This is a genomic window from Gracilibacillus dipsosauri, assembly GCF_003176895.1.
GTDB classification, from domain to species: domain Bacteria; phylum Bacillota; class Bacilli; order Bacillales; family Amphibacillaceae; genus Gracilibacillus; species Gracilibacillus dipsosauri.
On the sequence record NZ_QGTD01000018.1, the window covers coordinates 68,863 to 184,205 of the forward strand.

The following is a 115,343-nucleotide window of genomic DNA, read 5'->3' on the forward strand; positions in this document are numbered from 1 at the left end:
TTAAAAGAGTAACTACAATTATTAAAGAACTGTGGTGATAGAATGGAATTTCAAAAAAAATTTTCTGAAGTTGACCTCGAGAGTGATTATAACTCATTGGCTTCTATAAATAGATACGTACAAATGAAAAGAATAGTAGATTTCGTTTTAGCACTTTTAATGTTTGTTATTTTATTACCTATTTCTATTATCATTAGTATTTTTATAGTTATTGACAGTGGTTTGCCTGTTTTCTTCAAACAAGAACGCATGGGGTATAAAGGTCAAACTTTTAAAATAGTTAAGTTTAGAACAATGAGACCAAATACATCTACACTTGACGGAATTACTCATAAAGAAGATATGAGAATAACAAGAATTGGTAAGATTTTACGAAAGTTTAGACTCGACGAAATACCACAACTAATCAATGTATTAAAAGGTGAAATGAGTTTTGTTGGTCCACGTCCTGATATGCCACACCTTTACCAAAATAAAGACAAATACTATCAATATGTACTATTAGTACCTCCAGGAATCACAGGTAAAGCAACATTAGAATTTAAAGATGAGGATGCACTACTAAGTGAAAGCAAAAATCCAGAACAATATTATAGAGAAAGAATTTTTCCGGAAAAAGTGAGAATTAATGTAGAATATATAAAAGTCGCGACATTAATTAAAGATTTTAAAATTATGTTTGAAACCGTGGTGAGGGTATTTAAATGAATGTTTTATTTCTAATGTTAAATTATCCATTTGACAAAAAAAGAGAACATATGTACAAAGATTTAAGCAGGAAGTTTGCCGAAGAAGGTCACAATGTATATGTTGCTGCTCTTCTAGAAAACAAAAATGGTAATGAAACCTTTGTTCAAAGAGAAAAGAATCATCAGATTCTTTGGATAAAAGCAGGTAATTATTTTGAAGTAAATAAATTTAGAAAGGGTCTTACAGCATTTTTTTTACCTTTCTATTTCAATAATGCGATAGATCAACATTTTAAAGATATATACTTCGACCTTGTTATCTATCCAACTCCTGCAATTACTTTATATTACACTGTGAAAAAACTTAAAAAGAAACATGATAATGCTAAGTATCTACTAGTCGTAAAAGATATTTTTCCTCAAAATGCTCTAGATATCAACATGTTAAATAAAGGGCTCATTTATAGCTTTTTCAGAAACATTGAGAAGAAGATTTATAACATATCCGATTATTTAGGCTGTATGTCAAATAAGAATATTGAATATTTAAAACTTCATAATCAAATTGATGAAGACAGATTTTTTAAATTAGAAAACTGGTCATCTGTTTATAAAGTGGATAAACCAACAGACGATGAGTACCAAGCACTGATTGAAAAATATGATTTAAAAGATAAATTTGTTTGTACATTTGGAGGAAATATAAGCCCTGCAAATGAATTGGAATTTTTAATTGATCTAGCAGCAAAATTAGAAGAAAATAATATCAAGGATGTTCAATTTTTAATTATAGGAAAAGGAATTGCGAAAAACAGAATAAAGAACCTAATTGATAAGAAAGAATTGAAGAACATAAAAATGTATGATTTTGTACCTACTGAAGAATATGATCAATTATTGGCACTTAGTGATGTTGGTTTAGTGAATTTGAATAGGAATTATACGATACCAAATATCCCTTCCAAAACGTTAAATTTAATGCGTATAGGTAAGCCAGTATTAGCCGCTACAGATGTAAACACTGATTACAGTACACTAATCATGGAAGAGGCAAAATGCGGTTTGTGGTGTAAGACAGGAGATTTAGATACTTATTATCAAAATTTCATGTCTTTAAAGAATTCAAAAGAATTACGAGAGATATTTGCTGAGAATGCAAGAAATTATTTTGAACAATTCCTTACAACAGATTCAGCATATCAAAATATTATCAAAAAAATAGGTGAGTAGATGAATATTGTGATAATTGGTGCGGCAAGGTCGGGAACGAATATGTTAAGAGATTTATTATGTAACCTAGACGACTTTGCTACATGGCCGTGCGATGAAATTAATTATATATGGAGATATGGACAAAAGACAATAGAACATGATCAATTCACTTCAAAAGATGCAAATAAACGAAATAAAACTTACATAAATAAACAATTTGAATGGGTAAGAAAAAAATATAATGTAAATAATGTCATCGAAAAAACATGTGCCAATTCATTAAGAGTTGATTTTGTAAATGAAATAGTTCCAGATGCAAAGTATATTTTTTTATTTAGAGACCCTATGGATGTAGTGGCAAGTGCTGAATTAAGATGGAAAGCTGAACTAGACATTAAATACCTTATGGCAAAAGCAAGATTTATTCCAAAAGCGGATATACCGTACTATGGATCTAAGTACTTATTAAATCGAATAAACAAGATCTTAGATAAAGAGAAGCGACTAAGTTATTGGGGACCAAAATATATTGGGTTTGAAGAAGATGCAAAAAGATTGTCTGCTATTGAAATATCGGCACAACAATGGTTGAAATCAGTTGAAGCATCAGCTGACGCTTTTTGCAATATGAAAAAAGATCAATACCTAGCATTAGATTATAATGCATTTGTGAATAATCCTACATATGAATTGAAAAAGATATTGGAGTTTCTAAAGTATTCTATTGATGAGCAAAAGTTAGAAGAAATAAGTGCTAATGTCTCGAATAAGAGTATTGGAAAAGGATATCGGACAATTAAGGATTCAGATATGTGTCTAGTAAAAAATATTGTAGGAGACAAATATTCTGAGCTTAAAAGTGAATTTTTATAGGATGTGAAAATATGTTTGAAGGAAAAACGTTATTAATTACTGGTGGTACAGGTTCATTTGGCAATGCAGTTATGGAGAAGTTTTTAGATACAAATGTAAAGGAAGTACGCATTTTTTCTCGAGATGAAAAAAAGCAAGATGACATGCGTAAAAAATACAAAAATGATAAATTGAAATTCCATATTGGTGATGTAAGAGATATAGCTAGTGTGAAAAATGCAATGTTTGGAGTAGATTATATCTTTCATGCAGCAGCATTAAAACAGGTGCCTTCTTGTGAATTTTTTCCGATGGAAGCTGTAAAAACAAATGTTCTAGGAACTGAAAATGTACTAACTGCTGCAATTGAATATGGCGTTAAAAAGGTCATTTGCCTATCTACCGACAAAGCTGCCTATCCTATAAATGCAATGGGGATTTCCAAGGCAATGATGGAAAAAGTTTTTGTCGCAAAGTCTAAGACGGTAGATCCAGAGAGAACATTAATTTGTGGAACAAGATATGGAAATGTGATGGCTTCAAGAGGTTCAGTTATACCATTGTTTATAGAGCAAATTAAAAGTGGTCAAACATTAACCGTCACAGACCCTACTATGACTAGATTCTTAATGAGTTTGGAAGAAGCCGTGGAATTAGTCGCTTTTGCCTTCGAGAATGCGGAGGCGGGTGATATTATGGTCCAAAAATCACCTGCATCTACGATAGGTGATCTTGCACAAGCATTAAAGGAACTATTTAATGTTGATAATGAGATAAAGATTATAGGTACTCGACACGGAGAAAAATTGTATGAAACATTATTAACAAAAGAAGAACATGTAGTTGCTGAAGATCTAGGTGGTTTTTATCGAGTACCAGCTGATAAAAGGGATTTAAATTATGACAAATACTTTGTCGAAGGAGATCACAAGCTCTCAACTGAAGAAGAGTACAATTCACATAATACTTATCGATTAAATATCGAAGAAATCAAAAGGAAATTATTAGAATTACAACTTGTTAGTGATGAACTGAAAGGTTGGAGATCGTTATGAAAATCCTTATAACCGGATCAAATGGTTTTATCGCAAAAAACCTAATTGCTGAACTTCGCAATCGTCAGTATAATGATTTATTATTATTCAATAGAGACAATAATTTAGATGATTTATTTGACTATTGTAATGAAGCAGATTTCATTTTTCACTTAGCAGGAGTCAATAGACCTAAAGAGGAATCCGAATTTTTAGAAGGTAATTTTGGGTTAACCTCTTTATTGTTAGACCGACTTATAGAAAATCAAAATTACTGTCCAGTTCTTATTACATCTTCTATTCAAGCAGAGCTTGATAATCCTTACGGGAGAAGTAAAAAAGCCGGAGAAGATTTAATATTTGACTATGGAAAAAAACATGATGTTGATACATATGTATATAGATTACCCAACGTATTTGGGAAATGGTGCAGGCCTAATTACAATAGCGCTGTAGCCACTTTCTGTCATAATATTGCAAATAATTTACCCATAAATGTAAATGACCCTAATGTAATAATGAATCTTGTTTACATAGACGATGTGATAAATGAGTTGATAAATGCATTAGAAGGTAAAGCAAATAAAATAGATAAGTTTTGTGAAATACCTACTGCCCACAAAATTAAACTAGGAAAAATAGTAGAATTAATAGAATCTTTTAAAAATAGTCGTAAGGATCGGTTAATTCCTAATATGTCGAATGAATTTACTAAAAAGCTATATAGTACATATTTAAGCTACTTGGCCACTAATGATTTTGGTTACCCTTTAGAAATGCATGTCGATGATAGAGGTTCTTTTACAGAATTTCTTAGAACAATAGATCGTGGACAAGTTTCTGTTAATGTGTCTAAACCTGGTATTACAAAAGGAGAACACTGGCATCATACAAAGAACGAAAAATTTTTAGTGGTTAGCGGAAGAGGCGTTATCCGTTTCAGAAAAATAGATTCAGATGAGATAATAGAATACTTTGTTAATGAGGAGAAATTCGAAGTAATCGATATCCCTGTCGGATATACTCATAACATCGAAAATCTAGGCGATAAAGATATGATTACCATTATGTGGGCAAATGAATTATTTGACCCCAATAGGCCTGATACATACTATCTGGAGGTTTAAGGATGAAAAAATTAGAGGTGATGACAGTAGTTGGAACAAGACCTGAGATCATAAGGTTATCTGCTGTAATAAATAAATTGAACCAGTCTGAAGCGATTGAACATACACTTGTTCATACAGGGCAAAATTATGATTATGAATTAAACGAAGTATTCTTTGATGATTTTAATTTAGATATGCCCGATTATTTCTTGAATGCTGCGACAGGTACTGCTGTTGAAACAATCGGGAATATTCTAGTTAAAATAGACCCAATTATGGAAGAAGTACAACCTGATGCTTTTCTAGTACTAGGAGATACGAATAGTTGTTTATGCGCTATCGCGGCAAAGAGGAAAAAAATCCCTATCTTCCATATGGAAGCGGGAAATCGTTGTTTTGATCAACGAGTACCAGAAGAAACGAACCGTAAAATTGTGGATCATACTGCTGATATAAATTTAACATATAGTGACATTGCAAGAGAATATTTACTCAGAGAAGGATTACCAGCAGATCAAATAATAAAAACTGGAAGTCCTATGTATGAAGTTTTAAATTGGAAAAGAGAAGAAATCGAGAATTCAAATGTGTTAGAACGGTTGGAGCTTAAAGAAAATCAATATTTTGTAGTTTCTGCGCATAGAGAAGAAAATATTAATTCAGATAAGAATTTTAATAATTTAATTGAAAGTTTAAATGCGATTGCAGAAAAATATAACCTTCCTATTATTGTTAGTACTCATCCTAGGACTAGAAAAATGATCGATTCAAGTGGGGTTCAATTACATCCATTAGTTCAAACGATGAAACCTTTAGGATTTAATGATTATAATAAATTGCAAATAAATTCTCGTGCGGTTTTAAGTGATAGTGGTACAATTAGTGAGGAATCTTCCATTCTTAAATTTAAAGCTTTAAATTTAAGAGAAGCCCATGAAAGACCAGAAGCAATGGAAGAAGGATCAGTCATGATGGTCGGACTTAAAAAGGATAGAGTATTACAAGGATTAGAAATATTGGAAATCCAGAAAAGGAATACCCTACGTCTAGTGCGTGATTATAGTATGCCGAATGTTTCTGAGAAAGTTGTACGAATTATTTTGTCCTATACAGATTATGTTAATAGAAAAGTTTGGCGCAAAGCGGGTGAGGATTGTGAATTTTAAATACTTATTTGCCAAAGTTATAAAAAAAATTCAGTTACCTGCGATAAAAGACTCTAATATTGATACAACTTCTAGAGTTTGTAGTGCCTCACAAATTGTTAATAGTAAATTAGGAAAGTATTCATATATTGGAAATTACTGTCGGCTAAATAGTGTAGTTGTAGGGAAATTTTGTTCGATAGCTGATGGCTGTGTTATAGGAGGAGCAAGTCATCCAATGGAATGGGTATCAACATCTCCTGTTTTTCATAATGGCAAGAATATACTGAGAAAAAATTTTTCTACCCACTCTTTTCAAACCAATAAAGAAACAATAATAGAAAACGATGTATGGATTGGGAGTAATTGTCTTATAAAAAGTGGTGTCAAAATCCAAAATGGTGCTGTAGTAGGTATGGGCTCTATAGTGACTAAAGACATTGGGCCATATGAGATATGGGCAGGTAATCCTGCAAAGCTAATTCGCAAAAGATTTGATGACGAAAAAATTAAACACTTGTTGCAAATAAATTGGTGGGACTGGGAAGAGGAAATGCTAACAAAAAATGCTAAATATTTCAATAACGTCAATAAATTGTTAAAAGTAAAGGAGGAACTAAAATGAAAGTTCTTCACATATGTCTTGCAGCATTTTATATAGATAATTTTTCATATCAAGAGAATCTACTTCCAAAGTACCATAAAAAAAACGGATTGAAAGTAGAAATAATTGCTTCTCTCGAGTCATTTGATGCAAATGGTAATAGGATAAAGTTGAATAAAGAATGTGAGTATATTAATGAGCATGGGATAAAAGTAAAGAGATTAAATTATAAAGGTACAAAAATAGCAAGGAAATTACGAATCTATAAAGGTACATACGAAGCAATCTGTGAAGCTGATCCAAATATAATTTTTATTCACGGATGTCAATTTATGGATATAAAAGAGGTTGTTAGGTATGTAAAAAGCAAACCTAATATAAAAATCTATGTGGATAATCATGCGGATTTCTCAAATAGCGCTACTAATTATTTTTCACGAACGTTTTTACATGGTTTTATATGGAAGAAGTGTGCGCAATTAATTGAACCATATACAAAAAAGTTTTATGGTGTTTTACCTGCTCGAGTCGACTTTCTGAAAGATGTCTATAAACTTCCTAAAGAAAAAGTAGACTTGTTATTAATGGGAGCTGATGATGAGAAAGTAAAGCTAGCTAACGATACTACTCTGAAAAATAATTTAAGGGAAAAGTATAGAATAAATAAGGATGATTTCTTAATAGTAACAGGTGGGAAAATAGATAATGCAAAAAAGCAAACTTTTTTGCTCATGAAAGCTGTACAAAAATTAAATAACCCAAAAGTAAAATTATTAGTATTTGGCTCAGTAATCGAGGAATTACAAAGTGAACTTAATAGCTTAACTGATAATGAAAAGATTATATTTATAGGTTGGTTAGATTCTGATGAAACTTATAAACATTTTGCAATAGCAGATTTAGTTGTCTTTCCAGGAAGACATTCAGTATTTTGGGAACAAGTTGCGGGAATTGGGGTTCCAATGTTAGTAAAATATTGGGAGGGAACTACACATATTAATATTGGCGGTAATTGTGAATTCCTATACGAAGATACAACAAGTGAATTATTGAATAAGTTAAATGAGTTAGTGTCTCAACCCGAAAAAATTGAATATATGAAAAACATTGCTAGAGAATTAGGAGATAATGAATTTTCATATAATATGATTGCTAAAAAAAGTGTTCAATACTTAGGTATGCACTAAAAGCTTGAAGACAGTGGTGAATTGAATGATTTTATTATTATTATTATTTCTTTTTATAGATGAGTTATATCCGGTTGTAAACAATTTATTGGGTCTATCCTACAGTAGTTTTATATATAGAACTCTTTCCGTATTGTCATTTATAATAGTTATAGTTACATTTCTGTTAACCTTCTATAAATCAAGAAGGATTTCAAAAAAAATGATTTTGATTATTTTATTTTCTATAACTATTGCTGTGTTATTGTGTACTAGTTATCTTATTTATCCAGATAAAGATACTTTTGTAAAAACTAATATTTTGATAGCAATTTTTAAAACTGTTCCTTCAATACTAGTAGCATATATTATAACAAAAACGAAAAAAGTAAATATTTATAATGCAATTTTTGCTATTAACATCTTTATGACTATATCATTATTGAAATATTTATTATTAAATGCGAGCGGTATATTAGTAAATTTATCGATCAATTTTGGCGGAGTTAATTATAATGACTATTCATACATATCTGCACTCAATATCGCATTAGGTTTTTACCTTATTTATTATCAAATGGCCAATAGTAAATCTTTAAGGTTAGTATTTTTAACTATAACTACCTTAATGATATCTTATTTATCAGTTATATTGTCTGGTGGTAGGGGGGCTTTATTAGTAAGTATTATTTTACTAATTGTTTTTCTTCTAACTATATTTAAAAAATATTCTGTTAATTTTAATCTAAAAAAATTATTAGTGATAAGTATAACTTTTATCGGTGTATCTATAATTGGTAGCTTATTCCTAAATAATAATGATTCAATAATTCAGGGTCTACAAAGAGGGTTTAGTTTTTTAAATGGTGACGATGGTTTAATAGACTGGGATAATACTTCTGGTCGATTAAATATATACAAACATTCCTGGCAATTGATTACTGAGAGGCCAATTTTAGGTTATGGAATAGGTGCAGTATTTTTTATTCATCCGGTCGCTAGATTTTCACACAATATTTTTTTAGACATTTTATTAGATGGAGGAATTATATTTTTATTAATATCATTATTAATAATTATTAGTGTAAGCACAAAAGCATTAAAAAGAGTATTAAAGCCAAATTATTATTTATTCTTTAACCTTTTTCTTTTTTCTTTCCTAAATTTATTAACTGGGAGTAATTATTTTTTAGAACCAATTTTTTGGTTTTCGATAACAGCTATTTTTTTATTAAATGACGATAAAAGTTATATTGAAGGAGCCAAATAATGAAAAAAATAGTATTTTTTATATCTTCAGCAGCTACTGGAGGAGGAATACAAAGATCTGCTTCTATGATAACAAGTGAATTGGATAAGGAAGAGAAATATTCGATCACGGTAGTTTCTTTGTATAATTATGATAAAAGAAAATATGACTATGGAAAGAATACAAAACATTTAAAAGGATCAATAGAAAGTACTAACAATGCAAAAAAAATAATATATAAAGCAAAACAAGAATGTCGAAATTTATTTTTAAATCTAGAATTTGATTCAATTATTATTGAAGGGTTAGGTTTAATACCTTTTATTCCTAAAAAAATCCTGAGAAATAAAGCTATTAATAAGATAGTTCGGGATCATACTGGATATAGCAATTTCAAGAAATATGGCCTGACATGGTTTGGGCTAAAAATGTCACTGAAATATATGGACCGAATAATAGTTCTAACAAAAGAGAATTTACTAGAATATTCACAATTATTCTCAAAATATAGAGATAAATTTATGGTAATACCTAATACTGTTTCATCTAACATTAAACGCTTCTCATACAATAGTAACAATAAGAAAATCTGTTTTATTGGAAGATTAAGTAATGAAAAAGGTCCCGACATGGCAATAGAGGCTTTTTCAAAGGTGCTAAATGTCAATGAATATAGTGAATGGAAATTAGATTTATATGGAACAGGACCTATGTTAAATTATCTAAAGTCTATAGTCCATGATAAAAAGCTTGAAAGAAACGTATTTTTCAAAGGTTACGAGAGTAATATTAAAGATATTTATAATAAATATGCTTTTCTATTAGTATCTTCAAAGTTTGAGTCCTTTGGCCTTGTTATATTAGAAGCATTAAAGGCAGGGATACCTGTTGTATCTTTTGACTGTAATTACGGACCGAGATCGCTAATAAAGGATGGAGAAAACGGTTTATTGGTGACGAACGGAGATAAAGAAGAATTATCAAAGGCGATATATAGTTTGATTTCGAATGAAAATTTAAGAAATCAACTTGCAAAAAATACTGATCAAATAGATTCAGAATTTGACTATTTCAAAGTTATAACAAAATGGGAAAATGTTATTTAGGAAAGTTGGATAAATGATGAAAATTACCTTTATAAGTAGATATGGAAGCAAAAATTTAGGTGATGAATTAATTGTAAGGGAATTAGAAGAACTTCTTTTAAGATTTACCAACGACTTAGATAGGTATAGCTTTAACTTAGTACATTATAGTAGTTTAGAAGCTTCATTTAAGTATAATCATAAAAACAGTGTTTCATTGCAAAATAAAACTCGTAAAAAAGGATTTTATAAAAAATACTTAAGAGAATTTTACTTCGTAGCAATTCTTAGAAACTATCTTAATAAAAAAAGAGCAAGGTCTAATATAAATATAAGTCAATATAAAGAAAAATTAGTTAATGCTGATGCCCTTATTATAGGTGGTGGAAATGCGATATTCGATACTGAAAAATACTCTTCGTCATACTATTATTTTGACTTAATTATCAATGAAGCAAGAAAACTAAATATACCAATCTTTGTTTTGAATGTTGGTATTGGCCCTTTTCAAACCAAGCGACAACATAAAAAAGCTATTGAAACATTAGCTAAGGCAGATTATATTACAGTTAGAGACGAACATTCATATAAATTACTTGAATCTATAAACCAAAAAGAAAAAAAATTATATAAAACTGTTGATCCAGTTTTATTTCTCAAAAACGATGCAAAGAAAATTGTTACTAACGGTTTTCATGTTGGAATAACCGTCATGGATATAAGACTAGCTAATTATACAGAGACGCAATATATAAACTATATTAAAAATATAAAATTTCTAATAACGTATCTGTTAGAAAATACTGATTATAAGATTACTGTATTTTGCACTGAATTAAAAGATAGTATTGCTACTATTGATTTGGAATATATGCTGAATAAATTTGATAAAAATAAGTTAACAATTCATAATGATAATGATTTAAATAGTATTTTAACAATCTACAAAAATATAGATACATTATTTGGTACTAGAATGCATTCTGTTATAATTGCTTTTTCAAAAGGAATCCCATTTATAGGTTTAAATTGGCAACAAAAAGTAGATGGTTTTTTTAAAGTGGTAAATTATCAAGAAAATTTATATGAATTTAATGATTTTATAAATAGTTTTAATATTATTGTAGACAAGTTAGAAAAGATAAAAACTAATTATAGTATTGAAAGAGAATTAATCTTTAAAAAGAAGGAAGAATTACAACCATTGTATGAATTAAACAAAGTATTACTAGAGGAAATGTTAATGAATGTGGATTAAAAACAGTTTTGAAAGGGTAAGACATGAAAAATTTATTTTTTAATTTAGGGGCGTCGTTTGTAACTTTTTTTATTACTGCTTTAATAAGTTTTTGGATGACCCCTTTTATAATTACTAATATTGGAACAGAAGCTTATGGCTTTATACCTCTAACTCAAAATATAATAAGTATTCTAACTATTTTGACCTTATCGTTAAGCTCGGTAATTGCACGCTTTATCACAATTGAAATTACAAAAGATAATATAAGGGGTGCACAAGAATATTTTAATACATATTTGATAGCTTCTTTCTTTGGTTCAATTTTTATTATGTTAATAGTGGTTACTTTAATAATTAATTTAGAGAAATTAATTAATATCCCTACCAATTTTATAATTGAAGTGAAATTAGCTGTATTTTTAAGTGGAATAATGATAATTTTGTCATTATTTAAATCACTATTTTTTTCTGCTGCTTTTTCACAGAATAGAATTTATTTAAATAAATCTATTGATGTCCTAAATGCTGTTATAAAAGGTTTAATGACTTATTTACTATTAGTTATTTTCACTCCTAAAATTTGGTATGTTAACTTAAGTGCAATGGTTTCAACATTAATTACTCTAGTTTTAAGTATATATATTTTTAAAAAACTAATGCCTATTATAAAAATAAAATTAGAACAATTTAGTTTTACTAGATTAAAAGAACTTCTCAACGCTGGTATGTGGATAGCTGTAGGACAAATTGGAGTAGTTTTATTTTTAGCAGTTGAAATTTTGATTGCTAATATCACACTAGGTCCACTAGAGGCAGGTATATATGCTGCAATGATTCAATTTCCTCTATTATTACGTAATATAGCTAACTCTATATCTGTAGTTTTTGCCCCAGTCATAATTAACAGATATGCAAATAATAATCAAAAGGGATTACTTAATTATTCCAATAAATCTGTTAAAATTAATGGTCTCCTTATTGTACTTCCAGCGACTATTCTTTGTGGTTTTGCAGAACCTATATTAAATTTATGGCTTGGAAAAGAATTTTTAGATTACAAATGGATACTTATTATTAGCTCAAGTTATTTAATATTTACATTATCACCGTTGCCACTTGTGCATGTTTTCACTGCAGTTAATAAATTGAAAATTCCCGGAATTACGACTATAATTTTTGGTTTGATAAATTTCTCGATTGCATATAGCTTATCTGCTTTCACTTCGTTAGGTCTTTATGGAATTGTAATAGGTGGCGCAGTTGGATTAATACTCAAAAATACTATTTTTACCCCAATTTATTGCTCTAGAATAACGAACCAATCCTATTTAGTCTATTTTAAAGGAATGATAGAGCCTATTGTTGGTGGAGTATTTATAATATTTATTTGCATTATTTTACAGAAATTAGTTAATATAAATAATTGGATTATACTAATATTAATGATAATAACTATTTCGATAACTTATATAATTTTTGTTTTTGTTTTACTATTATCTAAAAATGAAAAAAACATAATTATTACTACTTGTAAAAGATTTTTAAAAATAAAATGAATATTATAGGAGGATTTATCATTGACACAATTATCACACCTCGACCAACTCGAGGCAGAAGCAATCTACATAATACGCGAAGTAGCCGCAGAGTGTGAAAAACCAGTAATGCTTTACTCTATTGGTAAAGATAGCTCTGTTATGCTACATCTAGCCATGAAGGCTTTTTATCCGGAGAAACCACCATTTCCGTTTTTACATGTTAATACAACATGGAAATTCAAAGAAATGATTGAATTTCGTGATCGAAAAGCGAAGGAACTTGGTATTGAAATGATTGAACATATTAACCAAGAAGGGGTAGAGCAAGGAATCAACCCATTTGATCATGGTTCATCCTATACAGATATCATGAAAACACAAGCATTGAAGCAAGCGCTAGACATGCATCAATTCGATGCTGCCTTTGGTGGGGGACGACGTGATGAGGAAAAATCTCGTGCGAAAGAGCGTATCTTCTCCTTCCGTAATAAAAATCATGCATGGGATCCGAAAAATCAAAAACCGGAAATGTGGAAGCTATATAATACCAAAATTAATAAAGGCGAAAGTATGCGTGTTTTCCCACTCTCTAACTGGACAGAGAAGGATATTTGGCAGTATATTCGCCAGGAAAATATCGATATCGTTCCACTTTATTTCGCAAAGGAAAGACCAGTCGTCTACCGAGATGGAAATATCGTGATGGTAGATGATGATCGATTGAAATTAGAACCGGGGGAGAAGATTGAACAGAAAAAGGTTCGCTTCCGTACACTAGGCTGTTACCCTCTTACTGGTGGTATTGAATCAGAGGCGGATACGTTAGATGAAATCATCGACGAGACATTAGGTGCTGTTTCATCAGAACGTACGAGTCGGGTTATTGATCAAGAAGCTGCTGGTAGCATGGAACGTCGTAAGAGAGAGGGGTATTTCTAGAATGAAAGGTTTACTAAAATTTATTACATGTGGAAGTGTCGATGATGGTAAGTCAACTTTAATTGGACATATGCTGTATGATGCAAAGCTATTATTTGCAGATCAAGAAAAAGCTTTAGAACTAGATTCTAAGGTTGGTAGTCGAGGGGGAGAGATTGATTATTCACTCCTATTAGATGGGTTAATGGCAGAGCGTGAGCAAGGGATCACGATAGATGTCGCCTATCGCTACTTCACGACAGACAACCGTTCCTTTATTGTGGCCGATACTCCAGGTCATGAGGAATATACAAGAAATATGGCAGTAGGGGCATCCTTTGCTGATTTAGCAGTTATACTCGTAGATGCAACGAAAGGTGTGATTTCTCAAACAAAACGTCATGCCCGAATTTGTTCCTTAATGGGAATTAAGCATATCGTATTAGCTGTAAATAAAATGGATTTAATTGGCTATGATCAAAAACGTTTTGAAGAAATTAAACATGATTTTCATCAATTAACCTACGGATTTCATTTAGAAAGTATTCAAGTTATCCCAGTCTCTGCAACAGAAGGGGATAATATTACTAAAAAGTCAGACAATACGCCATGGTATGATGGCAAAGCCTTATTACCTCATTTAGAGGATATCAATGTTACAGATGATGCAGACCAAGAAGAATTTCTCTTACCTGTTCAACGTGTTAGCCGTCCAAACCATACCTTTAGAGGGTTCCAAGGGCAAATTGAAGCAGGAAAGATTAAAGTCGGTGACGAAATTGTTGCTCTCCCGAGTAGAGAAAAAGCTAAGGTGAAAAGCATCCTCGTAACAGATCAAGAAGTAGAGGAAGCTGTCTATGGTCAGCCTGTTACGGTTCAATTAGATCGAGAAGTGGATGTCTCTCGTGGCTGTGTCTTGACTACCTCGGATCAGATTCAAGTTGCCGATATGTTCACCGCAACGATACTATGGATGGATGATACAGAACTAGTGGAAGGGCGTAATTACTTAGTGAAGGTAGGAACGAAATTACTACCTGGAACGGTTATGTCGATTAAGCATAAAATAGATATTAATTCAGGAAAAGAAGTGCCTGCCGATCGTATCTTTAAAAATGAATTAGTAGCGTGCGATATTTCCCTTTCCGAAAATATGATATTTGATACCTTTGAAAATAATGAGTCATTAGGTGGTTTAATTCTGATTGATCGAGTGACCAATATGACCTCTGCCTGTGGTGTTATTAAGCATTCATTACGTCGTTCTACCAATGTAGTATGGCAAGAAACGGATATCACCCGAGAGATTAGAGCACAGCAAAAAGGTCAAAAGCCTCTTACCCTTTGGTTTACTGGCTTATCAGGCTCTGGTAAATCGACACTTGCTAATGAGGTAGAGAAACGTTTAGTTTCAACAGGACATCATACGATGCTTTTAGATGGAGATAATGTTCGCCATGGTTTAAACAAAAACTTGGGCTTCAAGGAACAGGATCGTGTCGAGAATATTCGTCGAATTTCAGAGGTAGCGAAGCTAATGAATGATGCGGGGCTGATCACCTTGACCTCGTTTATTTCTCCATATGAAAGTGATCGTCGTAATGCGAGAGAAATCATTGGAGAAGAATATATCGAAATCTATGTGAGTACACCTTTAGAGGAATGTGAAAAACGAGATGTCAAAGGATTATATAAGAAGGCAAGGGCAGGAGAGATCCCTAACTTTACTGGCATTTCTAGTCCATATGAAGCACCGAAGAACCCTGAGGTAGAAATTGATACAAGTAAGTATTCCCTAGAGGAAGCAACCGATTATGTGGTAAAAGAGATCATGAAATATTTAGATTAGACATTAGAGAAAGCTACTATCAAAAGTAAAATGGTAGTAGCTTTCCTAGGATATACATAACTTTTTTGATAAAACATATGCCCGAAAGGGGTGATCTCCTTCGATGACTCTAGAAATGGTTTTTGTATTATCTATGATTATATTGATGTTTGCGGCACTTTTACTAGAATTGGCAAGGCCTGATATCATTGTTTTCTCGGCATTAGTCATTTTTGTGCTAACAGGCTTATTAACGCCAGAAGAAGCCTTTAATGGTTTTTCCAATCAAGGTATGCTGACGATTGCCCTTCTATTTATCGTAGCAGGGGCTGTACAGAAGCACGGAATCATTGACCGAATAATGAAAAAGTGGTTGAACAAAGGAAAGCATGTAAAAGGATCGATGATTCGTTTTTTTATCCCGTTATCTCTATCTTCTGCTTTTCTCAATAATACACCTATTGTCGTCACCTTTACGCCTATGATCAAAAAATGGTGTGAGGAGAAGGGGATTGCTCCTTCTAAATTTCTAATCCCCTTATCTTATTTTACGATATTAGGTGGAACGATTACATTGATGGGTACCTCTACGAATCTAGTTGTTCACGGGATGTTATTAGATTTTGATCTAGAAGGTTTTAGTCTCTTTCAATTAGCTATCGTCGGAATTCCGATTACGATCGTTGGCTTTCTTTATCTATTCACGGTCGGCTACCAGTTGCTGCCATCTAATCGTGGTTTTCGTGATCAAATTCAGTCCGATACGAAGGAATATATGGCCGAAATGACGGTGAAAAAAGAGTTCCCTCATGTGAATAAATCGGTACAGGAAGCTGGATTGCGTGAATTAAAGGGCTTATATTTAGTAGAGATCATCCGAGAAAATGAACGTATCTCTCCAGTTAAATCGACAACGATTATCAAGGCTGGGGATCGATTAATCTTTACCGGACTTATTTCCACGATTGCAGAGCTACAACATATGAGAGGACTTCAGCTAGAGACAGGCTCCCATTTAGAATTAGATGATTTAGAAAATAGCCATGTAGAATTGGTGGAGGCCGTGGTCTCTCATCAATCATCCTTACTATCAAAATCGATTAAGCAATCCCAATTCCGCTCCAAATTCGATGCAGGTGTCATAGCCGTCCATCGAAATAATGAGCGAATTAAAAGTAAAATAGGCGATATTATTTTACGCCCTGGGGATGTGCTACTTTTGCTAGCGGGTTCTGATTTTATTAGGACTTATCAGCAATCGTCCGACTTTTATGTCGTATCCTCTTTAGATACTCCTTCTAATCTGCAGGGAAATCAAAAGAAAGGTCTGTTTTCCATAGGTGTTTTACTCTTGATGATTTTTATGGTGACGGTCGGTTGGTTAAGTATGTTCAAGGCAATGCTACTTGCCGTCCTCGTCCTGCTCGTTACGAAAACCATTACCGCAGAAGAAGCCAAAAAGAACATTCAATTTCATGTTTTGCTATTAATTGCTAGTGCTTTTGGGATTGGGATGGCGATGACAAAATCTGGTCTCGCAAAATGGATTGCCGATGGTATGCTATCTATAGGCGAGCCTTATGGTATAGTGGTACTTATTTTACTCGTATACTTGCTAACCAATATTTTTACAGAATTAATCACCAATAGTGCTGCGGCTGTCTTGATGCTTCCGATTGGAATTGAAATGGCATCTAGCCTTGGGGTAGATTATATGGGATTTGCTGTCACGATTGCGATAGCAGCATCGGCAAGTTTTATTACCCCAATTGGTTATCAGACGAATTTAATTGTATATGGACCTGGAGGCTATCGGTTCATCGATTATATCAAAGTCGGTACACCTTTGAGCTTGTTAGTAATGATTGTAACGGTAAGTATTGTCAATGTTGTTTGGTTTTAATCACATAATAAAGGTGGGCATAAAAATGAAAAATCATATGTTCGATTTGTTTCAAGTGTGTCTAGACGCAGGAAAAGAAATATTAGATGTTTATGCACAGGATTTTGATGTGGAATTTAAAGAAGATGACTCCCCGTTAACGCTAGCGGATAAGCGAGCACATCAAGCAATAGAAAGTGGATTGGCTAGAATCGATTCATCCATCCCTGTATTAAGTGAAGAAGGAAGAGCTATTCCTTATGAAGAGCGAAAGGGGTGGAAGCAATTTTGGCTAGTGGATCCGCTCGATGGGACGAAGGAGTTTGTGAAGAAGAATGGGGAATTTACCGTTAATATTGCATTAATAGATGATAAGTACCCTGTATTAGGAGTGATTTATGCTCCTGCTTTAGATACCTTCTACTTTGGAGAGCAAGGACAAGGTGCTTATAAGCTAGAAAAGGCATCAGAGCAAGAGATTACTAAGCTTGATGATTTACTAGAAAAAAGCATTCTATTGCCGAGTGTAAAAGATAAGGATGCCATTCATGTAGTGGCAAGTCGCTCCCATATGTCTAAGGAAACAGAGGATTTTATTAATGAATTAGATGGTAACGTGGACGTTGTATCATCTGGAAGCTCACTAAAATTTTGCTTAGTAGCGGAAGGAAAAGCGGATTACTATCCACGATATGCTCCAACCATGGAATGGGATACAGGAGCAGGTCAAGCGATTGTAGAAGCTTCTGGTGGAAGTGTTACAAGACATGAAGATGGAGAGCGATTCTACTATAATCGAGAAGAATTGTTGAATGGTTGGTTTTTAGCTAAAAGATAAAAAGGGTGAAGGTGATAATGATGAAAATAACAGTAGCGGGGACAGGCTATGTCGGATTATCGAATGCGGTTTTATTAGCACAGCATAATGAAGTAATCGCACTAGATATTGTGCAGGATAAAGTAGATATGATTAACAGCAAGAAATCGCCGATTGTAGATGAAGAGATTCAGCAATTTTTAGAGACAAAACCTCTCCATCTCGTAGCAACGACTGATGCTCAAAAAGCTTACCAGGATGCGGAGTTTGTCATTATATCGACACCGACGAACTATGATCCAGACCGCAATTACTTCGATACGTCATCTGTTGAAAATGTAATAGAAACAGTGCTCGACATTAACCGAGATGTAGTAATGGTGATTAAATCTACCATTCCTGTTGGCTATACACTAGAATTACGCAAAAAATATAAGACGAATAATATTATTTTCTCCCCAGAGTTTTTACGCGAAGGACAGGCGTTATATGATAATCTATATCCGTCACGAATCGTTGTCGGAGAACAATCTAATCGAGCAAAGGTTTTTGCCAATCTATTGGCTGATGCAGCGATTAAGGAAAAGATTGATATCCTATTTACAGATTCCACCGAAGCGGAAGCTATTAAACTATTTGCGAATACGTATTTGGCCATGCGCGTTGCATTTTTTAATGAGTTAGATACCTATGCAGAGGTCCGTGGCTTAAATACGAAGCAGATCATTGAAGGAGTGGGCCTAGATCCACGTATTGGGACCCATTATAATAACCCTTCGTTTGGATATGGTGGCTACTGTCTGCCAAAGGATACGAAGCAGCTCCTAGCTAATTACGAGGATGTTCCTAACAATATTATGCAGGCCATCGTAGATGCCAATCGAACACGAAAGGACCATGTAGCAGACAGCATTATCGCCAAAAAGCCTAACATTGTTGGTATTTACCGTCTCACGATGAAAACGAACTCTGATAACTTTAGACAATCTGCTATTCAGGGTGTGATGAAGCGAATAAAAGCAGAGGGGATTGAAGTGGTTGTGTACGAACCTGTATTGCAGGAAGAAAAATTCTATGGATCGAGAGTAATCAAGAATTTTAAAGAATTTAAGGAAATATCGGATGTTATCGTGGCAAACCGACTAACAGATGATATAAAGGATGTTTCGGAGAAGGTTTATACTCGGGATTTGTTTAGTAGAGATTAATGCTGAATGAACTAGATACGCTTAATTAACCAATTGCTCATTCCTTTGAGTAATTGGTTAATTTACATTAACAGACATCTGTAGTGACAGCAACGGATGTAATTCGTAAAAGAATCTACGTTGTGCAAGAAAGGGGGATTTTAATGAGGATTTTTGATGCGCATTTTCATATTATTGATTTTGATTTTCCGATTATCGAAAACCAGGGATACACACCACCTAGCTATGTTGTAACAGATTATCAAAAAGAAACTATGGATTTAAATGTATTAGGTGGAGCCATTGTGTCTGGATCTTTCCAAGGATTTGATCAAAACTACTTATTAAAAGCACTTAAGCAAATGGGAGAGGCATTTTGTGGCGTTACACAATTGCCAGTTACTGTAACTGATGAGGAAATTATTAGCCTACATAACCATGGTGTAAGGGCCTTACGATTTAATATCAAACGAGGTGGTTCAGAAGATTTATCGAAGCTCGATTACTTTGCTAAAAGAGTTTATGATTTGGTTGGGTGGCATAGTGAACTTTACATTGATGCGAAGGATTTATCCGATATTTCGTCAACTATTGAAAAAATGCCTGCTATATCAATTGATCATTTAGGATTATCTGAAGATGGATTACCATATTTATTAAAACTCGTGGATAAAGGTATTAGAGTGAAAGCCACTGGTTTTGGTCGTGTAGAATTGAATATTGAAAATGCCTTAAAAACAATTTATGATATTAATCCTGATGCCCTTATGTTTGGAACCGATTTGCCTTCTACAAGAGCGAAAAGACCCTTTGAGTACAAAGACATTGAATTGATTCAAAATTTATTTGATGAAAAAGCTGCCGATAAGATATTGTATAGGAATGCTTTAGAATGGTACTCGAATTAATTCGAGTACCATCATCTGGGAATATATTTAGATAATAGGCTAAATAGAAAAGATTTATATTACATAATGAAAGGTGTGATCTCTTATGGCATATAAACTAAATGACGGAAATAAAGTAGGTTTTGTTTTACGGAAAAAGTCTATGCAGAGGAGATGTCACATTGAAGTCGGAGAAAGAAAAATTTGAGAAGAAAGCTGACTACAAAATTGGCTAAATGAATTTGAAAACCGTTATCCATCTCAGCATCGCCATGACAAAGGAAAAATAGGTATGAGCGAACGTACGCGGGAGCGGTTTGATAGTCTAGTAGATAAACACCAAGAGTTAGCACTTACAGATACTGCCCACGTTTTTGGAGTGTTTAGAAGGGAAGATGGTGTACACTTAGGTATGGTCGATTTTTCAACTTTAGCTAGAGATGATTTTCAATGGGGAAGAATAGGATATACCATCCATAATCAGTATTGGAGAATAGGTTACGGTAAAGAAGCAGTAGAAGCAGCTGATTACTGCCTTACCAGCCTTGCCATGTTTTTTACCACTGAATGACAAGGAATTTATCACTCATTGCCATTGTGTTTACCAATAAATTTGTAAAGCCCTACAGACATCGTTTCTAATGAGCTGTTGTAGCTTTAAAATAAAATTGCGACGTTTGTAAAAAAGATGCGATGTTTTACCCTTTAGATTTGAGTTGTCCAAAGGGATTTTTACGGTTACTATAAAATCAAGAATTATTCCATTATCGGGTCATATTGTGGAATAGGGAAGGCATGCACTTTCTTGGAGAACTATGGAAATAGGCTTAGGCTACATTTCAGAAGAATAGCCTAAGCCTTTTTGTTTTGATTTTATATAACCATTTCAAACAATAAATCAGTTCAACTAGAACCGGCTCCCAGAGGCTGCTCCCTTCGGTGATATACGTTCAATTTCTGTCAACTCTTCATTTGTAAGGGAAATTTGGGTGGCCTCGAGGTTTTCTTTGACTCGTTCCAACCGTTTGGTTCCTGGAATTGGGACGATTTGATCTCCCTGTGCCAAGAGCCATGCCAATGCAAGCTGGGCAGTCGTATACCCTTTTTGCATAGCCATTTTTTCAATGCGGGAGGCTAATTCTACATTTTTAGTGAAATTTTCACCTTGAAAACGAGAATAATGCTCCTGTGGGTAATCTTCTGATAAATCCTCCAATTTTTTAATCTGACCTGTCAAGAATCCCCTCCCTAGTGGACTGTATGGGACGAGACCAATCCCTAGTTCTTTGAGAAGCGGCAAAACTTCATCTTCCACGTCTCTACTCCATAAAGAATACTCGGTCTCCACTGCGGTTATCGGGTGTACCGCATGTGCGCGTCGAATAATTTCAGCTGGAGTCTCAGAAAGACCAACATAACGAATTTTGCCTTGTTTGACTAGGTCATCTAAAGCACCCATAGTCTCTTCAATAGGAATATTCGGATCGTAGCGGTGCTGATAGTACAAGTCAATGTAATCGACTCCGAGACTATACAGGCTGGCGTCAACCGATTTTTTAACATAAGCCGGATCTCCCTTATAACCTTGATTATGAGTGATCCCAAATTTTGTTGCAATCACAGCTTCATCACGCCTACCCTTTAATGCCTGGCCCAACAGCTTTTCATTATCTCCAAACCTTGCCTGAAGATAACCATCATTTCCGTAAAGGTCTGCGGTGTCAAACAAAGTGACACCATTATCCAAAGCTCCACGAATTGTATCAACAGAAGATTGGTTGTCGGGCATGGTCATCGTACCATGTCCGATAGCGGAAACTTCCAACCCTTCGTTCCCTAGCTTTCGTTTTGGAACGTCTTGATTATTAATCATTAGAATGTCCTCCTTTGATTCGTGATATGCTTTTATCTTAACGAATAAACTTGGCTATAACCACTGCATGTTTATACTATTAATGTTATTAACAGGATTTAAAAATTGCCCATATTAAAACACCTGTATCAACCAGTTAAGTTGAACAAATCATTTTATCTTAAGCAAATTGAAAGCTATACTGGTAATGCAATGAGAAAGGAATGAATCAAGTATTATGCAAAAAAGTGTACATTCTAAGGTATTTGGCCAATTTTTAAAGTCCAGGCGAGAACGGGTTCGGCCTGAAGAAGCCGGTATTCACATGACCTCGGGAAGACGAAGAACTCCGGGTCTGCGCCGGGAAGAGGTTGCTTATCTTAGCCACGTTAGTGTGACGTATTATACATGGTTAGAACAGGGAAAAGACATTCACCCTTCACGGGAGGTTTTAATGAATATTGGCCAGGCGTTACAGCTTAGTCCTGACGAGAAAGAACATCTTTTCAATTTAGCGTATAATGAAGCATTATCATTGCCGAATGAAGAACAATATAATGATTCATTACAAGTCACAATCGACGATTTACCATTTCCATCCTTCATTACAGATCAGCGTTCCAAGGTTATTTTTTGGAATCGAGGGGCCGAAACAATGCTTTTTCCGTTTTCTTCTTGTGCTTCCGAAGAACGGTATTTACTACAACTCCTATTTTTGGAGGAAAGTATTCGGGATCGTATTCAAAATTGGGACGAGTTTTCAACCTATTCGGTTGCAGTCTTTCGGGGCATTTATGACCGCTTTCCGGAGGACCCCATTCTTAATCAACTCGTTGTAAATCTAAAACAGCAAAGCAAGTTGTTTCAAAATCTATGGGAACAGCATCACATTGAGCAGAAGAAGGTTAGTTTTATTTCGATAAATAACGAGCAAGGCCAAACCAATCATTTCCGCATTCATTCCGCTACTCACGTGGATGGAAACGAAGATCTTTTTTGGTGTATGTATGTTCCTGTCTCTTAAAGTACTGTCCACAGCAAATTTTAACGTGTGGTTAAATTCACCCTTGAGCTTCCTCAACGGGCGCGATTGTTGAAGATCAAAGGTAGAAAATAATCAAACTTTATTTTAAACTAACAGCTGTAGGGCTTTAATATTGCTTTCAAATTCTTGATAATTCTTTTTCCATCAAATTAGCAGAGAGTGTCGGTATGGAGTATGAATGTAAAAGAAAAAGGTTTATATTCGAGTTTGGAGAATGGACAGATAATCTAATTTATTATAAAAATTCTAATGAATAAGATTTCATTAGAAAAAGCGATTGTTCAAGGAACAGTCGCTTTTTTACTAACTTGTGGCTTAGTGGAAAATTAAGTCTCAAGCAGTAGGAATGTTGTCCAACAGATGTAATAAATGAAGGATATAAGTGATAACGGACAAAAAGAGTGGAATCGCACCTCAAATTGCCCAATATAAAAAGGTATCGGACAAAAAGAGTGGGCCCGCATTTCAAACTGTCCAATATAATCGGATATTGGCCAAAAGGAGAGGAATCGCATCTCGAGCTGTCTAATATAATCAGATATCAGACAAAGTGAGTGGAGCCGCATCTCAAACTATTTTCGTTCCGTGAATAGTTATTACAATGTTGCTTTTTTGCAACAGACAAAAATCTAAATCAAATAATAAATGATTATAAAAATCCCTATAGCCCCAACAAATAAATAACAATATCCTAAAATCAAACCAGTTTTATTTTTATTTTTTTTCATTATTAAGAAGTACAGACCAGAAATAATATGTAATAATGTGTTTACTATTATTAAAGCTATAAATAGATACAGTTACAATCACTCCTTTATTTAGAACGAAATAATTGCAACCTTCTGTGTCCTTGATACCATTTAAAGTAATTAGCTATCTGGCTGTAATTTCTTTTTGTTTATTCAATGGTAACTCCCGATCTTCAAGGTATAGATTACCCTAGGATGACAAAATCTCCCTCAATCCCGCGATTTCTCCATCTGCATTTCATTCTGTAAAAATTTCCATAATCGTTGCATGCGTTGTAAGTCTGCTTCTGAAGCGCGAGATAATTCTTTTAATAGCCCAATTTGTTTCATAAGATAAACTGTGTCTAGTTCTTCATAGGTTAATTGTAAATCACTGATGGACTGGATATTAGATCTTTTATTATCTTTTAGACCGAGTAAATAATCAGTAGATACATGGAATGTTTCTGCTATCGCTTGAATCGTCTCCAAAGAGGGTTCATTTCTTCCCTGCTCATAATAACCATATGCACTAGTAGATATATTTAATTTTTTTGCCATTTCTTCTTGTTTAATATTATTTTGCTCTCTTAATTCTTTTAATCGTTCTTGAAAAACTAACATTCTAATCTCCTTTTTTGGTGCATTATACAACTTTATCTTGGATGAAAATAAAAATACAACAAAAAGGTGCTGGATTTATTTACAAACAACATTTTGTTGTATATAATGTATATGGCGATTGAAGTCATCTCAGTAAGGGAGATTACCACTTCTTAACAGCAAAGCAGTGAGTTATTAGTAAAAATAAAGATTTTTATAACTGTACTATTTTAGGAGTGAATCATGATAAATGAGTAAGGAGAGTAATGTTGACGATATAGGGGTTTTATTAGAAAAAATAGAAATAATGCGCAGAGAATTATTAGATATTGGCTTTCGAGATGGGTTAACCGCACCTTCTACTTTAGAATATAGCGAATTATTAGATGAAGAAATAAGAATTTATCAAAAGATAATCAAGGATATATAGCTTGCTACATACAGTAAAGCTGGAGTTGTATAGGATTGAATGAATACGGTGTTATGCTTTGCGGTAAAAGGAATAAACCTTGTTCTTTTTCAGTAAACTCTCTCAAATAAAACATTTCCCCTTTTACATATTTTGGGATAAGTGATCCTTTTTTCACTTTGACATCATAGATTAGTGTATATGTCTTTGATTGCTTCAAGAAACTAAAGTAAAAGATTTAGTAGAGGTTGCCTATAACGATGAGGTAATTGATACAGAAGTTCAAAATCTACCCAAATTTGTCAGAATAGAAAATAGGATTTTGATAAAAAAGTTAGGCTTGTACTAAATACTGTCGATCATGTTGCTATTACCTTGCTGCTTGTAGAGATAATCGTAATAATGTTACAACGAAAAAAGATTAATAAAAAGTAGGAAGCAAAAATGAAAACACGTTGATTGGATTAACTCCCCGATCAACGTGTTTTTTTGTAATGTAGGCTTCAGATAGCGAGAACAGGCTGTCTATTTCACCCGACGATATGCTTTGATTACTCTCTAGTTGCATACTCGAGTTCTAGTCAAATTAGTGATAGGCCCTTCGAATAACTATGATTAATATATTAATGTAATGAAACAAATCCTCATTAGCACGTGTAAGGACTTTTAATGGTTGTTTTACTAAAAAAAGCAATTTCCATCTATTGAAAGCAATTTCAGACAAGAAGCAAACAATTTTAAAACAGCACAAGGAGAAAGTGAATGTTATCTTTAATGCACAGATATAATCCCCTGCTTCGAAAATTGACTGACTATATTAAGCAATGAAGCAAGAATAAGGGTTTGACAGATATTGCCTTAGCTGTCTGATCAGGGAGCTTTTATGAAAGTGTTATTACCAATGCTACAAGTGAAAGGATCGATAAATGATGAGGGAGGTAGATTTTTAAAAATAATCGTGGTCTAGCCTAGGTATAATATAATTACGAAAAGTAACTTTTTCAAACAACTTATACGAGGGGTGTGTCTATGGATAAATTTGAAAATTTTCATTTCTTTTATCGAAGAATGGGCGCTAATTTGAATGAAAAAGACTATTTATTTCACTCACAAGATTTTTATGTCCACTCTCATGATTATTTTGAAATTTATATGTTTCATCGTGGTGATTGTAAGTATTTATTAAACAATCAAATTATTCAACTACACGAAAATGATATTATCGTGATGAATGGATCTGCTTTACACGGGCCTGCCCCTAACCATAACGTTCCCTATGAGCGGTCGGTAATCAACTTTTCGCCTGAATGGATAAGGGCCATTATTAATAGATTAAATGTTCCAGAAATATTGACCCCCTTTAACCAGTTAGAAAATATCTTACTACGTGATATTTGTCCCAAAAAGTTTGAGGAGATTCAGGGATTACTAAAAAAGATTCATGAAAAACAATTAACTATGATGAGCCATACCGAGCTAACCATTGAAAGGCGCATGCTAGAAGGTGTCACAACTACTTTGTTAATTGAACTCTTGTTTATTATTTATGAATTAACGAAGACTCAAGTAGTACCCGTTCCTACAGGGAAGAACCACAAGATTATGCAGGTAAATGAGATAATGACTTGGATTGATTATCACTACCATGAAAATCTCTCACTTGATCAAATTTCTGAGCAGCTTCATATCAGCAAATACTATATGTCAAGGATATTCAAAAGTGTCACTGGTATTACCATTATGCAATATATGATGCGACGCAAATTATTGCGTGCCAAATATTTATTGGATATATATCCGGAAAAATCAGTATTAGACGTTGCATTAGAATCTGGCTTTGTTAGTGCTGCCCATTTTAGTCGTAAATTTCGAAAATTTTATTATGTTACACCGTCAGAATATCGTAGTCGAGAAAATAAAGGAGATATGTCTAGTATGCTCAGAAACTATTATGAGCTCTAAGATTTCTTTGTAATAAATTTTTCAAGTATTGTAAGCGGTGCCAAGCGGTAATGTTGCCATGTAATTCAAAAGGAGGGAAAAAATTGGCGAAAGACAAGGTAAGTATGAACCATTCAATGTCGTCAAGTGTCCATGTTCAATCATTGAAAGCTAAGAAAAAGAACAATAGGTGGATTTGGTATGTCTTTTTACTACCGAGCTTTTTAGGTATTTTGTTATTTATGGTCTATCCTATCGTAGAATCATTTCGTTTAAGTTTCTATCAATCTAATGGAACGATCGAGAATTTTATCGGACTTAAGAACTTTCAACAAGTATTAACCTCTACTTCATTTTGGAACTCGGTGTGGAATACTTTTTATATCGCCTTTTTCCAAATTATTATTACGATCCCTTTAGGTTTTATTTTTGCTTCATTAATTAACTCCGTTAAGTTTGGACAAAATTTATTAAAAACTGTTTACTTTTTACCACACGTTACTTCTATCGTTGCAGCAGCTATGATTTTCCAATTCGTTTTACATCCTGATTTAGGGGTGGCAAATTACGCTTTAGAAGCCCTGGGGTTACCTGCTTCTTCATGGTTTTCCGATCCAGCTACCTCAAAATGGGGGGTTATTCTCTTAGCGATTTGGCATTGGATTGGCTTCGTCATTATTATCTGTCTAGCAAACTTGCAGGCTATCTCCCCAGAAATGTATGAAGCTTCTCGCATTGATGGAGCAAACAAATTTCAACAGTGGCTATTTATTACATTGCCTAACATGTCTGGAACATTTGCGTTTCTATTAATTACAGGCTGGATCGGTGGGTTACAACGCTTTAATGAAGTCTATGTGTTAGGTGGCCCGAGTGGTAGTCCGGCAAGGTCCATTCAAACAATGGGAGCCTTTATTTATGAGCGAGGCTTTACTGGTTTTGAGTTTGGTATTGCTTCAGCAGCCACCTACATTATGTTTATCATCATTCTTGTCTTTACCTTTATTAATTTAAAGGTATCAAAAATGAAGCTATAACGAGCGAAAGGGAGGTATTTCTATGAATCCAAAAATGAATGAAAAAGTAACAAATATTGCCCAGTTTGTCGTCTTACTTATTTTCGGTATATTACTTATGATTCCATTTCTTTGGATGGTAAGTGTTGGCTTTGATCGAACCGCTAATATTACTCTGCCTTTTCCACCAAGGTTGATTCCAGAAGAGGTAGCAAGCTTTAACTATAAAATTGTCTTTGAGAATGGCAGACTTGTCCAATCCTATCTTAATTCTGCTATTGTCACCATCAGTTCGGTTCTCTTACAGGTTTTTGCCTCATTGTTGGCAGGCTACGCCTTTTCCAAGGGTACCTTTAAGTATAAAAAATTACTTTTTTTACTTGTGCTATGTACATTGATGATCCCAATGGAGCCTCGATTGATTCCATTATATACACTATTTAACAAAGTGGATCTGCTTAACACCTTTTGGCCACTCATTCTACCGACCGTGATTAATGGGATGCTAATTTTTCTTTGTAAACAGTTCTTTGATCAGCTACCATCAACACTTCGGGAGGCAGCACAAATTGACGGAGCCGGAGAATTTCGGATATTTTTCACTGTTTATTTACCTTTAGCAGGTCCAATTGCAGCGACAATGGTTATTTTATCCTTCATTTGGAGCTGGAATGACTTTATGTGGCCTCTTGTCGTTTTAAGTGATCAAGATTTGCATACGGTTCCTTTATATCTTTCAAGCTTCGCCTTAGAAAATGGAACCAGTCTAGCAGGGCTTACGATGGCTTTAGCTACGGTAAGTATCCTACCAATTATTGTCCTGTATCTCTTTTTACAGCGTTACATTATTCAAAGTATTGCTCTAAGTGGTGTAAAGGGTGAATAAATGATGAGAAAGAAGGAGGTTGGCGTCATGCAAGTACAAAAAAAGTGGCTAGTTGTTTGGTTCATAGTAATGTTAGGCATAATGGCTGGGTGTTCCTCAAGTGAAAGTGGAACAGAGAGTACATCGAAAAAAGAAGGAAAGTGGGCAGGGCAAACGTTGACCGTGCATTTAATAGGTGATTTTTCCATGGAGGATGCAACAGATCCTATTACAGGAAAAACAAATGAGGGTCTTAACTCAATAAAACAGGAATTTGAAAAGCAGCATCCTGGTGCAACAGTTGAATTTATTTTAATGCCATGGGAAGGGTATACGGAAAAAACACAAGCGATGATTACTTCCAATGAGGCTGATGTTTATCAGATGCCAGGCTTAGCAGATTTCGCTGCCCAAGGAGTGCTTGAACCGCTCCAATCATATATCGAAGAGGATCCCGAATTTAGCCTAGACGTATTTATTGAAAATCAAGTCAGTGGCTGGAAGGTGTTAGGACCTGACAGTGACGAGCTATCCATTTACGGACTCCCCTTAATCGGAGATGCGCGTTTTATTAATTACGATAAAAAACTGTTTGATCAATGGGGGGTAGAATATCTCTCGGATAATCCAACAATGGAGGAGATAGCTAGAAAAGCTAAACAAATGACAGGGACCAATCCTGTAACCGGTGAGGAGAACTACGGCATTTGGTTTCGAGGTGACTGGTCGTCTGCCTTCACCTTAGTAAACTTGGCAGAGGGTCAGAACGGACGCTGGGGCACAGGTTTTGCCTGGGATGAGATTCAATTTGAATATAACAGTCCAGAAATGGTCAATGGCCTAGAGTGGCTATTAGAGATGCAAGAATATGCTCCAGATGGCTTAATTAGTAATCAAGGGGCAGAAAGGTGGTTAACAGATCGTAACAATATTGCCATTATGCTGAATCAAGGACCAGGTGATTTAATTCTCCCAGTGTATGCACAAGGACTTGAAGATCGAATTGGAATAGCCCAAGAATTTAACAATGATGATGGTATTGGTGGCATGTTTGCGGGAAGCCCTGTGGCAATGGCAAAGGAAAGTGATAATAAGGAGTTAGCTTGGGAATGGATTAAATTTTCTGTTAGTGAAGATTTTCAAAGATATCTATTTGAAGAAGCAAATGCTATGCCTGTTATTAAAGCAGCTGAAGACTGGGAGAGCTATAAGGAAGTAGAAAAAATGATGAATCCAACCATCGAAGCAATGCGAACACCATGGACACCGCGCTATCCTTGGGCATCCTCTCAGCCTCGTTTTATCTTAACCTCGGAAATTGAAGCAGCATTAGCTGGAAAAAGATCTGCCAAAGAAGCCTTAGATAAAGCACAGGAGGAAAGTAAGGCATGGCTAGACAATAGATAAAGGGAAGTATCTATTATCTAAGATCCTTCACAAGCGAAGGCAAGAAAAAGTGGCTACTATAGCAACAGCCCATGCATTTAGGGAGTTCAGATGATAGTTTTAGAGAGCACTACATTCTTGCCCTTCGTTTTGTGCTTAGTGAAATTTTAGTTGCATATCAGTGATATAAGACAAAAGGAGCGAAATTGCAACTGAACTTGTCCAATAAAATAGGATATGGGACAAAATGAGAGAACCTGCAACTAAACTGTCCAATATATCCTTTACCCTGGAAGGCACCTTGCAACTACGTTAAAAAAGGCTTGCCAATCGAAAAAACGAGAGACGATACCGTTCTTTCATCGACTGAATCGGTCACGTCCTCTGACCAATGTTGATCCACCTGTGATGCACAGGCGCAGTTATGTTTCTAGCTTTTGTAAAAATGTTTAAGAGAATGGGAGGAGAAGCTTCATGTACAATGGGGGAATCATATATACTTCAGCCACTTGGATTTCACGACTAGCGTTTCTTAATTTATTGTGGATTTGTTTTAGTATCTTTGGCCTTGTAGTCTTTGGCTTTTTCCCAGCAGTAGTTGCCATGCTTGCCATTGAACGAAAATGGATAAGAGGGGAAAAGGATGTTACTATCTTGAAAACATTCTGGCTAGAATTCAAGCAAAATTTTATCACAGCTAATATTATCGGCTATAGTTTAGTAGTAGCATGTTTTTTAATCTATTTGAATATGACGCTTGTCAGCTCACTTAATAATTGGATGGAGCCTCTTTTGCTTTTTATCTTATATGGTTTCGCTTTTTTGTTCGCTATTCTTGCCATTTATATTTTTCCAGCCTTTGTTCATTATCAAGCGAGATTGATAGATTATTTTCTTCATGGAGTAATGATCGCGCTCATCTCTCCGGTCCATTCGCTTTTCATTCTAATTAATGTCATCGCCTTTTTCTTTATTGGTTATTTTTTTCCGGGAATAATCTGTGTATACTTAGGTAGTGGAATTACTTTTATTGTTATGTGGTTTGCCTATCAATCGATTCAAAAAATCGAGAACAAAATTGCTGTAGAAAAAAGGAGGAACATAGTCCATGACAGATGATCGATCTTATTGGTTGAATAATATGTTAGCGATTGCGGAGCCATTAATCACAGAGCTTGAACGTGAAACCCTAAAAGAAAACATGCCAGTAGAGCAAATTCCTGGTAGTAATCGTGAGGCTTTTAGCCATTTAGAGGGTTTTGCTAGATTATTAAATGGGATGGCACCATGGTTAGAGCGGCAGGCAGAGGATCCAGCTGAGGAAAAACTTAGATTAACATATATTGCTCGGATCCAAAAGTGTTTGGAACATGCGACAGATCCTGCCTCAAAGGATTATATGAATTTCGGTGAAAGTGGTCAGCCTCTTGTTGACAGTGCCTTTTTAGCACAGGCGATCCATCGTGCACCAGAAGTGTTGTGGAAGCAGTTGGATGCAAGTGTCCAAAAAAATATCCTGCAGGCGTTAAAAGCCACGAGGAATACTAAACCGGTTTTTTCAAATTGGCTATTATTTTCTGCCATCATTGAAGCTGTTTTATATGAATTAGGCGAAGTGGATTGGGATGCCATGCGTATTGATTATGCGATCAAGCAATTTGAGCAGTGGTATGTTGGTGATGGTATGTATAGTGATGGGGCATCCTTTCATTTTGATTATTATAACAGCTATGTTATTCACCCGATGCTATTAGATATTGTCGATATAGTAGGTAAGCATGATCAAGGTTGGTCGGATAGTAAGAAAAAAATAAAGGAAAGAGCGCTTCAATATACACGTATTTTAGAACGTATGATTTCACCAGAAGGAACATTTCCTGTTATTGGTCGATCGATTGCTTATCGATTTGGTGCCTTCCATCATCTGGCTAATCAAGTCCTGCGTGAAGAGCTTCCAGAAGAATTGGCTTTCGGCCAATTAAGAGCTGGCTTAACAGCAGTGTTGCGCACTACTTTTCGTAACTCCGATTTGTTTGATGAAAAAAGCTGGTTACAGATTGGATTAGCAGGACATCAACCTGAGTTAGGGGAATTTTACATATCAACAGGCAGCTTGTATTTGTGTAGCTTTCTTTTCCTTCCATTAGGTTTGTCACAAAGACATCCATTTTGGCAAGAGGAAGCTGACATGTGGACGAATAAGAAAGCATGGAGCTCCCAACGTGTAGCTATTTATCATTCATTAGATTAATTGGAATGAAGGCTTATGATTATTCTAGACAAAGTAAAATTCTAGTTGCAAAATACTGACAGTAATTGGTGAATTATTTCGTCCGGGAGGTTAGCATTCGATAGTAAAATATTTTCTAGTAAGAAATAAAAGCAATGGACGTGGTTGTCTATGCAATGTTATTATTATTTCATTGTATCGATAAACAATGCGGTGAGTGCTTGAAGGTCTGCCTAGCATTTTTGGGGTATCTTCTATAAGTTAATACCAATATACAATAAATCGACCTTCCAATAGCAGGGCATATACGGAATAGGATATATGCCTGCTACTATCGGATAAGTCAAAGACAAGATAATCATACTCGAGATTACTCAAATATAGGCAATTTTTCCAAAAAGATTAAATCATCCCGATCAGCAGCATCGCCTTCCGCTAGAATCGCTGCTTTAGCCACAACCATGGCTCCAGCCTGTTGTACAAGCTCCTCCAGCGCACGAATTGATTCCCCAGTACTGATCACATCATCAACGATAGCCACTTTCTTTCCTTTTAGTAATGCTGCATCTTTTCCATCTAAGCAAAGTAGTTGCTCATCCTTTGTCGTAATTGAATTTACTCGGTTGATAACTGGATTCTTCATATATGCTTTAACACTTTTACGTGCAATAATGTATTCTTTTTTATTCATGATTCTTGTTAATTCATGGATAAGTGGTATTCCTTTTGCTTCAGCTGTTACGATATAATCGACAGATGGTAGTTTTTCTGCTAGTAATGGAGCGACATGGCAAACAAGCTCTGTATCTCCTAAAATCACGAAGCTCGCAATACTTAGCTGATTATTGATCTCAATGATCGGTAATTCTCGTTCTAATCCGTTAATCATAAGTTTATATGTTTCTGACATGGTTCTCCTCCTCGATTAAAATCCAAGTATTTTCATCAAAAATTCGATAACTACTCCTGACAACATGCCAAGAAACGGATCAGTTATAGCGGTGACAACCATCGTAATTGCCCCAACGATACTTTGTGATCCCTCTCCAGCAGTTAATGCTGCTGCTGCGTTTCCAGGAAGTGTCACAATAGCACCTAATACGAACAAAAAACCAGCAATAGAGGCTGTTGGTATATATTTACCAATTTTAGGTAAAAGCTTCAATAACAGAATAACGGCCATAATCGCCATCATGACGACACCAGACCAGACGGGATGGGGAGCGCTTGCGGTAGCGGAAATCACCACCTCGACTGGACCACCACCAAAGAAGGAGGATGCCATATCTGCTAAACTACTAATCATCGCAAGGATATCTACATTTACATCTCGTCCTGCAATATCACTATTAATATTTCCGAAGGCGATGTTTGCACCGATATTTAAACAAACCATTGCTAGAGCTCCACGAATAACCATTGGATTCATCACAAATTGTAATCGCTGAAAACGATCATTAACAAATGGTTTCTTTTCCTTCGTCTCTTTATCTCTACTAGTAAAAAAAGCAACAATACTAGATAAAATAACAGAAATGGTTATCGTGTATACTAAGTCTTGTGTCGCTAAATAGGTGATTAAACCTGTAGCGAAAGAAACGATTCCAGGGATTTTATCACCTTTCGCCATATCCCATGCAACTTTTGTTAGCATAATACCAACACCTGCCATCATGCCATTACTGATGACTGGGCCAATCCAATCAATGATCATTTCTAAAGCGCCAAAAGCGCCAATGACAAACATGATCAAGGCACCAAAAAAGATCATAGACAATCGTTCGCGCATATTTTTCCCCATCGAGCCTGCTACCGTAATGGTTTCTGCTTGGAAAGAGATAACCGCAACAGATCCAGTTAGACTATTCCCTAATGCACCTACAATAAAGGCCATTGCTGTTGGAACGGAGGCAAATCCAAATGCGAGTGCAAGTAGTCCTTGAGGCAAACCGTTTAGCACACCACTAAGGGCAGCTAAAATGTCTTTTAGTATTTCCATCGTACTCCTACCTTTCTGTTCTCTACGGAGCGAACCTCTATTACACTGCTACAGAAAATAGGAGAGAAAAACAATAAAACGCCTATGGTATCCATAGACGTTTGTATATAAAAATTTATACAGAACTAAAGAATGATAGCTTTTACAAGAATGAAGCATTCTAACATTCAACGTCCATAGTAGAGCAATTATCGGTTGCTCCGTAGAAACTCCCAGACCATATTACCAGGATTATATGATAAAGTTTTGTTTACTTTTGTAATTTATCATATTATGTCGAATGAGACAAGGTATTCTTTGAAGTTAAAATATGGAGTTTAAAATGGAGAGCACCTATAAGGCAGTTTCTCTTTCTTTAATATTGAGAGTAAAGATGTATATAAAAGGGTAGAGGAGATGTAAGAAAAAAAATAAGTCTATCATGAGCACTGAAATCAATAGAAATAATGCGCAAAGGATTATAAGATATCGTTTCTCGAGATTGATTCACTGTATCTTTTACGATAAGATACAGTGAATCATTAGACGAACATGCCCTAATCTTTACTTTCACATAATATATGTCATAAGGGGTATATTGTTGGAAATCAGAATGCGGACGCAGGGTACACGAGTCGTTAGGTCACGAATCAGAAAAAGGCTATATACTGATGAACGGGTAGAAACCAAGGAACTCCTTTGCTTGTAATTGAAGAGTTCCTTTTTATAAGCTTTAATTAAAAAATAATTTAAGGATCTTGAAAGCCAAAGATAGCTACAAATACGTAGGCTGAATTCAATATAAGGAAACTCACACCAAAGACAAGTAACAATGTCTTAACAGTCCCTTTTCTTGACACGAAACCGAACATTATACTAATTAATCCATAAATGATAGGGAGTAGCATCCCAATGAGTCCCTTTTGATCAAATGTCACTAATTTAACCCATTCGTAATCATACTGGACTATTAGTGGTACCATACTTAAAATCACAAATACTAAAGAAACTACAGAATAAAAATTTCGCATATACAGATCCTCCTTTTGCTCGAGTCCTTAGCTTATATATATGAAAATAAGGTAGGATTAAACACTTTATACTATTATATATATTTCCACATCGGGTCCTATCATTCCTTCTATTACTAATCTCTCAGATAGTTTAATTTCAAATTTTTAATTTTTTTTGAGGAATACTTTTACATACAAAAAACAGATATTATGGTAAGAGTTCCACGATTATCAGAAAATGAGCCAGAACTTTGAGGACAGTTCTATCTATTCAAATTAGGACGATTTTATTCATAATCTGCATACGAAAAATTTTAACTGTTGACATCGTTTTCTTTTGTTGATACTATTTTAGATACAACTTAGATCTAAGTTAGATTTTATGGTGGTGAGAGATTTGAATAGACATATTTTAGGATTTTATGGTGATGACTTCACTGGTTCCACGGATGCAATGGAAGCGCTCGACCAATATGGTTTGAAAACGATACTATTTCTTAAGCTACCTGATCAGGAAAAGCTGAATCAATTTCAGGATGTGGATTGTATCGGGGTTGCAGGAACTGCGAGAGCAAAGGGATTGAAAGGCATGGAGGAAGAGATTTCTCCAGTGTTTGAATTTCTCAAGGAAATGAATCCATTCTTTGTTCATTATAAGGTTTGTTCGACTTTTGACTCTTCACCAGAGGTAGGGAGTATCGGTTTCGCGAGCGACTTGGCGAGAAAATACTTTCCAGATGGGAGCTACCCACTATTGGTAGCTGCACCTAATTTAGGTAGATATACAGTGTTTGGGAATCACTTTGCCAAATTTAAAGAGGAAATTTATCGATTGGACAGGCACCCAGTCATGGCAAAGCATCCTGTAACTCCTATGGATGAGGCAAACCTAGTAAAGCATCTAGCGAGACAAACGACTCAAAAAGTAGTAAATGTAAATATTATGGATTTGGAAACAAAGTCTGTATCTGAAATTAATCAACAAGAGAATAAGGAAGCTGATATTGTACTATATGATGCATTGAATAATTCACATATGGAGAAGGTTTCCGAGGTATTATGGGAAAAACGCGATGAAGAAATTCAATTTATCGTGGGCTCTTCAGGAGTAGAATATGCACTTGGAGATGCGATGCAGCGTCATGGGGACGTCCAGAGAAAGGAACGCGATACCAAGCCGACTAAAGTGAAGAAGATTTTTGCTGTTTCCGGTAGTGTATCTGAGGTTACAAAGCAACAATTAGATAAAGCAGAAAAGGCTGGCTTTCATCTTTTAAGAATACCATATGAATTATTTTCAGATGACTCAAAGGTACATTCATTTTTATTAAAAGTTGCAAAAAGAATAGAAGAAGATAAAAAAGTAATAATCTACACAGCTAGGGGTGCAGATGATCCTCATATTTCGAAAACGCGAGAGCATTTAATGAACCATGGTGTTAAAAGAGAGGATATAGGTATTTTTATTGGGGAGAAGCTAGGAAAATGGATCAAGCAATTGCTTGATATAGTTGAACTTCAAAGAGTAATTATTTCTGGTGGGGATACATCTGGCTTTGTTACATCGAATTTGGATATTTATGCTTTAGAAGTAATCGATTCTATTGCGCCAGGAGCTCCTTTATGTTTAGCATATTCAGAGAGAGCAAAATTTGATAGATTAGAAATATCATTAAAAAGTGGTCAGCTAGGTGGTCCAGAGTATTTTGAAAAAGTCTATCAATCTGGCTCCAAATAAAAATCTAAAGGATGGAAAAGAATATGTTATTAAAAGACGTTGCCTACCAAAAAATAAAAGAGAGAATTTTAGAAGAACATTATGAAGCAGGACAATTCTTATCAGAACGAACCTTAATTGATGAATTAGGGATGAGTAAGACACCAATTAAAAATGCACTTGTTCGATTAGAATCGGAAGGTTTTGTTACCGTTTCATCTAAGCAAGGAATCATCGTAAATGATATTTCGATTGAGAAAATTAATGATATTTATAGCTTGCGAATTGCTTTGGAAACATTTAATTGTCAAGAAATCTATCAGCGCATTACAGATGAACAATTAAAAGAATTGCAGGAAAATATAGAAGCGACGAAAAAGGCGGCTGCAGATAAAGATGTACGATTGTTTGCCACTTTAGATCATGAGTTTCACTTAGCAATAAGTGAGTTTAGTGGAAATAATGAAATCACGAGAGTGTTATTAAACTATCAAGATCATTTGCGACGTATTACGTTACGTCATTTAAAAAAGGAACCTGCAAGGGTACAGAAATTTTACTCTGAGCATTTAGAAATTCTACAAGCATTAAAAGATAGAGATGAAAGATGCTCTGAGTTAATGAAAAGGCATCTTTTGGAATCCAAAATGATGTACTTTCAATAACATCGATAGTATATAAGGGAGAGATCATATATGAAAGCGGTATTTGTAGAGGCAGCAGAGCAAATTAGCATCAAAGATATTGAGGTACCGGTATTAAAAGAAGATGAAGTGCTTATTAAAGTGGCAGTTGCAGGAATTTGTGGATCGGACATCCATACGTATAAAGGATTACATCCATTCCGTAAACCACCAGTTGTTATTGGACATGAGGTTGCGGGTGAGGTAGTACAAATTGGAGAGTCTGTGACGAATTTTAAAGTGGGAGACCGTGTTACAGTGGAGCCACAAATCGGTACTGGTGAGAGTGAAGGAATCATGACAGGAAATGTGAATTATTCCGATGAGCGCTTGGCTCCTGGAATGGGTGATTGGTTAGGGACAATGGCAGAATTTTTTGTCTCACCAGAAGCTCAGGCGGTTAAATTACCTGACTCTGTTAGTTATGATCAGGGAGTTTTGGTAGAGCCATTAGCAGTTGGGGTCCATGCTGCTTATAAGGCAGATATTAAGTCAACGGATCGTGTAGCCATTTTAGGTGCAGGCCCAATTGGTTTACTTACACTTATCGCGGTGAAAGCAAAAGGGGTAACAGATATTGTAGTTACAGATGTTTTAGACTACTCTTTAGATGTAGCAAAAGAGATGGGGGCATCTAATGTTATAAATATCAAGGATAATGCGAACTGGATTCAGGAAGCAAAACTGACGTTAGACAAGGGGTCTTTCGACAAAGTATTCATCACTGCTGGTGTTCCTGGCATTATTAATGATTCCTTGAATTTATTGAGAAAAGGAGGCCGTGTGGTTACTGTAGCTATGTTCCATGGCCAACAGTCTGTTGATATTGAACAACTACAACAAAATGAAAAAGAAATAGTTGGATGCATGACATATAATCGTCCAGATACAGAGGAAGCCTTGGAGATTATTGCAAAGGGAGAATTAGATGTTGAGAAAGTGATTTCTCATAAATTACCTTATCAACAAGCCGACAAAGGCTTCACCATCGTAAACAAAAAGCAAGATAATTCTGTGAAAGTACTTGTTTCATTCGAGTAGGTGAATAAACATGAAAACCAAAATCATTTTATTACTATTAACACTAGTTGCTTTGTTAGTAACAGCATGTGATCAAGGAACAGCGAGTGCGCAAGATCCGAAGGTTTTGCGATTAGGGCATATTCAAAGTGAATCAAACGCTTGGCATAAAGGTTCGGTTAAATTTGCTGAACTAGTAGAAGAGAAAACGAATGGTACAGTCAAAGTAGAGGTTTATCCAAGCTCTACTTTGGGTGCGGACCGTGATCTCATAGAAGGAATGCAAATTGGCTCAGTTGATTTTGCGCTTGTTGCTGGTGTAATGTCGAACTTTTATCAACCTTATTCTATTTTAGAATTACCGTATTTATTTGAAGATTTAGATCACTTGGAAGAGTTTGTATACGGTGCCAAAGGCGAGCAATTGCAGGAGGATATGTTAGAAGCGACGGGAGTACGAGGATTAGAATTCTGGTTGCGTGGTCCTAGAGAATTAACGACAAATAAACGAGTAGAATCTCCAGAAGATTTAAAAGGTGTGAAAATTCGTGTTCCAAATATAGAAGCTTCTGTAGAGGGATGGACAGCAATGGGCGCTAGCCCAACTCCAATGAACTTTGGAGAAGTATATTCCTCATTACAAACAGGGGTAATTGATGCCCAAGAGAATCCCATTGCATTTACGGCAAGTGCGAGAATTCATGAAGTGCAGGATTATCTGGTGAAAACCGATCATGTATTCGGTTATGTACAATTGTTAATGAGTGAAAAGACATTTCAAGGATTAACAGAGGAAGAAAAAGAAGCTGTAATAGAAGCTGCTAAAGAAGCTCGAGAATACCAAAATGAACTCGTTTTCTCGGAAGAGGAAGCGGCACTTCAAGAAATGTTGGATCAAGGAGTAGAGGTTATTGAAGTAGATCAAGAACCTTTTAGAAAAGCTGTACAAGAAGTTAATGAAAAATTAGCAAATAAGTATGGTAGAGAACTTTATGACACTATTCAGGAAATGAGGGAGTGAAGCCAATGAATACGTATGTGAAAATCATGGACAATATCAATCAGTGGGTAAAATATTTGGTTTCATTCTTGTTAGTTGTATTAGCAATATTAGTTGTCTTACAAGTCACTACTCGATTTGTTATCAATATACCGCTTAGCTGGACAGAAGAGTTAGCAAAGTATTTGATGATTTATATTGTCTTTTTAGGCTCGGGCCTAGCAATGAGACATAATCAGCATATCGCAATCGACTTTTTGTGGGAGATTGTTAATGCAAAAAATAAGCAAAGATTGCAAAAAATTGTTTTATGGATTAGCGCAATCTTCTGCCTTGTATTATCTTATTATGGTGCACATTTAACGTATATTGTAATCGGGCAAACAACACCAACATTACAATATTCGATGGCTTTTGCTTATGCTGCCATCCCACTTGGCTCATTTTTCATGCTTTGCAATATTGTTGCTGCATTGTTGAGTCCAAACAATGATGATACAGACGAAATGGCAGGTGAGCTTCGATGATATTTGTATTACTTATATCGTTAGTCATATTATTTCTAATAGGGGTTCCTGTAGCGATTTCCTTAGGGTTATCTTCAAGCCTAGCACTATTAGTTGCAGGTGATATTCCTTTGCTTACATTAGCGCAACGTGCCTTTGTTTCACTTGATTCGTTTCCTTTATTGGCTATCCCGTTATTTATTCTTGCAGGAGCATTAATGGAATATGGGGGGATCTCGCAACGTTTGATAAATTTAGCGAATGCGATTACAGGACATGTCCCTGGTGGACTAGCTATTGTAACCGTTGTAACTACGATGTTTTTTGCTGCTATATCAGGCTCAAGTGTTGCCGCTACAGCTGCACTAGGGGCGATTTTAATACCAGCTATGACTAAACGTGGTTATGATAAAGAGCTTGCCTCCGGTGTTCAAGCGGTCTCTGGTACGTTAGGAATCATTATTCCACCGAGTATTCCGTTAATTTTATATGGTACAGCGGTTGGTGCTTCCATTGGAGATTTATTCATTGCTGGTATGGTACCTGGAGTTATTATTGGAATTGGACTCGTCATCACCGTATATATTCTCGCGAAAAAACGAAATTATTTAAAAGAACCAAAAAAATCAGGAAAAGAAATATGGAAGGCGTTTGTAGAAGCAATACCAGCAATCATTATGCCTGTTATCATATTAGGTGGTATCTACAGTGGTATTTTTACTGCAACAGAAGCAGCAGGTGTAGCTGTAGCGTATGCATTTGTAATTAGTGTATTTTTCTATAAAGCGATTACTAGAGAAAACATTAAGGAAATTTTGACACAAGCTTCCGTAACGACATCTACTATTATGTTTATTCTTGCTACAGCAGGATTGTTTAGTTGGATTTTAACTATCGAGAATATACCACAACAGGTTGCTGGTATTATCACTTCTATTTCAGACAGTCCGATGATATTCTTAGGAATTGTCGTGATCCTACTACTATTAGTCGGAATGTTTATGGAGACGAATGCTTCTATTATTATTTTAGCACCAATCCTAGTACCTGTAGCAGTAGAGCTAGGGCTTGATCCGGTCCACTTTGGTATCGTAATGATTGTAACGTTAGCTATCGGTATGGTCACTCCACCACTTGGACTAAATCTTTTTGTAGTATCTAAAATCGGTAATGTGAGAATTGATCATTTAACGAAAGGATTAATCCCATTCTATATGGCCATACTCATTTGTTTAATTATTATTACCTTTATTCCTTCTGTGACAATGAGTCTTGTGGAATGGCTGAAATAAATAAACTAACGAGGAGTGGGAAAATGGATAATCAACTATTAAAGGAACTTCAACGAACAGGGAAATTCATGATGGATAAGGATTTGGCCTGGGGAACTGCAGGCAATATTAGTGGAAGAAGCGACGATGGTTATATAATATCTGCGACAGGAACATATTTAGGGGAACTAGAGATGGAAGACTTTTCTTACTGTAAAGAAGGAGAGCATATGGAGGGGAAAAAGCCATCCAAAGAATTTTTGATGCATGAAGGAATTTATCAAGAACGGCCAGAGATTAATTCCGTTTTGCATGCTTCACCATTTTACAGTACATTAATCGCTAATTCGAACTTAGAGCTTCCTTCCAATTACTTTGTGGAATCTATGTATTATTTAGAACGTGTTACGAGAGTGCCTTTTTATAATCCTGGCAGTAAGGAACTTGCGAATGCGGTAAAAGATAGAGCAAAAGAGGCGAATATATTTTTACTAGAAAATCATGGGATCATCGTTTGTGATGTGAACCTTAAAGAAGCTCGTACTGCATTACAGACGTTAGAGTATTCTGCCAAAATGCATATAACTGCATTAGAGAAAGGGATACCGATGAATGGCCTTAGTGAAGAAACTGTACATGATTTTATCCATCATTCAGGTTACAAACCAGTTCGAAACTGGGAAAAATAAAGTGTGTGCTTGTGCTTTAAAAACTAATTTCATTGATGTGCTAACGTAATCATTGGCATAATTAAGCTTTAAAAAAGTCTCCATCTAATGATAGGTGGGGATTTTTTTGGATATATGTTAGATCTAACATAAATTTTTTTCTCAAGAATAAGAAGGTTTATGCCGATATTAATAGAAAGAAGAACTTTTATATAGAAAAAGTTTCTTTTTTATATCATATATTATTGGGGGCAATTAAATTGAAAAAAAAGAAAAAGATGAAGCTTAATTTAAGTTTAAGAAACAAACTTATCGCATCTTTTGTACTAATTTTATTAGTGCCAAGCTTGTGTATTAGTTTGTTCTCCTATCAAAGTGCAAAGGACAAAACTGAGAAAACATTAATGGCTTCTGCACAGAAAAATGTAAGTATTGTTGAGGATACGATTAGTGAATTTATATCAGCCCAAATGGAAAGTGTTGAATATTTATCAAACACGATTCAACCTGAGAATATTGAACAAGACAAAGATGCACAAACAAGAAATATTCTAGATACGATTCAATCAGCTAAGGAGGATGTAGCAGAACAACACTATGTTGGTACCGTAACAGGGGAATTTATGAATGCACCGACATCATTTCAAAATCCGCCAGGTTATGACCCACGTGAACGACCATGGTACAAGCAAGCAATGGAAAATAAAGACCAGATTATTATTACCGATCCATATATATCTAATTCATCAGGTGAAGTGGTTGTAACAATAGCAAAAACAACTCCAAACAATCAAGGTGTTGTTGCAATGAACTTAGAGCTAGAAAGCTTAGCGAAGATTATTAGTAGTGTGACAGTCGGGAACGAAGGATACCTTTTTCTTTTGGATGGAACAAGTCATGTGATCAGTCACCCGACATTAGACGCTGGAGCGGAGGCTGAGGGAGATTTTTATCAGAATTTATATACATCCGATTCTGGTCAGTTTGATTATGTGATGGACGGAGATAAAAAGAAAATGGCTTTTGCAACAAATGAACTTACTGGCTGGAAAATTAGTGGAACGATGTTATATAGTGAAGTTGACCAAGAAGTGCGCCCGATTTTCAATACAACGATTACGGTAATCACAATTTCTATTGTTATAAGTGGATTCATCGTTTTCTTTATTATCCGTTCCATTATCATGCCTATAAACAGGCTAGTTAAAGCAAGTGATCAAATAAGTCAAGGAGACTTAAGTGTTGAAATTAGTATGGAAGGCAATAGTGAGCTAGGTCAGTTAGCACAATCCTTTAATCGCATGAGAAAACATTTAAATCAACTCATTAAAGATATACGGGATAAAGCTAATAATTTGTCGAATTCTAGTGACGAATTAAATGCCAGCACAGAACAAAATACCACCGCAACAGAACAAATTTCAACCTCTATTCAGGATATTGTTGTTGGTATGGATAATCAGTCTAGCGGAATATCCACGAGTGAAAAAACGGCTGAAGAAATGGTTGTTTCGATTCAAGATATTGCAACTAGCTCGAATGAAGTCTCTACTACATCTAATCGTACAATGGATGCGGTCAAAGAAGGCAACAAGGCAATCGAGACAACTTTAACTCAAATGGAATCTATTAAGAAAAATACGCTTCAGCTATCAAATAGGATTGAAGGATTAGGGAATCTTTCTCAACAAATAAGTAATATTATTGATGTTATTACGAATATCTCTGAACAAACGAATTTACTTGCATTAAATGCAGCAATAGAGGCTGCTCGAGCTGGAGAGCATGGAAAGGGATTTGCCGTAGTTGCGGATGAGGTGAGAAATTTAGCAGAAGAATCCTCTCATTCTGCCGAGCAAATTAAAGAAATGATTGGAAAAATCCAAAATGAGACGACTCAAACCGTCGAATCGATGAATACAACTAACAAACAGGTGGAAAAAGGGATGGAAGTTGCTAACAATGCAGGGGAGTCCTTTACAGATATTACTGGTTATGTAGATACTATTACAGCTCAAATTAAAAATGTTGTATCAAAGGTAGAAGCTATCTCAGATGGCGCAGAAGAGTTCACTCAAGCGTTTAAGAAAATAAGTGATATTGCTGAAAATACTACAGCGGAAACCCAGAATGTCTCTGCTGCGACAGAACAACAGCTAGCATCCATGGAAGAAATATCAAACTTCGCTACATCACTTACCGAAATTGCTAGGGAATTAGAACAAACGGTGGAACAATTTAAATTATCATGATAGACGGAAGTGCTTTATTTCCTTCGTTCTATAAAGTGATCGCACAAAACGGTAATATGAGTAAAGGCCAGTCTTAATAGAAAGCTGGCCTTTGTTCTTTTAATGGTTGTCTCCTTGATTATGTATTTTTTCCTTTTCCTAATTTAGCTTTATTAAGAAGCAATATTTCTTAATTAAATAATTGTTCAAATAACCTTGATGTATATAGTTTTCAATAGTAATATAAAAGTGTAAATCATTTTCAATATATATGAAGGAATGAGGTGAAATGATGAAAAAAAAATAATTCTTTCTTTGAAAAAGCACAAAGATTTGGTAAATCATTTATGTTGCCGATTGCAGTATTACCTGCAGCAGGTTTGTTATTAGGAATTGGTGGGGCTTTCAGTAATGCTGCCACAATAGAGGCATATCCTTTTCTAAATGTAGGTTGGCTACAAGCAATCTACCATTATGAGTTCAGCGGGAAATATAGTGTTTGCTAATAAGTAGTGTACGGGCCAGAAGTTTCTGGAATAAAAAATGAAGTGGAAGAAGCGTTAGGAGATAGTTAATATGAGAGTATTCGAACAGTTGAAAAATAAACTAGTTGTATCATGTCAAGCATTAGAGGAGGAGCCACTCCATTCACCCATGATAATGGGTAGAATGGCTGTTGCTGCCCAGCAAGGCGGTGCATCAGGTATTCGTGCAAACTCCGTTGTAGATATACAAGAAATAAAAAGGAATGTGGACTTGCCAATTATCGGAATTATTAAACAGGACTATCCAGATAGCGAAGTGTTTATTACTCCGACCTTGAAAGAAGTAAAAGCACTAATTGAGGTGGGGGTAGAAATGATCGCAATGGATGCAACCGACCATGAAAGACCTCATGGAGAGAGCTTAAATGATATTGTTCAATATGCTAAACTCCATGCAAAGGATATTGCATTAATGGCAGATATATCAACAGTGGAAGAAGCCATTATGGCGGAGCAACTAGGATTTGATTGTGTATCCACCACTTTGGTAGGGTACACAAAGGAGACAAAAGGTCAAAATATTGCAGATGACGATTTTGCTATGATAAAACAAATCAGAGAGAGTGTCTCTATCCCCGTAGTAGCGGAGGGGAAAGTGGATAATCCTAATAAGGCTAGACATGTATTGGAAGCGGGTGCTGATTTCACAGTGGTAGGTAGTGCTATTACCCGTCCGCAATTGATAACAGAAAAATTTGCAAATGCAATCAAGGAATTAGAGTAAAGAAAAAATGGCAGTTCGCTTATGAATTGCCATTTTTTTATATTTTCTTGTATTCATCAAGAGCGTGAAGGGTATGTTGATAGGTTTTCATCGTGTCTTGGTGATTGGTGAGTAGTATGCTTAAAACATCTAGTACGTAAAGAATGGAAAGCTGACTATTCAAAAAGCCTTGTGCTAGATAAGGTTTAATACTTGCCGTGTACAACATGAGATCAGACAAATTCGCTAGGGGTGTTTCTGAATAGTTGGAGATAGAGATTACTTTGGCATTTTTTCTTTTGGCTAGCTCACTTGCATCAATAATTTCCTTTGTTTGCCCTGAACTAGAGATGGCAATCACAAGATCTTCTTCTGTTAAAAAGGATGAGGCAATAATCATCGCATGGGAGTCTTTATGTGTATCTATCGTTAGTCCCATTCTTGATAATCTTAACTTTAATTCTTCAGCCGACAATCCTGAGCTCCCCAGTCCATATGCATGAATACGTTTTGCCTTTAAAATCCATTGACAAGCTTTTTGAAAAGTGGAAAGGTTAGATAAGGAGTTAGTAGAGTTAATGACAGATTCATAAAATTGATGAACACTGTTAATAACATCTTCTGTTACTTCCTGAACTTTTACAGCATCCCGTAATAAAATTTTAAATTCAACAAAACTAGATGCCCCGATTTTCCTACAAAAACGTGTAATCGTAGCAACAGACACATCTATTTGATGGGCAAGCTCTTTAATATGTATATTCAATAATTCCTCATTGTACGTTAAAACATAATCAGCTACTTTTTTTTCTGTTTTACTAAGTGTTTGATAATTGAGTTGGATTTGATCCAAGATTGAACTCATGTGATGCTTCCCCCAATACCATAGTTATCTTGATTATAACATAGATTTCAATGGCAACTTTTCTACGTAATTCTTTTGCTGATAGGAAAACAGGTTGGTGCAATTCAGCAATCAAATAGGATGATTATTATGGAATGAGGGATAGCTATATTAAATTAGTCCCAAGATATATAAAATTTCATCCTGGGACTTATATTCTAAAAATTACAATATTCAAGCGCATTCATTTTAATGTTTTTAAGAAATATTCTGTTTAACATCTGACTTAATAAAATCATCATTTTTTGTATAAATCGTAAGTCCGGTAGTGTTTTTGTTGTAAGCTGGGAAAAAGAAGCTTGCAACATATCCAAAAATGTACGATGAAAAGAAAGCCATCACACTAACTGCAAATGGTGAAAAACTAGTCTGTTGAATAAAGTAGGAGGTAATGGCACTTAATATTAAACCAATCAGTACTCCAGGAGCATTCGCTCTCTTCGTGAAAATACCAAGAGCAAATATTCCTGCAATTGGAACTCCAAATAGCCCAGTCATAGCCAAAAAGAGATTCCAAGTTTCCGCTTGATTTGTAGAAACAAGATATAGTGCGGCAATCATACCCAGAGTTCCTGTAACGATAATAACTAGTCTCGCTATGATCACATCATTGAGCCTAAATGCTTTGTCAAAAAATCGTTGTTTAAAGTCGACCGTAATACAAGCAGAGATACTATTTAGACTAGACGATATCGTTGACTGACAGGCAGCAAAAATGGCAGCAATCAATAAACCAGCTACACCAACTGGTAAGGTTGTTACAATGAAGTAAGGAACGATAGCAGACGTATTAAATCCTTCCGGAAGCGTCTCCATATTTGAATAATAACTGAAAAGAACGGTACCCATTCCATAGAATATCGGTATGGTGATTAATGCTAGAATACCATTTGTCCATAAGGATCGATTCGTTTCTTTTATTGATTTTGTTGTTTGATAACGCTGAACAACATCTTGACTAGCAGTATATTGATGTAAATTATTGAAGATGGATCCAATAAATATAATAGGTATGGCAGCAGCTGCTGTTCCAAGTTTAAAATTATCGGCTGTGATTAATTTATCATTTGCTAATGCATCGTTTATGACAGTTGACCATCCACCATTTATCGTTAATATACCTAGAACGAGCACTAAAATTGCTCCTCCAATTAATAAAATGCCTTGGATGACATCACTCCAAATAACACCTTCCATCCCCCCTAAGAAGGTATAGATAATACATAGCCCACCAACTACAGAAGCGATTATAATTGGGTTTATACTAGAAACCGATGTAATGGCCAGAGTAGGTAAATAAATAACAATCGCTACCCTACCTATATGATATAGCACAAATAATAGGCTACCAACTACTCTTAATGAAGGACCAAAACGCTCTTCTAAATATTCATAGGCCGTAGTTACGTTGAGTTTTCTAAAAAAGGGGATATAAAAATAAATGAGTATTGGGATAATGGCAAAAATGGCTAGATTACCAGCAGCATAAGACCAATCACTTAAAAAAGCCTGTTCAGGTGTGGACATAAACGTGATGGCACTTAAGGTGGTAGCGTAAATACTAAACCCTGCTGCCCAGGCAGGAATTTTCCCACTTGCTGTAAAAAAAGCATCCGTATTTTTTGACGAACGTTTGGTAAAATATACTCCTACACCCAGCATAGATACTAGATAAACAATTAAAACAATCCAGTTTATTGCTCCCAAACCTACCTTATCCATGAATAATTCCTCCTTATTTATATTTTACGGTGCTGATGCATGAAACCAACAGCACCGTTTCCATCCATTTTATAGATCAAACGTACTTACTAATTTTCTCACTTTTTCTAGTTTGTCGGGGTTAAATGCTTCAAAAGGTTCTTTACAGACTCCAGCATCTATACCAGTCATTTTTAAAATTTCTTTCAGTGTTTGATATAAACCCAAGTCTAAAATTTCCTCTATTAAATCATTGGTTACATGTTGGATATCATACGCTTTTGAAACGTTACCTTCCTGACAAAGTGAAAGTATTTGTTTGGCACGTTTTCCGTTAATGTTAAATGTGCTTCCTATTGCGCCATCCACACCTGAAATAGCACCATATATTAACATCTCATCAAATCCGGAGTAAATTAGCTTATTCGAATACTTTTTTCTTAGACGCTCTAATAAATAAAAGTTCCCATCCGTAAATTTTACCCCGATTACTTTCTCATTTTGAAAAAGATCATCAAATTGATGTAATGACATCGATACACCCGTTAAAGCAGGAATGGCATAAATAATCATTTTATTATTCGTTTCATTAATAATCGTTTCATAGTAATATTTAATTTCCTCAAATGAAAAAGGGTAATAAAATGGGGTAACGGCAGATAAGCTGTCATAGCCTAATTCTGTCGCATATTTCCCTAAATCCACTGCCTCATGTAAATTAATCGAGCCTACTTGAGCAATCAGCTTTACTTGCCCGTTATTTTCCTCACTCGCTATTCGAAATACATCTTTTTTTTGCTCAGTAGTCATCATAAAATTTTCCCCAGAGCTACCATTTACGTATAATCCGTCTACCTTTTGCTTATCGATATTTTGCCTAATCATCTCTCGTAATCCCTGTTCTTTTATGGTTCCGTTTTCATCAAATGGTACAAGTAATGCAGAAAATATTCCTTTCATGTTGTCCCCTCCAGTAATGTATTGATTTATAAATTCATTCAGGTTATAATATGGTCAGACCAATTTTTGAAGTAACTTCATCATAATTTCCTTATGTGTAAAAGTCAACCCTTTTTTGTAAGGGCTTTTTTATTGCAGTATGATATGATATGAATAACAATCATCACAAACCTCATTGTATCAATGGTTTAGTGAATGGATGGGGAGATTAGCATGAAAGTAAAAAAACAATCATTAGTGGACGTAGTTATCGAAAAAATTAAAAAATCTATTATTGACAATAACCTTAAACCAAATGATAAATTTTTGTCTGAAGGGGAACTAGTAGAACAATTGCAGGTAAGTAGGACAGTTATTAGAGAAGCATTAATTTCTCTTCAAGCATTGGGGATTCTCAAGGTTATGGCTGGTGGGGGTGTTTTTGTTGCAGATACAAAACTCCATGCCATTACTTCTATTCTAAAACATCACTATGAAACCTATGGTGTGAAAATTAAAGAGCTTGTGGAAATACGTAAAGTGATTGAGCTTGGAGCACTTCGTTTAATCATAGAAAAAAATATAGATTTTCGTCTAGGAGAATTTTACGACATTAATTATTCCTATTACCAGTCAATCATGAACAATAAGGATACAAACCAATATGATAATGATTTCCATCAGTTACTTATCAAAACAACTCAAAACGAAACGTTTTATCATTTTAGTGAAATTATTCATGAATATTTCTTACTTGCAAAAATGGACCTTATTCAAAATAAGGAAGACCTCATGAAATCTTATCATGAACATGAGCAGATCATAAAAGCAGTTGCTGAAAAAAATTTGAGTAAAGCACAACAAACGATGACACAGCACTTCAAGCCTATATTCACATTTATGAAGCAAATGGAGGAAGAATCGTGAAGATAGAACCAATTCAAAGTACGGAGAGATTCTCGCTTAAGAAAATGGTGATCCAAGAAATTAAAAACTATATTATCGAGAACGAATTATCGTCTGGGGACAAACTTCCAGCAGAGCGAAGGCTAACGGAAATGTTTCAAGTCAGCAGATCTGTTGTAAGAGAGGCATTAAGCTATTTAGAAAACACGGGAGTAATAACGACTACTCAAGGAAAGGGAGCCTACTTAAATGAATCTAATATTGATACACTTCTAGACAGCTTCTTTTTTCTTTGGCAAATAAACGGAGGCAAGATTGAAGATATTATGAGTCTCCGTATTATGTTTGAGTCAAGTGCTATAGAAGAGATTGTAAAACAAGTCGATATGGAAGAGATGGAAACAATTCAAACACTTTTAATCGAGAGTAAAACTGCTCATACCATGGAGGAATACAGAAAATTTGATATGTTGTTTCACAAACAACTACTCAAAGCAACCAAAAACCCACTATTTATTCAAATGACGAATATGATTAACAGCTACTTTTTTGAAACGGAGTACATCCAGCTTAGTCCCGAAGAATATCAGCAGGTTATTCGTGAGCATCAATCCATCATAGAAGCCATTCAAAACAAAGACCCGGAACTAGCAAAGAAGTTATTGAATAATCATATAAAACGAGCAAAACTATAGGGGGGGTATGATGAAATATTTATCGATCGATATAGGTGGAACGTATATTAAGTACGCCATTTTAAATGAGAACCTAGTGTTAACAGATCACCGGAAGAAGCAAACCAAAACAACTAGTAAACGAGCTTTATTTCAACAAATAGAACAAATTATTAAAGAGATAAGGGAAAAATACAACATATCTGGAATTGGAATTAGTACTGCTGGTATTGTGGATAGAGCCCTTGGAAAGATTGTTTATGCAGGACCAACATTACCCTTCTATAAAGGGATGGAATGGAAGCAACCTTTAATCGAGAAATTCAGCGTACCAGTAGTTGTTGAGAATGACGTGAATGCCGCATTATTGGGGGAAAAATGGAAAGGCTCCATGATAGATAAAAATAATATTTTTTGCATCACTATTGGCACTGGAATTGGTGGAGCTTACTATAATCATCAATTGATAGATGGTGCATTTCAACAAGCGAATTCTGTTGGCTATTTATTATATGATCCAGCTACAAGCACAAACTATGAGTCCAGAGCTTCTACCAATGCATTAATCTCAAAAATAAAGGAATCTCTTGATGATACAGTTACACCAGAAACGTTATTTGAACGTGCAAAATTGGGGTGTCATGAATGCTTAACTATCATTCATAACTGGGCAAAGGAAATAGCGAATGGACTAGCGCAAATTATATTGCTTTATGATCCAAAATATATCGTAATTGGTGGGGGAATTTCTCAGCAAGGTGATTATCTCTTAGATTTTATTCAGAAAGAAATACCCTACTATTTACCAGAGAATTTCCTGAAAACAAAAGTAAGGATGGCTACTTTACACAATCATGCGGCATTGTATGGTGCGATTTATCCTTTTTTAAAAGAATCGCAAGCACCCAAGGATGCTATATGAAGGTCGGTTGGTGGACTACCCTCCTTACTTTTGGAGGGTAGTTTTTATGATATCTAAGTCGGGTTCCATAATGGAGAGATGCATTCTCGCAGGAAGTATCTTTTTGGATATTGAACAAAATGAATGAATCTCTGGCTTGAGTTGTCCGATATAATAAGATATTGGACAAAATGAATGAATCCCTAGCGTGAGTTGTCGGATATAATAGGATATTGGAACAAAATGAGCGAATCTTTAGCTCAAGCACTCTATTAATTTATTATTATTTAAACACCTATACAATGTTGCTCGATTAATATCCTGTGTGATAAAGATTCATCACCTTTTTATATTACTTTTTTTACCATTGGTCTTCCGCCTTTCCTTCCAAGTGCTCTAGCACTTTTAAGACCTTCCTTCGTCCTTACTACCATTAAATCTCTTTCAAACTGAAAAAACGTCTTATAAAACAACGGGCCAAATAGTGGAGAAAAAAGATTTTGAGCAATCGAGAAGAAATCTTTTGGAGTCGTATGTGTTAAATTATAATGGAATTATAAAGAGGAGGTTTATTAATGAATGAAGATCAAAATAACCCCCAACCTGGTACGATTATTTCTGCTGATGTAACTGTTAACCAATCAGAGGAGGTACGCGATTTCTACAAGAAAGTTATCGGATGGGAACATAGTGAATACAAAAGAGGAGACTCTACCGACTATTTTATGACAACTTCCGATGGGCAACCAGTGGCGGGTATTTGTCAAAGAGCTGGAAGCCTTGCTGAACTTCCCTCAGTCTGGCTTGTTTATTTTGGAGTCAATGATTTAGCAGCAAGTCTTGAAGAGTGTAGAAATCTTGGGGGCAAAGTACTCACTGAGCCTCAAAGTGTAGGGAGAGGCAGTTATGCTGTCATAGAATATCCAGTTGGTTCTATCTGTGCACTTAGCCAAATATAAGGTTTCCTTGTTTACTAGTGTACTTTATTGTTTTCTCTATTGAAGGGCGTAAGAACCGAATAAGTATTGGATAAAAATATATCGTTTGTTTTTCAAAATGAAGTAAACGACAGAGGGGGAGTGTAATGAGCAATTTAGTGCTTCGGAATGTGATAGAGGATGACCTTCCTATTTTTTTTAAACATCAGCAGGACAGTGAGGCAAACCAAATGGCCGCCTTTACAAGTAAGGACCCTAATGATTGGAATAGCTTTACTGAACACTGGAACAAAATACTTACGAATAAGAATATTATTAAGCAAACGATTCTCGTTGAGAACACCGTTGTTGGCCATCTTGTACACTTTGAGCAGTTTGGAGAACCAGAAGTAACCTATTGGATTGGAAAGGAATACTGGGGAAAGGGAATCGCAACCAAAGCTTTACGGGAATTTCTAAAAAAAATAACCATTCGTCCACTTTATGCTCGTGCAGCAAAAGACAATACTGGATCCATAAAGGTTTTAAAACGATGTGGTTTCATGATTTCGGGTGAAGATAGCGGATATGCAAACGCGCGTGGCAAGGATATTGAAGAGTTTATTCTCACCCTCAACTAAAAAACTAGAATTCAAAAATTAAGGGGTACCCAGACGAATATCTCTGGACACCCCTTACCACTTAAACCTGTAATGAATCTAATTTATACTCATTCGAATATGCCTTTTCCTTTATCTCAGGTGCTTTTCCGGCACAACCTACTAAGATCATTTTACTTTTTGCGAGTTCTTTCGCAACATCTTTGGCTTTTGCTAGATACTTTCTAGGATCCAATGAATCTGGTGCTTCTAGAAAGTGTTCTTTAATCGCTTCTGAGTAGGCATTTTTTAATTCTGTTGAGACATTCATTTTTGCCATCCCTAATGCTATACATTGCTTTACATCATCTTCAGGTATAGCAGATCCACCATGTAGAACAAGTGGTTCATCGACAAGGCTGGCGATTTCCGCTATACGGTCAAAGTCGATATCGGGATCACCACTGTAAATTCCGTGTGCTGTTCCAATGGCTGGTGCTAAGGTTGGTACACTGGTCCGTTCTATAAATTCTTTACATTCAGCTGGTACCGCCTTTTCAGCATCTTTATCGGAGACAACGATATTATCTTCTACACCACCAACTTTCCCTAGTTCTGCCTCAACATTCACATCGATATATTTGGCAATATCCATTACTTGATTGGTAAGTCGGATATTTTCTTCAAATGGATGCATCGAAGCATCAATCATGACAGAGGTGTAGCCTGCGCGAATACATTGGATGATAACATCTAAATCCGTGCAATGGTCCAAATGAAGTGCCATTGGAACATGAAATTTTTCTGCAGCAGCACGTGCTGTTTTTACAATACTATCTGGTCCTAGATTTTGCACAGTGCCAACAGTTGTTTGAATAATGACTGGTGCATCAAGCTCTGCTGCTGCTTCTGCGACCGAGTAAAGCATATCGAATGAGTGGATATTAAAAGCGACGATTCCATAACCAGATTTTCTCGCTTCTTTTAGCATTGGTGTGGATGATACGAGTGTCATTTGAATCTCTCCTTAAGTGAAATTTTATGCGAACGCCCCTGCGAGCTCTTCCATTACGGTTGTCGTGTTTTCGGCACTTGCGAGCACTTCACGTTTTTCTTTGTGAATCAACATTCTCGAAATAGAGGCAAGTGCTTGAAGATGAGTAGTACCTGCTTCCTTTTTGGGAACTAATAGCGAGATGAAAAAGGATGCAGGCTTTCCATCTAGTGCGTTCCATTCTACTCCAGAATTCGAAGATACGATGATGATAGCTGGGCGTTTAATCGCATCTACCTGTACATGAGGAATCGCAAATCCGTCTTGAAAGCCCGTTGTACCTTCTTGCTCACGCTTCAATAATCCATCAATAACTTCATCAGGGTCAGATGTGATTCCTTGATCTACAGCGATTGCTGCAATCTGTTGGAATACTTCCTTCTGTGTCGTAAGCGGTTGTTTTATTTTGATTTGATCTTTATTAAGCAATTTGCTGTCCATCGTTTTCACTTCCTTTCGATTGTTGATCTTTTGAATAACTACGTTTCTTATAGAAGCCGTAGAGGAATGCTCCAACTAGTGAGCCGATTAATATAGCGATTATCCATTGTATTGCACCCGTCACAACAGGTAATACGAGGAATCCACCATGTGGTGCTGGCACTTGGATTTTCATCATATAGGTCAAAATAGCTGATACAGAAGAGCCAATCATTAAGATGGGAATGACCACAATTGGATTCTTTGCTGCAAATGGAATCGCTCCTTCTGTAATGTGAGTGGATCCAAGGATAAAGTTGACTCCACCGGCATTGCGCTCTGCTTGGTTAAAGTATTTTTTGAAAAATAATGTGGCAAATGCTGTAATCAGCGGTGGCGTAATACACGCAGCAGAAACGCCTGCCATAAAGTAATAATTTCCTTCGCCTAGTAAAGCAGTGCCTGTTACATAAGCAGCTTTATTAACTGGTCCACCCATATCGAAGGCACTCATGGAGCCCACAATGATACCGAGTAGAATAGGGTTGGCATTCTGGAAATTACTTAAGAAAGAGATCATACCTTCATTAATTGCGGTCATTGGCTCTACTAACAATGTCATGATCACACCGACGAACAGGATACCAATTAAAGGATATAAAAAGATCGATTTTAATCCATTGAGTGATTTCGGCATTTTTTCAAGTAGTTTACCGAGTAATACGATAATGAAGCCACCGATGAAACCAGCTGCAATACCGCCTAAAAATCCGGCTCCCCCATTACTTGCTATTAGCCCACCGATAAAACCAACGACCATCCCTGGTCTTTTGGCAATCGATTCCGCGATAAAGGCAGCCAAGATCGGTACCATCATTTGAAAGCCAAGACTTCCAATATCATTTAACATGGCTGCGATCGGATGATAGCTTTCATGATCTGGATTAGCGGAATGGATTCCAAATAAAAAGGATATGGCAATTAGGACCCCGCCTCCAACCACAAATGGAAGCATATGAGAGACACCGTTCATGAGGTGCTTGTAAATAGAATGAGCAAAATTATTATTACCTTTTTCTGATGCTTCTTTCTCTTCCTCATCAGAAGTGTCACTTTTCTTCGCTTTATATACTGTTGCTTTTCCATCAATGATGGTTTGAATGAGCTCTTCTGCTTCATGTATTCCTTTTGCGACAGATACTTCTACGGTTGGCTTTCCATGGAAACGGTAGGCATACACATCTTTGTCCGCTGCAAGAATAACGCCATCCGCTTCAGCAATATCTTTTTTGGTAAGTTCATTTTCTACCCCAACTTGTCCATGTGTTTCTACCTTAATTTCTACTCCAAGCTTGCTTGCGGCTTTCTTCAATGCTTCTTCTGCCATAAAGGTATGTGCTATACCTGTGGGACAACCTGTTGCTGCAACAATTTTAATAGGTGCCATCAAAACTCTCCTCCTTTATTTTCTCTAATTGAATAGCTGGAATAAGTGCTTGAATATGTGAAAGGCTACAAAGTCCTTTACTAAAAGCTGTAGCTGCTCCTGCAGCAGAGGAATAGATTAACGCGTCTTCCAGTGAGTGATTTTGTTCTAATTTTCCAATGAAAGTACTTAGCATAGCATCCCCAGCACAAGCCGTATTTACTACTTGTCCGTTTGCGGAACTCACTTTTAACGTGTGGTGAGGAGAAGTATAGATCGCTCCTTTTTCCCCTCGTGAAACGAGTACTTGCTGAGCTCCCCTGTCTAAAAGTTCTTGACTTAGCTCGATGATTTTTTCTGAGTAAAGATCAGCTGTTGATAATTGAAAGAAAGATGCTAGCTCGTCCTCATTCGGTTTGATTAGAAATGGTTTGTATTTCAAGCATTCTAGTAAAGCATGGGAACTAATATCTAAAATCAACTTAATTTTTTTGTGGTGACATATTTTTGCGAGATGAATGTAAAACTCATCCTGGATTCCTCTCGGTAAGCTACCTGAGACGAATAGTGTGCTATTTGCTGGTATTTGTTCAATTTTTTCAGTCATCTCTGCCTTTTTTTCTTTGGATATTAGTGGTCCTTTATTCACAATTTTGTATTCTCGATCTGCATTAGCGAATACATTTATTCTCGTAATGCCCTCGACATCGACCATGGATGTGTGAATCGACAATTTCTTTAATTCTTGTTCAATAAATTTTCCAGAGAATCCACCGATAAAGCCCATGGCCGTATTGGTAATTCCTAGCTTGCTCAGCATAATCGATACATTAATCGCTTTCCCATTTGGCTGATAATCTTCTTCATATGTCCGATTCACAACTTCAGGGGTTAATTGGTCTAATCCTACATAGAGATCTATGGCTGGGTTTGGTGTTAGTGTATATATCATGTGCTCACCTACCTTGTTGTCTTGTTAATTTCATTATGGCACAGGATATGTTGTAAATGTTTTCAGGATATGTAAAGGTTTTCGCTTGTTGTAAAAGAAAAAAACTTGGCGTATTTGCCAAGCTTTATAGCATTCGTATTGCATATGCGTCTAATAATATTCTGGAAATAACACTCAAAGGTAGACGAGAACGGACTTCATAATCTGGAAAATAGGACTGGGTTCCTTTATAGCCAACAAACGTCATTTCTGACATCTGTCCGAGACTTGATTCCATTCTTGTCGTGAGGGTGATGGTGGTAATTTGTCTAATATTTAAGTTTTTACAAGCCTCTACTAGTTCCTCTGTTTCGCCATTTAGAGAAACAAAGATAGCTATTTCATTGGCTTGGATGCTTCTTGATTTAATTCGAATGATATTCGGGTCAGTATGTTCCTCACAATTTTTCCCCATCAGCTGTAGTTTGATCGTCATTTCCTTTGCAATCATTTCAGAGAACCCACGACCAAATACGAAAATTTTCTCCGCATCATGGATCTTTTGAACGGCATCTTCAATTTGTCCAATACTTTGTAATTGTATCGTCTTGCTTACTTCATGCTCATTTTTTTGGATGGCTTGTTTAATTTTTTGATCGATATTTTCCATTTCATTATTCTCATCAGAAAGTTTTACTTTTTCTTTCAGGCTATATTTAAAGGAAGTGTAGCCATCATACCCAATTTTTTTCATTAATCGAACAATCGTGGCAGTGGATACATTCGCATGTTCGCTAAGCTTGACGATCGACATAGAAGAGATCTCATCTAGATGATTGTGAATATATTCTAGTAAATATTTTTCTGTTTCGCTCAATGTTTTATAGGTATTGGCTGGAATATCGAATAGTATATTGCTCATCCGTTTGCCCCCTTTAGTTGTAAATGGGATGTTCTATCTCTTATTGAATCATGTTAGACGGGAGAATGGAAGCAAATAGGCAAAATTTATTTATCGTAGAGACTAAGCGTCTGTAAGACCTTCACTCAAGATTCTAGAGGTCCAAAGAAAGTGTCTTCAAGAAATACAGATGTTAAACATCCTGATAGGTTTCTCTAACAAATCAGGAGGGGATAAAGAAAACACCCCATTGATGGTAGCTTACTTTGTAAAAATAATGCACAAAATATTTTTGGGGATGCTATACAATAAAATCGTTCAAATTATCTTTATCGTCCATAATAAAAAGTATAGGAATAAATAATAGAAGTTGTTTATTTGCAATCTAAAATAGAAAGTAATTGTACCTAATTCTGGTATCTCAAAAAAATTATCTTGGAAGCGTTGACAAAGCAAAAAAGATATAGTAAATTGATAGACAGAAAGAATGCTATAACGATTTAGCAAGAAATCTAAAATATTTTTGGGAGATACGTAAGATGGCTACAATACGAGAAATAGCTGAAAAAGCTAAAGTTTCACCAGGTACCGTTTCCTTTGTTCTGAATGGAAAAGGTGATCAAATGAGGATATCGATAAAAACGCAGGAAAAAATACTTAAAATCGCAAAAGATTTAGGTTATCTCCCCAGTATATCAGCAAGGCGTTTAAGAAATAGTGAAGCAATTAATATCCCTTTTATCACGATTTTATGGACATTGGACACAAGAGCATCATTAATAAGTAGGTTCCTTCAAGGTCTTCAACATAAGACATTATTTAAAAGCAACCAGTTTGAAATATTAATACAGCCTTATGAAAATGGAAAACTGAGTGAGCTAGAAAGCTTACGAACAGGAAATAAATATAATGGTGCTATTATTGCAAATGCATCAGACAAGGATTTGCAATATTTAGATAATGCGAATCTTAAGGTTCCAATTGTTTTATACCAAAGGCATTCTGACAAGTATAGTACTGTAAATGTTGATAGTAAAAAAACAGGTTTAGATGTTGCCAGCTTTCTACACATAAAAGGCATAAAGAAAGTAGGAATGGTTATACCGAACCTATCGTCACAGGCTGTTGCACGAAGAAGCCAAGGATTTATAGAAGGCATAGAGACGTTAGGGATGGATAATACGATAATTAAAAATGGTGACTTCAGTGAAAAAGGCGGCTATGAAGCTATGGAAGCATTAATAAAAGCTTCATACCCACTACCTGAAGCACTTTTTTTCCTAAGTGATCCAATGGCGGTAGGTGCAATCAGTGCATGTCATGAGTATGGTGTACGTATACCAGACGACTTGAAGATCATTGGCCATGATAATGATGAGCAAACACCATTTACGACACCAGCACTAACGACCGTACATTTACCTGTAGAAGAAATGGCAAATGCTTGCGTAAAACAGTTAATGGGACAAATTAATCAAACAATTTCGACACCAAGCAATGAAAGATTTGAAACAAAAATAATCGAAAGAAAAAGTTGCTAATTGCGACAAACTAGCAAGTTGCTAGTTTTTTGTCTTAAAAGCTATAACGTTTTAGCTAAACTTTAAGGTATGAATGTAAACATATTCTTATTAAGGAGGTGATTTACCCTACTAGACGAGCAGGAATAAGTTATCAAGACAGAAAATTGACAAACAATAGAGGGAGAATTTGAATGAAAAAACTATATGGTGTAACAACTGCGATGGTAACCCCATTTAACAAAGATGGAAGCGTTAACCTTGAGAAATTGGCAAATTTAACAGAGTTTCTAATTGAAAAAGGAGTGCATTGTTTATATCCTCTTGGAACAACAGGAGAAATGCTGAAACTAACTGTCGAAGAACGAAAGGCAATCGCAGAAACAGTAGTCAAAACAGCGAAAAATAGAGTAACCGTATATATTCACGTTGGTGATATTCATTTCGAAAATATTTTGGAATTAGCACAACATGCACATAATATTGGTGCAGATGGGATAGGTGTTGTCACTCCAATTTATTTCAGTGTAAATAACCGAGAAACAGAGGAGTTCTATGTCAAAATTTCAAAAAGTTTACCAGAAGATTTTCCAATTTATTTGTATAGTATTCCACAATGTGCAGCTAATGAATTAAATATTGAAATAGTTAAGAAAATCGTGGCACAGTGTAAAAACATTATTGGAATTAAATATAGTTATCCTGATTTTACTCTGACAAGTAAGTATTTAGAAGTAAATAATGGTGACTTTGATGTTGTCTTTGGACCAGATCATCTGTTTTTACCTGCTTTAGCATTAGGTTGTGAAGGTACAGTATCAGGAATTTCAGGAGTGTATCCTGAACCGTTTGTGGCACTCTATGATGCTTTTAAGAATGGAGAACTCGAAAAGGCGAAAAAAATACAGCGAGTCGCAACTAAATATTGTGATGCATTGAAAAATGGTAGTAACATGTCTTACTTCAAAAAAGCGTTGCAATTACGAGGCATAGATGCTGGTGTGATGAAGGCTCCTCATCTTGATATCGAGGACAAAGATTTTACACAATTAAAGAAAGAATTAGAACAAATTGATAATGAGTTCCTAACATTAAACTAGTTAAAAAGAAAGAGGGGTAAAAATGAAAAAAATATTGCAAGGTTTGTTATTAATGGGCTTAGTGTTGATGATTGTTGGATGTGGCGCTAATAAATCTAGTGGAGATAGTGACAAAGAGCAATATACAGTTAGAATAGCTGGTGGAGCTGTAGGGCCAGAACATTCTTTAACTAAAACCTTTAACTTTATAAAAGAAGAACTTGAGGAAAAATCGGATGGAAGATTTAAGGTAGATTTGAATGTAGCTGGTGAACTTGGAGAAGATAGAGAAATTATTGAAGCAATGCAAATGGGGGAAGTGCATTTAGCATCACCTTCACCTGCAGCACTTGGAGGATTTAACGAGTCTGTAGCCATTTTGGACATGCCATTTTTATTCACTAATCGTGAAATAGCATATGAAGTGTTAGACGGGGAACCTGGTCAAATGATATTAGATGGTTTAGAGAGTTCAGGTTTTAAAGGGCTTGGTTATTTCGAAAACGGATTCAGAAATGTTACTAATAATGTTCAGCCAATTGAATCTGTTGAGGATTTTGAAGGATTATCGATTCGAACAATGCAAAACCAAACACATATAAGAGCATGGGAATTGCTTGGGGCTAATCCAACTCCTATGGCTTTTGGCGAATTATATTCCGCATTACAACAAGGTACAGTGGATGGACAAGAAAATCCATTTGGACTTATTCTTGCTAATAAATTTTTTGAAGTACAAGACTACTTGACCGTAACGAACCATGTATATGCACCTAATGTTATTATTACCAACAAAGAATTCTATGATAGTCTTCCAGATGACCTACGAACTATTTTCGATAATGCTATTCAAGCAGCTATTGAACATAACCGTGAATTAGCACAAGAGGAAGAAGTAACAGCTAGACAAGAATTAGAAGAGCAGGGTATGGAAGTGTATGAGTTTTCACAGGAGCAATTGGAAGAGATGCAAGAAATCACATTACCTGTTTATGAAGAATTCAAAGATCAGATCGGTGCCGAAGTAGTGGATACATTCTTAGGCGCTTCTCGTAATAAATAGTAAGTCAGGGAGGGAGGATTGTAACATCTTCCTATCCCTTAGTAAAAAATAGTGTGTATGAGGATAGAAAATAACAAATGATATCATGCAAGTCTAAGTAGGAGGTCTAAACATGACCATAATGAAGAAATTAAACCAACACATTGAAGAATGGATGCTAGTTCTGTTACTTGTAGTGTCCTTGTCTTCTATTACATTGCAAATTTGTATGCGTTTTATCTTTGATAATTCTTTGGCATGGTCTGAAGAATTAGCAAGATATTGCTTTATTTGGCTTATTTATATTGGCATTGCTTATGGTGTAAAAAGGTCAAGACATATATGCTTAGATGTTGTTTATGACATTGTACCAATTCCAGTTAAGAAAGTAATGCTTGTTGCTTCTTATATATTAGTTGGAATTTTTGCAATCGTAGTCATTTATTATAGTTATTTCATGATTGAACAAATTGTGAGTTTTGGACAAAAAAGTGCAGCGATGAGAATCAATATGGCTTATGTTTATCTATCTGTTCCAGTTGGGATGGCTTTGACTATCCTAAGAGTGATTCAAAACATGGTATATGTATTCAAGAATGGAGATGTTACAGAACTGCAAGAGGATTTGTTCTAAAAGGGGGGATAAGAAATGACTGCTTTACTTTTATTTGTTTCGTTTATTTTTTTTATGATTGTAAGAGTTCCAATCGGATTTTCACTTGGATTAGCTTGTCTAGTTACCATTTTTTACAGTGGTTCGGTATCGCCCCAATATTTAGTGCAAGGGTTAGTGACATCAGCCGATTCCTTTCCCTTAATGGCAATACCCTTTTATATACTAGCAGGTGAAGTAATGGGACAAGGTGGTATTTCAAAGAGACTATTTGATTTTGCGAAAATATTTGTTGGCAATATTACTGGAGGATTAGCTATTGCAACAGTTATTACATGTATCTTCTTTGCAGCGATTTCGGGATCAGGTCCTGCTACTGTTGCAGCTATTGGTGGAATGGTTATCCCACTGATGGTTAAACAAGGTTATGATAAGAAATTTGCAACAGCTATAATAGTAGCAGCTGGTACAATCGGTGTAATCATTCCTCCAAGTATTCCTATGGTGATTTATGGTGTCTCAGCTTCGGCTTCTATTGGAGATATGTTTATGGCAGGAATTATTCCTGGATTAATTGTTGGGTTATTGCTCATTTTGTATAGTTACTTCTATGCAAAATTCCATAACTATGAAAAGGATATTCAATCATTTTCTTTCCAGAGATTATGGAATGAATTCAAAGAGGCTGCTTGGTCATTAGCTATGCCTGTAATTATCCTTGGTGGTATTTACGGTGGGGTGTTTACTCCAACTGAAGCAGCTGTTGTTGCAACAGTTTACGGTTTGATTATTGGTGTGTTTGTGTATCGGGAGTTGGATCTAAAGAAATTATACAATGTCTTTAGAAATTCAGCATTAACAACAGCTGTTATTTTAATTATTACAGGTACGGCAACATTTTTTGGGAGAATTCTATCTATTGAAAATATACCTGAAATAGTAGCGTCTGCGATAACAAGCATTTCAGATAATCCAATTATATTATTAATTTTAATCAATCTTTTCCTCTTATTTGTTGGTACTTTCATGGATGTCATTGCTTCTATTATTATTCTTACTCCAATATTATTACCTGTTGCATTGGAGATCGGTGTCGATCCAATTCATTTTGGTATTATTCTTGTTGTAAATCTAGCAATTGCCTTGATCACACCACCAATAGGAGGGAGTTTATTTGTAGGGATTGGTATTTCGCGGTTATCTATATGGGATTTAAGTAAAGCGATTGTTCCGATGTTTTTCTTAATGGTATTAGCACTTATGATCGTAACCTTTTTACCGCAAATCAATCTATTATTACCTTAATCAAGGAGGATAAGAGAATGAAAGTACTAGTGACAGCAACAAATTACTCAATATTATGCGAAGAAGCAAAGCAATTACTTGAGAATAATGGATTCGAAGTAATGGAAAATCCCCATGATCGCCCGATGACATTCGATGAATTAAAGGAAATTGTAACAGATATAGAAGCTGTTGTAGCAGGAGTAGATACATGGAATGAAGCTGTGTTTGCCATTGCACCAAAACTAAAGATTATTTCAAGATTTGGTGTAGGAGTAGATAATATTGATCTCGATAAAGCAAAAGAGCATGGAATTAGAGTAACTAATGCACCAAGGTTAAATTCAAATGCTGTAGCAGAGCTTACGATTAATTTTATTTTAAATGCATTACGAAATACGCCAAATCTACATGAGTCTACGAGAAAAGGTAATTGGGAACGGTTCGTAGGAAATGAGCTCCAAAACAGAAGTGTTGGTTTATTAGGATTTGGTAATATCGCTCAAAGTGTAGCAAGAAAATTACAAGGCTTTGATGTGGATATCTATGCATATGACAAATATCCAAATGAACAAATTGCCAGAGAATTAAATGTTCAAATCGTTCCATATGAAGAGATACTTGAAAAATGTGATATAGTCAGCATGCATTTACCATTATTAGAAGAAACGCACCATTTTATGGATGATAATAAATTTACCAAAATGAAACAAGGTTCTTATTTTGTTAACACATCAAGAGGGTCTTTAGTAGATGAGAAAGCATTATATCGAGCGTTAAAATCGGGTAGCTTGACCGCAGCTGCTATTGATGTATATGAGGAAGAGCCTACGAATAAGGAGAATCCACTATTTGAGCTAGATAATGTAATAACCACACCACATACAGCTGCAGAGACATTTGAGGTGTATCATAATGTAAGTTTATTGACGGCAAAAGCGATTATTGATGTGAAGAATGGGGCACAACCGGAAAATTTATTGAATTAATTTTATCAAGACACGGAAGGTTGAGAACTATGAATAGAGAGCCTGTTATAACGGTCCTTGGAAGTATTAATATGGATATTTCCATTGAATTGGAACGTCGTCCTGATAAAGGGGAAACCATTAAGGGTAGTTCCTATCATCATTTTTCAGGTGGAAAAGGTGCCAATCAGGCAATTGCAATGGCGCGTCTAGGTGCAAAAGTAAATTTTATTGGAAAAATTGGTGATGATGAATATGGGAAAATATTAATAGAATATCTCAGGAATGAAAAGATAGATGTAAAGGGAATTAAAGTGGAACCATCCATGGCTACTGGTGTTGCATTTATTACACTAGCTGATGGAGACAATAGCATTATTTTTATACCAGGGGCTAATCATAGCGTGAATGGTGCTTATGTTGAACAACATAAGCACCTATTGAAAGAGAGTGATCTGGTAGTTTCACAATTGGAGATTCCGATGGCAGCTGTAGAGAAAACAGCCACAATATGTAAAGGGTATGACATTCCTTTTATCTTAAACCCTGCTCCAGCAGCAGATCTTTCTAGTAATCTATTAGAAAAGGTTACTTATTTAACACCAAACTCAATTGAAGAAAAATCGATTAAAGTACAACATGTAGCCGGATTGGAAAACAAGTTGATTGTAACAGCAGGTAAGGATGGGGTATATGTAGTTGAAAATGGTGAGAAAGTTCGCATTCCAGCATATCAAATACAACCAGTTGATACAACAGGTGCTGGTGATACTTTTAACGGTGCTTTTGCCTATTTTATTGCAAAACAGCATCCATTGGTTGAGGCTTGTCATTTTGCCAACGCTGCAGCTGCACTTTCCACATTGAAAAAAGGTGCCCAAAACGGTATGCCGATCAAAGAAGAGTTATTTCAATTTATTCATTAACAACAAATGAGCTTTTATGGAGTATATGCATAGAAACGATATACAAGCTTGAGAGGAGTATTTAGGTGAATAATATTTACGAATGGAAACCAAAAATCGGGATTAGGCCGATACTCGATGGGAGAAGAAGAGGGATTAGGGAATCGTTAGAAGCAAAAACAATGAAGATGGCTCATTCGCTAGTCGACTTTTTAAAAGAGCATATTCACTATCCAGACGGAGAGACTGTAGAGTGTGTGATAGCAGATACGACAATAGGTGGTGTGGCAGAGGCGAATAAGTGTGAGGAAAAGTTTAAGAAAAATAACGTAACTTTAACGATCAGTGTAACACCATCTTGGGCTTATGGGTCTGAAACGATTGATATGGATCCGACACGGCCAAAAGCGATTTGGGGATTTAATGGTACTGAAAGACCAGGCAGTGTTTATTTAGCTGCAGCTTTAGCAGCACATAATCAACTCGGAATACCAGCATTTGGTATATATGGGGAAGAAGTACAAGATGTTGATGATCATTCGATCCCTGTAGATGTACAAAAGAAGTTATTGCTTTTTGCAAGGGCTGGATTGGCAGTAGGTATGATGAAAGATAAGTCCTATCTTGCAATGGGAACAGTATCAATGGGAATATTAGGATCTCATGTCCAAACAGATTTTTTTCAAAAATATTTAGGGATGAGAAATGAATTTATTGATATGACTGAATTCATAAGAAGAATTGAACAAGGAATTTATGATAAGAATGAATTTGAAAAAGCGAGAAAATGGGTTGCAGAGAATTGCGCCCAAGGTGAAGATAAAAATAACCCTAAAAATCAAAGATCAGAAGAACAAAAACAGAGTGACTGGAATTTTGTTATTAAGATGACTTTGATTGCTAGAGATTTAATGAGGGGAAATCCTCTATTAAAGGAAATGGGATATGAGGAAGAAGCGGAAGGACATCATGCACTGATTGCTGGATTTCAGGGACAAAGACAATGGACGGATCATTTCCCAAATGGCGATTTCATGGAGGCTATCTTAAATTCTTCTTTCGATTGGAATGGATTAAGGCCACCGATAGTGTTTGCAACAGAGAATGATAATTTAAATGCTGTCTCGATGATGTTTGGTCATTTGTTAACCAACACTCCTCAGTTATTTGCAGATGTTAGAAGTTATTGGAGCCCAGAAGCTGTTCAGCGTGTTTGTGATGGATATCAATTGCAGGGTTTAGCAAAAAAAGGAATTATCCATCTGAAAAATTCCGGATCTGCTGCGATCGATTTTGCAGGTGAAATGTACAGTGGAAAAGATCCAGCTATTAAATCTTATTGGGAAATAACAGAGAAGGAAATATCTAATACACTTGCTGATATTACATGGTATCCTGCCAATACAGAATATTTCCGTGGAGGAGGGTTTTCTTCACAATTTTATACAGATGTTGAAATGCCTGTCACCATGTTTCGGGTAAACCTAGTGGATGGATTAGGACCTGTATTACAAATTGCAGAAGGATACACCGTCTGCTTGCCGAATGAAATTAGTAAAACATTAGATGATAGGACAGACCCTACATGGCCAACAACATGGTTTGTTCCAAACTTAACTGGAAAAGGTGTTTTTAAAGATGTGTACAATGTGATGAATCATTGGGGATCCAATCATGCATCAATTAGTTATGGACATATAGGGGCGGACTTAATTACACTCGCGTCTATGTTAAGAATACCCGTAAATATGCACAATGTTAGTAGTGATAACATATTCCGCCCATCTGCATGGAATGCCTTTGGCACAGCAAATTTAGAATTTGCAGACTATCAGGCATGTAGTAACTTTGGACCATTATATGGATAAAAAATAAGGGACATCTATAATATATATAACATTAACGTCTCAGCTAGGGATAGGTGGGGCGTTAATCATGTATATGTTTTGCTCGAAAATGGTTCTAAATTCTATAGATTTGAACATGAAAGGAGAAACTGTATCATCAGTCCAATAATCATATATTTGAAATTAAGATGCAACTCTATAATGTCGTTAAAACGATAATGTATGAATCGTTAGAAATAGGGGAGTTTCGAAAGGTGTTTTAGTTTATAAAAGGGATTTATGATATTTCTTTACTCCATTATAAAATAGTGATGAAACTTATAATGTCTTGGGATATTTCGGATTATTATGTATATATAAGTAAACTCCCTGTTTATGTTAATAGCTTCTATTAGTCCTGTTTCTATTTAGAAGATGCGTTATTTTTCCGTATGGAGGGGTCAGATGAATAAATGTGATGTATCTCTACTTTTGCACAGTATGGAATTAAAAAGAAAGGAAATGTACGATATTGCTAGTGTAGAAGGGATAGATTCTCCTAATGTTATCAAAGCTTCCAAAGAATTAGATCGTTTAATTAGTGATTTTCAATATAAGGGGTATCCTACTTTGGATTGCCAAAAGTATATTCAAAAGCTTCGATGATTCTCTAAGGTTGTATCATTAAGCATGCTTAAATCTTATACCCACATGTCTTTATGGCAAGTAGGTTTTTACTTAAATCTATACTAAGATAATTTTAAATTATTGAGTAATCTTATATCGGCTTCTCAATGTACATTGTACAATTTCCTTAAGAAAGGAGGGTTTAAAATGGAAAATCTACCTAATTTACCTATTGATTCATCTTTGTTGGAATTATTGCTTCAATTACTTGGTTCTATACTTCCTTTATAATTAGAATTTCCATCTATAATGTCTTGGTCACTAACCCATCCAAAATCAGGATGGGTTAGAAATGCTTCAATGATAAGTCAATCAGTAAGACCATTTTTCCTCGAATAGGATTAGTGGGGTTTACCCAATTATGTTCTGCAGTTGGACTTCTGTGTAAAGTCGAACAAGTTCGTTATAGGTTTGGTTGACGGATCAGCTTATCTGGAAACCAAACACCGTACTCAGCAACATTAATTTCTTGGCTAATTGTACAGCTTCTAAGAATAGACTTCATTTTTTGGATTATAAATCGATATGACTGAATTACTACATAGTCAAAGCCCTTTTTGCAAGCATCATATCATGATTCAGAAGTTTATTTAAGTCATAAGAAGGATATAAACCGTTATTGTACATATAATTATAAATTCGCTCATGACAATTAATCGCTAGATTTAGTTGCTTCTTAAACACCGCCCTCAATGCAGGGGTCGATGTTTCAGTGATTGCAATCCCATAGTTCCTAACTGATGTTTTTGCGAAGGCTAATAAATCTCCTGCTAAGAAGCTGTCTGTTACACGGTATTCACTTGATGGCCCTGGGTGAGGCGCAAAAGGATAAAATTGGAGTAACTCCTTTAAGTTCACTTCAAGTTCTTGAATGGTCTGTAAATAGATATTATACAGATTATGGTCCTGGATATTGTTTAATCCATTTTTTAGTTTCATTAAACCGATGGATTGAAATGCAACCAGCTCATGAAGCTCAAGTGTTTCATGCCAGGCAAGTGTTTGATGATGAGTATGATTCATTTTCTTTCTCCTTTTTAGTTTATTCAGTCTAGCGTATGAACAGGAGAAGAAATAGGTGCTTACCCTATAAACGATGAATTGTAATTAAGGACTTTTTAAAAAGCTTAGTAAAGCTATTGTTAAAAATCAACAGTTGATTAATAGTTCGGTTATTTTTTGAATGAGATCAAAACGTAGTTATTTGGATCCCTTGCTGTCCAAAAATCAATTTTTAAGAAATGGAGTTAATTTTTGTATCGAATTTTCCAACTTTTTAACATTATTTATATAAAGACTTTTGGCTTTCTTAGAATCAGTTGCCAAGGCAAAGAGCTCTAAGTCGGCTTGACATTTCTTTAAATGAGCAAGTATAAGTGGTCTCTCTTGATCTTCTGGAACCTGTATTTTATCATCAAATAAATCGACAGTTAGGGCTCCATAAGAATTTACTTGTCCCAGAAATACATTTTCGAGCATAACATTCTTCTTAGCTAACTCTGTTTGTAACCACCTACGATTTTTTCCGATGGCTGTTAGAGCTTCATCTAAAATTTCTCCGTCCATGATGACCGATTGCGTTTCTTTTTCATTCACACTGTCTAGACCGATATCCTTGCGTGTAACGGGACGAAAATCTTTTTTAGGGAGAACACTTAACGACCCCTTTGCTTCAAGAACAGCATATTCTACCTCTGACAGATCAAATATATCTTTACCTCGTAGTAATTGTAACAGCTCATCTGTCGTATATTTTTCTTTTTTTAAGTTTTCTTCAAGTATTTTTCCGTCTTTAATGATTACCGTTCCAGATCCTTCTACAAAATCACGGAATTTTTTGCTGTGAACGGAAATAAATTCTACGAGATAGATTAGTAAAGAAAGAACACATATCCCTATAATGCCATGCCAGACTTTATTGTCTGTATTAATAATAACCTCGGCAGTTATACTACCAATCGTAATTCCTGATACATATTCGAAAAAGCTAAGTTCCGATAACTGCTTTTTACCTAATAGTCTAGTCAAAAGAAATAAAGCGACTAAAAAGAGAATGACTCTGACGACTATAACTAACCATTCTGGCATCAAGATCCCTCCTTTGGTTAAAATCCTTTATATTGCTCTTCCTCTCGCTCCAATTCACCAATTCGTTTCATGATGTCTTGTTTAATTTCTTCCATTACAAGCATTTGTTCATGAAAGAGGCGTTTTGCCTCTTCATCACTTGAGTTAATCGCAAGTGATGAAAGCCCGGATTCTATTGATTTTAATGTGGCAAGACATTGCTTTACATTAGAACTCACTGTCATTGATTGTTACTCCTTTGTTTAAAGAGTTATTTTTTCATATTTTGATGTTCAATCGAAACGGCGTGTGCAATGCAAGGTATTGTTTCGTTTTGCTGAATAGTCAAAGGGGAAAGTAATGCACCTGTAGCGACTACAAGCATTCGTTTTATTTCTCCTTTTTTCATTCGATTCAACAAATGCCCATAAACCACTACAGCTGAACATCCTGCACCACTAGCTCCTGCTAATACAGGCTGGTCTTCCCGGTAAATCATTAATCCACAATCTTGAAACTGTTTTTCTTTTATAGGAGTGTGATGTTTTTTGAAAAGATCAAGTGCACATTCCCTCCCAATATGTCCAAGATCCCCTGTCACGATTAAGTCATAGTAAGAAGGATCAATATTTCGTTCTTTCATGTGCGTTTCGATGGTATCGACAGCTGCAGGGGCCATTGCGCCTCCCATATTGAACGGATCGGTTAATCCCATATCAATTACTTTTCCAATTGTCGCAGAAGTAACAACAGGACCTTCTCCTTTATTCATGACTAACGATACACCTGCACCTGTAACCGTCCATTGGGATGTTGGTGGTTTTTGTGCTCCATATTCCGTTGGATAACGAAATTGTTTTTCAACTGCTGCGTTGTGGCTAGATGAGCCGGTCAATATACAGTTGGCACCACCATGATTTACAATGAAAGAGGCTAATGCTAGTCCTTCCATTGATGTAGAACAGGCACCAAATAAACCTAAGTAAGCTGCACCAATCGTTTTCGCTGAGAAACTTGTTGGTGTAATCTGGTTAATTAAATCACCTGCAAGGAAATACTCGACTTTTTCTTTAGTAATACCCGCTTTTTCTGTCGCTCGTAAGGATGCTTCTTCCAATAGGACCTTATGAGCCTTCTCATACGAATCTTCCTTTAACCAGAGATCCTCATGTAACAAATCATAATCTTCGGCTATTTTTCCTTTCGCCTCAAATGGACCACCAACTGTACCTGTTGAGACGATTACGGGGTTGTTGTCGAAAATCCATGTGCGCATTTTATAGGCCACCCCACTGAATCAAAATTGTTTTTATTAGGGTGATTACAAAAGCAGAAAATACCCCAAATAAAATAACAGACCCTGCAAGCTTAAACATGTTTCCACCTACTCCGAGAACAAATCCTTCCGTGCGATGTTCAATTGCTGCCGATATAACAGCATTTCCGAATCCTGTAACGGGTACAGCCGTCCCTGCGCCTGCGAATTGAGCAAATCTATCGTAGACACCAAATCCTGTTAAAAACATCGTAATAAAGATCAATACGGCTACAGTTGGATTACCAGCTGTTTGTTCCGTAAAATCGAAATAATACATGAAAAAAGTTTGGATGCACTGACCAATCAAGCAAATAAATCCGCCGACTAAGAAAGCTTTTATACAATTCTTAAGGATAGGCCTTTTTACTTCACGTTCACTTTGAAATTGTTGATATTCTTGTTGAACAGGGGTCAAGTTCTTTTTTTGATTATTGGACATGAACACACCTACTTTTATGTTTTTTCTTTTAGAGTGTTTTATTTTTTATCTTCATCTAAGCTGGATGAAGAAGGAAAAGTTAGCTCTAATTAGCAAAACTTTTCCTTTAATCATTACTGTTGCTTGTATTGCGGTTCCTCTTGTTCCATTTCATGAACACGACTTTCCAAGTTATTTATTATAGATTGTGTGTCTTGCGCTGATTGCTCGTATAGTTGTTTAGCTTGTTGATTGTCCGTGCTGAGTGCGAAGGTTTCAAAACTTGCTTGTGCCGTTTTTAAACCTGCTAAGGTCGTTTTTACATCATTTATAACTGTCACTATTGTTCACTCCTTTTTTACATTTTTATTACAAAATCTATTTTTTGCAATTCTTCCATATATATAAATAACTGTTTATTCCAATTCACACCATAACAAAAACTGGATGGCTTTTAGAGTGGTTGAAAATTTTCCCGGAATAATCGCAAGTCGATTTGGCAAAATAGTAATGGAATTATTTAAGAGAGGAAAAGAAAATTGAAGATTAAGTTATATGTAATTACATTATGGTCAATGATAGATCCGATTTACTTTATGTTTACTCGTCTCCGCTATATAGATAATAAAAAAGGGGACGACCGTAATATTTTTCGGGTGCGTTTAACACGATATAAAGGAAAAGAATCAATGCTATCGGACGGTACTATCATACAAAGAAATGATATATTAGTTAAAATCCATCTACATAATGCTCTATTAATAAAAAATGTAAGAAATATAAAAAGTGATGTTAGAAAGGCTATGGTCATTCATCAAAGTGTGGAAAAATCGTTACCTCAACTTGCTGAATATGTAAAAAACCATTCTAATTTCAGTGAGATAAAAGGCGTTATAGGTATCACTATGTTGAATCGAGGAAGCTCTAAATTAGGCTTTGACTCTGTAGAAATTAGCAGTTTATTGTATAAATCCTTTAAATATTCTGCTTTACTCCCTATATATTGGCTTTCCGTTCGTTCACTTTCCATACATCATTTAAAGAAGCATTCGCCATGTTATCTATTCATGTCGAAGGAAACCTTGCTAAACAAATATATACACAACAAGTAATATAAAAAAGAAAGAACTCCTGCTGCTACTCAGAAGTTCTATTGCTTCATACAATTCTGGAAGGAATGTATATTCTTACTCATCTAATGAATAATAAGCCTATTGAGCCATAACAGGATACCCCTAAATAGCCGAAAGTAAACTCGTATTTCTCTTTGCCATGGATAGTTGATGAATCGTGATTTCTGGTAGACTTCCAATCCTAATGTTTACCCCGGTTTGGCCTAATCCCTCGCTTATATAGTAAGGACGTCCATCCTGTGATTGAAGTCCTTTGATAATATTCATTCTAGCAAGCTTCCCCATTTTCGCAAGATGGTATGCTTTTGGGTAACAAATTTGACCACCATGGAAATGGCCAGCTAACAAATAATCAAAGTGGTACTTTTTCATTTCAAGTACAATATTAGGGTCGTGTGTTAATACTAAGTTCATTCCATTTTGGATATCTTTATAAGAAATTTCTAAATCACTACGTTTTGTACTGAAATCATCGATTCCAATAATGTTTAATGCTTGATTGTCAATATAAATCGTCTCATTTCTGTTTTGCATCACGTTACAATTATATTTCTTAAGTGTATCTATCAAATATTGTAGGCTTTCTCCTTTTAAAACATAATCATGATTACCTAAAACAGCATAAATACCATACTTAGGGTTTAATCGATTTAAAGCATTCAAATAGGGGACAAGCTTTGGAATTGTCCGTTTTCGATCAAGAAAATCTCCTGTAAGGGCAATTAAATCAATGCTTTCATTTTTTAGCTCTTCATACAATCTATCAGCAGATATAGAAATATTCTCTAGATGCAAATCGGAAAGGTGTAAAATATTTAAGCTCGAAGTAAATGTACTTTGATTTTTGTTATCTATTTTAATTTTTTTAACAACAATATTTTGTGTGTTTTTATAAGCTTTGAAAATAAAAAAGGTAATTACAATAAATAAACAAACAAATATTAACATATGGATATCACTCCTCTAGTACTAATTATACAGAATAAATTCCTTTATTTGTAAGGTAATAAATGGATAAGCTACCAACATAGATTTTGATTTATAAAGAGGTGCATCATGAAAATCCATTCAAAAAAGATATTAGTTCTCCCATTTTTAAAAATTCCTTCAGGTCACCAACAAGTTGCCGATTCATTAATTCAGGATATTCAATCAAATGAAGCACGAATGGAATGTGAAAAAGCAGAAATACTGTCATATAGTTATGGAAAAATGGAATCTTTTGTGTCAGCTTTCTATCTTAAATGGATCCATTTATTTCCTAATCTATACAATTGGGTATATCAACAAAGTGTTTATCGAAATATAGAACAAAACAAAAAATTTAGGATGTATGAACTACTCTTTCTAGCTCGAATGAAACAATTAGTAGAAGAGATGCAACCAGATTGTATAATTTGTACCCATGCACTGCCTTCTTATATGCTAAATGCCTTGAAAGAAAAAAATACGATCAAAACCCCTGTGATTAATGTTTATACTGATTTTTTTATACACAGCTTTTGGGGGACAACGTATATCGATTTTCATTTAGTTTCTACTCCTTATATGAAGGAATTGTTAATAAAAAAAGGAATTCAAGCACAACGTATTTGGTATACAGGGATACCTGTTCATCATGAGATCAGGCCAAATACCAATCCAGCTATGAAACATCATTCCCCATTTTTATCCATTTTAGTGACTGGTGGAAATTTAGGGGTAGGGGCGTTGGAGGATTTATTAAAAAGCATAGAAACTACTGGTAAAATAAAATATTTCGTCTTATGTGGGAAAAATAACCGGCTGTATCAAAGGCTGAAAAGCTTAAATAATCCATTCTTTATTCCCTTAACCTATATTTCATGTAGAAAGGAAATGAATGAACTTTATGATTCGATAGACGGTATTTTAACAAAACCTGGTGGAGTGACAATAAGTGAAGGCTTAAGGAAAAGAAAGCCTATTTTTATTTATCATGCACTTCCGGGACAAGAGGTTATCAATCTTCACCAATTACAAAAGCTAGGAGTGGTTTTCTATCTAAACAGCTGGGACCATATGGAGAGTCAGCTACTCACTTTTTTTAAAAGTAAAGAACATCTTGAAAAAATGAAATCAAATATAGAGAACTACCACCATCAACTAATGGATAAAACAATATCAGAGCTTGTATGTCAAATCCTACCACGCTGACTATCTGTAGGCTTGATGGAAGTTACCCCTTTATAAATATCCTAAAGTCCTGTAGAAGGGGGAGTTGGTAAATTGTTGTTTAAGCATAAGGGATGTTTATGGTTGGCTATGTTGTCTATGAAGATACAAATATTGATAACATATCTAATTTTTAAAAGGTAAGAATAGAATGGGGAGATTTTATCACATTTTAATATACTAGGAAGTGGTTTTTATGGATTTTTTAGGTGGTCAGGAATCGCTTACTGCTTTGGAATGGGCTCTAAGAGCAATTGTCAGTTTCTTATTTTTATTATTCGTAGCTAAGATAATGGGACAGAGATCAATTTCACAGCTAAGATTTTTGGATTTTGTCATCGCATTGCTAATAGGAAACATTATTGCACACCCTTTGTCTGATGAACAGCTAGGGTTAAAAGGGTCTACTATTACTATAAGTGTGCTCGTAATTTTGTACCTTACTGGCGTTTTACTGAGCTTGAAGTGGCAAGGGATTAGAAAGGTATTTGAACCTTCTCCACTACCACTAGTAGAATATGGGAAAATTAATTATTATAATTTAAATAAGGCTAAAATATCGATTGATTTTCTTTTATCCGAACTACGAAGGGAAAAAGCAGAAGATATTCAAAAGGTTGCACTTGCATTATGGGAGCCTGGAGGATTTATATCTGTATTCTTATATCCTCAATACCAGCCAATTACTCAGTCTAATTTAACTACAGCCATGGAACCATTTCGTTTCACTAAAGTCATTATTAAAGAACAAATGATAGATTACCATGAATTAAAAAAGCTTGGAAAAGATGAACAATGGTTGTTAATGAAAATAAAGGAAATATATAATGTAGAGTTGAACGATATATTATTGGCTACGATTGATAATAATGAGAATCTTCAAATATTTTTGTATGATTAAATTCATTCTTTTTTCTTATCAATATACAATATGGTACTTTATATAATTAAAGCCAGAAGGCAATAGCTGTGATAATTATTCAGTTTTTTCCCAATGGTAGATAACATAATACAATTGAAACAATATCCCTTTTCTTAGGTTAACGAACATAAATTTCTGAGTCTTCGCAGTCTCTCCTTTAGAAGCTTTAAAAATTAACCTCATTTGACAAGTATAAAAGAATATTGTATTATCATATTGATTAAACGTTTTATCAATATGAATAAAAGGTTGAGAATAATGGCGAATATAAAAGACATAGCAGATTTAGCTAAAGTTTCAGTGGCTACTGTGTCCAATGTATTAAATAACAGAGGACGTGTAGGAGAAGAAACTAGAAAAAAAATATTAAAAATTGTAGAAGAGATGGAGTACAAACCTAACAGAGTAGCTAAAAGTCTTAAAATGAATAAAACACATACGATTGGTGTCATTGTAGAAGATCTTTCTGTATTTAATGCTCCAGAAATAATTGATGGCATAAATGAATTTGCAGAGGAGAATGATTACTCCATATTATTAACAAATTTGCGATTGTTTAAGAAATTCGGCAATCAATTTCCCGATGTAGATACCTACAAGGAAATGGTAATGCCATTATTTCATCAATTATTATCCAACCAAGTAGAGGGGATTATTTATATTGGGATTCATCGTCGTAATGTGAGCGGAATATTACCTGAGAGCAATACACCAGTAGTCTATACTTATTGTGACACTTCTAATGATACAGATATCTCGATTAATTATGATGATTATAAAGCGTCATTCGATGCAACGAACTATTTGATTAAAAAAGGTTATCGAGAAGTTGCACTTATTAGTGGTCTTATTAATTCAGAATCTGCACTTGAGCGTTTTAACGGTTATTGTAAAGCATTGATGGATAGTAGTATTCAATTCAATCCTAATTATGTAAAAACAGGTGATTGGGAATTTGAATCAGGCTATATGATGGCGATGGATCTACTAAAGGAAGAAAAAAGGCCTTCTGCAATCTTAGCTATGAACGACTTAATGGCTGGTGGTGTGCTAAAAGCAGCAAAGGAGTTAAACTTAGATGTTCCGGGTGAACTTGCTATTTTTGGATTTGATAATCGTGAGATCAGCAGTTATTACACACCGAAGCTTTCCACTGTCTCACTGCCTCTTCATGATATGGGGGAAAGGTCTATTAAAACATTGATTGATGTGATCAACGGTAACAATATTAAAACTAACAAAATAAAATTGTTATGTGAATTAATAGAGAGGGATTCTTCATAATCCCATTTTAACGAAAGATTAATCGTTTAACTATTATTGGAGGAATGTAAATGTATGCCCTATCAAATAAAAACTTTTCCTTATTAACAGATGAAAAGGGAATTTTAGATAAACTTCATATTGTTCATGATGCAGTCAACACGAATTGGGTCATTGATAAAGATTATTTAGAGGAACACAACTACCCTGATAATGACAAACTTTTTGGAAATTTTGAACTGATTGTAAATCATAAAATCTACACAAATAAGACGATGATTCCTGCAGTTAATGTAAATGATAATGAGATAGTGTTTGTATATGACTTCTCAGATTTTTTATTGTTTCTCTCATACAGGACTGAGAGTGACAGAGCACTCCAATATCAAATAGCCCTAGAAAGTACTATAGATGAAGATTTAATCATTAATAAGTTTGCTATATGGACTTCTTTAGCATATTTGATGTTTAGAGATGTAAATGTAGCACGAAATATGAGTCATTCGTGTGCTGTTTTTCCACATATCTCCGAGAATTTTACAAAACTAATAGCGAAGAAAAGAGATAATAAGGGACCTGACCTTGGAATGTATTGTATAAAAGGGTCTGTTAAGAATGTAGGAACATTTTGTCGGTATACAAACCGATTTCGAGAGCAAGTATCACCTTCCCTAGACGGAGCATTGTTTCATCAAATAATCCTTATTGATAAAGAATTCTCGAATGGTGATTGGATATATGATCAGATAAAGACCAATAATGTTCTAGAATCAAGATCGGTTAGAGAATGGACATTTGAGTTTATGGTGGAATCGGCAGACAGGAATAAATATCAATTACACCCTACAATTGATTATTCTCCTGTTGTCATTTCAAAACATGAATTTCAGGCAGTAATAGAGTTACCAGAAAAAATGGAAATTAAAGATATAATACTTGTAAAGAAAGATAGCAGGAGTTCAATCCATTCATTTTTGAAAAAGATTTCTGTTAATAAGTATTCCATACGTTTTCCTGTAGAACAGCTTGGTGAGAAGAAATTAGAAGTGATTTTTTCTAACAACAGAACAGATTTTGTAGTGTTTAATGTAATGCCTCCGGTGGAAGAAATAATTAATTCTAGAGCGGAATATCTGATTACTCAGTCATTTATAGAGGATAGTAATCAATCAAATAAATATGGTTTTCAACCCATTTCTAATCAAGGAGAGTCACTTGGTAAGTTGTGTTTTCTCTTAAAAAAGAATCTGTTATCTGAAATAAACGAGGAAGAAGTTCAAAAAGTAGAAAAAAGTGCTGTTTATTATATAAAAAATAAATGGTTTATGAATGGAAACTTCCAACAACCTATTAATATTCATGGTGATTTTTATAGAATCATAGACTTTGATTATGTTGCACATGTTTTTTATTTATTGTCCTGCTATGGTAATGATACATTGCAATTAAATGACAGAGAAACATATTTGCAATGGGCGGCAGAAGTGATGCTTTTACGATTTGATGAAACCATGCATTCCCAAAAACGTGAAAAAGAAGAAACAAAAATGAATGGTGTCTTTAATTTATTTATTAAAGACCTATTAAAGGATTTAAAATTTTTTTCATCACATTTATATCAACCACTACAAGACTTGTGGAATAGATTTTGTCTAAATATTATTAACCAAAAAGAACAATTTACTGCTGCTATTACAGAGCATTATTATGATAATGCAGGATTTGGGCCAACGGCTGAATCTTTGTCTTTATATGGAGATGTGGAAGCTGCAAAAAGATATGGTGAATTAATTCTAGCAAATATCGGTACAAGCAATGATTTTCGTCATCAAAATCCTGATCGTTGGTGGGAGGCATTAAGTTATATGATTCATTCCCTATGGGGAGGACTTGTTTCTCACTCTGCCCTAGTAGTTTTTGAACTTACAGGCGACAAAAGGTATTTACATGCTGCTTATAATTCAATGATGTCAGTACTGTATTGTTATGATTGGAATGCGACTGCCACAAATAATCGAATAATAAAAGGAGAAGCAGCCTCTACTTATAGTGTTGCTTATCCTAACTTAAACAAACGAAGATTATCCCATAATCGTTTCGGACAATCAGTATTTATGGAAGATGAGCCTGAGTTGTTTGCTGGTAATGCGACAGGTGATGACTGGGATATGGGGGAAGAGCTAGTCGCCTATTTAGATGGATTTGGCACAAAGACTTATGTTTATTGTGAAAACGACAAGCTGATATGTGTAAATGGGGAATTGAAAGAAGAAGATGGAGTATATACAATTACTAGTTTTGCAGCATTTCCAAAAGAGATAAAGTTCTATCATATGGAAATGGATGACATCGAAGTGCAAAAAGGCATGAATAAAGTTAGTATAAAGAAATGGAATAATACTTGGCAACAAGTGATGAATACTTAAATTCTTAAGAGGAAGGAGAGTGTAGGCTTCTTCCTTATCTAAAAAAATCTTGACGACTTTTAAAACCTGTGATAGTCTAAAGAAAAAAATGATTAAACGTTTTATCAAAAGGTGATTAACTTGTGAAAAGAACGGTTATTACATATGTTATTAGCGGTTAAATCAAGTTATAAACATAAATATATCATTTGTGATTAAACGATTAACATATTAGCGAAGCCGTTTGAAAGCGTATTCTAAAATTGAGGAGGTGGTTTGTTCTACTCACAGTTGAATCTTAATGGAAAATAGCAAAGATTATGAAAAATAGGAGGTCAATAAATGAAAAGTAGAATGAAAAAATTACTTGTATTTTTATTATTGGTGGGTACTGGTTTTGTAATATCTGCATGCAGTAATAATAACGATAATTCTTCAGGTAATGAAGGTGAGGATGGAGCTGTAACTATCCATATGGCTGTATTTGAGAATGATCCAGGAGGACAAATGGAAGCTGCAAGACAGCGTTTTAATGAGGAACATGACAATATTCAACTAGAATTTACCCCAATGTCAAATGATGCTTCACAAATGCATGATCAGACGGTTACACAATTATCGGCTGGTTCAGACAATCTTGATATCGTAAACATGGACGTAGTTTGGACAGCGGAATTTGCAGAATCGGGTTGGCTCCTTCCACTTGATGAAATGTTTACGGAGGATATGCAATCTAATTATATAGCTCGTCAGGTTGATTCGGTGAAATACAATGACCAAACATGGGCAGTACCTTGGTTTAATGATCTTCACCCACTTTGGTACCGCTCTGATCTTTTAGAGAAATATGGTTACGATGTTCCAGAAACATATGAAGAAGCAGTAGAAATTGCTCAGCACATTCAGGAAGAAGAGGGGATTCAAGGATTCACCATGCACTGGGGCAGATCAGAACAATTAATTGTAAGCTTTACTGAATTTTTACACGCAAACAATGGTGATTTCTTTGATGAAGATGGCAATGTAACGGTTAATAGTCCAGAGGCAGTGGAAGCATTGCAATTTATGGTGGATATGATGAATGAATATGAAGTGGTGTCTCCTTCGGCAGTTGGGAATTCCACACCAGAAGATTCAAGAATTCCATTTACACAAGGACAAGCATTATTTAATCCAAACTGGGGATATGTCTATTCTATTAATCAAGCAGACGACTCTGCTGTAAAAGATAAAACATGGGTAGCAAGTAATTTTATGTTTGAAGGCGGACAAAAAGCTAACTCTGTAGGTGGATGGAATTTTGCTATTTCTAGTAGTTCAAACCATCCGGAGGAAGCCTGGGAAGTTATCAAATGGTTTACTTCTGTTGAAAATCAAAAAGAAATGCTAATAAATGGTGGGTATGCAGGTACACAGCTAGAAATTTACTCTGATGAAGAAGTAATTAAAGCTGCACCATATTTGGAAGAGTATACAAAAGTATTTGAGGATGCATCTGTACGTCCAAGTCACCCACAATACTCTAAACTATCTGATATTGCTCAATCTCACATACACCAGGCTCTATCAGGAGACTTAAGTCCTCAGGAGGCATTGGACGGATTAGCTGAAGAGTTGGAAAACCTAGAATAAAATTGATGTGCGGTTGGGGTTTAACATCACTTCAACCGCAAGTAAGGGAGTTTTAACATTGAAATACAAATATTTACCTTACCTGTTATTAGTGCCTGTATTTACAATGATCATTGTGGTGGTATTTATCCCTCTGGTAACAACAATTATATATAGTTTTCAATCATATCGTCTAACTAATACAGAAGAAAAAGCAAACTTTATTGGATTGGATAACTATGTAGCACTTTTTCAGGATGATCGGTTTATTTCATCACTGCTTACCAGTTTAATATATATTGCTGGAAGTGTTATTGGGATGCTTATTTTAGCCTTAATTACTGCACAGCTTGCCAATCAAGCATTTAAAGGAAGGTCATTGTTTCGGGCAACTATCTTATTACCATGGGCTGTTGCACCGGTAGTAGCTGCTCAGGCATGGAAATTCATGTTTGAAACCGACTTCGGAATTATCAACCATATATTGAAAAGCTTAGGATTGATCGAAAAAAATATTCCCTGGTTAGTTTCTTCTGATCATGCGATGATGAGCGTTATTTTAACGAACGTATGGAAGACTACTCCACTTCTGACTTTAATTATTATCTCTGGTCTTCAAACGATATCAAAGGAATTATATGAATCAGCAGATATCGATGGTGCCAGTCCATGGAAAAAGTATTATCATATAACCCTTCCATTAATACGTCCATTCATTGCAATGGGGTTGATTTTTACAACTCTCCAAACAATCAATGTCATCGATATAATTTATGTAATGACTGGTGGTGGTCCTGGAGAAGCAACAGAAATATTCACACTTTACAACTATAAGGTGTTCTTCCAATATCTCGATTTTGGTTTAGGTGGTGCGATGGCAGTAATTGGAGTAACGGTTATTGGTATATTAATATACCTCTATAGCCGAAACATGAACAAACAAATGGATACCTAAACGAAAAAAATGGAGGAGTCAAACATGAAAAAGAAAAAAAGTTTGTTGTTTTGGATTGGTTTAGTGTTAATTATTCTTATTAATATTATTCCATATTTGTGGACAGTCCTTACCTCTCTGAAACAGCAAGGAGAAATTTACGATGTTAAAATTTTACCAGAGACATTCTTTTTAGATAATTATGTAGCGGTAATCACCCAAAGTGGATTTTTGACCAATATCTTTAACAGTATCTTCGTGTCTGGTGTAACGGCATTGGTGTGTATTTTGATTGGAGTACCAGCTGCATATGCCTTCGCTCGTATGCAATTTAAGCTAAAAAATATATTATTTATGTTAGTTCTATTTATTACGATATTTCCAGGGATATTTATTATAAGTCCGCTTTTCAGCTTTTTAAGAAGTATTGGAGCAATTGATACTTATTTTGCGTTAATTATCCCTTATGTAGCGTACTTTACACCACTTGTCGTTTGGATTCTCACTGGATTCTTTAGAACGATACCTCCAGCAATTGAAGAGGTAGCGATTATGGATGGTTGTAGTGTGTTTAAACTTATCACTCGAATTGTTCTGCCATTGTCATTACCAGGAATTTTAACAGTAGGAATTATTGCCTTTACCTTATCATGGAATGAATTCTTATTTGCTTTAATTTTTACCTCTTCTGACAATGCTAGAACAGTTCCAGTTGCCATATCTCAATTTCAGGGTATTCATTCCTTAAATTGGGGGCAAATGACTGCAGCGGCAGTGACTGCAACTATACCAATTGTTCTTATTTCCATTGCCTTGCAAAAATATATCATTAGTGGTTTAACAGCAGGGGCAATTAAAGAGTAGAATATATAAGTTTACTTTAAGGAGGTGATAGATTTTCTTCATTATGTTGACAGTGATAAAACAAGTTCTGTGTGATAAATGATTAAATGAGAGGTGAAATAATGAGGAAATGGTTTAAGGGAGTTTTTACAGCAGTAGCAATATGGATTCTCTTACTAGGTAATGCCAACTCTGTCTTGGCAGCTTATACGCATGATATTCCAGAAGCTGTTGATCCTGGTACACCTGAATATCAAGGAGATGAAAATCCGATTCCTAGCGAGAGGGTATCCTATGATCCTTCCCGATCCATGTTAAAGGACATCTATAAAATTGACATCGAAGAAGGTGGTGACACTTTTTGGATAGATAGAATACTAGAAAGGAAAGGGTCTGAAGGCGGTTCAGACTTGTTTACAAAAGGAAGAGCACTTTATATGTTTGTCCATAACCCAAACGAGCTTGGCTTTGGAGGTGGATATGCATACCGTGAAATGCCAACAGGAAATGAACAAGATATGTATACTATTCAACTAACCGATTTTAATACATCAGAAGAATCCTCTACTCGAAAACAGTATCCAAGTCATTGGATCAGTTCTCACATCGATGAAACCAACACTCTAAACATCCAACAGAGAAAATTTATTACGTACAACAATGTTGCTGTAACAATATTAGATATTACAAACAATTCTGAAAGCGTTGTCAACACAGAGGCTATAGTATCCTCTCCGATTGCAAGGACGGCAAGTGAGAATGGAACAGAATTAACTGGGGTGCAAGAAGCAAGATATGAATTAACAACCATGTACCCACGTTTAAGTGGGGAAGGTTTTACTGTAAAGGATGGAGTGTTAACTAAAACAATTGATCTAGACCCAGGTGAACAAACTACTATCAAAGTGCAGATGGGGGTAACTACAAAGGAAATTCCTGAATCAACCACTGACTACGAGCGTTATAAGAAGTATGATGCAAAGACCGCTTACTTAACGCAATTGGATGAATATAACGAGTGGTGGCATGAAAACGTTCCTTATATTGATATTCCTGATCAAAATATAAAAAAAATGTCCTATTACCGGACATTCCTGAATCGTTATAATTACGTTGATGCCAACATTCCAGGAAATGATTTTCAATTTCCGGTATCGATTGAGGGGATTCTCGGTTATAATAATGCGATTCAGTTGACGCAGCCTATGCATATGCAAGATTTGAAATATTTCAGAGACCCTATTTATTCTTATGGTAATTGGTTGTCTTCTGGAGAAAGTTCTAAATATTCTGCGTTTCAGGACAATCCTGGTGATCCTGCTCATTGGAATAATACATACGAGCAATGGATTGCTGATGAAGCGTGGGAATCTTACAAAGTGCATGGTGGAGATGAAAAAATCCTAAAAAATCTTGCGCGTTATGCAGAAGGCGATGTAAAAGGACAGTTGGATAAATATGATACAAACACTAATTACCTTGTCCAATATGACTGGGGCTCGCTTACAGGAAATGATGCAGATGCCGTTGCATTAAATTGGAGAGATCGGGATCAAGAAAGAACTGATCAAAGTGCATTTAATTATTCTGGTGCTTTAGCAGCTGCGGAAATCTATTCTATTTTAGGTGAAAAAGAGAAAGCCCAGGAGATGAATGAATTAGCTGATAATATTAAACAATCATTGCTCGATGTGTTATGGGATGATTCTGAAGGAGAGAATGGCAAAGTATTTAAGCAAAGAGATATTGAATCTAATGAATTGGTACCATGGAAAGACCAGCAAAACTTTTCACCGTTTACACATGAATTAGTACCAAATACGGACGAGTACAAGCAAGCACTACGCTTTTATGCGGATAGAGAGCAATTTCCAATCATGCCATTCTTTACTGCTAATCAATATGACAAACAGCAAGCTATTGATGCAGGTGTAGGAGGTACTAATAATTTCTCCAATATAAACGCTACTTTGCAGGCGAGGTTGTTTGCAACAGCAATTAGAAAATATCCTTCTGAGTATATTACACCAACAATGTACCGTAAATTAATCGAATGGTTAACATGGACACAATATAAGAATGGAGACAACCGATATCCAGATAACAATGAGTTTTGGAATAGTTATAATGAAGAAACAGGTCAGATAGAATATCGCTCTTGGATACATCACAATATTTTAGGTGCTTATAATTTCTCCATTATCGAAGATATAGCAGGGATGAAACCTAGAGAAGATGACGTGGTGGAGCTATGGCCTATTGATATGGGCTACGATTACTTCACGGTGAATAATTTAAAATATCATGGTAGTGATCTAACGATTGTCTGGGATCGAGTAGATGATGACAAACACTATGAAAATGCTCCTGAAGGGTATTCGCTCTATCTGGATGGACAGCGTGTATTCACGATTGATGATCTAGTTCATGTAAGCTATGATCCCGCAACAGGTGATGTTACAATTTTGGACGAAAAAAGCCAAGCATCGATTTTACACAGTGAAGCGAAGCAAGATGAATTTAAGAAAGCAACTTCTGTCACATTATCATCCAATGAAAAAGCCGTAGATATGTTCCAAAAAGCGGGTGTAGATCTTTCAGTGGAAACGTATAACGCAGAAAACCTTGCAAAAGGGAAGCCGGTACAAGCTTCTTATACCTCACAAGGTACATCACCAGAGGAAGTAACAAAAGCAGAGAATGCTGTGGATGGTTTTACGGTCAGTGGATTACCGACGACTCGTGGCAATCATTATGCAGCGCCAAATCCAATTTGGGGAACAAAAGGTTCGGATAATGACCAAGAATGGTTTGAAGTAGATTTCGGTAAATCAACTACATTTGATAACGTGAAATTATACTTCTACAGTGATAAACATTTAGGTAATTATCGTGAACCATTGTATTACAATATCCAGTACCTAAATGGTGAAGAATGGGTAAATATACCATATCAAAAGAAAAGTCGGCTTCAGGCGAATTATAATGAAGTACAATTTAATGCAGTAACTTCACAAAAAGTAAGGGTTTCGATGACACCGTTCCCTGGTTTTGCGGTTGGTCTAAAAGAAATCCAAGCTTTTGAAACAGGAATAGAAGTTCCTGCTGAGCCAAATAAAGCTCCAAAAGTAAGTGTATTCATTGATAAAGATTTCAATCAACCGATGAAAAAGCGGTTCATTGCTTCCGTTGAAGACGATGGACAACCTAAAGCATTTCCGGAAATATCGTGGTCAAAAACATCTGGACCAGGGGAAGTTATTTTTGATAACCCAAACTCTATAAGAACTGTTGCGAGTTTCAGTGAAGAAGGTAAGTATGTGTTAACAGTAACAGCGGATGATGGGGAGTATACAACTACTGAAGATATTGAACTCGATGTGGTACAGGAAAACATGAACCTTGCACAGAGTGCGACGCCATCTACTTCCTTTGTTTCATCTTGGGAAGACTTGAATGCGATTAATAACGGCATTGATCCAGAGAATTCTGGAGACAAAAACGGTGGAGCCTATGGTAACTGGGGCAACGATTCTGAAACAGAATGGGTCCAGTACACTTGGGAGGATCCTGTTGTCATTAATCAATCAGATGTATACTGGTGGACAGATGGTGGCGGAATACTGATGCCAGAATCTTACACATTGGAGTATATGACCGAAGAAGGCAAATGGGAACATGTTAAGGTTATAGAAGGTATGGGCACAGAACCAGATAAGTACAATACGACAACATTTGATCCAGTAGTAACGACAGGATTACGAATGACGATTACAAGGGGGGCTCAGTGGACGGGAATCCTAGAATGGAAAGTTTTTGAACCACCTGTACTTGGACTGTATCCAGAAGAAGTAAAAGTACGTGTTCAGACTGGTGAACAACCCAATTTGCCGGAAACTGTACAAAAGGTGTTTGACGGTCTTCGTCAAGATACGAAGGTAACGTGGAATGAGATTAGTAAAGAGAAATTGGAGCAGTCGGATACGCAATTTACTATTTGGGGGTCACTTGCGTCATCCTCTCAAATGATCCCAGCAACTATTTATGTAAGAGAGGAATCGAGTGTTACCATCAATACAATTGCAGATCAACAGATTGTAACAAAAGCAGGAATAGAACCATTTTTACCACCAACTGTAGAAGTACAGTACAATGATGGCTCTATGGATAATGTCAATGTTGGAGTAACGTGGGAAGAAATAGACCCTTCTCTTTATGCAGAAGAAGGTGAATTCACTGTTAGTGGTGATGTAGAAGGGACAGATAAAGAAGCGTTGTTACATGTGACAGTGGAACAAACTGAAAACGAAGAGCCGCAACCACAGCCAGAGGATCCTGAGCTCATCTCAATAGAGCCAGTTGAAGTAACAACGGAAGCTGGTGTGGAACCAATATTACCGGATACTGTGATGGGGTTATTCGATGATGATAGTACAGAATTAGTTGAGGTGACTTGGGATGCATTAGCTCCAGCTCAATACGAGAAACCAGGAAGCTTTGAAGTGAAGGGTAAGGTAAACGGTACAGATATTTCAGCTATCGCTTTCGTCACGGTAAAGGAACCTGAAACAGAACCCCAAAAAGAATTGGTATTAAGGTATACGTTTGATGAGGGTAAAGGAACCATTATTACGGATTCTTCTCCCAAAGGTAATGAGGGTGAACTTAATGGGGAACCAAATTGGATCGAAGGTGTGAATGGTAGCGCCCTTCAATTTAACGGTGAAACAAATTTTATTGATGTTGGCAATAGCCAGGAACTGCAGCCATCCAATATTACCGTGTCCTATTGGATGAAGCGAACAGGAGAAATGGGTAAAAATAATATTTTCTGGGCGAAACCTGACGGTGGATGGAACCAAGAAGGCTGGTATTTAACATATGATTCTGGCTACTCCTCATTTATGGTAGTAGATGGATTCAATCGCTTTTATGTTGACGAGCCTGCAGACGAATTTCTACCTTTGAATGAATGGACACATGTGGTCGCAACGTTTGATTCTGATACAAAGGAAGCGGCGATTTACAAGAATGGGGAACCTCAGGAAGTAACGATTGCTGAAGAAGATGGACTGGAGAGTATTACAGCAACGGATGATCCCAAATATTTAGGCTACACGAATCCACAATTCAATGATGGTTTCATTCAGACTGGACTCGATGATTTTCGGATTTATAACTACGCCATGACAGCTGAAGAAGTTAATGCAATTTATAAAGAGGGTGGAGAAGCTCCGGTAATAGAAGACATAGAAGAAGTACTTGTTGAAACGGAAACAGGAATTATGCCAGAAATGCCCACATCTATCGAGGTAACATATGAAGATGGATCGAGACAACAGCTTGAAGTGACATGGAATCCTATTGATCCCTCTCAACTGGAGAAACCCGGAAGCTTTGAGGTGAGAGGTAGCATCAATGGTACAGATGTCAAAGTTGTAGCAAAAATAACAGTAATAGCTAAACCTGTTCTAGAAAAAATTCAATTATCTGCTGATAAGTTATCTCTGGAACCCGGAGAAAATACTATGCTTCATGTGGAAGGCTGGATGAGTGATGATTCAAAAGCTAATCTGAGCAATGCAACGATTAAATTTAACAGCAATAACAGTGATTTTGTAGTATTTGATAACGACAAGCTTACGTTATCCAAAGATACAGACGAGCTGGATTTCATTGAAGTGATGGCTGAAGTTACAATGAATGGAACAGAAGTGAACTCCAATAAGTTAAAGATTGAAGTAGAGTATCCATCTGTAGATACTAGTGATTTATCGGCAGAGATTGAAAAAGCGGAGGACTTGTTGGAAGATGCAGAAGTTGGAACAGAGCCAGGCCAGTATCCGAAATCTGCAAATGAGAAGCTTATTCGTGCAATTGGCAAAGCGAAAGAAGCATTGGAATCCAACACCCAAAGTAGAGTCGATCAAGCGGTATCTAAGTTGCAGAAGGCTGTAACAACTTTCAAGGAATCTATTAATCTTCCTAAAGAACCAGTTGTGGTGGATATTGAACTTAATTACCAGGATATCTCCCTTTCCAAAAAAGAGAAGGCAACTGTAGAAGTCACTGCTCGATTAAGTGATGGATCGTCTCAAGACGTTACGAAAGATGCTGAATTCCATATAGAGGACTCAAGTATCGCGACTGTGACAAAGCAAGGGAAAATATCTGCGAAACAAGCAGGTGTTACTAACCTAAATGTTTCCTTTGCTAGCTTTAACAAGCAAATTAAAATTACCATTTACACTTCATCTATCAAGATCGGAGAAGAAACACCAGTATTTGCTGGAGCAACGCTTGAGGTGGAAGGTACAAACGCATCCATTACGTTGCCAGATGATCTTCCGGTAGGAACTACCGTAATGATTAATAGACTAGAAACAAAAGACATCCAGCATCCTGGTTATGTGATTGCAGGCGATGTTATAGATGTCCATTTTAAATATCCTGACAATAAAAATTCTGAAGGACCATTTAAGTTAACGTTAGGTTATGATCAGAAGAAATATAATGAAAAAGAAGTAAGCATTTATTACTTTAACGAAGGGAAGAAAGTATGGGAAAAGCGAGATGGTGAAGTGGAGAATGGTTTTATTACATTATCTGTACCTCATTTTTCCGTATATGGAGTTTTTGCACAAGTAGAAACAGATTCAGGATCTAAGAATAATGACAATTCATCAAGTGACAATCAGTCTATTGAGGAAAGTAATGATAAACTACCTGAAACAGCAACATCTATGTTTACCTATATGTTAGTAGGTATAATTTTACTTACAATAGCCACTATTATTTTATTTGTGCATAGAAGAAAAAATAAATCATTATAGTAGAAAGGTGAGGAATATAATTTCCTCGCCTTTCACTTTATTATTAAACTATTTGGAACCAGCCAGTTGTCTATATTTGTTGGCATTAACGCCTGTATATGTTTTGAATTTTTTGTAAAACCAATCTAGTTCAACATATCCAACCTCTTGAGCAACCTCATAAATCTTCATATCTGTTTTTTCTAATAATAATTTTGCTTTTTCCATTCTTTGTTTTAATAAAAATTCATTGAAGGTCATGTTCTCTCGACATTTAAATTTATGGCTTAAATAGGAGCAATTATAGTTTAATTGATCGGCTATTTCTTTTAAGGTGATTTTTTTACTTAACGACTCATTTAATGATCGATTCACATAATTTTTTACCTTCTCAATAATATCACTTGTTTGGTTTGAAATCGGCTTGGCAAGATGGAGTAGAGTATTAGATTTATAATGAGCAGAGGAAAGTGTTTCTTTTATTAATAGTAAGGATGATTTCAATTCAGTAGGATTCACTGGATCAGGAATATAATCATTGACCTGGAGATTCAAGGCTTTTCTTATGATTTGAAAATCTTTGTTCCCACCAATTAACAAAATAGGTATGGAGCTTATTTTTCGTAGGGCTTCACAAAGCTGGAGACCTTTATCCTTTAAATCTGTCATATTGATGATTATGAAGGAAAACCTATCCTTATTGAATAACTCCATTACAGAATTTGGTGTTTCTAAGCACACCGTAAGACAGAATCCTAATTGGTTCCAATCAACCATATGTCGAAATGCCTCTGTTGAATGCTTGTTTGAGCCAATAAGTAAAATTTTATACATATTATACCCCCTATTTTGGAATTCTCTTAAGGAACAGACAGTAACAACTAATGTATGCGATTTCATTATATGTAATATTTGAAAACAATAAAATGTGCATTTCTTTATATAATACCCAAATGTTTGTAACATTTCTTTATGTCCTGTACTGATCATATGAAAGTTTGTCCTTCTAAGGTCAGTATTGCTAGGAAACTAGCTGATGGTAATTAATAACATCCATAATTTCACAGGTGGAAATACTAGTATGCAACAGGTTGTGAACAAATTTGCCCGATGCTAAATTTAAAATTATAAGAAATAAACTTTATAAGGAGGGCTTTAGTTATGGACAGAAGGAAATTGTTATTATCACTTTTTTTGTGTTTTTTATTTGTTTTCCTAGTAGCTTGTAACAATAATGATGAAAGCGTTAACAACGACACAGGAAATACTAATGAGGAGAACGATCAAGATACGGAAAATGACGCACCAGAAGAATCGGAAGCTGACTATTATCAGACACCTGAGATGGACTTTGATTTAGGTGGTAAAACAATAAAGATTGTTTCTTGGTGGGATATGACTATACCTGATGATAATCCAGACAATATCCAACGTCGTGAGAATTTAGAAGCATTGATGGAAAAACATAATTTTAAAGTGGAATATATTGCGATTGATTATGGCGAGTACCAAGAAAAAGTTACCGCATCTCTAATTGCTGGTGAACCAATTGGTGATATCGTAAGACTCGGTAAAACCTATACAGTACCGGCATTAGTGAAACAAGATTTATTATGGCCCATCGATGAATATACAAAGAATCCAAATGCTTTTAATCAGAATATGACAAGTAATCTATATACGTATGAAGGAAAAGGTTATGGCTTTACAGAGGATCACAAAAACTTAGCACAAGGAATTTTCTACAATCGAACGTTAATGAATGAATTAGGGCTTAAACCACTTCAAGAATATGTGGATGAAGACAATTGGAATTGGGATACTTTTCTTGAAGTAGCGAAGGCAGCGAATAAGGATACAAATAATGATGGAAAATTGGATACATGGGGACTAGCCAATGCATCCTTAATGCAATTTGCATTAATGTCCAATAACACGGATTTAGTAAAAGGCAACGAACATAATTTAGATGATCCTGCAACGATAGAAGCTCTGGAATTTGAATCACAGCTTGTAACAGAGCAAATTCCACGACCTACTGAAGGTGGAGATTGGACAGAGCCAGGGCAGTTTTTCCGTCAAGGTAATACGTTAATGTATGCTGGTGCTGATTGGGAGATTGATGGACTTTCAACGGATATGCCGGATTATGATATTGGTTTTATTCCATTTCCTAAAGGTCCAAGTGTAGATAAATATTATTCAGCTGAAGCATTACTGCAAGCATTAACGATTCCAAAAACAGTAGAAAACCCTGAACAATTAATGTATATCTGGGAGAAAATAAATGATATTGAATCGATTTATGATTATCCAGGCCAGGCAAGTTATGAAAGTCATTACACGAATGAAGAAGATATTAATAATCTACGTATGGTATCTGAAAATCTACTAGTATTGGATTATAATACTTATCCTAACTTAGGCTACTACGATTTTGTAGCTGAAATTGGAAGTGGTACATCTGTATCAACAGTTGTGGAGAAATACAAACCACTCTTCCAATCAGCAATTGATGAAGTATGGGGAAATTAAAAGGCATGTGAAATAGTATTAAAGTTTTAGGGTACTTGTCATTTATCAAGTACCTTAAAACAATTAAAAAAGTCAAAACGGATGTACCTTGCTACAGGAGGGGAAAGTGTGAAGAAAATAAAAAAGAATAAGATAAAAATTCTATCTTTCGTAGCAATTTTACTTTTCTTATTGTGGGCATTGAAGCCTTCTGATTCACCAGCTTCTAATCAAGTAAAGGCTGTGGATGATTTTGAAGCAATTACGAATAAGACTAATGAAAATAGTTATGATTCTTACTTGAAGAAGTACATTTCTGAAGCCAAACCTGAAAAAACAATAAAGATTGAGGGAGAAAATTTTATTTACGCAAGTAATGATAAGTTTTTAATCGAAGAGAATTTCGAGGGACTTAATGGTAAAGCGGTTTTGACACCAGAAGAAGGCATGATAAAATGGGAAATTCCAATAGATGAAACGGGACTATATAATGTAAGGATTCACTATTATCCAATGGAAGGAAAGAGTTCTGCCATTGAAAGAGAGCTTGCTATAAATGATCAAGTGCCTTTTGAAGGGGCAGATTTATTGTTATTTCATCGAATATGGGATAACAGATTCGATAAAATCCAAGTAGATGATAGGGGAAATGAATTACGACCTCGTCAGGTGGAAAAACCGGAATGGATTACACGGCCATTTATAGATAGTGAGGGTTATTATGAAGAGCCTTATAAATTCTATTTTCATCAAGGTGTTCAAGAGATCTCCTTGACATCTCTACGTGAACCAATGGCTATTGACTATATTGAATTATATCAAGATAAACCATCAAAGAATTATGAACAAGTAGTGGACGAATATAAAACAAAAGAATTAGAGCCTACTAAAGGTCAATCCATTGTTATACAAGCAGAGGATGCTGTACGAAAATCATCACCTACGTTGTATCCTTTATCCGACCGATCAAGCCCAACGGTAGAACCATATCATGTTTCAAAATTAAGAATGAATACAATTGGCGGATTGAATTGGAAAATGCCTGGCCAATGGATGGAATGGGAATTTGATGTAGAAGAAGATGGGTTGTATCAGATTGCATTAAAGCGTAAACAAGATCAACTTCAAGGCGTATATGCAACTAGAAGCCTAACCATTGATGGGGAAACACCTTTTAAAGAAGTAGAAAGAATTCGCTTTCATCATAATATGAACTGGCAGTTGGATCTGCTTGGAGAAGAGGAACCGTATTTATTTCATTTAACAAAAGGAACACATCGAATCCGTTTGATGGTTTCTTTAGGTGATATGGCGCCACTTCTACAAACCATTGAATCAAGTGTACTTGAATTAAATGAAATGTACCGAAAGATCTTAATGATTACCTCCAATACACCAGATCCATATCGTGATTATCAATTAGAAAAAAGGATTCCAGATATGATTGATGTGTTTACGAAACAAAGTGAAATTATTAACAGTGTCGCTGATTATTTGGAAGAATCGACAGGTGAACGAAGTGATAAGGTGGCTATTCTCCATTCGCTGGTAAGGCAGCTTAATGACATGGTGGAAAAACCAGATACGATAGCAAGAAGATTAGATGATTTTAAAGTGAACGTTGGTGGGCTAGGTACCTGGATGCTAACCGTTCGTGAGCAACCACTAACCCTTGATTATTTAGTTATATCTTCCCCAGATGTAGAGCTTCCAGAGGCAAGTGCGACAATAATGGAAACTGTTCAACATGAGACAGGTGCATTATTAGCTTCTTATACGGAAGATTATGACAGTATCGGTAATATTGCAGAAAGTGAACAGTCTATTACAGTTTGGATCACCACTGGACGAGATCAAGCTCAAGTTCTGAAATCACTTATTGATGACATGTTTACCCCACAAACTAATATTTCTGTGAGATTAAGATTGGTGCCACCAAATATTCTCCTCCCAGCAACATTAGCAAAAGAAGGACCTGATGTTGCCATGCAAATTGGAGAAGAAGTACCAGTTAATTATGCGATGAGAAACGCAGCTGCAGATTTATCCCAGTTCGATGATTTTGAAAAAGTGGTAGGTCGCTTTAGGGAAAGTGGACTAACACCATATCAATTTGATGGTGGGGTATATGCATTGCCGGAACAACAAATTTTCCCAATGCTTTTTTATAGAAAAGATATTTTGAATGAACTTGGATTAACCCCACCTGAAACATGGGAGGATGTCTATAATATGATTTCTGTCCTACAAAAGCATAATTTAGAATTCTTTTTACCAATCGATGATCCCCAAGCACAAGAGCAAACAAACATGGTACCGAATGCTACTTTTTCGATGTTGCTTTATCAAAATGGGGGACAGTTCTATGCGAACGATCAGAAGTCAAGTGCTTTAGACTCAGAGGTTTCGATGAAACAATTCAAAAAATGGACTCAGTTCTACACTAATTACAAGTTCCCATTGATGGCAGATTTCCCTAATCGGTTCCGTGTTGGTGAAATGCCAATTGGGATTGCTGATTACACCACTTATAATATGTTAACAGTGCTTGCACCAGAAATAAAAGGCTTATGGGACTTTACCGTTGTTCCTGGCACTAAAGCGAACGATGACACCATTAACCATGAAGTTGCAAGCCACACGACAGCAGTAATGATGTTAGAAAACGCTTCTGATAAAAAGTCTTCGTGGGAGTTTATGAAGTGGTGGACAGATAAAGAAACTCAAATTGCCTTCGGACGGGAAATGGAAGGATTAATGGGAGAAGCGGCACGTTATCCAACAGCAAATATAGAAGCTCTGAAGGAATTGCCATGGCCTGTGGATGACTATAATAACCTCGAAAGTCAGTGGAAGTGGGTTAGAGGTATCCCGCAAGTCCCAGGAGGATACTTTACAGGCCGTCATTTAGATAATGCGTTTAGAAAAGTGGTAAATGCAAATGAAAATCCAAGGGAAGCTTTATCTGATTATATTTTGTATATGAATGATGAAATTGAAATGAAAAGAGATGAATTTAATTTACCGAATTAGGAAGGGAGGAAGGAAATGCAATCGAAAATTATCGAGCAATCATTAGAAGAATCTCGCTATCCGAAAAAGAAATCTCGTATAGCAAACTTAATGAAAGAAATAAGTAAAAACAAGCATTACTATGTTTTAATGGCACCATATTTAACTATTTTTCTTCTGTTTACAGTTATCCCTGTAATCATCTCTTTTGGACTTAGCTTTACGTATTTTAACATGCTAGAGTTTCCTAGATTTATCGGATGGTCTAACTATACACGGTTGTTCTTAAACGATGATATTTTCAGTATTGCTTTAAAAAATACGTTTATGTTTGCTATTATAACAGGCCCGATTAGTTATATAGCCTGCTTTATATTTGCGTGGATTATTAATGAGTTATCTCCCAAAATTCGTGCATTTATGACTGTCGTATTCTATGCGCCATCTATTTCAGGAAATGTATTCTTTATATGGCTCATTATATTTTCAGGTGACAGTTATGGTTATCTTAATGGATTTCTTATGAATTTAGGGATTATTCTGGAGCCCATTCAATGGTTAAAGGATGAACAATACATCTTAGCAGTAGTTATTATTGTTCAATTATGGCTTAGCTTAGGTACTGGTTTCCTTGCATTTATTGCAGGTCTTCAAACAATTGATCGCTCATTAATAGAAGCAGGAGCAATTGATGGCATCAAAAACAGGTGGCAAGAGCTTTGGTTTATTACACTTCCATCTATGCGTCCGATGCTTATGTTTGGTGCTGTCATGCAAATTACTCAGTCATTTGCTGTTGCGGAAATTTCTATTGCTTTAGCTGGCTTTCCAAGTGTCAATTATGCTGCACATACTGTAGTGACTCATTTGATCGATTATGGAACGATTCGATTTGAAATGGGTTATGCATCCGCAATTGCAACCGTACTATTTACCATCATGGTTGGTACAAATATAATTGTGCAGAAATTACTTAAAAAGGTAGGTGCATAGCATTGTCTGTAACAACATTGAGAATTTTTCGAGCTAATAAGAAATTAAATCGATCATTTATCGTTACTTTTATCATGTTTGCCTTATTAGCTTTATTTGGTGCATTTATGGCATTGCCATTGGTGTATGCGATAAACAATGCCTTTAAACCATTAGATGAATTATTTATTTTTCCGCCGAGATTTTTTGTCCGAAATCCAACTCTTGATAATTTCTTTGACCTCGTTTCATTAATGGGGAATTCGTGGGTCCCATTGTCTCGTTATATCACGAACACATTACTAATTACCATCATCGGAACTGCAGGACATATCTTATTGGCATCTGCAGCTGCATATCCACTAGCAAAATACCGATTCATCGGATCTAAAACCATCTTCTCTATCGTTGTATTATCCTTGATGTTTTCACCACATGTCACTGCGATTCCAAACTATATGGTGATGTCTTGGCTAGGGTGGATCAATACGCAAGCTTCGATTATCGTACCTTCCTTGGCATTTCCTTTAGGTTTATTTCTAATGAAACAATTTATGGAGCAGATTCCGAATCCATTATTAGAAGCAGCGAAGATAGATGGGGCAAGTGAGTATCGGATTTTCTGGAGCATTGTAATGCCGAATGTGAAGCCAGCGTGGTTAACCTTGATGATATTACAATTTCCTATGTTATGGGGAACAGATGGTGGTAACTTCATTTATAGTGAAAATCTGAAAACCCTTCATTATGCATTAGGACAAATTATACAGGGTGGGATAGCAAGAGCTGGAGTGGGTGCAGCTGTTGCTTTATTCCTAATGATTGTGCCAATAACCCTATTCATTTTTTCACAGAGTAGTGTCATGCAAACAATGGCGAATTCAGGAATTAAAGATTAGGAAAGGAGCTGAAAAGATTTTGGGTAAGACGGAGAGATCGTTTAAATTACTTGTCGCTTCCATCGTGATTTTTACTGGTATAAGTATGGGAGCTTTCCACGTTCAGGCAAATGGGCAAGCACCTTCCTATAATTATTCCTATTGGGGTGATTCGATTTCAGCTCCTGATGCATATAAACCTACGACACTAGTAAATGGGGAAGACTTAGGGATTGGCCCTTTTATAGAACCTAGTGATATACACGTCACTGAAGATCAGATGATCTATGTAGTAGATTCAGGTAACAATCGAGTAGTTATGCTGAACCATCGATTCCAGTTAATCGATACGGTTGCTTCTTTTGATAATAATGGGAAAAAGGATCAGTTATCTAATCCACAGGGTATTTTTGTTACAAAAGAAAAGCAAATTTTTATCGCAGATACGGGAAATAATCGAATTGTTCAATTGGATCAGAATTATCAACTAGTAACAATTATTGAACAACCAAGCTCGGATCTATTAAAGGATGATTTTGTGTTCCAGCCATTAAGGGTGGTTGTCGATAATGCTGGAAGAGTTTATACAATGGCAGAAGGTGTATTTGATGGATTTATGGAGTTCAATGTGAACGGGGAGTTTAATACCTTTATCGGAGCAAATCGTGTCCAAGTAGATCCTATTGAATTGTTATGGAAGCGATTATCGACACAAGCTCAACGTAGTCAAATGGTGATGTTTATTCCAACAGAATTTACCAATCTAGATATAAATGAAGAAGGCTTTATTTATGCAACAAATGGAGATAACAGTAGTGATAAAATCAAAAAATTAAATGCAAGAGGGACGGATATTCTGAGAAGAGAGGGTTATTTTGATCCGATCGGAGATATTCGTTATCCGATAGATATTGGTCCATCTAGATTAATTGATATCGATGTATCAGACAGTGAAATGTATTCCGTTCTTGATAGTAAACGTGGTCGAATTTTTACTTACAATAATGATGGTCATTTAATGTATGTTTTTGGCGGAATAGGAAATAGACGTGGATTGTTTCATACGCCTGTAGCTATTGAAAGAGTTAGCGAGCAATTTTTAGTATTAGACAAAGCTCTAGGTGAAATTACGGTTTTTAAGGCAACAAATTATGGACATATGATTAATCAAGCGGTTCGTAGTTACTATGAAGGTGATGAGGAGTCAGCATATCATTTTTTTAAAGAAGTAATTGAGATGAATGCTAATTTAGAGTTTGCTTATGCAGGTATTGGAAAAGCATTGCTAAGACAAGGTGACTACAAAGGGGCAATGGAAAATTTTAAAAAAAGCTTAGATCAAAAAAATTATTCGAAAGCGTTTCTGCTGTATCGTAAAGAAGTGTTAAAGGATTATTTTCCAACCATTTTAACAACGATATTGGTAGCTGTAATCGGATTGTTTGTATGGAGGTTTTATAGAAAATTAATAAAGAGAAGGAAGGAGATAACTATTGAATAAGGAGATAATGAAATTCCCATTCTATTTAATTGTTCACCCATTTAATGGATACTGGGACTTGAAATATGAAATGAATAAACGAATTAATTTAATTATTTCATTTCTCGTTATATTTTTAATGGTATTAACCAATATTTTGCGCACACAATACAGTGGCTTTTTAGTGAATATTTATAACCCAAATCATATGAATAGCTTCCTAGAGATCTTATATGTCATCGTTCCATTGTTATTTTGGTGTATAGCTAATTGGTCACTTACGACATTAATGGATGGTGAAGGAAAATTTGTAGAGATTTTCACTTCCACTTGCTTTGCACTAATTCCATTAATTCTCTTAAATTTTCCTTGGATCTGGATCAGCAATTTAATTTCTATGGAAGAAACAGCTTTTTACTATTTCACCAATAGCTTTGCATTAATTTGGTTTCTCTTCTTGTTATTTATCGGGAATATGACCGTACATCAATTTACCCCATTGAAATCGATAACCATCATGATACTTACTGTAATTGCTATGGGATTTATGGCATTTTTGTGTTTATTGTTTTTTAGTTTGATTCAACAAATCATTGCATTTATTTCCGCCATTTATCAAGAAATTGTCATTAGATATTGAGAAAGGAGGGGGAAGAGTGAACAAATTAATTCCATTGCTAGCTACCATAGCCTTTACCTTGTTTCTATTAATAGGCTGCTCTACTTCGGCATCAAAGGAACAAAAGGGAAGTGAAGCAGAGAGTATTGAACCATTCGAACAAGGGCAGGTATTTCCGTCTAAATTTACAGATGAGAAAGTCGCAGGGATGAAAGGTGTTATAGAAAATGAGAATTTACAGTTATTTATAGATGATAAGAATGGTAATATAGCTATTCATCATAAAAAGACAGGAAAGGTTTGGTACAGTAATCCGCCTGAAAGAGCGAATGATGCAATTGCGACGGGCGTAAATAAATCCTTACTATCAGCACAGATGCAAATAGATTTTTATAACAGATTTAATCAGCTTAATTCTGTGAATACATTTTCAGATAGTGTAGCTAATGAACAGATAAGAGTAGAAGAAGTGAATGATGGAATTCGAGTCACTTATCGTTTTGGAAAAACCGAAAAATCTGTAGAGGATTTACCATTAATGCTTAGTAAGGATAGGTATGAAGAATTAAATAATAAATTAGACAAGAATGGGCAACGATCGTTAATGATTGCTTATAAAGAGAACAAGGAGACGAATGTCTATGAACGAAATGATAGTGCATTAAACGGTATGCAATTGGAAAAGGCATTACAAGCGTTTGAAGATGCTGGTTATACAGAGGAGCATCTACAGGAGGATATGGCCGAATTAAATTTTACTCAGGAAAATGCATCTTCGAGTGTCTTTGAAGCAGCAATAGAATATACACTTGAAGAGAACAGTTTAGTAGTGAATGTGCCGATAGAGAGAATTCATTATCCAGAGAATTATCCAATTAACAGGATTTCCTTATTGAATTTTTTTGGTGCTGCGGGAACCGAAGATGAAGGTTCGTTATTGGTGCCAGATGGGTCTGGTGCGCTAATTCATTTTAACAATGGGAAAACAGAGTATCCTTCTTATCAACAGCCAGTTTACGGAGAGGATTTAGCACTGAATGTTCGAGAAAACCAATCGATGGAACAAGAGGTGAGGTTACCGGTATTCGGTATTTTGTATGATACAAGTGCTGTACTAGGAATCATTGAAAGAGGGGCACCTGTAGCAAATATTCATGCAGATATAAGTGGAAGACTAAATAGTTATAATTATATTTATCCAAGTTTTTCCGTTATCAATAAGGATGAAGTGACACTCCAAGCGAATGAACAAGAACGCACCTTACCAAAATTTCAGGAAAAACCAATGAAAACAGATTATACAGTTAGATATATATTTTTAAATGGAGATAAAGCAACTTATAGTGGAATGGCAAAGTCTTATCAAGAATATTTGGCAAGGCGAGATGGATTGCCTCAGTTTAAGAGTAAAAACAATAAAAAAGATGTACCTTTCTTTTTAGATCTTGTAGGGGCAATTAATAAACAAAAGCATTTTGTAGGTATCCCTTATCATGCACTTGAATCATTGACAAGCTTTGAAGAAGCAAAAGTAATCTTAGCTAAGTTAAAGTCAAAAAATATCAATCATATTCAATTAAAGTATTCAGGATGGTTTAATGGTGGCGTTAATCACAAGGTACCTACGAAAATAAAGGTAGATGATGTAATAGGTGGTAGTAAAGGATTGAAACGATTGATGGAGTATACAAACGAGAATGATATTCCTTTGTTCCCAGATGTCGCGCTTCTATCGATATATAATGGTGGTGGTTTCGATGCGGAATCTGAAGCCTCAAGAACTTTAAAAGGTGTGTCAGCAGCAGTCTATCCCATTGATATAACACTTAATCGTAGAGACAGAGATAAGTCGCCTTCGTATGTTGTTTCACCTAAACAAATAGAAAAGTACACAGTAGATATGCTTCAAAATATAGAAGAAATCGGTTTGAGAGGCTTGTCTTTACGAGATTTAGCGGATCAATTAAATAGTGATTTTAGAAAGAATAAACAAATTTATCGGAACGAATCGAAAGAAATGGTGAGTAAGGCATTTCAAGCAATACGAGCCCAGGAGCTTGATTTATTGGCGAACGGTGGAAATGCTTATACATTACCATATATAACAAGTCTGACCAATGCTCCAATGAGTAATAGTGGATACAAGCTAGAAGATGAAGAGATTCCATTTTACCAAATGGTTATCCGTGGGTTTATTAATTATACTGGGAATCCCTATAACCTTTCCGAGTTTACCGATACAAGGGAATATATTTTAAAAAGTATAGAGTACGGTTCAGGTGTCCATTTTAAATGGGGTTATGCACCGAACCATGAGGTAAAGGATACGGAATTTGATTATTTATATTCTATTAATTATGCTGCATGGATGAAGGAAGCAGTAGAAATTTACCAAGAAATAAATCAAGTGTTGAGCCAGGTAGTTAATGAACAAATACAAACACATGAAAAATTACAAGATGGAGTTTTCAAAACAGTATACGGAAATGGTGTAGCTATTATCGTGAACTATAATCAGACAGAAGTAACGGTAGATGGGAAAAAAATTGAAGCAATGAATTATGTAACAGTAACTGGGGGTGATGAGAAATGAAAGCGATGCAAAAACTAACAATAATGCCAAAGTCTTATGAAGGACAAAAGGCCTTTTGGGGTTTTCTATTTGTTCTACCCTGGTTACTTGGGTTTATCTTTTTCTTGTTAATTCCTTTACTTACTTCCTTACGATTTAGCTTTAGCAAGATACAAGCAAGCTCGGAAGGAATGAAAATTACCTTCATTGGTTTGAAAAATTATATCGAAGCCCTTACTGTAAACACAAATTTTAACAGGACACTAATAGAATCTATTATTAACATGGTTGTAAACATCCCATTAATCATTATATTCAGTTTGTTTTTAGCGGTGCTATTAAACCAAAAGTTCCTTGGTAGATCGTTTGCGAGAGGTGTTTTCTTTCTCCCAGTTATTCTTGCCTCAGGTGTCATTTTAAACTTGGAATCAACTAGCTTGGTGCAAGCCATTAATGAGCAAAATGCGAACTCAGGTGGCGTTACTAGCGGTTTTGGGGCATTTGAATTAGAGAGAATTATGCTTCGTTCTGGAGTAAATGAAACGATTGTAGCTTATCTTACAGGTGCAGTTGACAGAATTTATCAGATTGTGAGCCAGTCAGGTGTCCAAATATTAATTTTTTTAGCCGGTATTCAAACTGTCCCTCCTGCACTCTATGAAGCTGCCAAGATGGAAGGCGCAACAGGCTATGAAGCATTTTGGAAAATCACTTTTCCACTGGTTACACCACTGATTTTAGTTAATATAATTTATACGATTATTGATTCTTTTTCGCGTAGCTCGATCACAGAATTGATCCTATCAACAGGGTTTGATAACAGTAATTTCGGATTAAGCTCAGCAATGGCTTGGCTCTATTTTGTTACGATAATGATCATTCTAATGGTAAGTACGTATGTTATATCTAAAAAAGTATTCTATCAGGAATAGAGGGGGGAAGGATAATGATAGTAAAATTATTATCGTTGGAAAATTGGAAGCGGTGGCTATGGGCAATGGTTCGATTTGTTTTAATTGTCGGTTTATCTTTTGTGATTTTGTATCCAATTCTACAAAAAATAGCGACTGCCATTAAACATAAAAGTGATTTATACTCCCCTGTTGTTGTTTGGATTCCAGAACATTTCACATTAGAGAATTTTAAGAATGCTATAAAGATTATGGATTATTGGGACACTCTATTGAATACTTTTTTGTTAGCGAGCATTACAACCATTCTAACAACTGCTTCTTGTGCCCTAGCAGGCTATGCTTTTGCTAGACTTAGCTTTAAAGGAAGTAAACTGTTATTTGCTGGTGTCATACTAACTATTTTAGTACCACCAACGACTATTTTAATTCCAATTTATATGAATTTAAAAGATTTCACACTGATGGGAATTATTCCGTTATTGACAGGTGATTCTGCAAATTTATTAAATTCATATTGGCCCTTTATTTTAACATCTGTTACGGCAAATTCGCTAAAAGCCGGATTGTATATTTTTATCTTCCGGCAATTTTTTAGAGGGATTCCAAAGGTAATTGAAGAAGCTGCTTATATTGATGGAGCTGGTGTGGGAAAGACTTTTTTACGTATTATGCTACCTAATGCCTTTCCGGCAATTGTTACAGTAATGCTTTTTTCATTTGTTTGGCAGTGGAATGATAGCTTCTTTACAACAACCTATTTAACATCAAGTAATGTAATGGCTACACAATTGTCCTCATTACCTTATAATTTGTCAATTCAGCTTGAAGGTGGAGTTGCGACAAATAAAGATCCATTTTATATGAGTATGGTACAAGATACGGGGATATTGCTTGCTATCTTACCACTTATTATTATTTACTTATTCGTTCAACGTTATTTTGTTGAAAGTATCGAACGATCTGGGATTGTAGGGTAATCATGGTCTGAATAGTATCTTGCGAATGAGTCGCAAAACTTCTTTCGTAAGGACATTCATTTTTATCGAAAAATTACTAACTATATAAGAGGAGGAATTACATTGGGTAATTCAAAGGATAATCAAATGCAACTTTATAAAGTGATGAAGGACTATTTTAAAATCGGAGCTGCAGTGAACCCGATGACTATAAAAAGTCAAGAAAGTTTAATCAAGAAGCATTTTAATAGTTTAACAGCAGAAAATGAAATGAAGTTTAGTCATATCCAACCATCCGAGACGAATTTTACATTCGATTCCGCAGACCAAGTGGTTACTTTTGCTGAACAAAATAAAAAGGTAGTAAGAGGACATACTTTGGTTTGGCATAATCAAACTCCTGATTGGGTATTTCATGATAAAGACGGTGGCTTAATTGATCGTGATACATTGTTTAATAGAATGAAGAATCATATTGATACGGTGATAAATCGATATAAAGATAACATTTACGCATGGGATGTTGTGAATGAAGCGGTATCAGATAAGGATGGTGAATTTATACGGCCTTCCAAATGGCTTGATATCGCTGGTGAAAAATTTATCGAAAAAGCATTTCAGTTTGCTCATGAAGCTGATCCAAAGGCAAAGTTATTTTATAATGATTATAATGAATCTGTACCTAGCAAGAGAGAGAAGATAGTTAGGTTAGTTAAATCTTTAAAAGAAAAAGATGTACCCATTCACGGAATCGGCCTGCAAGCTCATTGGAATTTACACTCACCTTCCTTAGAGCATATTAAGCGAGCAATAGAATCATATGCAAGTTTAGATGTGCAATTGCATATTACAGAGCTTGATCTATCCGTCTTCGATCATCATGATAGCCGAACAGATTTAAAGCAACCAACAGAACAGATGATGCAGCTTCAGGCAGAAAGGTACTATCAAATCTTTCAACTATTCAAAGAGTATAAGGATTATATCGATTCTGTGACTTTTTGGGGAGTAGCTGATGATTATACGTGGTTAGATAATTTTCCAGTAAGAGGAAGAAAAAACTGGCCGTTTCTATTCGATACTAACCATCAACCTAAACAAGCATTTTGGCGGGTTATGGAAAAGAATTAATTTGCTTGTTAATATTGTATAAACAATGGAGGTATAGAAATGAAAGAATCCTTTGTCACCAATCCAATCCTTTGGGCAGATGTACCTGATCCAAGTGTAATTAGGGTAGATGATATTTATTATATGGTTAGTACTAGCATGCATTCCATGCCAGGGTGTCCCATAATGAAGTCAAAAAATTTGAAGGATTGGGAAATCATCAATTATGTTTTTCAAACATTAGAAGATAACGATGCTCACAATTTAATGAATGGTCAACACATTTATGGAAAAGGTTCCTGGGCGGTAAGCCTAAGGTATCATCAGAAAACTTTCTATGTATGTTTTTCCAGTAATGATATGCAACAATTTTATATTTACACAACAAAAAACCTTGAAGCTGGTGATTGGAATCGGGTTGTTTTTGATGGTCTTTATCATGATCCAAGCTTGTTGTTTGATAATGATCGTTTATTTGTTATATACGGTAATGGAGATATTCGAATTACAGAACTAACACCAGAAGCAACAAAAGTCAAAGAGAACGGTATTCATCGATTATTATTGTCAACTGCCTCCAAAAATATAAGGCTAAGGTGTGAAGGGTGTCATGCCTATAAAAGAAATGGCTATTATTATTTGTTCTTTATTGAATGGCCTGCAGATGGTAACCAAAGACGTAGACAAATTTGTTACCGATCAAAGGATCTACTTGGTCCATATGAGATGCGTGTTGTATTAGATGATGATATGGGCTATCACAATAAAGGAATAGCACAAGGGGGTATTGTAGATACAAAAGAAGGAAGGTGGTTTGCTTTATTGTTTCAAGATCATGATGCGGTTGGGCGTATTCCTCATCTAGTCCCAGTTAGTTGGGAGGATGATTGGCCTATATTTGGGACCTGTGGAAAGGTACCAAGTGAATTTATTTCTCCTTTGCCTGAAACTCAACAAGCGCCATTGGTTATTAGTGATGAGTTCCAATATGAAACGAATAAACTGGCCTTAAATTGGCAATGGAACCATAACCCGAACAACGAGTTATGGTCATTAACGGAACGAAAAGGGTATTTACGTCTTAGAACAGGACACATTACAAAAAGTGTAGAATTTGCTAGAAATACTTTAACTCAAAGAACGGAAGGACCACGTTGCACTGCAATTACAAAGCTTGACTTTAAACAAATGAAGCCTGGTGATCGAGCAGGGTTAGTTGCTCTACAATCACATTATGCTTGGATCGGTGTACTAGCAGGTAATGAGCAGGATTTTTATATTGGGATCGGTGAAAAAGGAGATTTGGGAGAAGAGGATATTACAGCATCAACCTTGTATACTTCGGATACTGTTTATTTGAAGGCTTCTTTTGACTTTGAAAATAGTAAAGATTTTGTTGAATTTTCTTATTCTAATGATGGAATCACTTGGGAAATGATTGGTCAAAAAATTAAATTACATTATACATTAGATCACTTTATGGGATGTAGGGTTGGTTTATTCAACTATGCAACACAAAATATAAATGGAATGGTTGATTTTGATTTCTTTCATTATAAAAAGAGATAGATTTATAGTGCATTTGTTCCCTCTGTAAGGGCTTTATTAACGGAGGTTGATAAATAAGTAATCAAATAGGATAATGAATTATAAATTAATGGATTAATTATGAAATGGAGGAAACAGTTTGCATAAGCGGAATATATCCATTTATATCATTCTATTTCTATTTATCGTTGCCTCAGTTACTTTAATGTCATGTGATGATGATTCAATTGATACAAAGGAAGACTCTCTTATACAGGTACAACCCCAAGAAAGTAAATTTTACGCACATAAAGGATTGGCGAAGTATGAACCAGAGATTGAACTTCATTTTGTAAGAGAAACAGGACAAGGCTTGAACGAACTAATCAATCATTTACCTGGAGAAACCCTAGAAAAAAATAGATGGACTGAACTCTATAAACAAATGCTAGGCATTAACATTATATATGATTGGAAAGCGGAAGGAGATGTATTTTCTCGTAAATTAGGAAGTGTTATTACTTCTGGAAATATACCTGATGTAGTGTGGGTTAATGATCAACAATTAAGACAACTGTATCGTGCTGGACTGATAGAGGATTTAACAGCAGTGTACGAGGAATATGCAACATCATTCACAAAAGAAGTGTACACAATGGAAGGGTCTAGATTAATAGAAAGTGCAACAATAGATGGTAAAATGATAGGAATTCCCCAAATCGATTCCCCCATTGAAAAAGCGCAGTATATTTGGATACGAACGGATTGGCTTGAATATTTAGAACTAGCTGAGCCTAAAACGATGAATGATCTGATTGAGATTTCGAAAGCGTTTACTTTTGAAGATCCTGATCAAAACAATATTGACGACACGTTAGGCTTAGCTATTACTAAACATTTATGGGATCCAGTAATGGGAATAACTAATTTTATGGCTGGGTTTGGTGCTTATCCAGGTATTTGGATAGAAAATGAATATGGTGAGCTTGTGCATGGAGGAGTTCAAGAGGAGGTGAAAGAAGCTCTATCTGTTTTACAAAACATGTATAAAGCAGGTATTTTAGATGATGAATTTTTTCTAAAAGATGGGAACAAGGTGAAGAAACAAATTGCAGCAGGTAAAATTGGAATATTATATGGAGAACAGTGGGGATCATTTGTAGCAGGTGTTAGTCGAGAACAGAATCCTGATGCACAATGGAAACCCCTCCCTATTGTCTCCGTAACGGGTAAAGAAGTGAAAGTTCCCTTAAAGTATAATTCGAATAGTTACCTAGTTGTGAAAAAAGGTACCACTCACCCTGAGGCAATAATGAAGATGATTAATCTTTATTTAGAGAAAAATTGGGGAGAAACCTCAGAGTACGAATTGTTTTATAGCACTCCTTATCCAGTCTGGCAGTTGTCGCCAATAAACCCTTATCCCGCTTCCAAAAATTTAGATGCCTTTCGCCAATTGGAAGCTGTAAGAGCAAGTGGTAATTTTGCAGAGCTTGAGCAAGAGGCAAAATCAATCTATGAAAATATCATTCATTATTTTACAGAGAATAACGAAGCGGGCTGGGGCTGGGAAAAAACTTACGGAGTAAATGGGGCCTTTTCCATACTAGAACAATATATTAAAAATGATAGCTTGTTATATGATCGTTTTTATGGGCCACCTACTACCACAATGGTTGAGATGAAAACCATTTTAGATAATTATATACATGATTCCTATGTGGAATTTATTTTAGGTCGTTCGATGAATGAATTTGATTTATTTGTAGAAAAGTGGAAGGAAATGGGGGGGAGGGAAATGACAGAAGAGGTAAACGAATGGTATCAAAATCAAAGTGAAAATACTGTTCAAGTAAATCAATAGAGTATGGTTTAATCGTACTATTGGAGGGCAGGAATGCTAAAAATTCCAGTTAATTCATTGCGTAAAACTATCTTTGCAAGACTACTTATTATGTTTTTTATATTAATCTTACCTATTATCGTTTTCGGTATTTATTTGTACAATTGGACCTATCAAAATACAAGCCAGGAAATTTCAAAGAATACAGTAGTACAATTAACATCATATCTAGGGAACCTAAATCGTGAAATCGAATGGATTGAAATTCAGCAATTTGATATTTTACAAGAAACGGAACTAAGAAAGATTGCGTATACGTGGGATATGATGGACAATATCGAACGAAAAGATAGTGTGAACTATATCATACATCGACTTACCTCCATAAAAAACACAAATATATATATTAAAGATATCTCGATCCATTTACCATCCATTGACAAAACCATTTCTGTGATGAATGCAGCACAAGATTTTAATAAATTAGAGTATGAGAAAATACGCACTAGCAAATCACAAACAGGATTACGATTAATACAAACTGAGGATACGTTAAGTTTAAGTGCTTCAATAATCGGGAATGATCTGCAGGAACATCCCCAAATCGTAGTACACATCGAATTAGATAAACAAAAGATGAGTGAGGATTTAAACACATTAAATATGTATCCAAATAGTTCTACATTTCTAGTGTCTGATGACAAGGAATTACTGTTAGAAAGTGGCGAAAAAACAAGTAATGCTTTTAACATTTATTATCACACCATGAGGTCAAAAGAAAATAATGACAATGTAACTTTTTTTGAGGATAAAAGATTTCATATAAATAGTGCTTATTCTAAGGATTTAAAGCTTTCTGTTGTAACCTTTATTCCTGAAGACATAGTTAAACTCCCATTAAAAAAGTTTAGTAGGTGGGCTTGGGGATTTGCCATTACCTCTTTAGTGGTCATCATCCTTTACTCTTACTTGATATATAGAATGGTCCATAAACCCTTAGTCTTATTAGTTGATGGCTTTCGACGAATGGAAGATGGGGAACTAAATAATCCCATTGAGCATGAACAGGAGGATGAGTTTGGCTTTCTATATAATCGTTATAATATTATGCTATATAAACTTAGACGACTTATTGAGCAGGATTATAAACAAAAGCTAATGATGCAAAAAGCGGAATTAAAACAATTACAATCTCAAATAAATCCGCACTTTTTATATAATAGTTTTTTTATATTAAATTCCTTAGCAAAGACAGAGGACACGGAACGTATGGAACAATTTACTAGTATGCTAGGAGAGTATTTTAAATTTATTACCCGGAATGAGGAAGAGCACGTAACATTATCCGAAGAAATGAAGCATGCTAGAATGTACACAGAAATTCAACAGCTTCGATTTTCAAGAAGAATCAAGGTTCAGTTTGATGAATTACCAGAAGAAATGGAACACATAAAGGTACCTAAACTAATTGTCCAACCTATTATCGAAAATGCATTCGAACATAGTCTAGAAAAGAAAGTCGACGAAGGACTTTTGTGGGTTCATTTTAAAAAAGAGCATCACACGATTTATATAGTTGTAGAAGATAATGGTGATGGAATTAGTACCTCGAAAATAGAGGATATGCGTTCTCTTTTAAATGAAGCAAGAGATTATCAAGAACAAACAGGAATGACAAATATTCATAGAAGGATTTTATTAACTTATGGTGCTAATAGTGGTCTATATCTGTCGCGAAGTGAAACAAATGGTTTAAAGGTAGAAATTCGAATAAATCTAGAGGAGGATGATTCGAATGTATAGACTATTAATTGTGGATGATGAGGAAATTATTACAGATGGACTGTATGAGGTATTCAGTAGTTATAATCCTGAACAACTAGATGTATATAAAGCATACTCGGCTACGGAAGCTTTAGAATGGCTCGCACGCAGTAGAATTGATATTATTCTTACAGATATTGCTATGCCAGGGATGAATGGATTAGAATTAATCGAGAAGGTACAAAACTTTTGGCCTAAATGTAAAGTAGTTTTTTTAACTGGTCATAATAATTTTGAGTATACCTATAGAGCGATACAGATGACAAATGTTAGATATCTATTAAAAACGGAAGGTTATGATAAGATAATTGACACAGTTGAAGTTGTGATGAATGAAATTTATCAAGAGAAATTTACAAGTAAATGGATAGAACGATCTAGAGAGCAACTATATGCCTATCAGTTCATGGCACAAGGTGAATATATGAGGCATTTATTACAAGATAGTAAGTATTTGGGGAAGGATATGGAAATATTACGTAATGAGTTTAATGAGCTCGAAATAAGCTTAGATCTAAACAAAGGTGTCTGGTTAGTATTAGGACGTTTAACATATCCTAAAGGGAAAACATATCTAGAAAAATCAAATATTCTATCTGCAGTTAGAGATATGTGGGAATATCACCTTTCTGAAAAATTACAAAGTATGGATATTATAGATAAGTATGGTGATATTCTGTGGTTTATTCAACCATGCCTTGACACGAATGATGATTTAGATGGCCGATTTTCAAAATATTTGGAAGGCTCTTTAGAATTGGTCCAACAAGAAAGTATACATTTGTTAGAGTTGCCCATCATATTTACTGTAAGTAGTCATTCATGTCAATGGAATAGAATTACGGAAAAATATGAGCAGTTGCGACAGTTACAGCAATTTAAAGTTGGAAGGAATATTCCAATGATTATATGGGATACTCATAATGAACAAAATCAAAAATCTCCAGCTGATAAAACGACGCAAAAATATAGAATGGAGAGTATGGTTGCAAATTTAGATTCCAATAAAATTGAAGAATTTTTTATCCATCTTCAGACATTTATAACTTCTGAGATAGCAACAGATGATGTTCATCAATTGATGGAAGCTTATTATGCTATTGCGTTGAGTTTATATTCCTATATTAATCGCTTAGAATTAAATACACACATTTTTAACTATGATAAATTGTTGCGCATAGATGACCATCGATCTATAATGGATGGATTTCATTTTTTAAAAGATACTACAGAGAAAATCCTTCATATACATAAAATAAGAGAACGAGATAAAGCTTCTTGCATAATAGAAAATATTTGCAAATACATAGAAGATCACTTAAATGAGGATTTATCACTTGTTAAATTAGCCGAGATTCACTTCTTTAATCCTTCCTATTTATCTTATTTTTTCAAGCAAGAGTATGGAATGAATTTATCAGAGTATATTGAAAAATGTAGAATTCTTAAGGCAAAGGAACTTCTAGAAAATCGAAAACTAAAAATTCGAGATGTAGGTGTTGCAGTTGGTTATGCCTCTGCACATTCCTTTACTCGTTTTTTTAAGAAAGTAACAGGTATGACACCCAAAGAATATCGAGGAAATTTAATAAGGAAATGATTCATAGCAGTGGGAACAACTTACAAGTTCCTACTGTTTTTTATAGGAGTTAAGTATAAATACTCTTTGTCTTTGTCATTTTACTCACTTTATCGAAATTTCTTTTGCATATTTTGAAAATTAAAAATGCCATTGGACTAAGTATAATACAGCTGACGATAGGAATAATGGCCACAATGAAAATAGCAACACTAACAATAATTAAACACAGTAAAGTGGATGGGAAATACAGCATTGAGAATAAAATGGAGTTTCTCATTAAATTTTTGAAAGAAAGATCGTAACTAACCATAAGCGGAAAAATATACATACTAATAAACAAAGTAAATATGGTGACAAGGAATAATAATGCAGTTATTAATGAGATCATGATTGGTGAGTTTAATTCATTAAGTATGGCATAATCTAAAACTAAAATAACAATAAAAATCAAAAATAATACTTTAAAGAATATACTATGCTTAAAATGATTTTTAAGGTTGATTAAAAACTGTTTGAAAATCCCTACGTTTTCGTTATTTTCCCAATCTCGAATCACCCCAAACATTGCAGCAGTAGCAGGGAATAAAGTAATGATGGGAAGAGAACAGAGCAACCATAATATGTTTAATAGTATGAAATTAGTGATCGTTTCTAAAACAGCATACCATTTTGAATGAATCAAGTTCTTTCGTCTCCTTCATTTGTAATCGTTTACAAAGATTATAGCATATTGCGAGGGGTAGCAGTATACTATTTACGGATTTCATTTCTTGTTACTATTAGAAAAAAAGTTCAGCTACACCCCTTAAGGGATAGCTGAACCATGGATGGTAATAACCTTTAAACATTCGCCGATTCTAACTGCATCAGCTCATCTCGATTTTTGATCTCCAGTTTCTTATAAATAATAGAAACATAATTCTTAACGGTACCTTCTTTTAAATTAATCTCATTTGCAATCATTTTATTAGACCAGCCTTTTCTAAGCAAACGGAAAATCTGAAATTCCCTGTCTGTAAAGATGGACTTTTGTAACACGATTTCTTCGATATCTATGTTTAATTCTACATCTTCAAGCATTAGTAAATGCTTTAATTGATCTCTATCCTCATGGGTAGCTATATAATGTAATTTGCTTACATACTGTTGGATCATTGTTTGTGGTGCAACAAACATGCCATCCATAACCAAACGAATAATAGATTGAAAATCACTTAATCCCATATCTGCTACTAAATAACCGTCTAAATTTGTACTTGGAAAAGCCTCAATCGCATCATCATCTTTATCAGACGCTACTAATACTACCTTCATAAGTGGCTGCATAGCTTTCAATTGCTTAGCAAAGGCAATTCGATCCTCTTTTGATAAATAGGTACCTATAATACATAACGAAGGGATATTTGAAATTTCTAGAAACTGTATTGCCTTTGCTTCATTGTCAAAAGCTTCGAGAACGTGAAAGTTCTCCATATCATTAATCATATTCGAAATCATTTCTCGAAACAAAGTACTATGTTCTACTATTACAACATTTTGCAAAATTATCACCTCCAGTGATCAGTAGAGAGCTATATAAATAATAAAGAAATTATTTAAATCAAATAAGAGCATATTGTTATTATCGGCAGAAAACGATTCGTTATTAAGAATAATGTCGAAAAAAATTTGAAAATTTAGTGGTAATATATTCTAATTAGAATGAGAGAGGGTTAGTAATGAATATATGTTGGGAATAATCGAAGTACTAAGGGAGAAAGCCCAAGGCAAGAGGTGATATCTTGGTCATCCTGTCTGTGCTAAGCGAGATAGCCAAGATAAAAGCATATATCTTGGCCAATATGCATATGTCAAGAGAAGTAGCCAAGATAAAAAATGCATGGATGCAAGTTTAATAAACTAGCTCCATGCAAAAATCTCAGCTATGCTAACGCGTAATAACGATATCTGCTACTATTGGTAGATGATCGGAAGCTTCTGTATAAATTACCTGACTATCCAGGTGGTAAACGGACGGAGAGGTGAGGATGTAATCAATTCGTTTCGTTGGGTTTATTACTGGAAAGGTGTTTGATTCATCCTCATTTGCAAAGACATCTACTAAGTTACCTTCTTGTAATAATGATTGAAGCTCTTTACTATCTGGCTCTGCGTTTAAATCACCAACTAGAACACTAGGACCTGAAAAGGACGACTTCACCTCATTGATTTCTGCTATTTGGGCAAGTCTTTCGGCTACATTTAAACCTAGATGTGTGTTATAGAAATGGACGTGAATTCCTTTTACGTTAATTTTGGTACGCAGAAGACCTCGTTGTTCATTGCCAAAACTACTTAAATGAATATTCTCTGAATCGATGATGGGATACTTGCTGAGAACGGCAGTACCATATTGTCTATTTTTATTGCTGGTTTCTGGTTCTAGATTTAGATTGGCGCCAAATACATAATGGTAGCCTAATAAATTTGCAAGTTTCCTTGCTTGATCTTGAAAATCACTTCTGTCACCATAAAATCGGTCCACCTCTTGAATGCCAATGATTTCTGCGCCTGTATCCTTCATAACTTTGGCAGTACGCTTAATATCCAATTCTCCATCTAAGCCTTCACCATGATGGATATTGAATGACATTACCTTGAGGTTTACTTCTTTTCCTTTACCTGTAGCAGCTACACTGCTGGAAAAAACAATTACCAAAAACATACTTAACAGCAAACATACAACACCTTTTTTCAATATCAATCTCTCCTTTCAGTGGTCTGGAGAATAATCTCTATTGAATTCAATGTAATCTTTTTTTTACTATCGATCAATCCTTTTTCATAGAATTTACAATTCTTTAAGAAAGTATCAAATCAATGTGCCATCATCTCATGCGCAATATCATGTCCATCCATTTCAGAGGGGTAATAGGTTGGCCAATTCGTTACTTCCTCTAATAGAGCTTCGCGATCATCGCCCCAATAAAGGTGGTAGTGGCTAGCTTTCGTTGGATAGATGCTATGGTCACTGAATTGGATATACTGTGGGAGGTTTTCTGCTTCCTCTGCTAATTTAAATATGTATCTAACTCCTCTATTACCAGCATCATAGGTGAGTATCTCATATCCATCTGAGATATATTGGGCTGTGTTTTCCTCCCCATTCTCAACAAAGGTTACCATCTCTCCATCAATCACAATGCGTTCCACTTCTGTCTGATATCCTGTATCATAATAAGCCTTATATTCTTCCGCTGTTTTGTCCCCTTCATGCTCTGCTTTGTGAGTGAATACCTCGTCAAGCGTACCGTCCTGTAAATAAGGATAGACTGATTGCCAATCTCCTTCCCAATCAGAAAGTGTGCGGTCTTGAACTTGACTATCCTCGAAATAACCATTGTAAATTTCTTCTGTTTCTTCGTCATGTGCATGATGATGTTCATGCTCGTGCTCGTCGTGGTCGTGATCATGATCGTGATCATGTTCGTCCTTATCTTTTGTTTCTTGTTCTGCTTCCGTTGTTTCTGTTTGAGATTCGCTTGATGCATCAGTATCTTCTGTGGACGAGTCTTCCGATTGACAGCCTACTA

The 115,343-nt window shown here is 35.3% G+C and carries 99 protein-coding genes, 1 pseudogene and 1 riboswitch (2 of these 101 only partly in view); of the genes and pseudogenes, 75 read left to right on the forward strand and 25 right to left on the reverse strand.

The window, feature by feature from the left end:
• The 20 genes from DLJ74_RS16450 to DLJ74_RS16545 form a co-directional block, all read left to right on the forward strand.
• On the forward strand, window positions 1–38 hold the 3' end of the coding sequence (locus DLJ74_RS16450) for a DegT/DnrJ/EryC1/StrS family aminotransferase (RefSeq protein ID WP_109985264.1). 1,072 nt of this gene lie to the left of the window's left edge; the window shows 38 of its 1,110 coding nt (coding positions 1,073–1,110); its start codon lies off the left edge, out of view; the stop codon is at window positions 36–38.
• Window positions 39–42: 4 nt separating this feature from the next.
• The gene (locus DLJ74_RS16455; RefSeq protein ID WP_109985265.1) at window positions 43–708 is read left to right on the forward strand and encodes a sugar transferase; all 666 of its coding nucleotides are present in this window, start codon (window positions 43–45) and stop codon (window positions 706–708) included.
• The gene (locus DLJ74_RS16460) at window positions 705–1,919 is read left to right on the forward strand and encodes a glycosyltransferase family 4 protein (RefSeq protein ID WP_109985266.1); all 1,215 of its coding nucleotides are present in this window, start codon (window positions 705–707) and stop codon (window positions 1,917–1,919) included. Before DLJ74_RS16455 ends, DLJ74_RS16460 begins: the two co-directional genes overlap by 4 nt.
• Window positions 1,920–2,774 (forward strand): sulfotransferase family protein, encoded by an 855-nt coding sequence (locus tag DLJ74_RS16465; RefSeq protein WP_109985267.1) that lies wholly within the window; start codon window positions 1,920–1,922, stop codon window positions 2,772–2,774. It begins immediately after the preceding gene.
• Between the two features lie 11 nt (window positions 2,775–2,785).
• Window positions 2,786–3,808 (forward strand): polysaccharide biosynthesis protein, encoded by a 1,023-nt coding sequence (locus tag DLJ74_RS16470; protein ID WP_109985268.1) that lies wholly within the window; start codon window positions 2,786–2,788, stop codon window positions 3,806–3,808.
• Window positions 3,805–4,914 carry a capsular polysaccharide biosynthesis protein CapF gene (locus DLJ74_RS16475; protein ID WP_109985269.1) on the forward strand — a complete coding sequence of 370 codons (1,110 nt, stop codon included), beginning with the start codon at window positions 3,805–3,807 and terminating at the stop codon, window positions 4,912–4,914. Before DLJ74_RS16470 ends, DLJ74_RS16475 begins: the two co-directional genes overlap by 4 nt.
• A 2-nt stretch (window positions 4,915–4,916) precedes the next feature.
• Window positions 4,917–6,062, forward strand: a complete 1,146-nt coding sequence (gene wecB, locus DLJ74_RS16480; RefSeq protein WP_109985270.1) for a non-hydrolyzing UDP-N-acetylglucosamine 2-epimerase — start codon at window positions 4,917–4,919, stop codon at window positions 6,060–6,062.
• A complete protein-coding gene (locus tag DLJ74_RS16485) occupies window positions 6,052–6,666 on the forward strand; it encodes a CatB-related O-acetyltransferase (RefSeq protein WP_181397628.1) in 615 nt (204 codons plus the stop codon). The genes wecB and DLJ74_RS16485 overlap by 11 nt, the downstream gene beginning before the upstream one ends.
• A complete protein-coding gene (locus DLJ74_RS16490) occupies window positions 6,663–7,832 on the forward strand; it encodes a glycosyltransferase family 4 protein (RefSeq protein ID WP_109985272.1) in 1,170 nt (389 codons plus the stop codon). The genes DLJ74_RS16485 and DLJ74_RS16490 overlap by 4 nt, the downstream gene beginning before the upstream one ends.
• A gap of 202 nt (window positions 7,833–8,034) precedes the next feature.
• On the forward strand, window positions 8,035–9,081 hold the full coding sequence (locus DLJ74_RS16495; RefSeq protein ID WP_181397630.1) for an O-antigen ligase family protein: 1,047 nt from the start codon (window positions 8,035–8,037) through the stop codon (window positions 9,079–9,081).
• Window positions 9,081–10,166 (forward strand): glycosyltransferase, encoded by a 1,086-nt coding sequence (locus DLJ74_RS16500; protein ID WP_109985274.1) that lies wholly within the window; start codon window positions 9,081–9,083, stop codon window positions 10,164–10,166. The genes DLJ74_RS16495 and DLJ74_RS16500 overlap by 1 nt, the downstream gene beginning before the upstream one ends.
• Before the next feature lie 13 nt (window positions 10,167–10,179).
• Complete coding sequence (locus DLJ74_RS16505; protein WP_109985275.1) at window positions 10,180–11,403, forward strand: polysaccharide pyruvyl transferase family protein; 1,224 nt, start codon at window positions 10,180–10,182, stop codon at window positions 11,401–11,403.
• 23 nt (window positions 11,404–11,426) lie between these two features.
• Complete coding sequence (locus tag DLJ74_RS16510) at window positions 11,427–12,941, forward strand: MATE family efflux transporter (RefSeq protein WP_109985276.1); 1,515 nt, start codon at window positions 11,427–11,429, stop codon at window positions 12,939–12,941.
• 21 nt (window positions 12,942–12,962) lie between these two features.
• Window positions 12,963–13,862: a sulfate adenylyltransferase subunit CysD gene (cysD, locus tag DLJ74_RS16515; RefSeq protein WP_109985277.1), complete on the forward strand. Its 900-nt coding sequence runs from the start codon at window positions 12,963–12,965 to the stop codon at window positions 13,860–13,862.
• Window position 13,863: 1 nt separating this feature from the next.
• Entirely contained in the window at window positions 13,864–15,690 is a 1,827-nt protein-coding gene (gene cysC, locus DLJ74_RS16520) for an adenylyl-sulfate kinase (RefSeq protein ID WP_109985278.1), read from the forward strand.
• A 103-nt stretch (window positions 15,691–15,793) separates the two neighbouring features.
• The gene (locus DLJ74_RS16525) at window positions 15,794–17,572 is read left to right on the forward strand and encodes an SLC13 family permease (protein WP_109985279.1); all 1,779 of its coding nucleotides are present in this window, start codon (window positions 15,794–15,796) and stop codon (window positions 17,570–17,572) included.
• A gap of 25 nt (window positions 17,573–17,597) precedes the next feature.
• The gene (gene cysQ / locus DLJ74_RS16530; protein WP_109985280.1) at window positions 17,598–18,389 is read left to right on the forward strand and encodes a 3'(2'),5'-bisphosphate nucleotidase CysQ; all 792 of its coding nucleotides are present in this window, start codon (window positions 17,598–17,600) and stop codon (window positions 18,387–18,389) included.
• A gap of 20 nt (window positions 18,390–18,409) precedes the next feature.
• Entirely contained in the window at window positions 18,410–19,576 is a 1,167-nt protein-coding gene (locus DLJ74_RS16535) for a nucleotide sugar dehydrogenase (RefSeq protein ID WP_109985398.1), read from the forward strand.
• A 143-nt stretch (window positions 19,577–19,719) separates the two neighbouring features.
• On the forward strand, window positions 19,720–20,463 hold the full coding sequence (locus tag DLJ74_RS16540; RefSeq protein ID WP_109985281.1) for an amidohydrolase family protein: 744 nt from the start codon (window positions 19,720–19,722) through the stop codon (window positions 20,461–20,463).
• Window positions 20,464–20,734: 271 nt separating this feature from the next.
• Window positions 20,735–21,013 carry a GNAT family N-acetyltransferase gene (locus DLJ74_RS16545; RefSeq protein ID WP_109985282.1) on the forward strand — a complete coding sequence of 93 codons (279 nt, stop codon included), beginning with the start codon at window positions 20,735–20,737 and terminating at the stop codon, window positions 21,011–21,013.
• A gap of 336 nt (window positions 21,014–21,349) precedes the next feature.
• On the opposite strand, the gene DLJ74_RS16550 is transcribed toward DLJ74_RS16545, so the two are convergent.
• Window positions 21,350–22,315 carry an aldo/keto reductase gene (locus DLJ74_RS16550; protein WP_109985283.1) on the reverse strand — a complete coding sequence of 322 codons (966 nt, stop codon included), beginning with the start codon at window positions 22,313–22,315 and terminating at the stop codon, window positions 21,350–21,352.
• 217 nt (window positions 22,316–22,532) lie between these two features.
• On the opposite strand from DLJ74_RS16550, the gene DLJ74_RS16555 reads away from it, so the two are divergent.
• Window positions 22,533–23,318, forward strand: coding sequence for a helix-turn-helix transcriptional regulator (locus DLJ74_RS16555; protein ID WP_109985284.1), 786 nt, complete (start codon window positions 22,533–22,535; stop codon window positions 23,316–23,318).
• 980 nt (window positions 23,319–24,298) lie between these two features.
• Here DLJ74_RS16555 and DLJ74_RS16565 read toward each other — a convergent pair.
• Window positions 24,299–24,691 carry a helix-turn-helix domain-containing protein gene (locus DLJ74_RS16565; protein ID WP_109985285.1) on the reverse strand — a complete coding sequence of 131 codons (393 nt, stop codon included), beginning with the start codon at window positions 24,689–24,691 and terminating at the stop codon, window positions 24,299–24,301.
• 229 nt (window positions 24,692–24,920) lie between these two features.
• Between DLJ74_RS16565 and DLJ74_RS16570 the strand changes: the two genes are divergently transcribed.
• The 7 genes from DLJ74_RS16570 to DLJ74_RS16600 all read left to right on the forward strand — a co-directional run bounded on the left by DLJ74_RS16570 (window position 24,921) and on the right by DLJ74_RS16600 (window position 32,538).
• On the forward strand, window positions 24,921–25,100 hold the full coding sequence (locus DLJ74_RS16570) for an aspartyl-phosphate phosphatase Spo0E family protein (RefSeq protein ID WP_054860249.1): 180 nt from the start codon (window positions 24,921–24,923) through the stop codon (window positions 25,098–25,100).
• 1,008 nt (window positions 25,101–26,108) lie between these two features.
• Window positions 26,109–27,041: an AraC family transcriptional regulator gene (locus tag DLJ74_RS16575; protein ID WP_109985286.1), complete on the forward strand. Its 933-nt coding sequence runs from the start codon at window positions 26,109–26,111 to the stop codon at window positions 27,039–27,041.
• A gap of 83 nt (window positions 27,042–27,124) precedes the next feature.
• Window positions 27,125–28,057 (forward strand): carbohydrate ABC transporter permease, encoded by a 933-nt coding sequence (locus DLJ74_RS16580; RefSeq protein WP_109985287.1) that lies wholly within the window; start codon window positions 27,125–27,127, stop codon window positions 28,055–28,057.
• A 22-nt stretch (window positions 28,058–28,079) separates the two neighbouring features.
• Window positions 28,080–28,922: a carbohydrate ABC transporter permease gene (locus DLJ74_RS16585; RefSeq protein WP_109985288.1), complete on the forward strand. Its 843-nt coding sequence runs from the start codon at window positions 28,080–28,082 to the stop codon at window positions 28,920–28,922.
• A gap of 27 nt (window positions 28,923–28,949) precedes the next feature.
• Entirely contained in the window at window positions 28,950–30,308 is a 1,359-nt protein-coding gene (locus tag DLJ74_RS16590) for an extracellular solute-binding protein (protein WP_181397632.1), read from the forward strand.
• A gap of 453 nt (window positions 30,309–30,761) precedes the next feature.
• Window positions 30,762–31,406: a YesL family protein gene (locus DLJ74_RS16595; RefSeq protein WP_109985289.1), complete on the forward strand. Its 645-nt coding sequence runs from the start codon at window positions 30,762–30,764 to the stop codon at window positions 31,404–31,406.
• Window positions 31,396–32,538 carry a DUF2264 domain-containing protein gene (locus DLJ74_RS16600; protein ID WP_109985290.1) on the forward strand — a complete coding sequence of 381 codons (1,143 nt, stop codon included), beginning with the start codon at window positions 31,396–31,398 and terminating at the stop codon, window positions 32,536–32,538. The genes DLJ74_RS16595 and DLJ74_RS16600 overlap by 11 nt, the downstream gene beginning before the upstream one ends.
• A gap of 349 nt (window positions 32,539–32,887) precedes the next feature.
• Here the strand turns inward: DLJ74_RS16600 and DLJ74_RS16605 are convergent, their stop codons facing one another.
• The 3 genes from DLJ74_RS16605 to DLJ74_RS16615 form a co-directional block, all read right to left on the reverse strand.
• Window positions 32,888–33,427 (reverse strand): phosphoribosyltransferase family protein, encoded by a 540-nt coding sequence (locus DLJ74_RS16605; RefSeq protein ID WP_109985291.1) that lies wholly within the window; start codon window positions 33,425–33,427, stop codon window positions 32,888–32,890.
• A gap of 15 nt (window positions 33,428–33,442) precedes the next feature.
• Window positions 33,443–34,516 (reverse strand): guanine permease, encoded by a 1,074-nt coding sequence (locus DLJ74_RS16610; RefSeq protein WP_109985292.1) that lies wholly within the window; start codon window positions 34,514–34,516, stop codon window positions 33,443–33,445.
• 157 nt (window positions 34,517–34,673) lie between these two features.
• Window positions 34,674–34,775: riboswitch (purine riboswitch) on the reverse strand.
• A gap of 469 nt (window positions 34,776–35,244) precedes the next feature.
• A complete protein-coding gene (locus tag DLJ74_RS16615) occupies window positions 35,245–35,526 on the reverse strand; it encodes a hypothetical protein (RefSeq protein WP_054787699.1) in 282 nt (93 codons plus the stop codon).
• A gap of 370 nt (window positions 35,527–35,896) precedes the next feature.
• Between DLJ74_RS16615 and DLJ74_RS16620 the strand changes: the two genes are divergently transcribed.
• The 10 genes and pseudogenes from DLJ74_RS16620 (at window position 35,897) to DLJ74_RS16665 (ending at window position 45,873) form a co-directional block, all read left to right on the forward strand.
• Window positions 35,897–37,246 (forward strand): four-carbon acid sugar kinase family protein, encoded by a 1,350-nt coding sequence (locus DLJ74_RS16620; protein WP_245902378.1) that lies wholly within the window; start codon window positions 35,897–35,899, stop codon window positions 37,244–37,246.
• A gap of 23 nt (window positions 37,247–37,269) precedes the next feature.
• Window positions 37,270–37,890 carry a GntR family transcriptional regulator gene (locus tag DLJ74_RS16625; protein ID WP_054860261.1) on the forward strand — a complete coding sequence of 207 codons (621 nt, stop codon included), beginning with the start codon at window positions 37,270–37,272 and terminating at the stop codon, window positions 37,888–37,890.
• 30 nt (window positions 37,891–37,920) lie between these two features.
• Window positions 37,921–38,949 (forward strand): zinc-dependent alcohol dehydrogenase, encoded by a 1,029-nt coding sequence (locus DLJ74_RS16630; protein WP_109985294.1) that lies wholly within the window; start codon window positions 37,921–37,923, stop codon window positions 38,947–38,949.
• Window positions 38,950–38,959: 10 nt separating this feature from the next.
• Entirely contained in the window at window positions 38,960–39,949 is a 990-nt protein-coding gene (locus tag DLJ74_RS16635; protein ID WP_054860262.1) for a TRAP transporter substrate-binding protein, read from the forward strand.
• A 5-nt stretch (window positions 39,950–39,954) separates the two neighbouring features.
• On the forward strand, window positions 39,955–40,455 hold the full coding sequence (locus DLJ74_RS16640; protein ID WP_054860263.1) for a TRAP transporter small permease: 501 nt from the start codon (window positions 39,955–39,957) through the stop codon (window positions 40,453–40,455).
• The gene (locus DLJ74_RS16645; protein WP_109985295.1) at window positions 40,452–41,726 is read left to right on the forward strand and encodes a TRAP transporter large permease; all 1,275 of its coding nucleotides are present in this window, start codon (window positions 40,452–40,454) and stop codon (window positions 41,724–41,726) included. The genes DLJ74_RS16640 and DLJ74_RS16645 overlap by 4 nt, the downstream gene beginning before the upstream one ends.
• 23 nt (window positions 41,727–41,749) lie before the next feature.
• On the forward strand, window positions 41,750–42,394 hold the full coding sequence (locus DLJ74_RS16650) for a class II aldolase/adducin family protein (RefSeq protein ID WP_109985296.1): 645 nt from the start codon (window positions 41,750–41,752) through the stop codon (window positions 42,392–42,394).
• A 239-nt stretch (window positions 42,395–42,633) separates the two neighbouring features.
• Window positions 42,634–44,625 carry a methyl-accepting chemotaxis protein gene (locus DLJ74_RS16655; protein WP_109985297.1) on the forward strand — a complete coding sequence of 664 codons (1,992 nt, stop codon included), beginning with the start codon at window positions 42,634–42,636 and terminating at the stop codon, window positions 44,623–44,625.
• Window positions 44,626–44,951: 326 nt separating this feature from the next.
• A pseudogene (locus tag DLJ74_RS16660) lies at window positions 44,952–45,111 on the forward strand (PTS transporter subunit EIIC); the annotation flags it as partial.
• 69 nt (window positions 45,112–45,180) lie between these two features.
• Window positions 45,181–45,873 (forward strand): N-acetylmannosamine-6-phosphate 2-epimerase, encoded by a 693-nt coding sequence (locus DLJ74_RS16665; protein ID WP_109985298.1) that lies wholly within the window; start codon window positions 45,181–45,183, stop codon window positions 45,871–45,873.
• Between the two features lie 37 nt (window positions 45,874–45,910).
• Here DLJ74_RS16665 and DLJ74_RS16670 read toward each other — a convergent pair whose 3' ends face one another.
• The 3 genes from DLJ74_RS16670 to DLJ74_RS16680 form a co-directional block, all read right to left on the reverse strand.
• Window positions 45,911–46,717, reverse strand: coding sequence for a MurR/RpiR family transcriptional regulator (locus tag DLJ74_RS16670; protein WP_109985299.1), 807 nt, complete (start codon window positions 46,715–46,717; stop codon window positions 45,911–45,913).
• Between the two features lie 237 nt (window positions 46,718–46,954).
• Window positions 46,955–48,478, reverse strand: coding sequence for a sodium:solute symporter family protein (locus tag DLJ74_RS16675; RefSeq protein WP_109985300.1), 1,524 nt, complete (start codon window positions 48,476–48,478; stop codon window positions 46,955–46,957).
• A 69-nt stretch (window positions 48,479–48,547) separates the two neighbouring features.
• Window positions 48,548–49,417 (reverse strand): N-acetylneuraminate lyase, encoded by an 870-nt coding sequence (locus DLJ74_RS16680; protein WP_109985301.1) that lies wholly within the window; start codon window positions 49,415–49,417, stop codon window positions 48,548–48,550.
• Window positions 49,418–49,630: 213 nt separating this feature from the next.
• Between DLJ74_RS16680 and DLJ74_RS16685 the strand changes: the two genes are divergently transcribed.
• From DLJ74_RS16685 to DLJ74_RS16710, 5 genes are all read left to right on the forward strand, one after another.
• A complete protein-coding gene (locus DLJ74_RS16685; protein ID WP_109985302.1) occupies window positions 49,631–50,323 on the forward strand; it encodes a FadR/GntR family transcriptional regulator in 693 nt (230 codons plus the stop codon).
• On the forward strand, window positions 50,320–50,997 hold the full coding sequence (locus tag DLJ74_RS16690; RefSeq protein ID WP_245902370.1) for a FadR/GntR family transcriptional regulator: 678 nt from the start codon (window positions 50,320–50,322) through the stop codon (window positions 50,995–50,997). Before DLJ74_RS16685 ends, DLJ74_RS16690 begins: the two co-directional genes overlap by 4 nt.
• 10 nt (window positions 50,998–51,007) lie before the next feature.
• Entirely contained in the window at window positions 51,008–51,898 is an 891-nt protein-coding gene (locus tag DLJ74_RS16695; protein ID WP_109985303.1) for an ROK family protein, read from the forward strand.
• A 554-nt stretch (window positions 51,899–52,452) separates the two neighbouring features.
• Window positions 52,453–52,836, forward strand: a complete 384-nt coding sequence (locus DLJ74_RS16705) for a VOC family protein (protein WP_109985304.1) — start codon at window positions 52,453–52,455, stop codon at window positions 52,834–52,836.
• A gap of 125 nt (window positions 52,837–52,961) precedes the next feature.
• On the forward strand, window positions 52,962–53,435 hold the full coding sequence (locus tag DLJ74_RS16710; protein WP_109985305.1) for a GNAT family N-acetyltransferase: 474 nt from the start codon (window positions 52,962–52,964) through the stop codon (window positions 53,433–53,435).
• A gap of 61 nt (window positions 53,436–53,496) precedes the next feature.
• Here DLJ74_RS16710 and DLJ74_RS16715 read toward each other — a convergent pair whose 3' ends face one another.
• The 5 genes from DLJ74_RS16715 to DLJ74_RS16735 form a co-directional block, all read right to left on the reverse strand.
• Entirely contained in the window at window positions 53,497–54,408 is a 912-nt protein-coding gene (locus DLJ74_RS16715; protein WP_109985306.1) for a class II fructose-bisphosphate aldolase, read from the reverse strand.
• A gap of 24 nt (window positions 54,409–54,432) precedes the next feature.
• Window positions 54,433–54,888 (reverse strand): PTS sugar transporter subunit IIA, encoded by a 456-nt coding sequence (locus DLJ74_RS16720; RefSeq protein WP_245902371.1) that lies wholly within the window; start codon window positions 54,886–54,888, stop codon window positions 54,433–54,435.
• On the reverse strand, window positions 54,869–56,314 hold the full coding sequence (locus DLJ74_RS16725) for a PTS fructose transporter subunit IIC (protein ID WP_109985307.1): 1,446 nt from the start codon (window positions 56,312–56,314) through the stop codon (window positions 54,869–54,871). Before DLJ74_RS16725 ends, DLJ74_RS16720 begins: the two co-directional genes overlap by 20 nt.
• Window positions 56,301–57,245 (reverse strand): 1-phosphofructokinase, encoded by a 945-nt coding sequence (gene pfkB, locus DLJ74_RS16730; RefSeq protein WP_109985308.1) that lies wholly within the window; start codon window positions 57,243–57,245, stop codon window positions 56,301–56,303. The genes DLJ74_RS16725 and pfkB overlap by 14 nt, the downstream gene beginning before the upstream one ends.
• 124 nt (window positions 57,246–57,369) lie before the next feature.
• A complete protein-coding gene (locus DLJ74_RS16735) occupies window positions 57,370–58,146 on the reverse strand; it encodes a MurR/RpiR family transcriptional regulator (protein ID WP_109985309.1) in 777 nt (258 codons plus the stop codon).
• A 518-nt stretch (window positions 58,147–58,664) separates the two neighbouring features.
• On the opposite strand from DLJ74_RS16735, the gene DLJ74_RS16740 reads away from it, so the two are divergent.
• From DLJ74_RS16740 to DLJ74_RS16780, 9 genes are all read left to right on the forward strand, one after another.
• On the forward strand, window positions 58,665–59,666 hold the full coding sequence (locus DLJ74_RS16740; protein ID WP_109985310.1) for a LacI family DNA-binding transcriptional regulator: 1,002 nt from the start codon (window positions 58,665–58,667) through the stop codon (window positions 59,664–59,666).
• A gap of 173 nt (window positions 59,667–59,839) precedes the next feature.
• The gene (locus DLJ74_RS16745; protein WP_109985311.1) at window positions 59,840–60,745 is read left to right on the forward strand and encodes a dihydrodipicolinate synthase family protein; all 906 of its coding nucleotides are present in this window, start codon (window positions 59,840–59,842) and stop codon (window positions 60,743–60,745) included.
• 22 nt (window positions 60,746–60,767) lie between these two features.
• Window positions 60,768–61,787, forward strand: coding sequence for a TRAP transporter substrate-binding protein (locus DLJ74_RS16750; RefSeq protein WP_109985312.1), 1,020 nt, complete (start codon window positions 60,768–60,770; stop codon window positions 61,785–61,787).
• A 112-nt stretch (window positions 61,788–61,899) separates the two neighbouring features.
• Window positions 61,900–62,400, forward strand: a complete 501-nt coding sequence (locus DLJ74_RS16755; RefSeq protein WP_054860283.1) for a TRAP transporter small permease — start codon at window positions 61,900–61,902, stop codon at window positions 62,398–62,400.
• Window positions 62,401–62,415: 15 nt separating this feature from the next.
• Window positions 62,416–63,684: a TRAP transporter large permease gene (locus DLJ74_RS16760; RefSeq protein ID WP_109985313.1), complete on the forward strand. Its 1,269-nt coding sequence runs from the start codon at window positions 62,416–62,418 to the stop codon at window positions 63,682–63,684.
• Window positions 63,685–63,701: 17 nt separating this feature from the next.
• Window positions 63,702–64,652, forward strand: coding sequence for a phosphoglycerate dehydrogenase (locus tag DLJ74_RS16765; protein ID WP_109985314.1), 951 nt, complete (start codon window positions 63,702–63,704; stop codon window positions 64,650–64,652).
• A gap of 29 nt (window positions 64,653–64,681) precedes the next feature.
• Entirely contained in the window at window positions 64,682–65,557 is an 876-nt protein-coding gene (gene rbsK / locus DLJ74_RS16770) for a ribokinase (RefSeq protein ID WP_109985315.1), read from the forward strand.
• A 65-nt stretch (window positions 65,558–65,622) separates the two neighbouring features.
• The gene (locus tag DLJ74_RS16775; protein WP_109985316.1) at window positions 65,623–67,404 is read left to right on the forward strand and encodes an L-fucose isomerase; all 1,782 of its coding nucleotides are present in this window, start codon (window positions 65,623–65,625) and stop codon (window positions 67,402–67,404) included.
• A gap of 423 nt (window positions 67,405–67,827) precedes the next feature.
• Window positions 67,828–68,028, forward strand: a complete 201-nt coding sequence (locus DLJ74_RS16780; protein ID WP_054860285.1) for an aspartyl-phosphate phosphatase Spo0E family protein — start codon at window positions 67,828–67,830, stop codon at window positions 68,026–68,028.
• A 558-nt stretch (window positions 68,029–68,586) separates the two neighbouring features.
• On the opposite strand, the gene DLJ74_RS16785 is transcribed toward DLJ74_RS16780, so the two are convergent.
• The 6 genes from DLJ74_RS16785 to DLJ74_RS16810 form a co-directional block, all read right to left on the reverse strand.
• Window positions 68,587–69,072 (reverse strand): spore coat protein, encoded by a 486-nt coding sequence (locus DLJ74_RS16785; RefSeq protein WP_109985317.1) that lies wholly within the window; start codon window positions 69,070–69,072, stop codon window positions 68,587–68,589.
• A 204-nt stretch (window positions 69,073–69,276) separates the two neighbouring features.
• Window positions 69,277–70,137, reverse strand: a complete 861-nt coding sequence (locus DLJ74_RS16790; protein WP_109985318.1) for a DUF421 domain-containing protein — start codon at window positions 70,135–70,137, stop codon at window positions 69,277–69,279.
• A gap of 17 nt (window positions 70,138–70,154) precedes the next feature.
• Window positions 70,155–70,361 carry a DUF1657 domain-containing protein gene (locus DLJ74_RS16795; RefSeq protein WP_109985319.1) on the reverse strand — a complete coding sequence of 69 codons (207 nt, stop codon included), beginning with the start codon at window positions 70,359–70,361 and terminating at the stop codon, window positions 70,155–70,157.
• 26 nt (window positions 70,362–70,387) lie between these two features.
• Entirely contained in the window at window positions 70,388–71,392 is a 1,005-nt protein-coding gene (gene spoVAD / locus DLJ74_RS16800) for a stage V sporulation protein AD (protein ID WP_109985320.1), read from the reverse strand.
• Between the two features lies 1 nt (window position 71,393).
• Window positions 71,394–71,873: a stage V sporulation protein AC gene (spoVAC, locus tag DLJ74_RS16805; protein WP_109985321.1), complete on the reverse strand. Its 480-nt coding sequence runs from the start codon at window positions 71,871–71,873 to the stop codon at window positions 71,394–71,396.
• A gap of 113 nt (window positions 71,874–71,986) precedes the next feature.
• Window positions 71,987–72,193, reverse strand: coding sequence for a DUF1657 domain-containing protein (locus tag DLJ74_RS16810; protein WP_054860289.1), 207 nt, complete (start codon window positions 72,191–72,193; stop codon window positions 71,987–71,989).
• 198 nt (window positions 72,194–72,391) lie between these two features.
• On the opposite strand from DLJ74_RS16810, the gene DLJ74_RS16815 reads away from it, so the two are divergent.
• Window positions 72,392–72,964, forward strand: coding sequence for a YkoP family protein (locus DLJ74_RS16815; RefSeq protein ID WP_342767754.1), 573 nt, complete (start codon window positions 72,392–72,394; stop codon window positions 72,962–72,964).
• A 123-nt stretch (window positions 72,965–73,087) separates the two neighbouring features.
• On the opposite strand, the gene DLJ74_RS16820 is transcribed toward DLJ74_RS16815, so the two are convergent.
• The gene (locus tag DLJ74_RS16820) at window positions 73,088–73,939 is read right to left on the reverse strand and encodes a metallophosphoesterase (RefSeq protein ID WP_109985322.1); all 852 of its coding nucleotides are present in this window, start codon (window positions 73,937–73,939) and stop codon (window positions 73,088–73,090) included.
• 102 nt (window positions 73,940–74,041) lie between these two features.
• Here DLJ74_RS16820 and DLJ74_RS16825 point away from each other — a divergent pair, with 102 nt between their 5' ends.
• From DLJ74_RS16825 to DLJ74_RS16860, 8 genes are all read left to right on the forward strand, one after another.
• Window positions 74,042–75,160, forward strand: coding sequence for an MGDG synthase family glycosyltransferase (locus tag DLJ74_RS16825; RefSeq protein WP_109985323.1), 1,119 nt, complete (start codon window positions 74,042–74,044; stop codon window positions 75,158–75,160).
• Between the two features lie 214 nt (window positions 75,161–75,374).
• A complete protein-coding gene (locus DLJ74_RS16830; protein ID WP_054860290.1) occupies window positions 75,375–76,079 on the forward strand; it encodes a DUF421 domain-containing protein in 705 nt (234 codons plus the stop codon).
• Window positions 76,080–76,358: 279 nt separating this feature from the next.
• Entirely contained in the window at window positions 76,359–77,384 is a 1,026-nt protein-coding gene (locus tag DLJ74_RS16835; protein ID WP_109985324.1) for a LacI family DNA-binding transcriptional regulator, read from the forward strand.
• A gap of 50 nt (window positions 77,385–77,434) precedes the next feature.
• The gene (locus tag DLJ74_RS16840; RefSeq protein WP_109985325.1) at window positions 77,435–79,789 is read left to right on the forward strand and encodes a hypothetical protein; all 2,355 of its coding nucleotides are present in this window, start codon (window positions 77,435–77,437) and stop codon (window positions 79,787–79,789) included.
• Window positions 79,790–80,110: 321 nt separating this feature from the next.
• The gene (locus DLJ74_RS16845) at window positions 80,111–81,400 is read left to right on the forward strand and encodes an ABC transporter substrate-binding protein (RefSeq protein ID WP_109985326.1); all 1,290 of its coding nucleotides are present in this window, start codon (window positions 80,111–80,113) and stop codon (window positions 81,398–81,400) included.
• A gap of 58 nt (window positions 81,401–81,458) precedes the next feature.
• Window positions 81,459–82,334, forward strand: coding sequence for a carbohydrate ABC transporter permease (locus tag DLJ74_RS16850; RefSeq protein ID WP_109985327.1), 876 nt, complete (start codon window positions 81,459–81,461; stop codon window positions 82,332–82,334).
• A gap of 24 nt (window positions 82,335–82,358) precedes the next feature.
• Window positions 82,359–83,177: a carbohydrate ABC transporter permease gene (locus DLJ74_RS16855; protein WP_181397633.1), complete on the forward strand. Its 819-nt coding sequence runs from the start codon at window positions 82,359–82,361 to the stop codon at window positions 83,175–83,177.
• A 101-nt stretch (window positions 83,178–83,278) separates the two neighbouring features.
• Window positions 83,279–89,989, forward strand: coding sequence for an Ig-like domain-containing protein (locus tag DLJ74_RS16860; protein WP_181397635.1), 6,711 nt, complete (start codon window positions 83,279–83,281; stop codon window positions 89,987–89,989).
• Between the two features lie 48 nt (window positions 89,990–90,037).
• On the opposite strand, the gene DLJ74_RS16865 is transcribed toward DLJ74_RS16860, so the two are convergent.
• Window positions 90,038–90,802: a response regulator transcription factor gene (locus tag DLJ74_RS16865; protein WP_054860302.1), complete on the reverse strand. Its 765-nt coding sequence runs from the start codon at window positions 90,800–90,802 to the stop codon at window positions 90,038–90,040.
• Between the two features lie 327 nt (window positions 90,803–91,129).
• On the opposite strand from DLJ74_RS16865, the gene DLJ74_RS16870 reads away from it, so the two are divergent.
• From DLJ74_RS16870 to DLJ74_RS16935, 14 genes are all read left to right on the forward strand, one after another.
• Complete coding sequence (locus DLJ74_RS16870) at window positions 91,130–92,503, forward strand: ABC transporter substrate-binding protein (RefSeq protein WP_109985330.1); 1,374 nt, start codon at window positions 91,130–91,132, stop codon at window positions 92,501–92,503.
• Between the two features lie 117 nt (window positions 92,504–92,620).
• On the forward strand, window positions 92,621–95,515 hold the full coding sequence (locus tag DLJ74_RS16875; protein WP_425454594.1) for an extracellular solute-binding protein: 2,895 nt from the start codon (window positions 92,621–92,623) through the stop codon (window positions 95,513–95,515).
• A 15-nt stretch (window positions 95,516–95,530) separates the two neighbouring features.
• Window positions 95,531–96,487: a carbohydrate ABC transporter permease gene (locus DLJ74_RS16880; RefSeq protein WP_109985332.1), complete on the forward strand. Its 957-nt coding sequence runs from the start codon at window positions 95,531–95,533 to the stop codon at window positions 96,485–96,487.
• Between the two features lie 74 nt (window positions 96,488–96,561).
• Window positions 96,562–97,365, forward strand: coding sequence for a carbohydrate ABC transporter permease (locus DLJ74_RS16885; protein WP_425454595.1), 804 nt, complete (start codon window positions 96,562–96,564; stop codon window positions 97,363–97,365).
• Window positions 97,366–97,381: 16 nt separating this feature from the next.
• Window positions 97,382–98,845, forward strand: coding sequence for a hypothetical protein (locus tag DLJ74_RS16890; protein WP_425454596.1), 1,464 nt, complete (start codon window positions 97,382–97,384; stop codon window positions 98,843–98,845).
• Between the two features lie 7 nt (window positions 98,846–98,852).
• Window positions 98,853–99,464, forward strand: coding sequence for a YIP1 family protein (locus DLJ74_RS16895; protein ID WP_425454597.1), 612 nt, complete (start codon window positions 98,853–98,855; stop codon window positions 99,462–99,464).
• Window positions 99,465–99,480: 16 nt separating this feature from the next.
• Complete coding sequence (locus DLJ74_RS16900; protein WP_109985335.1) at window positions 99,481–102,036, forward strand: DUF5696 domain-containing protein; 2,556 nt, start codon at window positions 99,481–99,483, stop codon at window positions 102,034–102,036.
• The gene (locus DLJ74_RS16905) at window positions 102,033–102,947 is read left to right on the forward strand and encodes a carbohydrate ABC transporter permease (RefSeq protein ID WP_109985336.1); all 915 of its coding nucleotides are present in this window, start codon (window positions 102,033–102,035) and stop codon (window positions 102,945–102,947) included. Before DLJ74_RS16900 ends, DLJ74_RS16905 begins: the two co-directional genes overlap by 4 nt.
• Before the next feature lie 14 nt (window positions 102,948–102,961).
• Complete coding sequence (locus tag DLJ74_RS16910) at window positions 102,962–103,906, forward strand: carbohydrate ABC transporter permease (RefSeq protein ID WP_425454591.1); 945 nt, start codon at window positions 102,962–102,964, stop codon at window positions 103,904–103,906.
• 102 nt (window positions 103,907–104,008) lie between these two features.
• On the forward strand, window positions 104,009–105,016 hold the full coding sequence (locus DLJ74_RS16915; RefSeq protein WP_109985338.1) for an endo-1,4-beta-xylanase: 1,008 nt from the start codon (window positions 104,009–104,011) through the stop codon (window positions 105,014–105,016).
• Window positions 105,017–105,055: 39 nt separating this feature from the next.
• Window positions 105,056–106,564, forward strand: a complete 1,509-nt coding sequence (locus DLJ74_RS16920) for a glycoside hydrolase family 43 protein (RefSeq protein WP_109985339.1) — start codon at window positions 105,056–105,058, stop codon at window positions 106,562–106,564.
• Window positions 106,565–106,682: 118 nt separating this feature from the next.
• On the forward strand, window positions 106,683–108,386 hold the full coding sequence (locus DLJ74_RS16925; protein ID WP_109985340.1) for an extracellular solute-binding protein: 1,704 nt from the start codon (window positions 106,683–106,685) through the stop codon (window positions 108,384–108,386).
• 33 nt (window positions 108,387–108,419) lie between these two features.
• Window positions 108,420–110,168, forward strand: a complete 1,749-nt coding sequence (locus DLJ74_RS16930) for a sensor histidine kinase (protein WP_109985341.1) — start codon at window positions 108,420–108,422, stop codon at window positions 110,166–110,168.
• Window positions 110,161–111,789 carry a response regulator transcription factor gene (locus tag DLJ74_RS16935; RefSeq protein ID WP_109985342.1) on the forward strand — a complete coding sequence of 543 codons (1,629 nt, stop codon included), beginning with the start codon at window positions 110,161–110,163 and terminating at the stop codon, window positions 111,787–111,789. The genes DLJ74_RS16930 and DLJ74_RS16935 overlap by 8 nt, the downstream gene beginning before the upstream one ends.
• A 49-nt stretch (window positions 111,790–111,838) precedes the next feature.
• On the opposite strand, the gene DLJ74_RS16940 is transcribed toward DLJ74_RS16935, so the two are convergent.
• From DLJ74_RS16940 to DLJ74_RS16955, 4 genes are all read right to left on the reverse strand, one after another.
• Window positions 111,839–112,453, reverse strand: a complete 615-nt coding sequence (locus DLJ74_RS16940) for a YesL family protein (RefSeq protein ID WP_109985343.1) — start codon at window positions 112,451–112,453, stop codon at window positions 111,839–111,841.
• A 158-nt stretch (window positions 112,454–112,611) separates the two neighbouring features.
• On the reverse strand, window positions 112,612–113,313 hold the full coding sequence (locus tag DLJ74_RS16945) for a response regulator transcription factor (RefSeq protein ID WP_109985344.1): 702 nt from the start codon (window positions 113,311–113,313) through the stop codon (window positions 112,612–112,614).
• Window positions 113,314–113,698: 385 nt separating this feature from the next.
• On the reverse strand, window positions 113,699–114,508 hold the full coding sequence (locus DLJ74_RS16950; RefSeq protein ID WP_109985345.1) for an endonuclease/exonuclease/phosphatase family protein: 810 nt from the start codon (window positions 114,506–114,508) through the stop codon (window positions 113,699–113,701).
• A gap of 119 nt (window positions 114,509–114,627) precedes the next feature.
• On the reverse strand, window positions 114,628–115,343 hold the 3' portion of the coding sequence (locus tag DLJ74_RS16955; protein WP_425454598.1) for a metal-binding protein ZinT. It continues 58 nt past the right edge of the window; 716 of the gene's 774 nt are visible here — the last part of the coding sequence; its start codon lies off the right edge, out of view; it ends in the stop codon at window positions 114,628–114,630.

What these genes read in the sequence shown, in the direction of transcription:
- DLJ74_RS16455 (WP_109985265.1), top strand. Translation starts at nt 43, where the DNA reads ATGGAATTTCAAAAAAAATTTTCTGAAGTTGACCTCGAGAGTGATTAT.
- DLJ74_RS16460 (WP_109985266.1), top strand. Translation starts at nt 705, where the DNA reads ATGAATGTTTTATTTCTAATGTTAAATTATCCATTTGACAAAAAAAGA.
- DLJ74_RS16465 (WP_109985267.1), top strand. Translation starts at nt 1,920, where the DNA reads ATGAATATTGTGATAATTGGTGCGGCAAGGTCGGGAACGAATATGTTA.
- DLJ74_RS16470 (WP_109985268.1), top strand. Translation starts at nt 2,786, where the DNA reads ATGTTTGAAGGAAAAACGTTATTAATTACTGGTGGTACAGGTTCATTT.
- DLJ74_RS16475 (WP_109985269.1), top strand. Translation starts at nt 3,805, where the DNA reads ATGAAAATCCTTATAACCGGATCAAATGGTTTTATCGCAAAAAACCTA.
- wecB (WP_109985270.1), top strand. Translation starts at nt 4,917, where the DNA reads ATGAAAAAATTAGAGGTGATGACAGTAGTTGGAACAAGACCTGAGATC.
- DLJ74_RS16490 (WP_109985272.1), top strand. Translation starts at nt 6,663, where the DNA reads ATGAAAGTTCTTCACATATGTCTTGCAGCATTTTATATAGATAATTTT.
- DLJ74_RS16495 (WP_181397630.1), top strand. Translation starts at nt 8,035, where the DNA reads ATGATTTTGATTATTTTATTTTCTATAACTATTGCTGTGTTATTGTGT.
- DLJ74_RS16500 (WP_109985274.1), top strand. Translation starts at nt 9,081, where the DNA reads ATGAAAAAAATAGTATTTTTTATATCTTCAGCAGCTACTGGAGGAGGA.
- DLJ74_RS16505 (WP_109985275.1), top strand. Translation starts at nt 10,180, where the DNA reads ATGATGAAAATTACCTTTATAAGTAGATATGGAAGCAAAAATTTAGGT.
- DLJ74_RS16510 (WP_109985276.1), top strand. Translation starts at nt 11,427, where the DNA reads ATGAAAAATTTATTTTTTAATTTAGGGGCGTCGTTTGTAACTTTTTTT.
- cysC (WP_109985278.1), top strand. Translation starts at nt 13,864, where the DNA reads ATGAAAGGTTTACTAAAATTTATTACATGTGGAAGTGTCGATGATGGT.
- DLJ74_RS16525 (WP_109985279.1), top strand. Translation starts at nt 15,794, where the DNA reads ATGACTCTAGAAATGGTTTTTGTATTATCTATGATTATATTGATGTTT.
- cysQ (WP_109985280.1), top strand. Translation starts at nt 17,598, where the DNA reads ATGAAAAATCATATGTTCGATTTGTTTCAAGTGTGTCTAGACGCAGGA.
- DLJ74_RS16535 (WP_109985398.1), top strand. Translation starts at nt 18,410, where the DNA reads ATGAAAATAACAGTAGCGGGGACAGGCTATGTCGGATTATCGAATGCG.
- DLJ74_RS16540 (WP_109985281.1), top strand. Translation starts at nt 19,720, where the DNA reads ATGAGGATTTTTGATGCGCATTTTCATATTATTGATTTTGATTTTCCG.
- DLJ74_RS16545 (WP_109985282.1), top strand. Translation starts at nt 20,735, where the DNA reads ATGAGCGAACGTACGCGGGAGCGGTTTGATAGTCTAGTAGATAAACAC.
- DLJ74_RS16550 (WP_109985283.1), bottom strand. Translation starts at nt 22,315, where the DNA reads ATGATTAATAATCAAGACGTTCCAAAACGAAAGCTAGGGAACGAAGGG.
- DLJ74_RS16555 (WP_109985284.1), top strand. Translation starts at nt 22,533, where the DNA reads ATGCAAAAAAGTGTACATTCTAAGGTATTTGGCCAATTTTTAAAGTCC.
- DLJ74_RS16565 (WP_109985285.1), bottom strand. Translation starts at nt 24,691, where the DNA reads ATGTTAGTTTTTCAAGAACGATTAAAAGAATTAAGAGAGCAAAATAAT.
- DLJ74_RS16570 (WP_054860249.1), top strand. Translation starts at nt 24,921, where the DNA reads ATGAGTAAGGAGAGTAATGTTGACGATATAGGGGTTTTATTAGAAAAA.
- DLJ74_RS16575 (WP_109985286.1), top strand. Translation starts at nt 26,109, where the DNA reads ATGGATAAATTTGAAAATTTTCATTTCTTTTATCGAAGAATGGGCGCT.
- DLJ74_RS16585 (WP_109985288.1), top strand. Translation starts at nt 28,080, where the DNA reads ATGAATCCAAAAATGAATGAAAAAGTAACAAATATTGCCCAGTTTGTC.
- DLJ74_RS16590 (WP_181397632.1), top strand. Translation starts at nt 28,950, where the DNA reads ATGCAAGTACAAAAAAAGTGGCTAGTTGTTTGGTTCATAGTAATGTTA.
- DLJ74_RS16595 (WP_109985289.1), top strand. Translation starts at nt 30,762, where the DNA reads ATGTACAATGGGGGAATCATATATACTTCAGCCACTTGGATTTCACGA.
- DLJ74_RS16600 (WP_109985290.1), top strand. Translation starts at nt 31,396, where the DNA reads ATGACAGATGATCGATCTTATTGGTTGAATAATATGTTAGCGATTGCG.
- DLJ74_RS16605 (WP_109985291.1), bottom strand. Translation starts at nt 33,427, where the DNA reads ATGTCAGAAACATATAAACTTATGATTAACGGATTAGAACGAGAATTA.
- DLJ74_RS16610 (WP_109985292.1), bottom strand. Translation starts at nt 34,516, where the DNA reads ATGGAAATACTAAAAGACATTTTAGCTGCCCTTAGTGGTGTGCTAAAC.
- DLJ74_RS16615 (WP_054787699.1), bottom strand. Translation starts at nt 35,526, where the DNA reads ATGCGAAATTTTTATTCTGTAGTTTCTTTAGTATTTGTGATTTTAAGT.
- DLJ74_RS16625 (WP_054860261.1), top strand. Translation starts at nt 37,270, where the DNA reads ATGTTATTAAAAGACGTTGCCTACCAAAAAATAAAAGAGAGAATTTTA.
- DLJ74_RS16630 (WP_109985294.1), top strand. Translation starts at nt 37,921, where the DNA reads ATGAAAGCGGTATTTGTAGAGGCAGCAGAGCAAATTAGCATCAAAGAT.
- DLJ74_RS16635 (WP_054860262.1), top strand. Translation starts at nt 38,960, where the DNA reads ATGAAAACCAAAATCATTTTATTACTATTAACACTAGTTGCTTTGTTA.
- DLJ74_RS16640 (WP_054860263.1), top strand. Translation starts at nt 39,955, where the DNA reads ATGAATACGTATGTGAAAATCATGGACAATATCAATCAGTGGGTAAAA.
- DLJ74_RS16645 (WP_109985295.1), top strand. Translation starts at nt 40,452, where the DNA reads ATGATATTTGTATTACTTATATCGTTAGTCATATTATTTCTAATAGGG.
- DLJ74_RS16650 (WP_109985296.1), top strand. Translation starts at nt 41,750, where the DNA reads ATGGATAATCAACTATTAAAGGAACTTCAACGAACAGGGAAATTCATG.
- DLJ74_RS16665 (WP_109985298.1), top strand. Translation starts at nt 45,181, where the DNA reads ATGAGAGTATTCGAACAGTTGAAAAATAAACTAGTTGTATCATGTCAA.
- DLJ74_RS16670 (WP_109985299.1), bottom strand. Translation starts at nt 46,717, where the DNA reads ATGAGTTCAATCTTGGATCAAATCCAACTCAATTATCAAACACTTAGT.
- DLJ74_RS16675 (WP_109985300.1), bottom strand. Translation starts at nt 48,478, where the DNA reads ATGGATAAGGTAGGTTTGGGAGCAATAAACTGGATTGTTTTAATTGTT.
- DLJ74_RS16680 (WP_109985301.1), bottom strand. Translation starts at nt 49,417, where the DNA reads ATGAAAGGAATATTTTCTGCATTACTTGTACCATTTGATGAAAACGGA.
- DLJ74_RS16685 (WP_109985302.1), top strand. Translation starts at nt 49,631, where the DNA reads ATGAAAGTAAAAAAACAATCATTAGTGGACGTAGTTATCGAAAAAATT.
- DLJ74_RS16695 (WP_109985303.1), top strand. Translation starts at nt 51,008, where the DNA reads ATGAAATATTTATCGATCGATATAGGTGGAACGTATATTAAGTACGCC.
- DLJ74_RS16705 (WP_109985304.1), top strand. Translation starts at nt 52,453, where the DNA reads ATGAATGAAGATCAAAATAACCCCCAACCTGGTACGATTATTTCTGCT.
- DLJ74_RS16710 (WP_109985305.1), top strand. Translation starts at nt 52,962, where the DNA reads ATGAGCAATTTAGTGCTTCGGAATGTGATAGAGGATGACCTTCCTATT.
- DLJ74_RS16715 (WP_109985306.1), bottom strand. Translation starts at nt 54,408, where the DNA reads ATGACACTCGTATCATCCACACCAATGCTAAAAGAAGCGAGAAAATCT.
- DLJ74_RS16720 (WP_245902371.1), bottom strand. Translation starts at nt 54,888, where the DNA reads ATGGACAGCAAATTGCTTAATAAAGATCAAATCAAAATAAAACAACCG.
- DLJ74_RS16725 (WP_109985307.1), bottom strand. Translation starts at nt 56,314, where the DNA reads ATGGCACCTATTAAAATTGTTGCAGCAACAGGTTGTCCCACAGGTATA.
- pfkB (WP_109985308.1), bottom strand. Translation starts at nt 57,245, where the DNA reads ATGATATATACACTAACACCAAACCCAGCCATAGATCTCTATGTAGGA.
- DLJ74_RS16735 (WP_109985309.1), bottom strand. Translation starts at nt 58,146, where the DNA reads ATGAGCAATATACTATTCGATATTCCAGCCAATACCTATAAAACATTG.
- DLJ74_RS16740 (WP_109985310.1), top strand. Translation starts at nt 58,665, where the DNA reads ATGGCTACAATACGAGAAATAGCTGAAAAAGCTAAAGTTTCACCAGGT.
- DLJ74_RS16745 (WP_109985311.1), top strand. Translation starts at nt 59,840, where the DNA reads ATGAAAAAACTATATGGTGTAACAACTGCGATGGTAACCCCATTTAAC.
- DLJ74_RS16750 (WP_109985312.1), top strand. Translation starts at nt 60,768, where the DNA reads ATGAAAAAAATATTGCAAGGTTTGTTATTAATGGGCTTAGTGTTGATG.
- DLJ74_RS16755 (WP_054860283.1), top strand. Translation starts at nt 61,900, where the DNA reads ATGACCATAATGAAGAAATTAAACCAACACATTGAAGAATGGATGCTA.
- DLJ74_RS16760 (WP_109985313.1), top strand. Translation starts at nt 62,416, where the DNA reads ATGACTGCTTTACTTTTATTTGTTTCGTTTATTTTTTTTATGATTGTA.
- DLJ74_RS16765 (WP_109985314.1), top strand. Translation starts at nt 63,702, where the DNA reads ATGAAAGTACTAGTGACAGCAACAAATTACTCAATATTATGCGAAGAA.
- rbsK (WP_109985315.1), top strand. Translation starts at nt 64,682, where the DNA reads ATGAATAGAGAGCCTGTTATAACGGTCCTTGGAAGTATTAATATGGAT.
- DLJ74_RS16780 (WP_054860285.1), top strand. Translation starts at nt 67,828, where the DNA reads ATGAATAAATGTGATGTATCTCTACTTTTGCACAGTATGGAATTAAAA.
- DLJ74_RS16785 (WP_109985317.1), bottom strand. Translation starts at nt 69,072, where the DNA reads ATGAATCATACTCATCATCAAACACTTGCCTGGCATGAAACACTTGAG.
- DLJ74_RS16790 (WP_109985318.1), bottom strand. Translation starts at nt 70,137, where the DNA reads ATGCCAGAATGGTTAGTTATAGTCGTCAGAGTCATTCTCTTTTTAGTC.
- DLJ74_RS16795 (WP_109985319.1), bottom strand. Translation starts at nt 70,361, where the DNA reads ATGACAGTGAGTTCTAATGTAAAGCAATGTCTTGCCACATTAAAATCA.
- spoVAD (WP_109985320.1), bottom strand. Translation starts at nt 71,392, where the DNA reads ATGCGCACATGGATTTTCGACAACAACCCCGTAATCGTCTCAACAGGT.
- spoVAC (WP_109985321.1), bottom strand. Translation starts at nt 71,873, where the DNA reads ATGTCCAATAATCAAAAAAAGAACTTGACCCCTGTTCAACAAGAATAT.
- DLJ74_RS16825 (WP_109985323.1), top strand. Translation starts at nt 74,042, where the DNA reads ATGAAAATCCATTCAAAAAAGATATTAGTTCTCCCATTTTTAAAAATT.
- DLJ74_RS16830 (WP_054860290.1), top strand. Translation starts at nt 75,375, where the DNA reads ATGGATTTTTTAGGTGGTCAGGAATCGCTTACTGCTTTGGAATGGGCT.
- DLJ74_RS16835 (WP_109985324.1), top strand. Translation starts at nt 76,359, where the DNA reads ATGGCGAATATAAAAGACATAGCAGATTTAGCTAAAGTTTCAGTGGCT.
- DLJ74_RS16840 (WP_109985325.1), top strand. Translation starts at nt 77,435, where the DNA reads ATGTATGCCCTATCAAATAAAAACTTTTCCTTATTAACAGATGAAAAG.
- DLJ74_RS16845 (WP_109985326.1), top strand. Translation starts at nt 80,111, where the DNA reads ATGAAAAGTAGAATGAAAAAATTACTTGTATTTTTATTATTGGTGGGT.
- DLJ74_RS16855 (WP_181397633.1), top strand. Translation starts at nt 82,359, where the DNA reads ATGAAAAAGAAAAAAAGTTTGTTGTTTTGGATTGGTTTAGTGTTAATT.
- DLJ74_RS16860 (WP_181397635.1), top strand. Translation starts at nt 83,279, where the DNA reads ATGAGGAAATGGTTTAAGGGAGTTTTTACAGCAGTAGCAATATGGATT.
- DLJ74_RS16865 (WP_054860302.1), bottom strand. Translation starts at nt 90,802, where the DNA reads ATGTATAAAATTTTACTTATTGGCTCAAACAAGCATTCAACAGAGGCA.
- DLJ74_RS16870 (WP_109985330.1), top strand. Translation starts at nt 91,130, where the DNA reads ATGGACAGAAGGAAATTGTTATTATCACTTTTTTTGTGTTTTTTATTT.
- DLJ74_RS16880 (WP_109985332.1), top strand. Translation starts at nt 95,531, where the DNA reads ATGCAATCGAAAATTATCGAGCAATCATTAGAAGAATCTCGCTATCCG.
- DLJ74_RS16885 (WP_425454595.1), top strand. Translation starts at nt 96,562, where the DNA reads ATGTTTGCCTTATTAGCTTTATTTGGTGCATTTATGGCATTGCCATTG.
- DLJ74_RS16895 (WP_425454597.1), top strand. Translation starts at nt 98,853, where the DNA reads ATGAAATTCCCATTCTATTTAATTGTTCACCCATTTAATGGATACTGG.
- DLJ74_RS16905 (WP_109985336.1), top strand. Translation starts at nt 102,033, where the DNA reads ATGAAAGCGATGCAAAAACTAACAATAATGCCAAAGTCTTATGAAGGA.
- DLJ74_RS16910 (WP_425454591.1), top strand. Translation starts at nt 102,962, where the DNA reads ATGATAGTAAAATTATTATCGTTGGAAAATTGGAAGCGGTGGCTATGG.
- DLJ74_RS16920 (WP_109985339.1), top strand. Translation starts at nt 105,056, where the DNA reads ATGAAAGAATCCTTTGTCACCAATCCAATCCTTTGGGCAGATGTACCT.
- DLJ74_RS16930 (WP_109985341.1), top strand. Translation starts at nt 108,420, where the DNA reads ATGCTAAAAATTCCAGTTAATTCATTGCGTAAAACTATCTTTGCAAGA.
- DLJ74_RS16935 (WP_109985342.1), top strand. Translation starts at nt 110,161, where the DNA reads ATGTATAGACTATTAATTGTGGATGATGAGGAAATTATTACAGATGGA.